The 111497-nt window shown below is 73.6% G+C and carries 112 protein-coding genes (2 of these 112 running past the window's edge); 70 read left to right on the top strand and 42 right to left on the bottom strand.

Going from position 1 to position 111497, the window contains the following annotated elements; all coding sequences use genetic code 11:
• From Nocox_RS18930 to Nocox_RS18895, 8 genes are all read right to left on the bottom strand, one after another.
• On the bottom strand, positions 1–415 hold the 5' portion of the coding sequence (locus tag Nocox_RS18930; protein WP_026213675.1) for a double zinc ribbon and FHA domain-containing protein. 98 nt of this gene lie to the left of the window's left edge; the window shows 415 of its 513 coding nt (coding positions 1–415); the start codon lies at positions 413–415; its stop codon lies off the left edge, out of view.
• A gap of 292 nt (positions 416–707) precedes the next feature.
• Positions 708–3212: a mannose-1-phosphate guanyltransferase gene (locus Nocox_RS18925; RefSeq protein WP_020539833.1), complete on the bottom strand. Its 2505-nt coding sequence runs from the start codon at positions 3210–3212 to the stop codon at positions 708–710.
• Positions 3213–3216: 4 nt separating this feature from the next.
• Positions 3217–3798 carry a cardiolipin synthase ClsA gene (gene clsA / locus Nocox_RS18920; protein ID WP_020539834.1) on the bottom strand — a complete coding sequence of 194 codons (582 nt, stop codon included), beginning with the start codon at positions 3796–3798 and terminating at the stop codon, positions 3217–3219.
• 65 nt (positions 3799–3863) lie between these two features.
• Positions 3864–4655: a GNAT family N-acetyltransferase gene (locus tag Nocox_RS18915; RefSeq protein ID WP_020539835.1), complete on the bottom strand. Its 792-nt coding sequence runs from the start codon at positions 4653–4655 to the stop codon at positions 3864–3866.
• Positions 4656–4679: 24 nt separating this feature from the next.
• Complete coding sequence (locus tag Nocox_RS18910; protein WP_020539836.1) at positions 4680–5273, bottom strand: phosphoribosylanthranilate isomerase; 594 nt, start codon at positions 5271–5273, stop codon at positions 4680–4682.
• Between the two features lie 10 nt (positions 5274–5283).
• Positions 5284–5694, bottom strand: coding sequence for a hypothetical protein (locus Nocox_RS18905; protein ID WP_157382700.1), 411 nt, complete (start codon positions 5692–5694; stop codon positions 5284–5286).
• A gap of 113 nt (positions 5695–5807) precedes the next feature.
• Positions 5808–6533, bottom strand: coding sequence for a response regulator (locus tag Nocox_RS18900; protein ID WP_020539838.1), 726 nt, complete (start codon positions 6531–6533; stop codon positions 5808–5810).
• Positions 6530–7921 (bottom strand): sensor histidine kinase, encoded by a 1392-nt coding sequence (locus tag Nocox_RS18895; protein WP_425517778.1) that lies wholly within the window; start codon positions 7919–7921, stop codon positions 6530–6532. The genes Nocox_RS18900 and Nocox_RS18895 overlap by 4 nt, the downstream gene beginning before the upstream one ends.
• Positions 7922–8045: 124 nt before the next feature.
• On the opposite strand from Nocox_RS18895, the gene Nocox_RS18890 reads away from it, so the two are divergent.
• Positions 8046–8636, top strand: coding sequence for a class I SAM-dependent methyltransferase (locus Nocox_RS18890; protein WP_020539840.1), 591 nt, complete (start codon positions 8046–8048; stop codon positions 8634–8636).
• Between the two features lie 411 nt (positions 8637–9047).
• Here Nocox_RS18890 and Nocox_RS18885 read toward each other — a convergent pair whose 3' ends face one another.
• From Nocox_RS18885 to Nocox_RS18875, 3 genes are read right to left on the bottom strand one after another with little or no spacing between them, the layout of a single operon-like run.
• On the bottom strand, positions 9048–9845 hold the full coding sequence (locus tag Nocox_RS18885; RefSeq protein WP_020539841.1) for an enoyl-CoA hydratase/isomerase family protein: 798 nt from the start codon (positions 9843–9845) through the stop codon (positions 9048–9050).
• A gap of 13 nt (positions 9846–9858) precedes the next feature.
• The gene (locus Nocox_RS18880) at positions 9859–10776 is read right to left on the bottom strand and encodes an alpha/beta hydrolase (RefSeq protein ID WP_020539842.1); all 918 of its coding nucleotides are present in this window, start codon (positions 10774–10776) and stop codon (positions 9859–9861) included.
• Positions 10777–10785: 9 nt separating this feature from the next.
• A complete protein-coding gene (locus tag Nocox_RS18875; protein WP_020539843.1) occupies positions 10786–11469 on the bottom strand; it encodes a gamma-glutamyl-gamma-aminobutyrate hydrolase family protein in 684 nt (227 codons plus the stop codon).
• Positions 11470–12011: 542 nt separating this feature from the next.
• On the opposite strand from Nocox_RS18875, the gene Nocox_RS18870 reads away from it, so the two are divergent.
• Positions 12012–13124, top strand: a complete 1113-nt coding sequence (locus tag Nocox_RS18870) for a globin domain-containing protein (protein WP_026213677.1) — start codon at positions 12012–12014, stop codon at positions 13122–13124.
• 9 nt (positions 13125–13133) lie between these two features.
• On the opposite strand, the gene Nocox_RS18865 is transcribed toward Nocox_RS18870, so the two are convergent.
• Positions 13134–13931 carry a helix-turn-helix domain-containing protein gene (locus tag Nocox_RS18865; protein WP_026213678.1) on the bottom strand — a complete coding sequence of 266 codons (798 nt, stop codon included), beginning with the start codon at positions 13929–13931 and terminating at the stop codon, positions 13134–13136.
• Positions 13932–14212: 281 nt separating this feature from the next.
• Here Nocox_RS18865 and Nocox_RS18860 point away from each other — a divergent pair, with 281 nt between their 5' ends.
• Together Nocox_RS18860 and Nocox_RS18855 are read left to right on the top strand one after the other, a co-directional pair.
• Entirely contained in the window at positions 14213–15292 is a 1080-nt protein-coding gene (locus Nocox_RS18860) for a WD40/YVTN/BNR-like repeat-containing protein (RefSeq protein ID WP_026213679.1), read from the top strand.
• 3 nt (positions 15293–15295) lie between these two features.
• On the top strand, positions 15296–15604 hold the full coding sequence (locus Nocox_RS18855; protein WP_020539848.1) for a ubiquitin family protein: 309 nt from the start codon (positions 15296–15298) through the stop codon (positions 15602–15604).
• A 59-nt stretch (positions 15605–15663) separates the two neighbouring features.
• Here Nocox_RS18855 and thyX read toward each other — a convergent pair whose 3' ends face one another.
• The 3 genes from thyX to Nocox_RS18840 all read right to left on the bottom strand — a co-directional run bounded on the left by thyX (position 15664) and on the right by Nocox_RS18840 (position 20083).
• On the bottom strand, positions 15664–16446 hold the full coding sequence (thyX, locus tag Nocox_RS18850; protein WP_020539849.1) for an FAD-dependent thymidylate synthase: 783 nt from the start codon (positions 16444–16446) through the stop codon (positions 15664–15666).
• 86 nt (positions 16447–16532) lie between these two features.
• Entirely contained in the window at positions 16533–17900 is a 1368-nt protein-coding gene (locus Nocox_RS18845) for an amidohydrolase family protein (RefSeq protein ID WP_020539850.1), read from the bottom strand.
• A 56-nt stretch (positions 17901–17956) separates the two neighbouring features.
• Positions 17957–20083, bottom strand: a complete 2127-nt coding sequence (locus tag Nocox_RS18840; RefSeq protein WP_020539851.1) for an anthranilate synthase component I — start codon at positions 20081–20083, stop codon at positions 17957–17959.
• A 236-nt stretch (positions 20084–20319) separates the two neighbouring features.
• Between Nocox_RS18840 and Nocox_RS18835 the strand changes: the two genes are divergently transcribed.
• From Nocox_RS18835 to Nocox_RS18820, 4 genes are all read left to right on the top strand, one after another.
• Entirely contained in the window at positions 20320–21762 is a 1443-nt protein-coding gene (locus tag Nocox_RS18835) for a glycosyltransferase family 39 protein (protein WP_026213682.1), read from the top strand.
• Positions 21763–21904: 142 nt separating this feature from the next.
• Positions 21905–25405, top strand: a complete 3501-nt coding sequence (locus Nocox_RS18830) for a S8 family serine peptidase (RefSeq protein WP_020539853.1) — start codon at positions 21905–21907, stop codon at positions 25403–25405.
• 80 nt (positions 25406–25485) lie between these two features.
• Entirely contained in the window at positions 25486–27078 is a 1593-nt protein-coding gene (locus tag Nocox_RS18825; RefSeq protein WP_033407473.1) for a CocE/NonD family hydrolase, read from the top strand.
• On the top strand, positions 27060–28004 hold the full coding sequence (locus Nocox_RS18820) for a helix-turn-helix transcriptional regulator (protein WP_020539855.1): 945 nt from the start codon (positions 27060–27062) through the stop codon (positions 28002–28004). Before Nocox_RS18825 ends, Nocox_RS18820 begins: the two co-directional genes overlap by 19 nt.
• On the opposite strand, the gene Nocox_RS18815 is transcribed toward Nocox_RS18820, so the two are convergent.
• A complete protein-coding gene (locus tag Nocox_RS18815) occupies positions 27995–28885 on the bottom strand; it encodes an SDR family oxidoreductase (RefSeq protein ID WP_020539856.1) in 891 nt (296 codons plus the stop codon). The two genes, Nocox_RS18820 and Nocox_RS18815, sit on opposite strands and share 10 nt — an antisense overlap.
• Before the next feature lie 77 nt (positions 28886–28962).
• Between Nocox_RS18815 and Nocox_RS18810 the strand changes: the two genes are divergently transcribed.
• The 4 genes from Nocox_RS18810 (at position 28963) to mctP (ending at position 32221) form a co-directional block, all read left to right on the top strand.
• Positions 28963–29526, top strand: coding sequence for a VOC family protein (locus Nocox_RS18810; protein ID WP_020539857.1), 564 nt, complete (start codon positions 28963–28965; stop codon positions 29524–29526).
• On the top strand, positions 29526–30167 hold the full coding sequence (locus Nocox_RS18805; protein WP_020539858.1) for a carboxymuconolactone decarboxylase family protein: 642 nt from the start codon (positions 29526–29528) through the stop codon (positions 30165–30167). The genes Nocox_RS18810 and Nocox_RS18805 overlap by 1 nt, the downstream gene beginning before the upstream one ends.
• A gap of 237 nt (positions 30168–30404) precedes the next feature.
• Positions 30405–30614: a DUF3311 domain-containing protein gene (locus Nocox_RS18800; protein WP_020539859.1), complete on the top strand. Its 210-nt coding sequence runs from the start codon at positions 30405–30407 to the stop codon at positions 30612–30614.
• On the top strand, positions 30611–32221 hold the full coding sequence (gene mctP / locus Nocox_RS18795) for a monocarboxylate uptake permease MctP (protein WP_020539860.1): 1611 nt from the start codon (positions 30611–30613) through the stop codon (positions 32219–32221). Before Nocox_RS18800 ends, mctP begins: the two co-directional genes overlap by 4 nt.
• Before the next feature lie 10 nt (positions 32222–32231).
• Here the strand turns inward: mctP and Nocox_RS18790 are convergent, their stop codons facing one another.
• Positions 32232–32591, bottom strand: a complete 360-nt coding sequence (locus Nocox_RS18790) for a DUF6285 domain-containing protein (RefSeq protein ID WP_020539861.1) — start codon at positions 32589–32591, stop codon at positions 32232–32234.
• Between the two features lie 68 nt (positions 32592–32659).
• Between Nocox_RS18790 and Nocox_RS18785 the strand changes: the two genes are divergently transcribed.
• From Nocox_RS18785 to Nocox_RS43090, 4 genes are all read left to right on the top strand, one after another.
• The gene (locus tag Nocox_RS18785) at positions 32660–33442 is read left to right on the top strand and encodes a CPBP family intramembrane glutamic endopeptidase (RefSeq protein ID WP_020539862.1); all 783 of its coding nucleotides are present in this window, start codon (positions 32660–32662) and stop codon (positions 33440–33442) included.
• Between the two features lie 51 nt (positions 33443–33493).
• Positions 33494–34684: an acyl-CoA dehydrogenase family protein gene (locus Nocox_RS18780; RefSeq protein ID WP_020539863.1), complete on the top strand. Its 1191-nt coding sequence runs from the start codon at positions 33494–33496 to the stop codon at positions 34682–34684.
• Positions 34681–35661 (top strand): phosphotransferase family protein, encoded by a 981-nt coding sequence (locus tag Nocox_RS18775; RefSeq protein ID WP_020539864.1) that lies wholly within the window; start codon positions 34681–34683, stop codon positions 35659–35661. Before Nocox_RS18780 ends, Nocox_RS18775 begins: the two co-directional genes overlap by 4 nt.
• 108 nt (positions 35662–35769) lie before the next feature.
• Entirely contained in the window at positions 35770–36756 is a 987-nt protein-coding gene (locus Nocox_RS43090; protein WP_281426320.1) for an ATP-binding cassette domain-containing protein, read from the top strand.
• Here the strand turns inward: Nocox_RS43090 and Nocox_RS18765 are convergent.
• A complete protein-coding gene (locus tag Nocox_RS18765) occupies positions 36710–37333 on the bottom strand; it encodes a TetR/AcrR family transcriptional regulator (protein WP_020539866.1) in 624 nt (207 codons plus the stop codon). The two genes, Nocox_RS43090 and Nocox_RS18765, sit on opposite strands and share 47 nt — an antisense overlap.
• Positions 37330–37782, bottom strand: a complete 453-nt coding sequence (locus Nocox_RS18760) for a hypothetical protein (RefSeq protein WP_157382701.1) — start codon at positions 37780–37782, stop codon at positions 37330–37332. The genes Nocox_RS18765 and Nocox_RS18760 overlap by 4 nt, the downstream gene beginning before the upstream one ends.
• 138 nt (positions 37783–37920) lie before the next feature.
• Here Nocox_RS18760 and Nocox_RS18755 point away from each other — a divergent pair, with 138 nt between their 5' ends.
• The 4 genes from Nocox_RS18755 to Nocox_RS18740 are packed head-to-tail and all read left to right on the top strand — an operon-like array spanning position 37921 to position 42583.
• On the top strand, positions 37921–38694 hold the full coding sequence (locus Nocox_RS18755; protein WP_020539868.1) for a hypothetical protein: 774 nt from the start codon (positions 37921–37923) through the stop codon (positions 38692–38694).
• Positions 38691–39851, top strand: a complete 1161-nt coding sequence (locus Nocox_RS18750; RefSeq protein WP_020539869.1) for a hypothetical protein — start codon at positions 38691–38693, stop codon at positions 39849–39851. Before Nocox_RS18755 ends, Nocox_RS18750 begins: the two co-directional genes overlap by 4 nt.
• A 3-nt stretch (positions 39852–39854) precedes the next feature.
• On the top strand, positions 39855–41282 hold the full coding sequence (locus Nocox_RS18745) for a hypothetical protein (protein ID WP_020539870.1): 1428 nt from the start codon (positions 39855–39857) through the stop codon (positions 41280–41282).
• A complete protein-coding gene (locus Nocox_RS18740) occupies positions 41273–42583 on the top strand; it encodes an AAA family ATPase (protein WP_020539871.1) in 1311 nt (436 codons plus the stop codon). Before Nocox_RS18745 ends, Nocox_RS18740 begins: the two co-directional genes overlap by 10 nt.
• Here Nocox_RS18740 and Nocox_RS18735 read toward each other — a convergent pair.
• Entirely contained in the window at positions 42580–43509 is a 930-nt protein-coding gene (locus Nocox_RS18735; RefSeq protein ID WP_020539872.1) for a GNAT family N-acetyltransferase, read from the bottom strand. The two genes, Nocox_RS18740 and Nocox_RS18735, sit on opposite strands and share 4 nt — an antisense overlap.
• 99 nt (positions 43510–43608) lie before the next feature.
• Here Nocox_RS18735 and Nocox_RS18730 point away from each other — a divergent pair, with 99 nt between their 5' ends.
• From Nocox_RS18730 to Nocox_RS18705, 6 genes are all read left to right on the top strand, one after another.
• On the top strand, positions 43609–44154 hold the full coding sequence (locus Nocox_RS18730; RefSeq protein WP_020539873.1) for a TetR/AcrR family transcriptional regulator: 546 nt from the start codon (positions 43609–43611) through the stop codon (positions 44152–44154).
• Positions 44155–44251: 97 nt separating this feature from the next.
• On the top strand, positions 44252–44710 hold the full coding sequence (locus Nocox_RS18725) for an ATP-binding protein (RefSeq protein WP_020539874.1): 459 nt from the start codon (positions 44252–44254) through the stop codon (positions 44708–44710).
• Positions 44711–44803: 93 nt separating this feature from the next.
• On the top strand, positions 44804–45349 hold the full coding sequence (locus Nocox_RS18720) for a helix-turn-helix domain-containing protein (protein ID WP_020539875.1): 546 nt from the start codon (positions 44804–44806) through the stop codon (positions 45347–45349).
• 3 nt (positions 45350–45352) lie between these two features.
• Entirely contained in the window at positions 45353–45715 is a 363-nt protein-coding gene (locus tag Nocox_RS18715) for a hypothetical protein (RefSeq protein WP_020539876.1), read from the top strand.
• A complete protein-coding gene (locus Nocox_RS18710) occupies positions 45712–46605 on the top strand; it encodes an ABC transporter ATP-binding protein (RefSeq protein WP_020539877.1) in 894 nt (297 codons plus the stop codon). Before Nocox_RS18715 ends, Nocox_RS18710 begins: the two co-directional genes overlap by 4 nt.
• Positions 46602–47399, top strand: coding sequence for an ABC transporter permease (locus tag Nocox_RS18705; protein ID WP_020539878.1), 798 nt, complete (start codon positions 46602–46604; stop codon positions 47397–47399). Before Nocox_RS18710 ends, Nocox_RS18705 begins: the two co-directional genes overlap by 4 nt.
• Here Nocox_RS18705 and Nocox_RS18700 read toward each other — a convergent pair.
• Both Nocox_RS18700 and Nocox_RS18695 read right to left on the bottom strand, forming a co-directional pair.
• The gene (locus Nocox_RS18700) at positions 47371–47664 is read right to left on the bottom strand and encodes a hypothetical protein (RefSeq protein ID WP_020539879.1); all 294 of its coding nucleotides are present in this window, start codon (positions 47662–47664) and stop codon (positions 47371–47373) included. The genes Nocox_RS18705 and Nocox_RS18700 overlap by 29 nt on opposite strands.
• A 78-nt stretch (positions 47665–47742) precedes the next feature.
• A complete protein-coding gene (locus tag Nocox_RS18695; RefSeq protein ID WP_020539880.1) occupies positions 47743–48702 on the bottom strand; it encodes a Ppx/GppA family phosphatase in 960 nt (319 codons plus the stop codon).
• A gap of 221 nt (positions 48703–48923) precedes the next feature.
• Between Nocox_RS18695 and Nocox_RS18690 the strand changes: the two genes are divergently transcribed.
• Both Nocox_RS18690 and Nocox_RS18685 read left to right on the top strand, forming a co-directional pair.
• Entirely contained in the window at positions 48924–49739 is an 816-nt protein-coding gene (locus Nocox_RS18690; protein WP_020539881.1) for a formylglycine-generating enzyme family protein, read from the top strand.
• A gap of 4 nt (positions 49740–49743) precedes the next feature.
• Positions 49744–51045 carry a UDP-N-acetylglucosamine--N-acetylmuramyl-(pentapeptide) pyrophosphoryl-undecaprenol N-acetylglucosamine transferase gene (locus Nocox_RS18685; RefSeq protein ID WP_033407475.1) on the top strand — a complete coding sequence of 434 codons (1302 nt, stop codon included), beginning with the start codon at positions 49744–49746 and terminating at the stop codon, positions 51043–51045.
• Here the strand turns inward: Nocox_RS18685 and Nocox_RS18680 are convergent.
• From Nocox_RS18680 to Nocox_RS18655, 6 genes are all read right to left on the bottom strand, one after another.
• On the bottom strand, positions 50991–51905 hold the full coding sequence (locus tag Nocox_RS18680) for a hypothetical protein (RefSeq protein ID WP_020539883.1): 915 nt from the start codon (positions 51903–51905) through the stop codon (positions 50991–50993). The two genes, Nocox_RS18685 and Nocox_RS18680, sit on opposite strands and share 55 nt — an antisense overlap.
• A gap of 30 nt (positions 51906–51935) precedes the next feature.
• Positions 51936–52859, bottom strand: a complete 924-nt coding sequence (locus Nocox_RS18675; RefSeq protein WP_020539884.1) for a hypothetical protein — start codon at positions 52857–52859, stop codon at positions 51936–51938.
• A 12-nt stretch (positions 52860–52871) separates the two neighbouring features.
• A complete protein-coding gene (locus Nocox_RS18670) occupies positions 52872–53765 on the bottom strand; it encodes a hypothetical protein (RefSeq protein ID WP_246649814.1) in 894 nt (297 codons plus the stop codon).
• Positions 53766–53865: 100 nt separating this feature from the next.
• On the bottom strand, positions 53866–56703 hold the full coding sequence (locus Nocox_RS18665) for an NACHT domain-containing protein (RefSeq protein WP_020539886.1): 2838 nt from the start codon (positions 56701–56703) through the stop codon (positions 53866–53868).
• 60 nt (positions 56704–56763) lie between these two features.
• Positions 56764–58632: a propionyl-CoA synthetase gene (locus Nocox_RS18660; protein ID WP_020539887.1), complete on the bottom strand. Its 1869-nt coding sequence runs from the start codon at positions 58630–58632 to the stop codon at positions 56764–56766.
• A 72-nt stretch (positions 58633–58704) separates the two neighbouring features.
• Positions 58705–59634, bottom strand: coding sequence for a GNAT family N-acetyltransferase (locus Nocox_RS18655; protein WP_020539888.1), 930 nt, complete (start codon positions 59632–59634; stop codon positions 58705–58707).
• A 130-nt stretch (positions 59635–59764) separates the two neighbouring features.
• Between Nocox_RS18655 and Nocox_RS18650 the strand changes: the two genes are divergently transcribed.
• From Nocox_RS18650 to Nocox_RS18635, 4 genes are all read left to right on the top strand, one after another.
• Positions 59765–60694, top strand: coding sequence for a hypothetical protein (locus Nocox_RS18650; protein WP_020539889.1), 930 nt, complete (start codon positions 59765–59767; stop codon positions 60692–60694).
• Positions 60695–60767: 73 nt separating this feature from the next.
• On the top strand, positions 60768–61283 hold the full coding sequence (locus Nocox_RS18645) for a hypothetical protein (RefSeq protein WP_020539890.1): 516 nt from the start codon (positions 60768–60770) through the stop codon (positions 61281–61283).
• A gap of 141 nt (positions 61284–61424) precedes the next feature.
• Positions 61425–62870 carry a vWA domain-containing protein gene (locus Nocox_RS18640; protein ID WP_020539891.1) on the top strand — a complete coding sequence of 482 codons (1446 nt, stop codon included), beginning with the start codon at positions 61425–61427 and terminating at the stop codon, positions 62868–62870.
• Positions 62848–63861: a toll/interleukin-1 receptor domain-containing protein gene (locus tag Nocox_RS18635; RefSeq protein WP_020539892.1), complete on the top strand. Its 1014-nt coding sequence runs from the start codon at positions 62848–62850 to the stop codon at positions 63859–63861. Before Nocox_RS18640 ends, Nocox_RS18635 begins: the two co-directional genes overlap by 23 nt.
• Here the strand turns inward: Nocox_RS18635 and Nocox_RS18630 are convergent.
• A complete protein-coding gene (locus Nocox_RS18630) occupies positions 63845–64645 on the bottom strand; it encodes a class I SAM-dependent methyltransferase (protein ID WP_020539893.1) in 801 nt (266 codons plus the stop codon). The two genes, Nocox_RS18635 and Nocox_RS18630, sit on opposite strands and share 17 nt — an antisense overlap.
• A gap of 137 nt (positions 64646–64782) precedes the next feature.
• On the opposite strand from Nocox_RS18630, the gene def reads away from it, so the two are divergent.
• The 5 genes from def (at position 64783) to Nocox_RS18605 (ending at position 68258) form a co-directional block, all read left to right on the top strand.
• Positions 64783–65322 carry a peptide deformylase gene (def, locus tag Nocox_RS18625; RefSeq protein WP_020539894.1) on the top strand — a complete coding sequence of 180 codons (540 nt, stop codon included), beginning with the start codon at positions 64783–64785 and terminating at the stop codon, positions 65320–65322.
• A 7-nt stretch (positions 65323–65329) separates the two neighbouring features.
• On the top strand, positions 65330–65977 hold the full coding sequence (locus tag Nocox_RS18620) for a helix-turn-helix domain-containing protein (protein WP_063711568.1): 648 nt from the start codon (positions 65330–65332) through the stop codon (positions 65975–65977).
• On the top strand, positions 65970–67376 hold the full coding sequence (locus tag Nocox_RS18615) for a pyridoxal phosphate-dependent decarboxylase family protein (RefSeq protein WP_020539896.1): 1407 nt from the start codon (positions 65970–65972) through the stop codon (positions 67374–67376). The genes Nocox_RS18620 and Nocox_RS18615 overlap by 8 nt, the downstream gene beginning before the upstream one ends.
• A gap of 70 nt (positions 67377–67446) precedes the next feature.
• Entirely contained in the window at positions 67447–67863 is a 417-nt protein-coding gene (locus Nocox_RS18610; RefSeq protein ID WP_020539897.1) for a CBS domain-containing protein, read from the top strand.
• Positions 67864–67895: 32 nt separating this feature from the next.
• Positions 67896–68258 (top strand): MmcQ/YjbR family DNA-binding protein, encoded by a 363-nt coding sequence (locus Nocox_RS18605; protein WP_020539898.1) that lies wholly within the window; start codon positions 67896–67898, stop codon positions 68256–68258.
• A gap of 36 nt (positions 68259–68294) precedes the next feature.
• On the opposite strand, the gene Nocox_RS18600 is transcribed toward Nocox_RS18605, so the two are convergent.
• Together Nocox_RS18600 and Nocox_RS18595 are read right to left on the bottom strand one after the other, a co-directional pair.
• A complete protein-coding gene (locus tag Nocox_RS18600; RefSeq protein ID WP_020539899.1) occupies positions 68295–69173 on the bottom strand; it encodes a hypothetical protein in 879 nt (292 codons plus the stop codon).
• Positions 69174–69235: 62 nt separating this feature from the next.
• Complete coding sequence (locus Nocox_RS18595) at positions 69236–70108, bottom strand: D-alanyl-D-alanine carboxypeptidase family protein (RefSeq protein ID WP_020539900.1); 873 nt, start codon at positions 70106–70108, stop codon at positions 69236–69238.
• A 102-nt stretch (positions 70109–70210) separates the two neighbouring features.
• Here Nocox_RS18595 and Nocox_RS18590 point away from each other — a divergent pair, with 102 nt between their 5' ends.
• The 8 genes from Nocox_RS18590 (at position 70211) to ptsP (ending at position 76908) form a co-directional block, all read left to right on the top strand.
• A complete protein-coding gene (locus Nocox_RS18590) occupies positions 70211–70972 on the top strand; it encodes a DeoR/GlpR family DNA-binding transcription regulator (RefSeq protein WP_020539901.1) in 762 nt (253 codons plus the stop codon).
• Positions 70969–71997, top strand: a complete 1029-nt coding sequence (pfkB, locus tag Nocox_RS18585) for a 1-phosphofructokinase (protein WP_020539902.1) — start codon at positions 70969–70971, stop codon at positions 71995–71997. Before Nocox_RS18590 ends, pfkB begins: the two co-directional genes overlap by 4 nt.
• Before the next feature lie 64 nt (positions 71998–72061).
• Positions 72062–73186, top strand: a complete 1125-nt coding sequence (mtlA, locus tag Nocox_RS18580; RefSeq protein ID WP_020539903.1) for a mannitol-specific PTS transporter subunit IIC — start codon at positions 72062–72064, stop codon at positions 73184–73186.
• Positions 73187–73189: 3 nt separating this feature from the next.
• On the top strand, positions 73190–73498 hold the full coding sequence (locus tag Nocox_RS18575; protein ID WP_020539904.1) for a PTS sugar transporter subunit IIBC family protein: 309 nt from the start codon (positions 73190–73192) through the stop codon (positions 73496–73498).
• Positions 73491–73919 (top strand): PTS mannitol transporter subunit IIA, encoded by a 429-nt coding sequence (locus Nocox_RS18570; RefSeq protein ID WP_020539905.1) that lies wholly within the window; start codon positions 73491–73493, stop codon positions 73917–73919. Before Nocox_RS18575 ends, Nocox_RS18570 begins: the two co-directional genes overlap by 8 nt.
• On the top strand, positions 73916–74920 hold the full coding sequence (locus tag Nocox_RS18565; protein ID WP_020539906.1) for a zinc-dependent dehydrogenase: 1005 nt from the start codon (positions 73916–73918) through the stop codon (positions 74918–74920). The genes Nocox_RS18570 and Nocox_RS18565 overlap by 4 nt, the downstream gene beginning before the upstream one ends.
• 19 nt (positions 74921–74939) lie before the next feature.
• Complete coding sequence (locus Nocox_RS18560; protein WP_033407478.1) at positions 74940–75281, top strand: HPr family phosphocarrier protein; 342 nt, start codon at positions 74940–74942, stop codon at positions 75279–75281.
• Entirely contained in the window at positions 75274–76908 is a 1635-nt protein-coding gene (gene ptsP / locus Nocox_RS18555; protein ID WP_051112373.1) for a phosphoenolpyruvate--protein phosphotransferase, read from the top strand. The genes Nocox_RS18560 and ptsP overlap by 8 nt, the downstream gene beginning before the upstream one ends.
• A 58-nt stretch (positions 76909–76966) precedes the next feature.
• Here ptsP and Nocox_RS18550 read toward each other — a convergent pair whose 3' ends face one another.
• Complete coding sequence (locus tag Nocox_RS18550) at positions 76967–79471, bottom strand: ATP-dependent Clp protease ATP-binding subunit (protein WP_020539909.1); 2505 nt, start codon at positions 79469–79471, stop codon at positions 76967–76969.
• A gap of 89 nt (positions 79472–79560) precedes the next feature.
• Positions 79561–80202 carry an SDR family oxidoreductase gene (locus tag Nocox_RS18545; protein WP_020539910.1) on the bottom strand — a complete coding sequence of 214 codons (642 nt, stop codon included), beginning with the start codon at positions 80200–80202 and terminating at the stop codon, positions 79561–79563.
• A gap of 22 nt (positions 80203–80224) precedes the next feature.
• Here Nocox_RS18545 and Nocox_RS18540 point away from each other — a divergent pair, with 22 nt between their 5' ends.
• Entirely contained in the window at positions 80225–80917 is a 693-nt protein-coding gene (locus Nocox_RS18540; RefSeq protein WP_020539911.1) for an HAD family hydrolase, read from the top strand.
• Positions 80918–80983: 66 nt separating this feature from the next.
• Complete coding sequence (gene gndA, locus Nocox_RS18535) at positions 80984–82408, top strand: NADP-dependent phosphogluconate dehydrogenase (RefSeq protein ID WP_020539912.1); 1425 nt, start codon at positions 80984–80986, stop codon at positions 82406–82408.
• A 6-nt stretch (positions 82409–82414) separates the two neighbouring features.
• On the opposite strand, the gene Nocox_RS18530 is transcribed toward gndA, so the two are convergent.
• Positions 82415–83197, bottom strand: coding sequence for an acyl-CoA thioesterase domain-containing protein (locus Nocox_RS18530; RefSeq protein WP_020539913.1), 783 nt, complete (start codon positions 83195–83197; stop codon positions 82415–82417).
• Between the two features lie 267 nt (positions 83198–83464).
• On the opposite strand from Nocox_RS18530, the gene Nocox_RS18525 reads away from it, so the two are divergent.
• Together Nocox_RS18525 and Nocox_RS18520 are read left to right on the top strand one after the other, a co-directional pair.
• Positions 83465–84361 (top strand): helix-turn-helix domain-containing protein, encoded by an 897-nt coding sequence (locus Nocox_RS18525; protein WP_020539914.1) that lies wholly within the window; start codon positions 83465–83467, stop codon positions 84359–84361.
• Entirely contained in the window at positions 84354–84785 is a 432-nt protein-coding gene (locus tag Nocox_RS18520) for a type II toxin-antitoxin system PemK/MazF family toxin (protein WP_020539915.1), read from the top strand. The genes Nocox_RS18525 and Nocox_RS18520 overlap by 8 nt, the downstream gene beginning before the upstream one ends.
• A 21-nt stretch (positions 84786–84806) precedes the next feature.
• On the opposite strand, the gene Nocox_RS18515 is transcribed toward Nocox_RS18520, so the two are convergent.
• Both Nocox_RS18515 and Nocox_RS18510 read right to left on the bottom strand, forming a co-directional pair.
• Positions 84807–85556: a DUF4184 family protein gene (locus Nocox_RS18515; RefSeq protein ID WP_020539916.1), complete on the bottom strand. Its 750-nt coding sequence runs from the start codon at positions 85554–85556 to the stop codon at positions 84807–84809.
• 65 nt (positions 85557–85621) lie between these two features.
• The gene (locus Nocox_RS18510; RefSeq protein ID WP_020539917.1) at positions 85622–86557 is read right to left on the bottom strand and encodes a hypothetical protein; all 936 of its coding nucleotides are present in this window, start codon (positions 86555–86557) and stop codon (positions 85622–85624) included.
• Positions 86558–86672: 115 nt separating this feature from the next.
• Between Nocox_RS18510 and Nocox_RS18505 the strand changes: the two genes are divergently transcribed.
• The 5 genes from Nocox_RS18505 (at position 86673) to Nocox_RS18485 (ending at position 91289) form a co-directional block, all read left to right on the top strand.
• On the top strand, positions 86673–88124 hold the full coding sequence (locus Nocox_RS18505) for an NAD(P)/FAD-dependent oxidoreductase (protein WP_084685155.1): 1452 nt from the start codon (positions 86673–86675) through the stop codon (positions 88122–88124).
• Positions 88125–88212: 88 nt separating this feature from the next.
• A complete protein-coding gene (locus Nocox_RS18500; RefSeq protein WP_020539919.1) occupies positions 88213–88944 on the top strand; it encodes a DUF3152 domain-containing protein in 732 nt (243 codons plus the stop codon).
• Positions 88945–89061: 117 nt separating this feature from the next.
• Positions 89062–90183: an MBL fold metallo-hydrolase gene (locus Nocox_RS18495; protein ID WP_026213685.1), complete on the top strand. Its 1122-nt coding sequence runs from the start codon at positions 89062–89064 to the stop codon at positions 90181–90183.
• 20 nt (positions 90184–90203) lie between these two features.
• Entirely contained in the window at positions 90204–91118 is a 915-nt protein-coding gene (locus Nocox_RS18490; protein WP_020539921.1) for a pirin family protein, read from the top strand.
• Positions 91119–91142: 24 nt separating this feature from the next.
• Entirely contained in the window at positions 91143–91289 is a 147-nt protein-coding gene (locus Nocox_RS18485; RefSeq protein ID WP_020539922.1) for a hypothetical protein, read from the top strand.
• Positions 91290–91373: 84 nt separating this feature from the next.
• Here Nocox_RS18485 and Nocox_RS18480 read toward each other — a convergent pair whose 3' ends face one another.
• On the bottom strand, positions 91374–92702 hold the full coding sequence (locus Nocox_RS18480; protein WP_020539923.1) for an NAD(P)/FAD-dependent oxidoreductase: 1329 nt from the start codon (positions 92700–92702) through the stop codon (positions 91374–91376).
• 89 nt (positions 92703–92791) lie between these two features.
• On the opposite strand from Nocox_RS18480, the gene Nocox_RS18475 reads away from it, so the two are divergent.
• The 6 genes from Nocox_RS18475 (at position 92792) to Nocox_RS18450 (ending at position 98382) form a co-directional block, all read left to right on the top strand.
• Complete coding sequence (locus Nocox_RS18475) at positions 92792–93421, top strand: TetR/AcrR family transcriptional regulator (RefSeq protein WP_026213686.1); 630 nt, start codon at positions 92792–92794, stop codon at positions 93419–93421.
• Positions 93422–93504: 83 nt separating this feature from the next.
• On the top strand, positions 93505–95316 hold the full coding sequence (locus Nocox_RS18470) for a hydroxysqualene dehydroxylase (RefSeq protein WP_020539925.1): 1812 nt from the start codon (positions 93505–93507) through the stop codon (positions 95314–95316).
• Between the two features lie 413 nt (positions 95317–95729).
• Positions 95730–96293 carry a hypothetical protein gene (locus tag Nocox_RS18465; protein ID WP_026213687.1) on the top strand — a complete coding sequence of 188 codons (564 nt, stop codon included), beginning with the start codon at positions 95730–95732 and terminating at the stop codon, positions 96291–96293.
• A 584-nt stretch (positions 96294–96877) separates the two neighbouring features.
• Complete coding sequence (locus tag Nocox_RS18460) at positions 96878–97438, top strand: hypothetical protein (protein WP_020539927.1); 561 nt, start codon at positions 96878–96880, stop codon at positions 97436–97438.
• A gap of 157 nt (positions 97439–97595) precedes the next feature.
• Entirely contained in the window at positions 97596–98132 is a 537-nt protein-coding gene (locus Nocox_RS18455; RefSeq protein ID WP_063711570.1) for an LGFP repeat-containing protein, read from the top strand.
• 46 nt (positions 98133–98178) lie between these two features.
• Entirely contained in the window at positions 98179–98382 is a 204-nt protein-coding gene (locus tag Nocox_RS18450) for a hypothetical protein (protein WP_084685156.1), read from the top strand.
• A 14-nt stretch (positions 98383–98396) separates the two neighbouring features.
• Here Nocox_RS18450 and Nocox_RS18445 read toward each other — a convergent pair whose 3' ends face one another.
• The 4 genes from Nocox_RS18445 to Nocox_RS18430 all read right to left on the bottom strand — a co-directional run bounded on the left by Nocox_RS18445 (position 98397) and on the right by Nocox_RS18430 (position 102115).
• A complete protein-coding gene (locus Nocox_RS18445) occupies positions 98397–99356 on the bottom strand; it encodes a coiled-coil domain-containing protein (protein ID WP_020539929.1) in 960 nt (319 codons plus the stop codon).
• A 151-nt stretch (positions 99357–99507) separates the two neighbouring features.
• Positions 99508–100302, bottom strand: coding sequence for a phosphotransferase (locus tag Nocox_RS18440; RefSeq protein ID WP_020539930.1), 795 nt, complete (start codon positions 100300–100302; stop codon positions 99508–99510).
• A gap of 167 nt (positions 100303–100469) precedes the next feature.
• Complete coding sequence (locus Nocox_RS18435) at positions 100470–101195, bottom strand: hypothetical protein (protein WP_026213689.1); 726 nt, start codon at positions 101193–101195, stop codon at positions 100470–100472.
• Between the two features lie 152 nt (positions 101196–101347).
• Entirely contained in the window at positions 101348–102115 is a 768-nt protein-coding gene (locus tag Nocox_RS18430) for a bestrophin-like domain (RefSeq protein WP_020539931.1), read from the bottom strand.
• 269 nt (positions 102116–102384) lie between these two features.
• Between Nocox_RS18430 and Nocox_RS18425 the strand changes: the two genes are divergently transcribed.
• Entirely contained in the window at positions 102385–102723 is a 339-nt protein-coding gene (locus tag Nocox_RS18425; protein ID WP_026213690.1) for an avidin-fold protein, read from the top strand.
• A 10-nt stretch (positions 102724–102733) separates the two neighbouring features.
• On the opposite strand, the gene Nocox_RS18420 is transcribed toward Nocox_RS18425, so the two are convergent.
• Entirely contained in the window at positions 102734–103375 is a 642-nt protein-coding gene (locus tag Nocox_RS18420; RefSeq protein ID WP_246649813.1) for an Lrp/AsnC family transcriptional regulator, read from the bottom strand.
• A 108-nt stretch (positions 103376–103483) separates the two neighbouring features.
• Between Nocox_RS18420 and Nocox_RS18415 the strand changes: the two genes are divergently transcribed.
• The 9 genes from Nocox_RS18415 to Nocox_RS18375 all read left to right on the top strand — a co-directional run.
• Positions 103484–105073 carry an ABC transporter substrate-binding protein gene (locus Nocox_RS18415; protein ID WP_020539934.1) on the top strand — a complete coding sequence of 530 codons (1590 nt, stop codon included), beginning with the start codon at positions 103484–103486 and terminating at the stop codon, positions 105071–105073.
• The gene (locus Nocox_RS18410) at positions 105074–106135 is read left to right on the top strand and encodes an ABC transporter permease (RefSeq protein WP_020539935.1); all 1062 of its coding nucleotides are present in this window, start codon (positions 105074–105076) and stop codon (positions 106133–106135) included. It begins immediately after the preceding gene.
• Positions 106132–106992, top strand: a complete 861-nt coding sequence (locus tag Nocox_RS18405) for an ABC transporter permease (RefSeq protein WP_020539936.1) — start codon at positions 106132–106134, stop codon at positions 106990–106992. Before Nocox_RS18410 ends, Nocox_RS18405 begins: the two co-directional genes overlap by 4 nt.
• A complete protein-coding gene (locus Nocox_RS18400) occupies positions 106989–107765 on the top strand; it encodes an ABC transporter ATP-binding protein (protein WP_020539937.1) in 777 nt (258 codons plus the stop codon). Before Nocox_RS18405 ends, Nocox_RS18400 begins: the two co-directional genes overlap by 4 nt.
• A complete protein-coding gene (locus Nocox_RS18395) occupies positions 107762–108706 on the top strand; it encodes an ABC transporter ATP-binding protein (protein ID WP_026213691.1) in 945 nt (314 codons plus the stop codon). The genes Nocox_RS18400 and Nocox_RS18395 overlap by 4 nt, the downstream gene beginning before the upstream one ends.
• Entirely contained in the window at positions 108703–109692 is a 990-nt protein-coding gene (locus Nocox_RS18390; protein ID WP_020539939.1) for a M24 family metallopeptidase, read from the top strand. Before Nocox_RS18395 ends, Nocox_RS18390 begins: the two co-directional genes overlap by 4 nt.
• A 107-nt stretch (positions 109693–109799) precedes the next feature.
• Entirely contained in the window at positions 109800–110570 is a 771-nt protein-coding gene (locus Nocox_RS18385; RefSeq protein ID WP_020539940.1) for a DsbA family protein, read from the top strand.
• Complete coding sequence (locus Nocox_RS18380; protein ID WP_020539941.1) at positions 110567–111211, top strand: vitamin K epoxide reductase family protein; 645 nt, start codon at positions 110567–110569, stop codon at positions 111209–111211. Before Nocox_RS18385 ends, Nocox_RS18380 begins: the two co-directional genes overlap by 4 nt.
• A 41-nt stretch (positions 111212–111252) precedes the next feature.
• Positions 111253–111497: the 5' end (the start) of a Na+/H+ antiporter gene (locus tag Nocox_RS18375; protein WP_020539942.1), read on the top strand. The gene runs 1348 nt beyond the window's last position; only the first 245 of its 1593 coding nucleotides appear in the window; it begins with the start codon at positions 111253–111255; the stop codon falls past the right edge of the window.

Genomic DNA, 111497 nt, shown 5'->3' with positions numbered 1-111497 from the left:
GGTTGACATAGGTGCCGTTGAGGCTGCCGACGTCGCGGACGGAGAACTGGCCGCCGCGGTGGCGGTAGAACTCGACGTGGCGGCGCGAGACGGTGATGTCGTCGAGGAAGATGTCGCTCTCCGGGTGACGCCCGGTCGTGGTGAGGTCCTTGTCCAGCCGGAAGCGGCTGCCCTGGTTGGGGCCCCTGGTCACCGTGAGCAACGCCGTGCCGGGCGGGAGCTGCTCCACCAGCGCCCGCTCCTGCAGGAGCATGTCGCCTGTCTCAGCCTCGTACGCCTCGATTCCCGCGACGGAGATCGTCGAAGTGGTGTCCCCTGCGACCTCGAGTCTGGCCAGCGGTGACCCGCAACGGGAACAGAAACGGGCATCCCCGGGGTTGGCGTGCCCGCACTGCGTGCAGTAGACGCTCGGCATCGATCGGCTCGGCCTCCTACCGCGAAGACGCGGCGACGGTGCTCAGAACGCGCCTCGCTTCGCTTTCTTCAAGTTTGCGAATGCCGCAACATACGCTGATCAGCGGCAAAGGTCAACTCGGGGCGCTGGACGGTGGTTTGGACGCAGACAAAGTTACCGCCGCTTCCGCCCCGTGGTCCATGCCGCCGCGCGTTTCTACATTACGATCTTGCGGCGGCCGGCGCGCGCCTGGCAACCGTGGTTCTCGCCACTCTCGCGCCGCTCACGCCGCGTGACCGCTCCCGGACCCGGATCAGCCGGCGGCCCGCTCCACCACCCGCGCCCAGCGCTCCAGGAGCGCCTGGGCGCCGTCCATGTCGGCCGCCTCGGCCCACAGGTCGGTGACGGGCTCGGTGGCGGCGGGCAGCACCAGCACCCAGCTCCCGTCGTCGCGGGCCACCCGCACCCCGTCGGTGGTGTCGACGCGGTAGCCCGCGGGCTCGGCCTCGGCGGCCTCGATGACCGAGCGCATGACCGCGCCCTTGGCCGCCCACGGCGTCGGCACCGTCCGCCGCAGCAGCCTGACCTCGGGGATCCTGGCGTCGATCTGGCTGAGCGAGAGCCGGGTGCGGGCGACCAGCCCGAGGAGGCGCATGAACGCGGCCAGCCCGTCGATGGCCGGGCTGAACTCGGGCACCACGAACCCGCCGCGCCCGTCCGCCGCGAAGATCATGTCGGGGCCGGCGACGGCCGCCGTGAGGGCGTCCAGCGAGGTGGAGGTCCACTGCACCTGCACGCCGTGGAAGCGGCACACCTGCTCGGCGACCCGCGTGGTGGTGACCGGCAGCGCCACCCGGCCGCCCCGTCGCTCGGCGGCGACCAGGTCGAGCACGACGAGCAGGGCGCGCTCCTCGTCGATGAGCTGGCCCATCTCGTCCACCAGGGCGATGCGCTCGCCGACCGGGTCGAAGCGCACGCCGAAGGCCGCCCGCGACGAGCTGACCAGCTCCGACAGCCGTTGCAGGTCGCGGCGGCGCTCGGCCAGCGTCTCGGTGGGCGAGACGTCGTCCAGGCGGGCGTTGACGGTGAGCACGTCCACGCCGACCCGGCCGAGCAGGGTGGGCAGCACCAGCGAGGAGGTGCCGCCCGCGCAGTCCACGACGACCTTCATGTCCCGTACGTCGCCGACGCCGACGTGGCGCAGCAGCTCGTGGGCGTAGTCCTCGATCGCGCGGGACGGGTGGGTCAGCTCGGCGATCTCGCCGGGGAAGGCGCGGCGGAACTCCTGGCGGGAGAAGACCCGCTCCAGCTTGCGCTGCGCGCCGGGGGCGAGGTCGGCGCCGCGGCCGTCCATGATGACGATGTCCACGCTCTGCGGGTCGCCGGGGGTGGTGCGCAGCGCGATGCCGCCCGCGGCGCCCTCCCTGCCGGTGTGGAAGCGGGCCACCGGCAACGGGGCCGCCTCCAGGTCGAGGACGTTGATCGCCCCGGCGGTGAGCGCGCCGTTGACGGCCCGCTTGAGCGCGCGGGCGGCGAGCGAGCAGTCGCGGGCGGTGACGACGTACTCGCCCTTCTTCAGGGTGGTGGCGTAGGCGCTGGCCAGGCGGACGCACAGCTCGGCGGTGATCTCGACGTTGACCAGGCCGCTGACGCCGCGGGGGCCGAACAGGCTGCGCTGGCCCCGCGACTCCCAGATGACGCTGGTGTTGACGACCGCGCCGGCCTCGATGGTCTTGAACGGGTAGACCCTGACGCCGCTGGAGACGTACGCCTCGGACTCGATGACGCACTCGTCGCCGATGACCGCGTTCTCCTCGATGCGGGCGCCGGTCATGACGTCGGTGCTCTTGCCGACGACGCAGCCGCGTAAGTGGGCGCCGGGGCCCAGGTAGACGTTGTCGTGGACGATCGCGCGGTGCAGGAAGGCGCCCTCGCGCACCACGACGTTGTTGCCGAGCACGGTGTACTCGCGCAGCTCGGCGCCCGCCTCGACCTTGGCGTAGTCGCCGACGAGCAGCGGGCCCTTGAGCACGGCGTCGGGGTCGACCGAGGCGGACTCGGCGACCCAGACGCCGGGCGAGAGCTCGAAGCCGCCGAGGTCCAGCTCGACCTTGCCGGACAGGGCGTCGGCCTGGGCCTTGAGGTAGCTCTCGTGCGTGCCGACGTCCTCCCAGTAGCCGCCGGCGACGTGGCCGTAGATGGCGGCGCCGCGCTCCAGCAGGGCGGGGAAGACGTCGCCCGACCAGTCGACGGGCTCGCCGGTGGCGACGGCGTCGAGGATCTCGGGCTCCATGATGTAGATGCCCGTGTTGACGGTGTCGGAGAAGACCTGGCCCCAGGTCGGCTTCTCCAGGAAGCGCTGCACGCGCCCGCCCTCGTCGACGATGATGATCCCGAATTCGAGGGGGTTGGGGACGCGCTTGAGTCCGATGGTGACAAGTGCCGAATTTTCCCGATGAAACCGGATCATTTCGGATAAATCGATGTCCGTGAGAGCGTCTCCGGAGATCACCAGGAACCGGTCGTCGCGCAGGCGGTCGGCGGCGTTCTTGACGCTGCCGGCGGTGCCGAGGGGGACGTCCTCGGTGGCGTACTGGAGATGCATGCCCAGCTCGTCGCCGTCGCCGAAGTAGTTGCGCACCAGCGCCGCCAGGAACTGCACGGTCACCACGGTCTCGGTGATGCCGTGCCGTTTGAGCAGGCGCAGGACGTGCTCCATGATCGGGCGGTTGACCACCGGCAGGAGGGGTTTGGGCTGGTTGGCGGTCATCGGCCGCAGCCGCGTGCCCTCCCCGCCCGCCATGACGACCGCCTTCACCCGCTCACTCCTTCTTGGCCGAGGTCACGAGCCGGCGCACCTGCACCACGTACAGCAGTCCGGCCCACCAGTACAGGCCCGTCCCCCAGAGGGCGAAGGCCCAGCCGACGATCCGGGCTATATCGGCATACCACCCGGAGTGGGAGGCAAGGAAGAGGAGGGGGAAGGCGTACATGAGGTTGAACATCGCGGCCTTGCCCAGGAAATGCACCTGAAGTGCCCGGTAGCCGTGCTTGCGGAGGACGGGGAAGGAACTCGCGACGAAGAGCTCGCGCGCCAGGATGACCAGCACCAGCCACCACGGGATCACCTCCCGCAGCAGCAGCGCCAGGATCGTGGCGAAGACGTAGAGCTTGTCGGCGGCCGGGTCGATGATCCGGCCGAGCTTGCTGGTCTGGTTGAACGCCCGCGCGATCTTTCCGTCGAGCCAGTCGGTGAAGCCCGCGACGGCGAGGATCCCGATCGCCCACCCGTCCGCCTTCGGCCCGAGAACCAGCCACAGGAACACGGGCACACCGAGAAGGCGCAGGAAGCTCAGCAGGTTGGGAACCGTCCAGATCCGGTCCTCGGCGGAAGTTTCGCTCACGCAGCAGACCCTACTGAGTGCGCCAGGTTCCCGCGCAGGCGGCCGGGCCCGTCCCCCGGAGGCGGTCAGGCGCGCAGGAAGGAATGCGTGCGGCCGAGCACGGCGAAGCCGAGCCGGGCGTAGAAGTCCTTCGGCCAGTCCGCCGCGTCGGCCACCAGGAAGATCAGCTCGGCGCCGGCCGCCTCGGCGAGCAGCGCGGTCAGCAGCGCGCGGGCGTGGCCCCTGCCCCGGTGCTCCTCGGCCGTATGGACGTCCTCGATCTGGGCGACGCCGCCGTGCAGGTAGAGGTCGGCGCGGGCGGCGAGCTCACCGCCGGGGGCGCGCACGCCGCGGAAGGCGACCAGGTCGGCGCCCGCGACGCGGTTCTCGACGCGCCGGGCCAGCCCGTCGATCACCTCGTCGCCCACCTCGGGCAGGCTGCGGCGCCAGTCGCGGCGCAGCACCTCCACCAGCTCGGCGAGCTCCAGGGGCTCGGCCGGGGGCGGGTCCTCGGGGACGGCGCCGCGGAAGGCCATGACGAGATCGGTCTCGTGCGCGTAGCCGGCGCGGGCGAACGCGGGCGCGAACGCCTCGCCGAGGCGGTCGCCGGCGACCGCCACCAGCCGGTGGGCGCGGCCGGCCAGGACCTCGTCGGCGGCCCGCAGCACCTCCGCGGGCTCGGCGGGCTCCCACACGAGGAGGCGGTTGTCGTCGTAGGAGCCGGGGTAACGCTCGTCGAGCACGGCCACCCCGCCGGGGACGGGCACCTCGCGCGGGGCGCGGCGGCGGGCGAAGCCGCGCAGGAACGCGAGCGCGCGGGCCAGGTCGGCCGCGTCGCTCTCACGGCGTAAGGGGGCCAGGTGGGCGAAGTCGTCCATCACGTCCTCCGCGACCGGCCGTGCTCAGCGGGCACCGCGCACCGCCTTGAGGAACGCCTCGATGAGAGCGGAATCCTTCACCCCGGGCGCGGTCTCGACGCCGCTCGACACGTCGACCCCCCACGGGCCGGCGGCGGCGACCGCCTCGGCCACGTTGCCCGGGGACAGGCCGCCGGCCAGCAGCCAGCGGCCCGACGGCCGGCCGCGCACGGCCGCCCAGTCCCACGGCTGCCCGGAGCCGGCGTGCGGGGCGTCGACCAGGAGGAGATCCTCGTCGTAGGCGCCGCAGCGCAGGTCGGCCCCGGAGTCGACGGCGCGGACCAGGGTGACGCCGAGGTCGCTCAGGGCGAGGAAGTCGGCGTGCGGGTGCCGGCCGTGGAGCTGGATCGCCCGCACGCCGGAGGTCAGCGCCGCCGCCCGGACCGTCTCAGGGTCCTCGCCGCGGAAGACGCCGACGGTCAGGACGTGCGCGGGCACCAGCGCGGCCAGCTCGGCGGCGCGCTCGGGCTCGACGCGGCGCGGGCTGCGGGTCATGACGAACCCGACGGCGTCGGCGCCCGCCTCGACGGCGGCGGCCACGTGGGCGGGCTCGCTCAGGCCGCAGATCTTGACGTACACACTGACGAGACTAGCGGCGCCGGGCGGCCGCCGGTGACCACGACCAGATCAGCAGCGCGAGGATCAGCCCGAACAGCATCACGCCGTTCGGCAGGTGCGCCCCCAGGACCGCCCAGGTGAAGTGCTGGGCCATGCCGAGGACGAACAGCGCGAGGCCGGCCAGGGCGGGCCAGCCCGCGCCGCGGCCGGGACGCCAGACGAGCACGGCGAGCACGATCTGCACCAGGGCGACGAGGTGGACCACCATCCCGGCCATCACGTGCGTCTCGGCCAGCGACTCGGTCTCGACCGCCTGCCCGGCGAACGAGGCCGCCACCAGCAGCGCGGCCGCCTGGGCGATGATCGCCACGCGGAGCGCGTACAGCAGGCCGGCGGAGACCTGGGCGGCGGCGGGCCGGTCCATGACCGTGGTTCTTTCCATGTCGGAGGTCCTTTCCGAGGAGGGTCGGTGCGGGACCTCATGGTGGCGACGGCGGCCTCGGGGCGTCGTCAGCCTGCGGGATGAGAACCGGTCCGCCACACGGCGGAGCCGGTTCACGACCGCGGTTCCGGCCACGGCGGAGAGCCCTTCCGAGGCGGGTCGGTGCGGGACCTCGTGCCGGTGACCGGGCGGAAGGAGGCGTCCACCAGGCCGGCGCGGTGGGCGACCACGGCGGCCTGGATGCGGTTGCGCAGCCCCAGCTTGTCCATCGCGGCGGCGATGTGGGTCTTGACCGTCGTCACGCCGACGTGCAGCTCCTCGGCGATCTCGGCGTTGGACAGGCCGGTGCCGACCAGGGCGAGCACCTCCAGCTCCCGCTCGGTCAGCCCGGCGGGCACCGGGGCGGCGGCCTGCTCCTCGGCGGCGAGGAAACGGTCGACGACGCGGCGCAGCACGGACGGCGCGAGGAGCTGCTCCCCGGCGGCGGCCCGGCGCACGGCGTCCACCATCCGCTCCGGCTCGTCGTCCTTGACCAGGAACCCGACCGCTCCGGCGCGCAGCGCGGCGTGGACGTTGGCGTCCTCGGCGAACGTGGTCAGCACGACGATCCTGGTGCCCGGCCGCGCGGCCAGCACCCGCTTGATCGCCTCCAGCCCGTCCACCCGCGGCATGCGCAGGTCCATGAGGACCACGTCGGGCAGGTGCCGCTCGGCCAGGCGGACCGCCTCGGCCCCGTCCTCGGCCTCCCCCACGACCTCCATGTCGCCCGCGGCCTCCAGCAGCATGCGCACGCCCGCCCGGACCAGCGCCTGGTCGTCGGCCACCAGGACGCGGATCACGTGGCGCTCCTCGCCGGCAGGCTCGCGGCCAGCAGCCAGCCGCCCTCGCCGTCGGGGCCGGCGCTCAGGGTGCCGCCGAGGGCGCGTACCCGCTCGCGCATGCCGGCCAGGCCGCGCCCGGAGGACGGCAGACGTTCGATGGCGGTGGGCGGGCGGCCGTTGCGGATCTCCACCGACAGCCCCTCGCCCTCGGGGGCGACGGTGACGCTGACCCGGGTGCCGGGGCCGGCGTGTTTGAGCACGTTCGTGAGTCCTTCCTGGACGATGCGGGCCGCGGACGCGCGGGCGGTGAGGGGGGCCTGGTCGGTGGCGGGGTCGAGGTGGAGGTCCACGACGAGGCCGGCGGCGGCCATGCGCTCGGCCGACTCGCGGACCACGTCGGTGGGGTCGGCCAGCAGGTGCGGCTGGCGCTCGGGCTCGCGCAGCAGGTCGAGCAGGTCGCGCAGGTCCTGCAGCACCTGGTGGCCGGTCTCGCGGATGTCGGTGAGCGCGTCGGCGACCGGGCCGTCGGGCGCGGTGTAGCGGGCGGCGCTGGCCCGCAGCACCATGGCGCCCACGTGGTGGGCGACGATGTCGTGCACGTCGCGGGCGATGCGCTCGCGCTCGGCGAGCTGGTCGGCCCGCACCTGGGCGACGGCCGCGCGGGCGGCCTCCTCGGCGCGCAGCCGCTCGGCGGCCGCGGCGGCCTGCCGCATGCCGAGGTAGCGGCCGATGGCGATGGGCGTGGCGACCAGCATCATGAGCACGCCGGCGCGGAACGGCGTGACCTCGGTGTCCTCGCCGACGACGGCGACGGCCGTCAGCAGGCAGCCGGCGACGTACGCCGCCACCAGCCACCACCACGACGCCACCCGCATGGCGAACACGCCGACGGCGACGAGCGTGAGGATCACGCAGGTGTTGACGGCCTCGTTGAGATAGGTGTCGGCGCACACCAGCAGCACGCCCTGGCCGAGGAGGACCAGCCCGGGCAGCCGCCTGGCCACGCCCAGCGACAGGCCGCCGACCACGGCCAGCAGCCCGACCACCCAGACGGGCTGGCTGCCGGAGTGCCAGGTGGTCCAGGTGCTGAGCACGGTGATGGCCACGCCGCCGGCGGCCAGCAGGGCGTCGGGGGTGACGTCGCGCTCCTCCAGCGGATCCGCCGAGCCGCGCAGGTACGCGCCGAGCACGGCGGGGACGACCGGCAGCAGGACCGAGTACATCCAGCTGTTGACCGTGAGCGCGATGCCGGGGTCGGCGATGTTGACCGCGGTCGCGGCGACGGCGGCCGCCGCAGCCACCGCCGTGCCCCGCCGCCCGGAGCGGAACCCGGCCACGCCGACCGCGACGCAGAGGAGGATCTGCGCGGTGTTGGAGGTGGAGGAACACCGCGCCAACGCATGCACTCACGCTAGCCGCCTGCCGTGAACCGCTGATCCTCCGGTCGAAGGATCCCGCCTCCTCCTACTGGCCGCAGGTACGCCCGGTGGGTGGAGCGGTGTAGAGGGATCTTGGCCGTACTTTCATCGCATGTCCAACGACACCGCACTTTTTCTCGGCCAGTTCCTGCGCTCCCCCGCCGTGATCGGCGCGGTCGCCCCCAGCTCGCGGCGGCTGGCCGCGGCCGTCTGCGCGCCGGTGCCGGAGCGCGGCGAGCCCACGGTCGTCGAGCTGGGGCCGGGCACGGGGCCCTTCACGGCGGAGATCCAGCAGCGGCTGGGCGGGCGCGGCCACCATCTGGCGGTGGAGCTGAACGCGCCGATGGCGCGGCTGCTCGCCGCGCGGTTCCCCCTGGTCGACGTGGCGCACGCGGACGCGGGCCGGCTGGGCGAGCTGCTGCGGGAGCGGGGGCTGAGGCAGGCGGACGTGGTGGTCAGCGGGCTGCCGTGGGCGGCCTTCCCCGAGCGGGCCCAGCGGGACCTGCTGGGGGCGGTGACGGCGGCGATGGGTCAGGGCGCCGCGTTCACCACCTTCTCCTACATCCACGCGATCCCGCTCAGCTCGGCGCGGCGCTTCCGCGCGCTGCTGGCCGAGCGGTTCGAGGAGGTCGTGCCGGGGCGGACGGTGTGGCGCAACGCCCCGCCGGCGTTCGTCTTCCACGCCCGGCGGCCCCGGGCGTGAGCACCAGGGGGTGGGGCGGGGCGCACCCGAGGCGGAGGAAGCTCTGGCTCAACCACCTCACGCCACAGGTGCTCGCCCGCGCGGTGCGCCCGGGGGCCGACCATCCCTGCCTGCCTCGCCTCACCGATCACGCACGGGCCCTGACGTGATCGTGACGGGCGGGCCCGTCGGCAGGGTCTTCGGCGCCGTCCCGGCCCCGGTGGGCGGGTGCGCGGGGCGCCATCGCCTCGGCGGCTCCGGCCCGGGTCGCCCCGGTGCCCGCGTGCGCGCAACCCCCTTCTTCGTCGTCCCGCACGCGGCCGGCTGCCGCCACCTTCCCGGCCCGTCCGCCGGGGCGGCGTTCTCGACCTCGCCGGACGGTCCGTCATTGGCCTGCGCCTACCCGGAGCACGGGGAAGCACACGCCCTTCGTCAGCCGAAGGCCGGCGGGCGCTTCTCCCGCAGGGCGCGCACGCCCTCGGCGACGTCGGGGCCGGTGAAGCCGAGGAACTCCATCGCCAGCGAGGCGTCGAAGGACGGCCCGGCCAGGCGCAGCCAGTTGTTGAGCGCGTACTTGGTCAGCCTGATCGCCTCCTGCGCGCCGGACGCCAGCCGGACGGCAAGCTCCATGGCCCGATCGTGCACCTGGTCGTCGTCGACGCAGACGCTGACCAGCCCCATGCGCTCGGCCTCCTCGCCGGTGACCGGCTCGCACAGCAGCAGGTGGTATTTCGCCTTGGCCAGGCCGCACAGCAGCGGCCAGACGATGGCGGCGTGGTCGCCGGCGGCGACGCCGAGGCGGGTGTGGCCGTCGATGATGCGGGCGGTGCGCCCGGCGACGGAGATGTCGGCGAGCAGCGCCACCGCCAGCCCCGCGCCGACGGCCGGGCCCTGGATCGCGGAGACGATCGGCTTGCCGCAGTTGAGCACGTTGTAGACGATGTCGCGGGCCTCGCCGAACACGCGCAGCCTGGTCGCGTGGTCGGCCATCATCTCCTCGATCATCGACAGGTCGCCGCCGGCGGAGAAGGCCCGGCCCTCGCCCCTGACGAGGACGGCCCGCACGGTGTCGTCGCGGTCGGCGTCGCGCCAGATCTCGGCCAGCTCGCGGTGGGCCGCGGCGTCGACGGCGTTGAGCCGGGACGGCTCGCTGATCGTGACGCGCAGCACGCCGTCGGCCGGGGTGTCGAGGCGCAGCTTCTCGTAGCGGGCGTAGGCGTCGTCCTTCACCGGTGCTCCTTGCTCAAAGGGCCTGCCTGAGCCGGGCGGCCAGGTAGTCGCGGGCCTCGGCGCCCTGGTCGAACAGGCCCGGCAGGGCGGTGAAGCCGTGCAGGGCGCCGTCCCAGCGGCGGCACTCGGCCGGCACGCCGGCCTCGGCCAGGCGGCGGGCGTACGCCTCGCCCTCGTCGCGCAGCACGTCGTACTCGGCGGTCACCACGGTCGCGGGCGGCAGGCCGGCGACGTCGGGCAGCCGCAGCGGCGACAGGCGCGGGTCGGCGGGGTCGGCGCCGCCGGCGTAACAGCGCAGGGACCAGGCCAGCTCGGCGGCCGACAGGGCGTAGCCCTTGGCGTAGTCGCGGTGGCTGGGCAGCTCCATCGCGGCGTCGAGGAGGGGGCAGGCCAGCGCCTGGTGGGCCAGGCGCAGGCCGGCGTCGCGGGCCTGCCAGGCGGCCACGGCGGCGAGGTTGCCGCCCGCGCTCTCGCCGGCGACGGCCACGACGCCGTTGCTCTGGTAGAAGGCGGGCCGGGCGAAGATGTCGCGCACGACCGTCCAGGCGTCGTCGGCCGCCGCGGGGAACGGGTGCTCGGGGGCGAGCCGGTAGCCGGCCGACACCACCACCGCGCCGGTGCGGACGGCGAGGAAGCGGCCCATCGCGTCGGAGCGCTTGACGCTGCCGCCGACGAAGCCGCCGCCGTGGAAGTAGACGACGACCGGCAGCGGCCCGTCGCCGGGGTCGGCGCGGTAGACCCGGATCGGGACGGCCTCGGCCAGCTCGTCGCGGACGAAGGGCAGCGTGGTCAGCGGGCCGCGGTGCAGCACGAACGGGTCGGGGGCCGCGCGGGCGCGCCGGATGTCCTCCAGCGTGCGGGCGTCGTGGCCGGCGCCCTCGTCGGAAGCGACGGTGGCCAGGAAGTCCCGCGCCTGGGGGTGCAGCGGCATGATCGCAGCCTAGCGGGCCGCCTCCATGAACGCATCGAAGAGCCGGGTGTCCCCGCCCCGTTCGGGATGCCACTGCACGCCCACGCCGAAACGGTGTCCCTGCAGCTCGACGCCCTCGACGATCTGGTCCTCGGCCCAGGCGACGGCCAGCAGGCCGGTGCCGAGACGGCGTACGGACTGGTGGTGCGGCGCGACCACCTCGACGCGGTCGCCGACGGCCTTGCCGAGCCTGCTGGTCACGCTCACCTGGATCGTGTGGGCGCCGGGCGCGGCGTGGCGGTCGCTGTCGAGGGAGTCGGGCAGCCACGGGATCAGGCTGCCGCCCTGGGCGACGTTGAGCACGTGCATACCGCGGGCGATGGCGAGGACGGGCACGTCGGCGCGGACGGCGGCACGGGCCAGGGCCAGCTCGAAGCGGTCGCGGTTGGGCTGCGGCTCGGGGACGCGGGCGTCCTGCTCGCCGTTGTAGGCGTCCGCGCCCACCTCGACGCCGCCGGTGAGGACGAGGCCGCTCAGCCCGCGTACGTAGTCCTCCACGGCGTACGAGCTGACCGGCGGCAGGACCACCGGCGCTCCGCCCGCCCGCAGCACCGCCTTGGCGTAGGAGGGAGGCGACAGGACCGCCTCCCTCACCCAGTCGCCCCAGCGGGCGGCCTCGTAGTAGGCGGTGATGCCGATCAGCGGTCGGGACATGCGCTCTCCCGGGGGCAGGATGGAGTCGGTGCCGCCGCCGGCCCGTCGGCGCCGACGGCTTGACGCCCATCATGGCGTACGCGCTTTCCGGTATGTCACTTCTCCGAAAGATCCCACCACATCGGACTTCCGCCTTTCGTCCGCTTCACTGCCGCCTGTCAGGCGACCGCCTCCCGGGCCAGGCGCTCGCGGCGGGCCCGGACCGCGTCCCCGCCGACCGGCTGGAGCTGACGGACCGCGTCTTCACCATGCTCCGCCCGGCGTTCCTGAGCTGAGCCGGCGGCGGGCCTCCGCCTCCACCAAAAAGCGAACACGACTTTTGTTCGCGTTAATTGCCCTCCTCAATACGAGAAAAGCGATCGCGGAGAAATTCGCACCGTATTGCGGCGAAACGGTTGTGACGCGTCAGGCGGGGTGTAAGACTCCTTTGCGAGCGCGTGGCAGCCGGGGCCGGCCGCGCCGCTCGTCACCCGGAGCCGTCAGGGAGGTGGAACGACGAGGACCGGAGCGTTTCTCCGGCCGGCGAAGTGGGGTTGCGTACAATGTCGTTGAATCCGCGCCTGGTAAAAGAGAGTTTCTCCGTCGTCGAGCAGCACGCAGAGCGGGCCACCGCCTATTTCTACGGCCGCTTGTTCGCCGAGAACCCGCATCTGCGCGCCATGTTCCCGCCCGCCATGGACGTCCAGCGCGACCGCCTGTTCGGCGCGCTGGCCCGCATCGTCTGGAGTCTCGACAGTCCCGACGGGCTCGACTCCTACCTGAGTCAGCTCGGCAGGGACCACCGCAAGTACGGAGTCCTCGCCGAGCACTACACCGCCATCGGCAACGCGCTGCTCGCCACGGTCCGCCGCTTCGCGGCCGACAGCTGGGACCACGAGATCGAGGCGGCGTGGGTGTCGGCGTACACCGCCGCGGCCAACTCCATGATCCGGGCGGCCGACGCCGACGTCTCCCCGCCCTGGTGGCCGGCCGACGTCGTCGGCCACGAGCTGCGCCACCGCGACATCGCGGTCATCACGCTGCGGCCGGCGCAGCGGCTGCCGTACCGGCCGGGCCAGTACGTCAACGTGCAGACCGCCCGCTGGCCGCGCGTGTGGCGGACGTTCTCCATCGCCAACGCCCCGCGCCCGGACAACACGATCCAGCTGCACGTGCGCTCGGTCCCCGGCGGCTGGGTGTCGACGGCGCTGACCCGGCACACCGCCGTGGGCGACACGGTCCTGCTGGGCCCGGCCATGGGCACGATGGCGCCGGACGGGCAGACCGGGCGCGACATCCTGTGCGTGGCGGGCGGCACCGGCCTCGCGCCGCTGAAGTCGATCGTCGAGGACGTCATCGCCTCCGGCCGGCGGCCCAACATCCACCTGCTGTACGGCGCCCGCACCGCCGCCGAGCTCTACGACCTGCCCGACCTGCTCAGGATGGCCGCCGCGTTCCCGTCGCTGCGGGTGGTGCCGGTGGTCTCCGGCGACCCGTCCTGGGCGGGGATGAGCGGCGGACTGCCCGAGGTGACGCAGCGCTTCCAGTCCTGGATCGAGCACGACGTGTACGTGTGCGGCCCGCCCGCCATGGTCGGCGAGACCGTGCGCCGCCTGCAGTCCGACGGCGTCCCGCTGTCCCGCATCCACCGGGACGTCCCCCACGCCGTGAGCTGACGGTCCTGATCAGGTGCGGCGGAAGGCCGCGGCGGTCTCCTCGTCGCCCGGCCAGAACGTCTCGATCGCCAGCTCCGACACCGTCACGTCCAGCGGCGTGCCGAACGTCGCGATCGTCGTGAACATCGACAGCACCCGGTCGCCGTGCGCGATACGCAGCGGCACCAGGATGTCGGCCGGTCCTGGCACGTGGGCCACGTTGAGGTCCACGCCGGGATAGGTGTAGCCGGCCAGTTCCTCGTACAGCTCGGCCAGCCGCGGGTCGCCCGAGGTCTCGGCCTGCCGCCGGAGCGGGGGCAGCAGGTGGGCGCGCACCTCCGCCAGGTTGAGCAGCCGCCCGCCCATCGCCTGCGGGTGCAGCGACAGCCGCATCACGTTGACCGGCTCCCGCAGCAGCTCGGCCGGCACCCCGTCCATGAACATCGCGGCCGCCGCGTTGGCGGCCACCAGGTTCCACGCGGCGTCCACCACGACCGCCGGGTACGGCTCGTGCCCGGCGAGGATCCGGTCCAGCGCCTGGCGCACGAGCCCCAGCTCCGGCGCGCGCACCTCCCGCTCGGGGTACATCGGCGCGAAGCCGGCCGCGGTCAGCAGCGCGTTGCGCTGCCGCAGCGGCACCTGCAGCTCCTCGGCCAGCCTCCGCACCATCTCCCTGCTCGGCCGGGCCCGGCCGGTCTCCAGGAAACTGATGTGGCGGGCCGACACCTCGGCCTCGATGGCCAGGTCGAGCTGGCTCACCCGCCGCCGCTGCCGCCACGACCGCAACAACTCACCAAAAGTCTCATCTCGTACGGCTACCGCTCCCATGTCGGAAAACCTACCTTTCCGAGGGAAGCGCCACGATTACCTGTCAGGTAATCAGCGGTCCGGCGAGGCCGGGGCCGGGGACGTGCCGGGGCGAATCCCCCACTGCCCGGAACTTGTCGGTGCCGCGTGGCACGATGGGCGCCAGCCCGCCCATCGAAGTCACGCCCATCAAACCAAGCCACGCGCATCAGAGTCACACCCATCAGAGTCACGCCGCTTCACCCCCGCGCCGCATCCTCCGCTCCCGCTCCGAGACCAGCTCTCACGCCGAAGGAGATCCGATGACTGACGCAGTGCTCGCGATCGGCACCCGCAAGGGCCTGTTCCTCGCCCGTTCCCGCGACGGCGGCCCGTTCGAGGTCGAGCCGATCCAGTTCTCCACGGTGGCGGTCCCGTCGGTCGCCGTCGACACCCGCGCCGCCACCCCCCGGCTGCTGGCCGGCATCGAGTACGGCCATTTCGGCCCGTCCGTCATGTACAGCGACGACCTGGGCCGCACCTGGAGCGAGGCCGAGCGCCCGCCGATCGCCTTCCCCGAGAAGACCGAGGCCACCCTGACCCGGGTGTGGCAGCTCGTGCCCTCCCCCAGCGAGCCCGACGTCGTGTGGGCCGGGGTCGAGCCCGGCGCGCTGTTCCGCTCGGAGGACCGCGGCGTGACCTACCGGATGGTCGAGGGGCTGTGGGAGCACCCGCACCGCCCGCGCTGGGTGCCGGGCGGCGGCGGGCTGTGCCTGCACACGATCGTCTGCCACCCCTCCGACCCCCGGGTCATGGGCGTGGCGATCTCGACGGGCGGCTTCTACCGCACCTCCGACGGCGGGCTGTCCTGGGAGGCGGCCAACCAGGGCATCCGGGCCCCGTTCCTGCCGGAGGGGCAGCAGTACCCCGAGTTCGGGCAGTGCGTGCACAAGGTCGCGCCCGATCCGGCCCGCCCCGGCCGGCTCTACCTCCAGCACCACTTCGGCGTCTACCGCAGCGACGACTTCGGCGGCGCCTGGCACGACATCGGCGCCTCGCTGCCGTCCGACTTTGGCTTCCCCGTCGTCGCCCATCCCGCCCGGCCGGACACGCTCTACGTGCTGCCGCTGCACGCCGACATGGACCGCACGCCGGTCGGCCACCGCTACCGCGTCTACCGCAGCGACGACGCCGGCGGCACCTGGCGGGCGATGGAGCGCGGCCTGCCGGAAGGGCCGGTCCACGCCACCGTGCTGCGCGACGCGATGACCATGTCGGAGGCGGGCCTGTTCTTCGGCACCCGCGACGGCGAGGTGCACTGCTCGCGCGACGACGGCGAGAGCTGGACGACGGTGGCCCGGCATCTGCCCGACGTCCTGACCGTGCGCGCGGCGGTGCTCTGACCCATGGCCGGATCGGTGACGATGGTGGTCTTCGTGCTGCCCAGCACGTTGCGGCGGTGGGTGAGCGGCCGGGCCGAGGTCAAGGTCTTCGCCGTGGGCGCCGACCGGGACTCCCCGCCCACCCTGGGCTCGGCGCTGGAGTCGCTGCGCCGCGCCCATCCGATGCTGGAGGAGCGGCTGCGCGACGAGTACGGGCGCATCCGCCGGCACATCAGCATGTTCGTCTGCGGCGAGAACGCCCGGGGGCTCGGCGGCCTCGACTGCGCCCTCCCTCCGGGCGCGGAGGTCTACGTGCTGCCCGCCCTGTCCTGAACCACCCTGTCCTGAACCGCCCTGTCCTGAACAGCCCCGTCCGGGGCAGGGCGTGCGGGTCAGACCTTGCGCCAGCCGGGGACCCAGGCCCCGTCCTCGACGACGTAGTCGCCGAAGAGGGCGGGGGCCTCCGTGCGCATGAGCTCGCCGATGCGCTGGAACAGCATGCGGATCTCCTCCTCCGCGCCCACGGCGGTGCGCGCCTCGATGGTGTGCCGCAGCGTGCGCACGTTGGCCGTCCACACCAGCCCGGTGGCGACGCCCTCGGGGGCGAACCTGCGCATGAACGAGGTGCGGTGCTTCTTCTCGGAGAACGGCACGCCCTCCTCGTCGAGCCCGAAGTGGCCGGCCATCCAGAGCTGGAACTGCTCAAGCTGCTCCAGCACCGCCGTGGCCCGCTTCATGAGCTCCTCGTCGGCCTGCGCCCACTCGGGGAACCAGAACGGCAGCTCGTCGAGGCGGACGAAACGCAGCGACTCCTGCGAGATGGCCACCCCGGGACGGTGCCGGACGAGCTCGTGGGTGAGCACGCGGCTCACGTTGTGCAGCACGAAGCTGAAGCTGACGTGCTCCAGGACCGAGCCGTGGGCGCTGGCCAGGATGTTGCGCAGGTATTCGTCCTGGTTTTCGCGGATGCGTACGACGTTGGGGTTGAGGCCCGGCTCGAAGGAGCGGTAGCAGAGCCGGCCGGCGAACTCGGCGAGGTTCTGCGCGTCGAGGTCGCCGCGGTCGAGCCGCTCCAGCCAGCTCTCGCCGCCGACCTCGGAGAGGTAGCGGGCCAGCTCGTCGTAGTCGAGCGCCGGACGGGCGACGATGAAGACCTCGGGTTCGACACTGCGCATGTTTTCTGGAGCCCCCCGCTCGTTCCGGTGTTCGGTGACCAGTCATGCATCCAACCAGGTGAGAGGCCGTTTGGGAAACGGGCCGGTCAGAGGCGGTAGACGCGGCGGGCGTTGCCCGAGCCGATCATGTGGGCGACGCGGGCGGCGTCGGCGGCGCTCCACTCGCCCTCGCGGACGCGGGCGGCCAGGGCCGCGCCGAGGGCGCGGCGGTAGTAGAGCGCGCCGAGCAGGCAGCTCTCGGCCAGGCCCCGGGAGCCGGAGCTGAAGAGCAGCTTGTGGAAGGGGGCGAGCTCCAGAAGGTCCTCCATGACGCGGGCCGCGGCGGCGGCGCTGTGCGGCAGGGCGAGGCCGACGTCCACGTAGACGTGGGGGTGGAGGCCGGCGAGGTAGGCGGCCTGGCGGTGGAACGGGTAGCAGCCGAGCAGGATCACCGGCACGCTCAGGGGCTGCAGGGCGGCGATGAACGCGCTCAGCCTGGCCGGGTCGGTGCGGTGCGGGCCGGGCGGCTCCGGCGGCGTCACGAGGCCGCCCAGAAGCAGCTCGGACGCGCTCAGCGCCCGCCCGCCCCCGCCGCTGGGACGCGCAGGGTCGGCGTAGCCGTCGCCCCCGCCACTGGAACGGCCAGAGTCGGTGTGACCGGCTCCCCCGCCGTTCAGACGGGCGGCGTCCGGGTGGCCGAGGGCGCCGTGGAAGCGGGTGGGGTCGGGGTGGGGTGGGACGGGGGCGGTGGAGGTGGGGAAGCCGGTGTGAAGCTGGAGGGGGAGGCCGCGTTCCCTGGCGACGTCCACGGCGCTCCAGAGCAGGTGCCGCAGCAGCACCGGGTCGGTCAGCGGCTCCCTGGGCGCGGCGAGCCGGCGGTTGGCGGCGGCGATCACCGAGCCGCGGCTCGGCCGGGCCGGGTCGAAGTCGAGCCCGCACCGGGTGGCGACGACGGTCTTCAGCCCGACGGCGCGGGCGGCGCGGGCGGACAGCTCCTCGCCCAGGGTGTCGAGGTAGTCGACGGCGAGCGCGGCGCTCTCGGCGACGTCCTGCTCGATCTGCTCGACGCGGACCAGCTCGTCGGCCGCGGCCCCGCCGTGGCGGCCCATCTCGGCGGCCGACAGCAGGCCGAGGTCCTGGGTCCCGGTGTCGACCAGGAACGCGACCACCCCCGCTGCGGCCAGCAGCCGCCGGTTGACCTCGACGGCCCCGAGGTCGGCCCGGCGGGAGAGGTAGACGGCGGGCGGGGCGTGCGGCTCCAGGTCGAGCACGGGCGCGCACCAGCGCCGCACCGCCATCCCGTAAGGGGTGTCGAAGTGGGTGGTCCCGGGCGGCGCCGGGGCCCCGCCCTCGCTGATGAGCAGCTCGAACCGGGCCCGGCCCAGGTCGTCGCGGTGCACGCCGTGGCAGTGGTGGTCCACGAGCGGGGCCAGCAGCGCGTCACGCACCGTGTCGGGCAGATCTACGCAGAGCATGCGGAGACTCTAAGGGAGCCCCGCACGCCCCCGCGGCCGTTTCGTGAGAGCCGGGGTCACCGGCGGCACAGGCGCAGCACGTTCGCGATGACCCTGGCGCCCGCGCCGCCCTCCTGGGTGAGGATCGACTCGGGGTGGAACTGCACGGCGAAGCGGCGCCGCTCGGTGTCCTCGATCGCCATGACGTTGCCGTCGGGCGTGAGCGCGGTGGCCTCGAAGCCGACCACCCCCGGCCGCTTGGCGTGCAGCGAGTGGTAGCGGGCGGCGGTGAACCGCTCGGGCAGGCCGTCGAGCAGGGCGCTGTCGCCGAGGCGGCCGACCTGGCCGCGCTTGCCGTGCTCGGGGTAGCCGAGGAGCTCCAGCGTGCCTCCGGCGTGCTCGACCATGGCCTGCAGCCCGAGGCAGACGCCGAAGACGGGCAGGTCGCGGGCGTAGACCTGGTCGAGCAGGGCGGACATCCCGAAGTCGGACGGCCTGCCGGGGCCGGGCGAGAGCACGACGAGGTCCGGCGCGATGTCGTCGATCATGTGGGGCGGGAAGCCGTGGCGCAGGGTCACGACGTCGGCGCCCTCCTGGCGGAAGTAGTCGGCCAGGGTGTTGACGAAGGAGTCCTCGTGGTCCACGAGCAGCACCTTCATGCCGAGGCCCGGCTGCGGGCGCGGCTCGGCGACCGGGACGGCGCCGGGCTCGTTGACCGCGGCGAGGGCGCCGAGCAGGGCGCTGGCCTTGAGCTCGGTCTCGCGCTCCTCGGCCTCGGGGTCGGAGTCGAACAGCAGCGTGGCCCCGGCGCGTACGGTGGCCACGCCGTTCTTCACCTGGGCGGTGCGCAGGGTGAGGCCGGTGTTCATGGAGCCGTCGAAGCCGATGAAGCCGATGGCGCCGCCGTACCAGCGGCGGGTGGTGGCCTCGTGGTCCTCGATGAACTGCATGGCCCACGTCTTGGGCGCGCCGGTGACGGTGACGGCCCACATGTGGGTGAGGAAGGCGTCGAGGGCGTCGAACTCGGGGCGCAGGCGGCCCTCGATGTGGTCGACGGTGTGGATGAGGCGGGAGTAGAGCTCGATCTGGCGGCGGCCGATGACCTTGACGGTGCCGGGGACGCAGATGCGCGACTTGTCGTTGCGGTCCACGTCGGTGCACATGGTCAGCTCCGACTCCTCCTTCACGCTGGACAGGAGCGTACGGATGGCCTCGGCGTCCTCGACCGGGTTGCTGCCGCGGGCGATCGTGCCGGAGATGGGGCAGGTCTCGACGCGGTCGCCGCTGACCCGGACGTACATCTCGGGCGAGGCGCCGACCAGGTGCTCGCCCTCGCCGAGGCTGATGAGGAACTCGTACGGGGCGGGGTTGCTGCGGCGCAGGGCGCGGTAGAAGCCGGCCGGGTCGGTGCAGGCGGCGTGGAAGACCTGGCCGGGCACCACCTCGAACAGGTCGCCGCGCTTGAACTTCTCCTTGGCGGCGGCGACGACCTTGGCGTAGTCGCCCCTGACGGGGTCGGCGGGCAGTTCGCCGGGCTCGCGGAGGGGCGTGGCGGACCCGGTGCGCTCCATCCCGCGGGTGGTGGCGCCGTCGACGGTGAACTCGTAGCGGTATTCGACGCAGGTCTCGCGCTGGCGGTCGACGACGACGAGCCGGTCCGGCAGGTGGAGCAGCAGGTCGCGCTGGTCGTCGGGGCGGACGAGCTCCTGCCGGATGGGCTCGAACTGGAAGGCCAGGTCGTAGCCGAAGGCGCCGTACAGGCCGAGGTGCGGGTCGTCGCCGCGGAAGGCGGCGATGACCTCGCGGATGGCGGTGAAGACGGTGGGCCGGCGGCTGCGCAGCTCCTCGGGGAGCAGGTCCTCCGACTCGGGGACGTGCACCTCGACGCGGTCGGCGGTCGGCTCGCTGACCGGCTTGCCCGCGGCCAGCAGGCAGGAGGCGACGGCCGGGAGGACGACGCGGCCGCGCTCGTTGAGCGCGGTGGCGGCGATGGTGCGGCCCCGGGCGACCAGTTCGAGGCACGGGTCGACGTAGCCGAAGGCCCATCGGCTGTAGCGGCCCGGATAGTCCATGCCCGAGGAGAAGGCGCCGCCGCGGCGCTCCCCCAGGGCGGTCACGATCTCTTCGAGCGCCGCCTCGTCGACCTCGTGGGCCTCGCGCTCGACGCCGATCCCCCCGGCGGTGGTATATCCGCTCGTCTCCACTTGCTGCCCCTTATCACGTGAAATGATCGAGCCCCGGGGGCGGACACGAGAAAGGCCGCCATCCGGGGCGGCCGTCCATGAGGAATGCGAAACTCGCGCCGCCTAGGAGCGGCGCCACCACTGGAGCTGAGCGCTGTTTCGCATGCCGACAGGTTAACCCCCCCGACCAAGATCGCGCAACGCGACCACGCCGCGGTCGTGACAAACGACGCGCGGAGGATCTAGCTTGGGCGTCCATGGAGCGGCCCTTGGCGTGGCGGTCGGTCACGGTGGTCGCGGTGCTGCTGTTCGGGGTGCTGCTGGCGCTGAGCCCTTCCTACGGCTACCACCGCGACGAGCTGTACTTCCGGGTGTTGTCCGAGCATCCCGGCTGGGGATACGTGGACCAGCCGCCGTTGACGCCGTTGCTGGCCGGGGCGGGCATCCGGCTGTTCGGTGACACGATCACGGGCATCCGGGTGTTCCCGGCGCTGGCCATGGCGGTCCTGGTGTGGCTGGTGGCGCTCATCGCGCGCGAGCTGGACGGCTCCAGGGCGGCCCAGACGCTGGCGGCGGCGGGCACGGCGACGGGGGCGTACACCCTCATCGCCGGGCACTCGCTGCTGACGCTCAGCTTCGACCTGCCGCTGTGGGCGGCGGCGATCCTGTTCCTGCTGAGGGCGCTGCTGCGGGAGGGGGAGCCGCGCTGGTGGCTGGCCGCGGGGGCGGTGATCGGGCTGGCCACCTACAACAAGCACCTCATCGCGCTGCTGGTGCTGGGCCTGGCGGCCGGGCTGGCGGCCGTGGGGCCGCGGCGGGTGCTCGCGAGCCCGTGGCTGTGGGCGGGCGGCCTGCTGGCGCTCGCGCTGGCCGTGCCGAACCTGATCTACCAGGTGGCCAACGACTGGCCGCAGCTCAGTATGGCGGCGGCGCTCAGCGCGGACAAGGGCGCGGAGCAGCGCATGCTGTTCGTGCCGATGCAGCTCACGCTGTTCGGGCCGGCGGTGTCGGTGATCGCGGCTTTCGGGTTCGTGCGGCTGTGGCGGGACCGGCGGGTGCGGGCGCTGGCGGTGGCCTATCCGGTGGCCGCGGCGCTGACGCTGATCGCCGGCGGGCGTTTCGACTACACCGGCGGGCTGGTGCTGCTGCTGTTCGCGGCGGGCTGCGTGTCGGCCGCCGCGGCGGCCCGCGGGGTGCGGCTGGCGGCGGGTGCGGGCCTGGCGTTCAGCGGGCTGCTGTCGGCCCTGCTGGCGCTGCCGCTGGTGCCGGTGGCGGAGCTCGCGGAGACGCCGGTGCCGGTGCTCAACGAGGTGGCGCGCGAGTCGGTCGGCTGGCCGGAGTTCGTGGCGGCCGCGCAGAGCGCGCGCGCCGCGGTCCCGCCGGCCGAGCAGGCGACGGCGATGGTGTTCACCGGCAGCTACGGCGAGCACGGGGCGCTGGTGCGGGCCGGGGTGCCGCGTGTGTACTCGGCGCACAACCACCTCTGGCTGTTCGGCCCGCCGCCGGACACCGCCACCACGGCGGTGCTGGTGAACGTGGGGCCGCGGATCCGCGGGCAGTTCGGGACGTGCGAGCCGCGGGCCACGGTCGGCAACCGGGCCGGCGTGGACAACGAGGAGCAGGGGCTCACGGTGTGGCTCTGCCGGGACCTGCGTACCCCGTGGTCGGTCAGCTGGCCGCGCTGGCGGCATTTCAGCTGACCCGTTTCGGCACGGCCCCCTTTACGGCTGACCGAATTTCCTTTCTCTCTGTCATGTCACGGTTTACGACAAGTCTTGCTTTCCCGACATGCGCGCTTCACTCTTTCCGACAGAGGCGGAAAGATCACGTGAAGGAGAGCGTGTGCTCATCACCCCCCGCAGGCGGGCGGCCCTGGCCGGGCTCGTCGCCGCCGCCCTGTTATCCCCGCAGGCGTTGTTCCCGCAGGCCGCGGCCGCGGCCGAGCCCGGCAAGATCGACGGCGCCGTCCAGGCGGCGCTGGAGCAGGACGGCAAGGCCACCTTCTGGGTCCGGGTTAAGGGGGCCGCCGACCTGAGCGGCGCCCGCCGGGCCACCACCAAGCAGGCCAAGGCCGAGCTGGTCGTCGAGGCCAAGACCGAGCGCGCGGAGACGGCCCAGCAGGGCCTGCGCAAGCTGCTGGACGCCCGCTCGGCCGACTACACCTCGTACTGGATCGTCAACGCGGTGCGGGTCACCGCCGACGAGAAGCTGGCCTCGGAGATCGCCAAGCTGCCCGAGGTCGAGGCCATCGCCCCGGTGCGCACGCTCAGCCTGCCCAAGCCGGCCGAGGGCGCGGCCGAGGCGCGGGTGAACGCGGTCGAGTGGAACATCGACCGGATCGGCGCCCCGCGCGTGTGGAGCGAGACGGGCAACAGGGGCGAGGGCGTCGTCGTCGCCACGATCGACTCCGGCGCCCAGTTCGACCACCCCGAGCTGGCCGCGAGCTACCGGGGCAGGAACCCGGACGGCACCGTGACGCACGACTACAACTGGTTCGACCCGGCCCGGGTCTGCCCGACGTCGGCGCCGTGCGACAACAACGGCCACGGCACGCACGTCATGGGCACCATGGTCGGCGCGAACGGCATCGGCGTCGCCCCCGGCGCCCGCTGGATCGCCGCCAAGGGCTGCGAGCTGAACACGTGCACGGACGCCTCGCTGCTGGCCGCCGGGCAGTGGATCCTCGCGCCCACCGACGCCTCGGGGCGGAACCCGCGCCCCGACCTCGCGCCGGACATCGTCAACAACTCCTGGGGCGGCGACGGCTACGACCCGTGGTACAAGGAGACGGTCGAGGCGTGGGTGGCGGCCGGCATCTTCCCGGCCTTCGCCAACGGCAACGAGGGCCCGGCCTGCGACACCTCCGGCTCCCCCGGCCAGTACGTCATCAGCTACAGCGCGGGCGGCTTCGACGTCGACAACGCCGTGTACGCCCGCTCCAGCAAGGGCGAGGGCGAGGGCGGCGAGACCAAGCCGAACATCTCCGCGCCCGCCGTCAACGTGCGCTCCTCCACCCCCGGCGGCACCTACGACAGCTACACCGGCACCTCGATGGCCTCGCCGCACGTGGCGGCCACGGTGGCGCTGATCTGGTCGGCCTCGCCCGCGCTGCAGGGCGACGTGGCGAACACCCGGCCGCTGCTCGACTCGACCGCGGTGGACGTCGACGACACGAGCTGCGGCGGCACCGCGGCCGACAACAACGTCTGGGGCGAGGGCAGGCTCGACGCGTACGCGGCCGTCAACGCCGCGCCGAGGGGCGAGACCGGCGACCTCAGCGGCACGGTCACCTCCGGCGGCGCGCCGCTGGCCGGGGCCACGGTCACCGTGACCGGGGCGGTGACCCGCACGGTCACCACCGGCGCGGACGGCGCGTACGCGATCCCGCGCCTGCTGGCGGGCGACTACGAGCTGACCGCGACCAAGTTCGGCTACGACACGGCGACCGTCCGGGTGACGATCGCCGCCGGGCAGAGCGCCACCGCGGACGTGCCGATGACCCGCAAGGCCGGCGGCACGGTGTCCGGCACGGTCAGCACGGCGGGCACGCCCGAGGCGGGCGCGAGCGTCGCCGCGCGCGGCACGCCGGTGAGCGCCGTCACCGACGCGGCCGGCCGCTACAGCCTGGAGCTGCCGGAGGGCGACTACGAGCTGGCCGTCACCCCGGCCTCCCGCTGCTCCAGCCCGGCGACCGCGGCGGTCACCGTGTCCGGTGACGTCACCAAGGACATCGAGCTGCCGCTGCGCGGCGACGGGTTCGGCTACACCTGCAAGGGCGGGGCGCAGCCGTACGTGGCCGGGACCGAGAAGCTGGCGCTGACGGGCGACGACGAGGCCGCGCAGGTGACGCTGCCGTTCCCGGTGCCGTTCTACGGGGCGGGCCAGAGCCGGGCGTGGATCGCCACGAACGGGTTCCTCACCTTCGCCGACGCCCGGGTGTCCACGGCGAGCAACGGCACCCTGCCCACCACCTCGACGCCGAACCACGCGGTCTACCCGTACTGGGACGACCTGATCGTGGACGCGCAGGGCGGGGTGTACACGGCGGTGACGGGCACGGCCCCGCACCGGGCGTTCGTGGTGGAGTGGCGCAACGTCACCTTCTACAACGCCACCGCGCAGCGGATCTCGTTCGCGGCGCTGCTGGGCGAGGACGGCTCGATCTCCTTCCGCTACAAGGACCTCGACAGCGAGCGCGCCCGGGGCACCAGCGCCACGGTCGGCATCGAGAACGCGACCGGCACGGACGCGATGCGCTACTCCTACGAGGAGGCGGCGCTCGCCTCCGGGCAGGGCGTGACGTTCACCGCGAGCCGGCACGGCCTGGTGACGGGCGCGGTCACCGACGCCAACGACGGCGACCCGATCGCGGGGGCGACGGTCAAGGTGGGCGACGTGGCGACGTTCACGACGGGCGCGGACGGCTCCTTCTACGGGCAGGTGCTGGCCGGCGACTACGAGGTGACGGTGTCCAAGGAGCACTACGGCACCTTCACCAGGGCGGTCTCGATCGCGCCCGCCTCGGTGACCCGGCTCGACACGAAGCTGGTGACCGGGCGGGTGAGCGCGTCGGCGGCGGAGCTGACCGTGGTCATGCCAGCCGGGTCCACCCGTACGCGGACGCTGACGCTCACCAACCTCGGCTCGCCGACGCCGTACACGGTGACGGGCGAGACGTGGGCGGCGGTGACGCCCGCGGCCGGTGAGCTGGCCACCGGGCAGCAGGTGACGCTCAAGGTGACGGTCTCCAGCGACGGGGTCGCGGCTGGCACGGTGCGCGCCGGCAAGGTCCTGGTGAAGTCGGCGAGCGGGCGGCAGCCCACCATCGAGATCGCGGTCAAGGTCGTGGTGCCGAAGCTCCAGGTGGCGGTCGACGTCGGCGGGTCGAAGGCCGCGACCGACGCCGCCGGGGACGCCTGGACGCCCGACCGCAGGTACGCCCAGGGCTCCCACGGCTACGTCGCCACCTCCAGCAGGACGCTGAGCACGACCAGGACCATCGCGGGGACGACGGACCAGGCGCTGTTCAGGTCCGCCCGCGAGGGCATGCTGGAGTACCGCTTCGACGGGGTGCCGGCCGGGACGTACACGGTGGAGCTGGACTTCGCCGAGATCAAGAACACGCAGATCGGCAGGCGCGTGTTCGACGTGCTGGTCGAGGGGCAGCTCGCGATCCCGGCGCTGGACCTGGCGCTGGAGTCGGGCGCCTACACGGCCGTGGCCAGGCAGTACACGGTCCGGGTGGACGACGGGCAGCTCAACGTGCGCTTCGCGACGCGGGTGGGGTCGCCGGTCGTGAACGCGATCCGGATCTCCGAGCGGCCCGACCGCACGGCTCCCTGACGGTGCTCCCGGGCCGGTCCCTCCCGGGGGGCCGGCCCGGGGCTACCGCGGCCGGACCGACGTATGTTACTGAGTAGTACATGAGACGTGTCCGGCTCCAGCGCGACCTGCCGGTCCCGATGCCCGACGGCGTGCGGCTGCTGGCCGACCACTACGCCCCGGCCGGGACGGGGCGGGCACCCGTCGTCCTCGTCCGCTCGCCGTACGGGCGGCGCGGCCTGTTCGGGCTCATGTACGGCCGCGGGTTCGCCCGTCAGGGCCTCCATGTCGTCATCCAGAGCTGCCGGGGCGGCTTCGGCTCGGGCGGCACCCTGGACCCGCTCGGCGACGAGCACGACGACGGCCTGGCCACCATCGCCTGGCTGCGCGAGCAGCCCTGGTACGGCGGCTCGTTCGCCATGTTCGGCCCCTCCTACCTCGGCTACACGCAGTGGGCCGTCGCCCCCTACGCCGGGCCGGAGCTGAAGGCGATGGCGACGCAGATCACCGCCTCCCAGTTCCGCGACGCCGCCTACGTGGGGGGCGCGTTCGCGCTGGAGTCGGCGCTGAGCTGGACCACGCTCACCGACGGCATGTCGCGCCGGCTCGGCGGGGCCGCGGTGCTGACGGCGCCGCGCTCGACCCGCCGCGCGGTGCTGTCGGGGCGGCCGGTGGCCGAGCTGGACCTGCTGTCGGCGGGGCACCCGCTGCCGTTCTTCCAGGACCTGGTGGCCCATCACGCCGATCCGGCCGTCCCGTACTGGGACAAGCGCGATTTCTCCCCCAAGGTGGGCGAGGTGGACGCGGCCGTCACCATGCTGGGCGGCTGGTACGACGTCTTCCTGCCCTGGCAGCTCCAGGACTACGCGGCGCTGCGCCGGGCGGGCCGCCGGCCGTACCTGACGATCGGCCCTTGGTACCACATCGACGCCCGGCACGCCCGCCCCACCATGATCGAGACGTCGGCGTGGTTCCGCGCGCACCTGCTGGGCGATCCTTCGCTGCTGCGGCCCGACCCGGTGCGCCTCTACGTGACGGGCGCGGAGGAGTGGCGCGACTACCCCGACTGGCCGGTGCCGGGGATGCGCGAGCGGCGCTGGCACCTGCAGCACGGCTTCGGCCTCGGCGAGGACGGCCCCCAGGAGGCCGATCCCGACCGCTTCCGCTACGACCCGGCCCGCCCGACCCCGGTCATCGGCGGGCCCGTGCTGCTCGGCGACTCCCGCCCGCGCGACCAGCGCCGGCTGGAGCAGCGCCGCGACGTGCTGGTCTACAGCTCGCCCGCGCTGCGCGCGGACGTGGAGATGATCGGCCCGGTACGCGCCGAGTTGTTCGTCCGCTCCAGCACCCCGTACGTTGACGTCGTGGTGAGGGTGTGCGACGTGGCGCCGGACGGGCGCTCGCTCAACGTGTGCGAAGGGGTGCGCCGCCTCGGCCCGGGGGGACAGGGCCCGGGGCCGGAGGGCGTGCGGCGGGCCGAGGTCGGCCTGTGGCCGATCGCACACCGGTTCCGGCGCGGCCACCGCCTCCGGGTGCACGTGGCCGCCGGGGCGTACCCGACGATCGCCCGCAACCCCGGCACCGGCGATCCGCTGGCCGCGGGCGGGCCGATGGTGCCCGCCGACGTCGAGGTCTTCCACTCCCCCGGGCTGCCCTCCGCCGTGGTGCTGCCGCTGTGCGCGCCGCGCGGCTGATGTCGCTGGTCCTGCTGCTGCAGGGCCGGGGCGGGATGACGGCGGCGGAGCTGGCGAAGGAGCTGGAGGTCTCGGAGCGGACCGTGCACCGCGACGTGCTCGCGCTCGCCGAGGCGGGCGTGCCGGTCTACGCCGACCGGGGGCGCGGCGGCGGCTACCGGCTCCTGGACGGCTACCGCACCCGGCTGACCGGGCTCGACCGGGCCGAGGCCGAGGCGCTGTTCCTGTCGGGGGTGCCGGCCGCGCTGCGCGAGATGGGGCTGCAGGACGTGGCGGCCACCGCCCGGCTGAAGGCCGCCGCGGCGCTCTCCCCCGGGCTGCGCGACGCCCCCGCGACCGCCGCGCAGCGCTTCCACCTGGACGCGCCCGGCTGGTTCGCCGGGGACGCGCCGCCGCCGCCCGCCCTGTCCGCGCTGGCCAGGGCGGTGTGGAACGACCGGCGGGTGCGGGCCCGCTACAAGGACCGGCCGCGCGTGCTGGAGCCGTACGGGCTGGTGCTCAAGGCCGGGGCCTGGTATCTCGCGGCCCGGCTCGGCAGCCGCTTCCTCATCTTCCGCGTGCACCGGTTCGGCGAGGTGGACGTGCTGCCCGAGACCTTCGACCGCGAGCCCGGCTTCGACCTGGCCGCGTTCTGGGCGGAGCGGTCGGCCGAGTTCAGCCGCTCGCTGCTGCGCGAGGAGATCACGCTGCGGCTCAGCGAGCGCGGGCGGCGGATCCTGCGGCACGTCGCCGATCCGGCCGCGCTGGCGGACGCGCTCGCCTCGCTCGCGCCCGACGGCACCGTGCGGCTGGCGGTGGAGTCGCTGGAGGTGGCCTTCTCACAGGTGCTGAGGTTCGGGCCGGAGGCGGAGGTGCTGGAGCCGCCGGAGCTGCGGGCGATGGTCGCCGACGCCGCCGCCCGCACCGCCGCGATCTATCAGCGGTAGCCCGCGGGGTCCGCCTCCTTCCCCTGCTCCAGGACCTCGGTGATGAACCGCCACACCTGGGGGCGGCTGCCGTCCACGTCGGTGAAGCCGTACGCCTCGGCCAGCTCGCCGCTGGTCACCGAGCGGCCCGACCAGCGGCTCCGGTCCGGGTCGGCGGCGAGCGCGGCGACGGCGCGGCCGGCGTAGGCGGGCGTCTCGGACACCATCCAGGCCGGGTCGGCCTTCGCCTCCCGCCAGGTCTCCTCCGTGACGCCGAAGTTGTCGAGCATGGCCTCCGAGCGCAGGAAGCCGGGCGTGATCGCCACGCCCGTGCCGCCGTGCGGGCGCAGCTCGTTCGACCAGGCGTACGCCAGCCGGTTCACCGCCACCTTGGCCAGGTCGTAGTAGACGTTGCCCCGGTAGCGGGTCTGGTTGAACTCCCAGGTGCCGTCGGTGACCTCGACGACCAGCCCGCCCTCGTGCCTGACGAGCAGCGGCAGCAGGAACCTGGCGGTGACGAGGTGGGTCTCGACGGCCAGCCGCAGCAGCCGCAGCCCGTCGTCCAGGTCGTGCTCCCAGACGGGGGTGTCCCACTTCCACAGGTGGTCGCCGCCCCAGATGTCGTTGACCAGCACGTCGAGCCGCCCCTGCTCGCGTTCGACCCGCTCGGCCAGCGCCGCCACCCGTTCGTGGTCCAGGTGGTCGGCGGGCACCGCGACGCCGGTGCCGCCGGCCGCGGTGACCAGTTCGGCGGTCTCCTCGACGGTCTCCGGCCGGTCGATCTCCGAGCGTGCCGCGCGCGTGCTGCGCCCCGTGCAGTAGACGGTCGCGCCGATCTCCCCGAGCGCGACCGCGATTCCTCGTCCCGTTCCGCGGGTGGCCCCCGCTACCACAGCGATCATGTGCCGAGCCTGCCGCCCAAAGAGGACATCTCATGTCATGTTTTACTCCAAGTCCCTGTGATAAGCACGGAATTACTATGAACAGCGAATTCGAGCTTCGCGGGGTCAACCACATCGCGCTGGTCTGCTCGGACATGAAGCAGACCGTCGACTTCTACTCCGGCGTCCTGGGCATGCCGCTCATCAAGACCATCGAGCTGCCGATGGGCTGGGGCCAGCACTTCTTCTTCGACTGCGGCGGCGGCAACGCCCTCGCCTTCTTCTGGTTCCCGGACGCGCCCGACGGCGTCCCCGGTGTCTCCGCGCCGCGCAACCTGCCCGACCGGGGCGAACTGGTCTCGGCCGTGGGCTCGATGAACCACATCGCCTTCGACGTGCCGCCGGAGCGGATCGAGGAGTACCGCGACCGGCTCGTCGCCAAGGGCATCGACGTGGGCGTGCTGCTCAACCACGACGACAGCGAGTTCGGCGTGGCCCCCGAGATGCACGACGGCGTGTTCGTGCGCTCGATCTACTTCAAGGACCCCGACGGCGTCCTCGTCGAGTTCGCCGCCTGGACGCGGCAGGTCGGGCAGCCGGGCGACGTGCGCCACGAGCCCAGGACCGCCGCCGACAGGACCGTCCCCGGCGGGGCCGGCTGATGCCGCGCCTGCGGCGCGTGCCGCGCGCGGAGATGACCGACCCGGTCGTGGCCCACTTCCACGACCGGCTGTTCTCCCCCGAGAGGGAGGGCACGGCGACGGGCTCGCCGGGCGACTGGTGGGAGGTCTTCGCGCTGGACCCGAAGATCTTCCGGCACTGCGTGAAGGGCTTCCAGGTCTACCGGGAGGCCACGCTGGACCCGGTGCTGCGCGAGCTGGGCCAGACCCGGGCCGGCTGGGCGCGGCAGAGCCGGTTCGTCTACTCCCAGCACTGCAAGCAGCTCCGGGCGCTCGGCGTGCCCGAGGAGAAGGTGCGCGCGATCCCCGCCTGGCAGGTCAGCGACTGCTTCGGCGAGCTGGAGCGGGCCGTGCTGGCCTACGCCGACGCGCTGGTGCTGGACGGCGGGCGGGTGCCCGACGAGGTGTTCGCCGTGCTGCGGCGGCACCTGCCGGACGAGCAGATCCTGGAGCTGACGTACATCACCTGCATGTACGAGATGCACGCCACGATGGCGCGGGCGCTGCGGCTGGAGTTCGACGACCGCCCCGACCCGGTGACGGAGGTGCCGGCGCCCGACGGGTACGGCGCCCGCGACATCGCCGACGACCTGACCGGCGGCCCGACCGTTCGGCGCGAGTAACCGACCATTCACCGATCATCGGCCGGTGAATACCGGCGAGTAACCAACGGGCGAGGCTGTGACCTGCGGCTTCTCCCGCGACCGTTCCGCATGATGAGACAAACTTCCGCCATTTAGGCCGAACCGTAATATTCGCCGCACTGGGTTAAATACCTGTGCAAAAGTTAGTGTCCCTCCGTTGACTCCACTGTCAGGACCGGTCACCACCGGTCTCTGCTTTTCGCCATCGGAGGGTCGATGACCACCGGGGAACCCGGACAGCCCCGCACCGACCGCAGCCCCTGGAACTGGCTGCTGGTCCTGCCGATCGTGCTGCCGCTGCTCACCTTCCTGTTCAACGCCGACGAGCCCCGCCTGCTCGGCTTCCCGCTGTTCTACTGGCTGCAGATCGCCTTCATCGCCGTCGGCGTCACCTGCACGACGATCGTCTACAGGATGACCAAGTGAGCGGGCACACGACCGAGCTGGTCGTCTTCGTCGTCCTGTTCCTGGTCGTGACCGTCATGGGCTTCGTCGCGGCCCGCTGGCGGCGGCCCGAGAGCATCGACAGCCTGCACGAGTGGGGCCTCGGCGGGCGCAGCTTCGGCTCCTGGATCACCTGGTTCCTGGTCGGCGGCGACCTCTACACCGCCTACACCTTCGTCGCGGTGCCCGCGCTGGTGTTCGGCGCGGGCGCGCTGGGCTTCTACGCGCTGCCGTACACGGTGGTGGTCTACCCGCTGGTGTTCCTGGTGCTGACCCGGATGTGGTCGGTCTCGCACGTCCACGGCTTCGTGACGCCGGCCGACTTCGTCCGGGCCAGGTTCGGCTCGCCGACGCTGGCCCTCGCGGTCGCGATCACCGGGCTGGTGGCCACGATGCCGTACATCGCGCTGCAGCTCGTCGGCATCGAGGCCGTGCTGAAGTCGATGGGCATCACCGGCCACCTGCCGATCGTCATCGCCTTCGCGATCCTCGCGGCCTACACCTACCAGTCGGGGCTGCGCGCGCCCGCGCTGATCGCGTTCGTCAAGGACGCGCTCATCTACATCGTGATCCTGGTCGCGGTCCTCTACATCCCGGCCAAGCTGGGCGGCTGGGGCTCGATCTTCGACGCGGCCGCGAAGAAGTTCGCCGCCACCCCCGCGCCCGGTGACGGCATCACGCTGAACGCCACCAACCAGCTCCAGTACGTGACGCTGGCCTTCGGCTCGGCGCTCGCGCTGTTCCTCTACCCGCACAGCCTGACCGGCGTGCTGGCCTCGAAGAACCGGAACGTCATCAAGCGGAACATGTCGGCCCTGCCCGCCTACAGCCTCGTGCTCGGCCTGATCGCGCTGCTCGGCTACATGGCCATCGCGGCCGGCACCAAGCCGGTCGTGGGCGCCAACGGCAGGCCGGACGCCAACACGATCGTGCCGCGGCTGTTCGACCAGGTCTTCCCCGACTGGTTCACCGGCGTGGCGTACGCGGCCATCGGCATCGGCGCGCTCGTGCCCGCCGCCATCATGTCGATCGCGGCGGCCAACCTGTTCACCCGCAACATCTACCGCGAGTACCTGAACAAGGACGCCACCGACGCGCAGGAGGCCAAGGTCTCCAAGATCGTCTCGCTGGTGGTCAAGGTGGGCGCGGTGCTGTGCATCCTGCTGCTCGACCCGCAGTTCTCGATCGACCTGCAGCTCATCGGCGGCGTGATCATCCTGCAGACGCTGCCGTCGGTGGCGCTCGGCCTCTACACCCGCTGGTTCCACAAGGGCGGCCTGCTCGCGGGCTGGGCGCTCGGCCTCGCGGCGGGCATGTGGATGCTCTACCTCATCCCCAACCCGGCCAACGGCAAGGCGCACTTCGGCGGGTCGGCGTTCGGGCTGGCCAACCTGGGCTTCGACACCACGATGACGGTCTACGCCGGGTTCCTGGCGCTGATCGTCAACCTGGTGGTCGCGGTGCTCGGCACGCTGGCCTTCCGGGCGTTCAAGGTGGCCGACGGGCCGGACGCCACCAGGCGCGAGCACTACTTCGTGGACGAGGGCGACCCGCGGGTCAAGGACCTCGACCTCACCGGCTCGCACTGACCCCCGCCGGTCAGTCCCCGAGATAGGCGGGGTTGGCGACCTCCAGCTTCGCCCGCACCGCCTGCTCCAGCGCGCTCACCAGCGCGTGGTCGTCGGGCAGGCCGCCGTCGCGGACGGCGGCGGCCAGCTCGGCGTCGCCGGCCACGCCGAGGGCGGCCAGGCGGGCGGCGTGCTCCTCCGCCTGGGCCGGGCCCAGCTCGATCTCCCGCTCCACCATGCCGAGCACGTTGATCGCGACCCGGGTGTGGAAGCGCGTGCGCCCGTCCACGGCCGGCAGCACGTCGCTCTGGAGGAAGTCGCGGACCGCGGCCACGAGCTGCGCGGCCGCGGGGACGTCGTGGGGACCCGCGGGCGATCCGGTTCGCGTCATGGATTCCTTCTAGCACACGCCTAAGCCCTTTATCCGGGTCCGATGAGGGGTGCGGCTAATCTGCGCTCATGAGCACTCAGTCGCCACCCGCGGCCGTCCCGGCACTCACGCCCCGGCTCATCGGGGCCGAGATCTTCGTCGTGATGTCGGTCTCGCTCGGCGCGAGCGGGCTCATCGCGCTCATCCGGCTGGTCGGGGCGCTCACCGCGCCGAAGGAGCTGAAGAGCCAGCAGGCCGTGCTCGTCGGCTCGATGGCCCCCGGGCGGCCGTGGCTGGACCTGTCGCTGCAGCTCGCCCAGATCGCGATCGCGGTGGCGCCGGTCGGGCTGGTGGCGTACCTGCTGGCGCGTTCCGGCGAGTCGCTGCGCACGATCGGCGCCGACCTGCGCGAGCCGCGCCGCGACCTGCTGCGCGGCGCGGCGCTCGCGGCGCTGATCGGCGGCAGCGGGCTGGCGTTCTACCTGGCGGTGCAGGCCGTCGGGATCAACCTCACCGTCGTGCCCGGCGCGCTGCCGGAGGTGTGGTGGCAGGTGCCGGTGCTGCTGCTGGCCGCGGCGCAGAACGGCGTGCTGGAGGAGGTGCTGGTCGCCGGCTACCTGCTGCACCGGCTGGGGCAAGCCGGCTGGTCGCCGTGGCGGGCGGTCGTGGTGTCGTCGCTGCTGCGGGGGTCGTACCACCTGTATCAGGGGTTCGGCGGGTTCGTCGGGAACGTGGTGATGGGCGTGGTGTTCGGCCGGGCCTACCAGCGGTGGGGGCGGACGATGCCGCTGATCGTGGCGCACACGCTCATCGACGCGGTGGCCTTCGTCGGGTACGCCTTCCTGCGCGGCAAGGTGAGCTGGCTGCCCTGAACCGTCGTCCTGACCGTTGACTGGGCAACGATATTCCGCTGAGATCCATGCATGAGCTTCGCCGTGCCCGCGAGCGTCCGGCCCGTCCGCGACGCCGTCCATGCGTTCATGACCGAGCGGGTCGAGCCCGCAGAGCCGGTGCTGCACGAAGGCGGGCCCGCCGCCGAGGCGGCACTCGCGGACCTGCGGGCCGCGGCGAAGAAGGAGGGCCTGTGGGCGCTCGGCCACCCGCGTGAGCTGGGCGGCGGCGGGCTGCCGTTCCTCGACTACGTCTACGTCAACGAGGTGCAGGGACGCAGCGAGTTCGGCCAGATCGCGCTCGGCACGTACACCCTCCAGGACTCCCTCATGCTGCACGAGCACGCCTCGCCCGAGCAGCGCGAGCGCTACCTGGAGCCGCTGGTGCGCGGCGAGATCTCGCCCAGCTTCGCCATGACGGAGCCGGGCGTCTCCAGCTCCGACCCCACCCAGATCCGGACGAGCGCCGTGCTCGACGGGGACGAATGGGTGATCAACGGGCACAAGTGGTTCACCACCGGGGCCTCGCGGGCGGCGTACACGACCGTGATGTGCCGCACCGAGCCCGACGCGCCGCCGCACCTGGCCTTCTCCATGATCCTCGTGCCGACCGACACGCCGGGCTACACGATCGTGCGCGACACGCCCGTGCTCGGCCTGGACGGCGCGCACTGCGAGGTGCGCTACGACAACGTCCGGGTGCCCGCCTCCAACCTGCTCGGCGAGCGGGGCCGCGGGTTCGTCATCGCGCAGAAGCGCCTCGGGCCGGGGCGCATCTTCCACTGCATGCGCTGGCTCGGGCAGGCGCAGCGGGCCTTCGACCTGATGTGCCGGCGGCTGCACGAGCGCACGGCGTTCGGCGAGCCGCTGGCGAAGAAGCAGCTCATGCGCCAGCACGTGTTCGACTCCTACGCCGAGATCCAGTCGGCCCGGCTGCTCACGCTCAACGCCGCCGAGGCGATCGACGCCGGCTCCGACGCCCGCGTGGAGATCGGCGCGATCAAGGTCGTCGGCGCGCGGATGCTGCACAACGTCATCGACCGGGCCATCCAGGTGCACGGGGCGGCCGGGCTGACGGGCGACACGCCGCTCGACCGGATGTACCGGCACGCGCGGGCCGGGCGCATCTACGACGGCCCCGACGAGGTGCACATCGACTCGGTCGGCCGGCGCATCCTGGGCTCGTACGCGGCCGGCGGCAACTGGGAGTTCGGGCTCCGGTGAGCGGCGACACGGTGGCCGCCGTGGTGGCGGACGTGGTGGCGGAGGTGTTCGGCCCGGAGGCCGCGCTCCCCCACCGGGTACGGCTCCCCGGCGGCGCGTCGCGGGAGACGTGGGCCCTGGACGTCGCCGCGCCCGGCGGCGAGCGGCACGAGCTGGTGCTGCGGCTCGACTCGCCCGGCGGCGCCGGGGAGGCGGGCACCACGCTGGAGGCGGAGGCGCGGCTCATGCGGGCGGCGGCCGGGGCCGGCGTGCCGGTGCCGCGGGTCGTGGCCGACGGGTCGGCGGGCGGGGTGCCGTACGTGCTGATGGAGCGGGTGGACGGGGAGACGATCCCGCGCAGGATCCTGCGCGACGACGCCTACGCCGCCGCCCGGCCGCTGCTGGCCGCCCAGTGCGGGCGGGCGCTGGCCGCCGTGCACCGGATGCCGCTGTCCAGCCTGCCCCCCGACGCCGACCCCGGCGCCGACCCGCTGGCGCGCTGGCGGGACGTGCTCGACCTGCTGGGCGAGCCGCACCCGGTGTTCGAGCTGGCGTTGCGGCGGCTGGCCGCGTCCCGCCCGCCCGCCGGGCCGCCCTCGGTGGTGCACGGCGACTTCCGCAACGGCAACCTCATCGTCGGGCCTGAGGGCGTGCGGGCCGTGCTCGACTGGGAGCTGGCCCACGCCGGCGACCCCCTGGAGGACCTGGGGTGGCTGTGCGTGAAGGCGTGGCGGTTCGGCTCGCCGCTGCCCGTCGGCGGGTTCGGCGGCTACGACGAGCTGATCGCGGCCTACGAGGAGGCGGGCGGCGCGAAGGTGGACCGCGACGCGCTGCGCTGGTGGGAGACGTTCGGCGTGCTCAAGTGGGGCGTCATCTGCGTCATGCAGACCATGCGGCACCTGCGCGGCGGGGCCAGGTCGGTGGAGCTGGCGGCGATCGGACGGCGGGTCTGCGAGACCGAGTGGGACCTGCTGCGGATGCTGCGCGAGCCCGGCTGAGAAAATGCGTTGCCGCCGTATGGGCGCGGCCCGCACCCTTGCGCGGGAGTCATTCTGCGGGCGTCCCATCTGGTGAAGCGGTTCGGGCCTGTCACGGCCGTCCGTGACGTGAGCCTCACCGTCGGCGAGGGCGAGATCGTGGGTCTGCTCGGCCCCAACGGCGCCGGCAAGTCGACGACCCTCCACATGCTGCTGGGCCTCATCACCCCCGACGCGGGCAGCATCGAGCTGTTCGGCATGGAGCTGGCCCGCCACCGGACCGAGGCGCTCAGCGGGATCAACTTCGCCGCCAGTTACGTGGACCTGCCCGGGGTGCTGCGGGTGGGCGAGGTGCTGGACGCCTTCGCCCGCCTGTACGCCCTGCGCAGCCCGGTCCGCGTCTTCGAGATCTTCTTCTGGCCCGGCGTGGAGCTGGTGCTGTGGGGGTTCATGACGGTGTTCCTGCAGGCGCAGCGGGTGCCGTTCGCGGTGACGTTCCTGCTGGGAGCGGTGCTGCTGTGGCAGGTGCTGCACAAGGCCAGCAACGAGATCTCGATGGCCTTCCTGCAGGACATCTGGTCGCGCAACCTGCTGAACGTGCAGGTCAGCCCGCTGTCCAGCGCCGAGTACCTGGCCGGGCTCGTGCTGTTCTCGCTGGGCAAGGTGATCTTCGCGCTGGCCGTGATGGCGGCGCTCGCCCTCGGCCTGTACGGCTTCGGCGTGACCGCCATCGGCGTGGGGCTGGTGCCGTTCATGGGGGTGCTGCTCGTGCTCGGCTGGTCGCTCGGGCTGGTCGGCATCGCGGCGGTGCTCCGCTTCGGCGAGAACGCGCAGGTCATCGCCTGGTCCATCGTGTTCATGGTGCAGCCGCTGGCCGGGATCTTCTACCCGGTGTCCGTGCTGCCCGCGCCGCTGCGGGCCATGGCGGAGTTCCTGCCCGCCTCGCACGTGTTCGAGGGCATGCGCACGGTCATGGCCGGCGGCCCGGTGCCGTGGGACCGGCTGGCCTGGGCCGCCGGGCTCGACGTGGTCTACCTGGCGGGCACGGTGGGGTTGTTCGCGTGGGCGCTCACGTACGCCCGCCGGCACGGGAAGCTGTCCCGCTTCGGCGAGTGAGCACCGGCCCGGTGACGGCGGACGTGATGACGTCCACCAGGCTCTCCACCACCTCGTCGCGGTCGAGGCCGGGCTGGTCGAGCCACCAGTCGCCGGTGGTCTGCACCATGCCGACGAAGGCGTGCCCGAGCACCTGCGCCCGCACCGGGTCGGGCACCACCCCTTCGGCGGCGAGCACGCCGCCCAGCTCCTCGCCGAGGCTGCGGACCAGGGAGGTGACGCGGGAGCGGGTGCGGGCGTCCTCGGGCCCGGCGCGGTGGAACAGGAAGCGGTAGAGGTTGAGGTTGGCGGAGACGAGGTCGAGGTAGGCGGTGATGGTGGCGGTCGCGCGGGCGCGCAGGCCGCCGCCCCCCGCGGCGAACCGCGGCCGGAGCTGGGCGATCACGGTGCGCACGTGGCGGTCGGCGAGGGCTTCGTACAGGCCGCTCCTGTCGCCGAAGTGGCGGTAGAGGATGGGCTTGGTGACGCCCGCGGCGGCGGCGATGGCGGCCATCGACACGTCGGGGCCCTCGGCGGCGATGGCGCGGTCGGCGGCGTCGAGCAGCGCCCTGCGCCGGTCGGGGTCGCGTCCGCTCACGGGCCCAGGATAGATCGCCGACGGCGCGGGAGCAGCGCCGAGAGCACGAGGAGGACGCCGATGAGCGCGTAGAGGCCGGTGAGCCCGGCGAGGGCGCCGGGCGGCTCGGCCGCCTCCGCCCAGAGCACGGCGCCGGGCCGGGTCCAGGGCAGGCCGCCGGCGTACGGGAGGGTGGCCGCGGCGGCGATGGCGCCGGAGGCGTCGAGCGCGAACAGCGTGCCCACGGCCGCCAGCGGCAGGCCGCAGGACAGGGCCGCCGGCGGCCAGGCGGCGAGCAGCGCGACGATCGCCGCCACCGCCATGAGGCAGCCGAGGCCGGCGGGCGACGGCCCGGCGGCCACGGTGCCCGCGCGCAGCGCCCGCGCGCCCGCCTCGGTGAGGTAGTAGACGGGGGCGAGGGCCGCCAGCCCGGCGACGGCGCCCAGCAGATGACGCAACCCACGGCTCACAGGGTCCAGTGTCCCCTGTTGACCGGCCCCTTATTCGGCGCTGATCGGAAGATACAGTCCCGTCCCCTTTACGAAGTAGATTTCGGAACTGCCGCGAATTTACTGGAAAATGCTGGGACTGTTGGTACGCTCGCGCACATGAGTGACCGGCTGGACGAGCTCGAACGGCGGATCGACGAGCTGCGGGCCGGCGTGCGCAGGGCCATGCGCGCACGGGACGGCGGCGCCGCCCGCGGCCTGCGGGCCGAGCTGCGCGCCGCCGAGCGGGCCTGGGACGCCCTGGTGGGCGGCGAGCAGCCCGAGGAGCCCGCGGCGAAGACGGCCCCGCTGGTCACCGTCCGTGAGCAGGTCCACCAGGGGCTGCGGCTGCTCGGCGCGACCGCCCAGCCGCGCCTGGTGGTGGCGGTCAGCGAGGCGTTCCTCGGCGGCACGATCCGCAGCGCCCAGCTCACCAGCCTGCGCAGGGACGAGGAGCGCTCGTTCCGGTCGGCGCCGTACGGGCGGCCGTACTATCTGTGCGCCGCGCTGACCGACCGCCTCTCCCCCGCCCGCGGCCTGCTCACGCTGAGCACCTGGCCGCTGGAGCGGCGCGTGGTCGGGCCGCTCAGCCCCCGCGTCGACTTCCTGACCTGCGCGATCGCCGTGGCCGGGCGCGAGCACGCCGATCCGCGCGCGGGCCGGTTACTCCTGCGCATGGCCAGGAACATCCCCGGCGCCACCGACGGCTCGCTCGGCCCTCCCGACCCGGACCGGGTGGTCGCGGCGGCCCGCGCCGAGCTGGCCGTGCACGCCCCGCGCGACACGCGCGACCGCGCCGAGCTGGCCCGACGCGCCGCGCGGCAGCTTGATGACGTCGCCCGGCTGTTCGGCGCCGCTACGCTGAGCACGATCAAGAAGGAGTACGCCACGTGAGCGGCTTGAAGCGCGAGGGCGATCCCGCGCACCGGCTCGACGCGCTGCGCGGCACCACGCCGCCGCGCCCCCACGACGCCCGCGCCATCGCGGCGCTCGCCGCCAACCCCGGCTGCGCCCGCCGCGCCCTCATGGACGGCGCCGGTCTCGACAAGGACGCCGCCGCCCGCCATCTCGGCTTCCCCGCGCCGTTCGGGCAGTCGCCGTTCGCGATCACCCGCGGCAACGCCTTCGAGGCGCTGGTCAAGGCCGACGGCTGCGCTGAGCTGCTGCGGATGCTGCGCGAGCTGCTGCGCCTGCCGGTCGCCGAGGTCGCCTACCACGACGTCCAGAACGTCGGCGAGAACACCGACGCGAGGACCGGCGCCCACCTGCGTCACGCCCACACCCGCTCGCTGATCGACCGGGCCGCGCGCGGCGAGGACGACGCGGGCACGCTCTACGACCATCCGCTGCTCGCCCTCACCATCGCCGGGCACACCGCCTTCCTGGAGCCCGACGTGGTGGCGTTCCAGCTCGGCGGGCGCTTCCACATCGTGGAGATCAAGTCGTTCGCGGTGATCGACGGGCAGGCCGAGCCGTCGGCGGTGGCCGCGGCGGCCCGGCAGGCCGCGGTGTACGTCCTGGCGCTGCGCGCCCTGCTGGAGGAGCTGGGCCACGACCCGCTGCGGGTCTCCCACGACGTGGTGCTGGTCTGCCCCGAGAACTTCGCCAACCGCCCGGCCGCCTCCCTGGTGGACGTGCGCCGCCAGCTCGCCGTGCTGCGCCGCCAGCTCGCCCGCATGACGACCCTCGACCGGCTGATGGCCGGCCTGCCCGAGGACCTCACCTTCGACCTGCGCCCCGGCGAGGACGGCCGCCCCACGCGGCCGGTCGCCGAGCTGGCCGACGCGGTGCGCCGCACCACCGCCCGCTACGCGCCGGAGTGCCTGTCCACCTGCGACCTGTGCTTCTTCTGCCGCGACGAGGCCCGCCAGGAGGGCGCCTCCGACCTGCTCGGCCGGCAGGTGCGCGACGAGCTCGGCGGGGTGGCGTCCGTGGCCGAGGCCCTGGGCCTGGCCGACGGCACCCGCGACCCGGCCGAGGGCCAGGAGGAGATCGCCCGGCTGCTGCGCAACGCCGAGCGCCTGCGCAGGGAGTGCCTCGGGAGTGTGTGACAAGTGAGCCTGCTGACCTCGCTGGCCCGGCTGCGGGCCCTGGACGAGGGCATCGCCCAGCCGGTCGCGACCGTGCGGCACTGTCATCTGTCGGCGCGGCCGATGGTGTTCGTGCCGCTGCGGCTGTCCGGCGAGGCCGCCGCGCCGCTCGCCGCGATGCTCGGCGACGACCGCGACCGGCCGCGCCTGCTCGTGGTGCCCCAGCCGCGCAACCGCGACCTGCGCTTCGCGTGGGCGGCCGAGCTGGCCGGGGTGCTGCTGCCGTACGTCGAGAGCTTTGTGCACGACACCGAGACGGTCGAGCGGCGCGGCGGCGACCCGTACGAGCGGGCGCTCGACGCGCCGCAGCTCGTCGTGCCCAACACCGGCGGCGTGGCCTTCGCCCGGCTGCTCGGCCGTTCCACCCGGTTCCGCCGGGCCGACGGCCCCTACCCGGTGCCGGAGTCGGTGCCGCTGCTCGGGCGGTGGCTGACGTACTTCGCCGAGCGGGCCGCGTACCCGGGGTCGTCGCTCACGCTGGCCGCGACGGAGGAGCTGGGCCGGCACTGGGCGAGCGGGCAGAGCGGGCTGGAGGACGGCAACCTCGCGTCGCTGGTCGCGTGGATCACCGAGGGGCCGCGCGAGGAGGCCGAGGACCCGCTGGTGTGGCCGCCCGCCGGTCCGGCGACCGATCCGGGGTTCGACGCCGAGGTGCTGGCCCCGGCCATCGAGAGCGGGTCGGCCGAACGGGTCACGGAGGCGCTGCGCACCCAGCTCGCGCCGACCTGGCGGCTGATGTGGCGGGCGCTCGACCTGCTGGCGGGCCTGGAGCCGGGCGCGAGCGTGGCGCAGCGGTGGGAGCAGGACCGGGCCTCGTTCAGCGCCATGGCCGAGAGCGTCGCGGAGGGCGGCCCGCCGCAGCCCCGCAGGGACGGCGCGGTGTCCGCCGCGGCCCGGCTGGCCCGCATGGAGCGCGCCCAGGCCGCCTACGAGGTGCAGCGCGCCTACGACGACCCGCTGGTGATGGCCGAGTACCGGCTGACCGGCGAGGCGTTCGCCGGCGAGGTCGTGGAGACCGTGCCCGACAACGCCGAGGGCGAGGGCCGTTCGCGCAAGCTGCGCCCGCTGGTCGTCGTCAAGACCGACGACCCGGTGCTGCTGCCGCCCGGCACGGCGCTCGGCACCCCGGAGCGCCGCGCCCAGGGCGCCGAGCTGGTCGAGGCGCACGAGGGCCTGGTCACCGTGAAGATCACCAAGGGCATGGGGCGGGGGAAGACGGCCGCGCCGGGGTCGGTGCCGGACGTCGGCGAGCGGGTCTGCTACACCTCGCTCACCGGCGACTTCCAGGGCTCGCCCGGCCTGCCCGACGCCGAGGCCACGCCGTGGACGCACGGCGGGCCGCCCCAGCAGTACGTGCCCGACGACGAGGACGCCCAGGAGGAATGGTCGTGACCACCGGCCAGGAGCCCAGCCCCGAGCAGGTCATCGCGGACGTGCTGGCCGACCTGCCCCGGCACCGGGGCGTGGTCGTGGACTCCCCGCCGGGCGCGGGCAAGTCCACGCTGGTGGTGCGCGCGGCGGCGCACCTCGCGGCCACCGGCGAGCCGCTGATGATCGTCGCCCAGACGAACGAGCAGGTCGACGACCTGGTGGTGCGCATCTGCGACAAGCACCCGCACCTGACGGTCGGCCGGCTGTCGGCCGGCGCGTACGCGCCCCCGCCGCGCCTGCTGGAGCTGGCCGGCGTCCGGGTCGGCACGCGGGTGCAGGACCTCGGCGATCCGGACATCGTCATCGCCACGGCCGACAAGTGGGCCTGGATCGGCGACCGCAGGTGGCCGTGGGCGATCGTGGACGAGGCCTACCAGATGCGCTCGGACAAGCTGCTGCGTATCGCGGGGCTGTTCGAGCGGGCGTTGTTCGTGGGCGATCCCGGGCAGCTCGACCCGTTCTCGATCGTGGACGGCGACCGCTGGTCGGGGCTGTCGTGGGACCCGCTGCAGAGCGCGGTGTCGGTGCTGCTGCGGCACAACCCGGACCTGCCGGTGCACCGGCTGCCGGTGTCGTGGCGGCTGCCGGCGACGGCCGCGCCGGTGGTGTCGCGGGCGTTCTACCCGTTCACCGGGTTCCGTTCCGGCACCGGGCCGGGCGAGCGGCGCATGGAGCTGGTCACCGGCGGCCTCGGCACCCCGCACGACCGGGCACTTGAAGAGGCGGCCCGCTCCGGGTGGGCGCTGCTGGAGCTGCCCAACCGGCACACCGTGCGCACCGACGGCGAGGCGGTGGGGGCGGTGGCGCTGCTGGCGGAGCGGCTGCTGCAGCGCGGCGCGGTGGCGGGCTCGGAGCAGGGCGAGCGGCCGGTCACCGCCGACCGGATCGCGGTCGGGGCCGCGCACCGCGACCAGGTGGCGGCGATCCGCGCGGCCGGCCTGCCGCCGGAGATCACCGTGGACACCGCCAACCGGCTCCAGGGCCGCGAGTACGACGTGACGATCGTGCTGCACCCGCTGTCGGGGCGGCGCGACGCGACGGCCTTCCACCTGGAGTCGGGGCGGCTGTGCGTGCTCGCCTCCCGGCACCGGCACGCCTGCGTGGTGGTGGCCAGGGCCGGGATCGCCGAGCTGCTGGACGCCCACCCGTCGGCCGAGCCGGTGCAGCTCGGGGTGCCGGTGAAGTTCCCCGACGGGTGGGAGGCGAACCAGGCGGTGCTGGAGCACCTGTCCCGGCACCGGATCGAGGCGGGCCGGGGCTAGAGCCTGCGGCGCCAGACGTCGAAGGCCATCACCTGGCGCATGCCGGCGGACTCGTACAGGTCGAGCGCCGGGGTGGTGTTGTTGGAGTCGACGTGCAGGATCGTGCCCTTCCTGCCGCGGGCGGCGTCGGCGGCGAAGGCGTGCAGGAGCAGGAAGCGGCCGAGGCCGCGCCCGCGGAACTCGGGCAGCACGGCGAGCGTGGCGACGTAGCCGCAGCCCTGGTCGGGCAGGAACTGGTCGGTGCCGATGACCACGCCGGCCGGGCGGCCGTCGATCCTGGCCAGGGCGAGCTGGCTCCAGTCGGTGGCGTTCTGGGCCTGGCGGCGCTCGTACCAGTGCTCGTAGGTGGCGGGGGCGAACCCGAAGTGCTCGGCGAAGCCCTCCTGGTGGACGCGGTGCGCCTCGCGCCGTACCTCCTCGCTCTCCCCGGAGTGCAGCGTGAGCCCGGCGGGCGGGGCGGGCGGCCCGACCGGGCCGTCGAAGTCGATCCGCATGCGGTGGAAGCTGGTGCCGGGCTCGAAGCCGTGCTCCTTGGCGAGGGTCTGCTTGCCCTGGTCGGCGCGGTAGACGCCGATGTGGACGGTGGCGCCGTCGTGGCCGCGCTCGGCGGCCAGCTCGCGGGCGCGGCCGAGGACCTTCTCCCAGAGCGGTTCGATCAGTTCCTCGGAGCCGGGGCGGACGATGACGTCCACGTCGACCAGGTCGCTGTCGCTGTTGGCGTAGGCCCAGGCGTTGGCGAGCAGGCGGCCGCCAGGCCCTTCGGCGACCCAGCCGTCGCGGTCGAGGTCGAAGCCGGGCTCGGCGAGCTCGTCCTCGACGTCCTGGAGGGTCATGTCCGGTCCGCCGAGGACGGCGGTCTCGTAGGCCGAGACGAGGTCGTACAGGGCGGCCGCGTCGTCCGGGCGCGGTCGTCGGAAGGTGTGCATGGGGACAATTGTCGTCAAAACCCCCAGCGGGCACCTCTCCTTTTTCGCCGCATAAGCTGGATACTTACTTACCGGCCGTCAAGTCGAAAATGGTGCACAGTGCGGGAAGACACGCGTACCCGGATTCAGGAGGTCGCGCTGCGGCTCTTCACCGAGCAGGGGTACGAGGCGACCTCGCTGCGGGAGATCGCCGAGGAGCTCGGCGTGACGAAGGCCGCGCTCTACTACCACTTCAAGACCAAGGACGACATCGTGGCGAGCCTGGTCGACCTGCGCGTGGCCGAGATCGAGGAGCTGGTGGAGTGGGCGCGGACGCGCCCGAGGACGCCGGAGACGCGCCGCTCGCTGCTGGAGCGCTACGCCGCGAACCTGGCCCGCCCCAGCCACCTGGAGGTCACCCGCTTCCTGGAGCGCAACCAGACGGCCCTGCGCGCCCATCCGAAGCTCATCAAGATGCGCGAGGCGATGCTGGCGCTCACGGCCGAGCTGAGCGAGCCCGGCGCCACGCCGGTGGAGCGGATCAGCCGCTCGCTGGCGCTGGTCGCGCTGCACGCGGGCAAGTGGATGACGGCGCAGGACGGCCTGACCGAGGACGAGATCGCCAAGGCGTCCATGGAGGTGGCGCGGCGGCTCGTGGACATGTGAGCCGGCCTCCCCGGACGTCACATGCGCGGCCCCCGACGATTGCGTCCCGCGATCTCGGGCAGAAGGCAGCCACGCGTTCCGCAGGGAAGGAGAAGTCGTGGAGGCCTCGATAGCGCTCCGGCTGCCGAGGGATGCCGCGAGCGTCCCGCTGATCAGGCAGATGCTGGACGGCACTCTGCGCTCGCTCGGCGTCGAGGGCCAGATCCGCGACGACATCGAACTCATGCTCACCGAGGCCTGCGCCAACGTGATCCGGCACGCCGAGCCGAGCGACGAGTACACCGTCAGCGCCAACGTCCACGACGACCGGTGCATCATCCGGGTCGTGGACACCGGTCACGGTTTCGACCCGGACAAGCTCGAGGAGCCCAAGCCGGGGGCCGAGCACGGGCGCGGGCTGATGATCATGCGGGCGCTCGCCGACGACATCCGCTTCACCAACAAGCGGGAGAACGGGGCGGTGGTGTGCCTGGAGAAGCGCCTCCGGTACATGCCCGGGGCCGCCGGGCCCCACCTGATGTCCGCCGACCACCACTCCTCCCCCGCCTCACGCTGACGCCCTTTCCCTGACGGCGGGAAGGCGGCCACCGCCTTCCCGCCGTTCGCCTTCCCCGTTCATTCTCATTATCGATAATGATAGTGTCTGGGTGTGAGGACATCCGCAGAGCACTGGGCGCAGCTGGCGCTGCACCCCGTGCGCATCCGCATCCTGCGCGCCGCCGCCGGCGCCCGCCGCACGTCGTCCGACCTGGCGGGCCTGCTGCCCGACGTGCCGCAGGCGACGCTCTACCGGCACATCGCCACGCTGGCGCGGGCCGGCCTGCTGCAGGTGGTGGAGGAGCGCAAGGTCGGCGGCGCCACCGAGCGGGTGTACGCGGTGCCGGAGGGCGGGGTCACCCCCTCCCCCGAAGCGCTGGCCTCGGCCTCCCCCGAGGAGCACGCGCGGCACTTCACCGCGTTCATGGCCGGCCTGCTGGCGGAGTTCTCGCGCTACCTGGCCAGGGAGCACATCGACCTGGCGGCCGACGGCGTCGGCTACCAGCAGGTGGTGCTGCACCTGGACGACGAGGAGTTCGTACGTTTCGCGCAGGGGTTCGCCGCCCTGGTCCAGCCCCTGCTCGCCAACGAGCCGCGGCCGGGGCGCACGCCCCGGCTGCTGGCGACGATGCTGCTCCCCCTGACGGAAGAAGGTTGACACATGGCGACAGTCATCATCGACGGCGCCTCGATCGTCGTGGAGTTCGGTCCCTGGGAGCGGTTCTTCGCCGGCCGCGCCCGGCACGTCATCCCCCTGGCGGCCGTCCGGCGGGCGGACGCCACCGCTCAGCCGCTGCGCGTCCCGCGCGGCGCGCGCAGCGGACTGGCCGTGTCCGGCCACACCAAGATCGGCGTGTGGGGCCTCCACGGCGGCCCACGGCAACTGGTGTCGGTGAACCGCCACCTGCCCGGACTGCGGCTGCTGCTGGACCGCGGGGGTTCCGGCGGCGAGTTCGACGAGGTCGTGATCTCGGTTGCCGGCGCCGACCGGCTCGCCGGGACCATCCGGGCGAGGGCCGCATGAGCGGCGTCGAGGTGCGCGGCCTGACCAAGAGGTACGGCACGTTCACCGCCGTCGACGACCTCAGCTTCACCGTCAGGCCGGGAGCGGTCACCGCCTTCCTCGGCCCCAACGGCGCCGGCAAGACCACGACCATGCGCATGATGGTGGACCACGTCGCGCCGACCTCCGGCGGCGTGACGATCGGCGGGCGGCGCTACCGCGACATCCCGCGCCCGACCACCGTGGTGGGGGCGGCCTTCGACGCCTCCGCCTTCCACCCGCGGCACTCGGCGCGCGACCATCTGAGGATCTACGCGGCTATGGGCGGCCACCCGGACCGCCGGGTCGAGGAGCTGCTCGGCCTGCTCGGCCTGGCCTCCGCCGGCGACCGCGCGACGGGCGCCTGCTCCACCGGCATGCGCCGGCGGCTCACCCTGGCCACCGCCCTGCTCGGGGATCCCGGCGTCCTGCTGCTGGACGAGCCGGGCAACGGCCTGGACCCCGAGGGCACGGCCTGGCTCCGCTCGTTCCTGCGCGACCTGGCCGGGCAGGGCCGCGCCGTCCTCGTCTCCAGCCACGTGCTGAGCGAGGTCCAGCAGGTCGCCGACGACGTCGTGGTCATCCGGCGCGGACGGCTGCTGGCCGCCGGAGCCCTGGGCGACCTCGCAGGCGCGGAGCGGACCGTACGGGTGAGCAGCCCGGACGCGGCCCTGCTCGCCCGCGCCCTGGCGCCCGGCGCCCGCCGGATCGACCAGGACGGACCCCACGACCTGCGGGTGCACGGGCTGGAGCCGGCCCGGATCGCCGACCTGGCCGCGGCGCACGGGCTGCGCGTCCACGGCCTGGCCGCCCACCAGCCCAGCCTGGAAGAGCTCTTCCTGGACCTGACCGGCGAACGGACGAACGCATGAGACCCCTGATCCACGCGGAGTTCCGCAGGCTGCTCGCGACCCGGACGTGGCTGGGCACCCTGCTCGCCGCCGCTCTCCTCGGCGGTGGCCTGATCGGGCTGCTGGCCCTCGTCGGGCCGGAGAACTTCGACCCGCCGATGCCGGGGCTGCACACCGAGGCCGGCGTCCGGGCCGTCCTCGGCTTTCTCGGCTTCACCGCGTTCGTCCCGGCCGCCGTCGGCACCCTGGCCGTGACCTCCGAGTACCGGCACCGGACCATCACCTTCACGTTCCTGTACGCGCCGGACCGCTGGCGCGTGCTGGCCGCCAAGCTCGCCGTCCACGGGTGCGCGGGCATGGTCTACGGGCTCGTCCTGTCGGGCACCGCCGCCGTGTCGCTGTTCGGGGCCGCCGCGGCCCGCGGCGTCGCCCTGGGCCTGAGCGCCGGGACCGTCATCGAGCTCCTGGCCCGCCTGGCGGTCGCGATGGCCGCCTACACGGTGCTCGGCGTGGGCATGGGCGCGCTGATCCGCCACCAGGTCGCGGCGCTGTGCGTGGTGGTCGGCTACCTGTACGGGGCGGAGCTGCTGCTCATGATGATCCCGGGCGTCCGTCACCTCTATCCCCTGCTGCCCGGCGGCGCGACCGCGGCGCTGACCGACTTCACGGCCGTGGCCGACGCCCTGGCCCAGCAGTTGTCCAGCGAGCCCGTCCGCCTGCTGTCACCCCTGGCCGGGGCGCTGGTCCTGCTCGGGTACGCGGCGCTGGCGAGCTCGGCGGCGCTGCTCAGACCCCTGCGCCGCGACGTCGCCTGACCTCCAGGGGAAAGTGGCGGCGCAGGCGCGGAGTGCGGCCGCTCAGCTCGCCCCGCCGCCGCTCGGGGACGCGCTCGCCGCTCAGCTTCACGGTCAGCCGCCGCTCCCGGCCCGTCAGGCGCCGCCACAGGTGCCTCCAGCGGACCATGGAGCCCGCCATGACGACGAACGCGGCCAGGGCGATCACGGCGGTGACGGCGATCGCGGCGGCGATGAGCAGCAGCACGACCAGCAGGGACCCGATGGCGCCGAGCACGTCCAACATCTGGCGGAAAGTTCCCGATCACCAGCGGGTTATGCCAACTTATGCGGATATATCGCCCTTACTTGGACGCGAGCCGGGTCAGTCCGCGACCAGCCCCGACGGGTCGAGCCGGCCCGGCAGCAGGTCGAGCCGGCGCAGGATGACGCCCTCGCGCAGCGCCCACGGGCACACCTCCAGGCGGTCCACCTCGAACAGGTCCATGGCCGCGTCCGCGACCAGCGCCCCCGCCGCGAGCTGCGCGGCCCGCCCCTCGGACACCCCGGACAGCCGCCCCCGCTCGGCCGCGCTCATCCCGGTGAGCTTGGTCACCCAGTCGGCGGTGTCCTGGCGGGTGAGGCGGCGGGGCACGTACAGGCCCTCGCTGGTGGGCGCGGCCCCGGCGATCCTGGCGAGCTGCTTGAAGGTCTTGGAGGTGGCGACGGCGCGGTGGGGCCGGCCGTGGCGCACGACGGAGCCGACGGTGCGCGCGATCTCGGTGCGGACGTGCCGCCGCAGCCTGCGCACCTCGTCGGCGGGCGGCGGGTCGGCGGTGAACCAGTCGCGGGTCAGCCGCCCGGCCCCCAGCGGCAGCGAGACGGCCACGTCGGGCTCCTCGTCCACGCCGGCCGCGATCTCCAGCGAGCCGCCGCCGATGTCGAAGGCGAGCAGCCGCCCCGACGACCAGCCGAACCACCGGCGCACGGCGAGGAAGGTCAGCCGGGCCTCGTCGCGCCCGGACAGCACCTCGATGCGCACGCCGCAGCCGTCCTCGACGCGCGCCAGCACCTCCTCGCCGTTGGCCGCCTCGCGCACGGCGGAGGTGGCGAAGCCGAGCAGGTCCTCCACGCCCTTGTCCTCGGCCAGCTCGACGGCCTCCTTGACGAAGGCGCACAGCCGCTCGACACCCCGCTCGGCGAGCCGGTTGTCCTCGCCGAGGTACTCCGTCAGGCGCAGCTCCTCCTTGTGGGAGTACGCGGGGATGGGCCGGGCGCCGTGATGGGCGTCCACGACGAGGAGATGCACCGTGTTCGAGCCGATGTCCAGCACGCCGAGTCGCATGGGAAGACGCTACCGCTCTGCCGGTTTCACGGCATGACGCGAGGGGTGAGCAGCGGCGGCCGTGTGATCGGGGGCATGGTTCAAGGGCTACCCTTCCTTGGTGGAATGACACGTTTGGGGGGACTTTGAGCGCTTGCTGTGGCCCGAGCAGGGAGGGCCCCGCCACGTCGCAGCCGCGGCCGGCCGTCCTGACCGCGCGGCGGCCGGCGCCGCCGCGCGGCATGGTACGCATCCCGGGCGGCACGTTCCTCATGGGCGGCGACGACTGGGACGCCCGTCCTGAGGACGCCGAAGGACCGGTCCGCGAGGTGCGGCTGGACCCGTTCATGATCGACCCGGCGTGCGTGACGAACGCCCAGTTCGCCACGTTCGTCAAGGAGACGGGGTACGTCACCGAGGCCGAGCGGATCGGCTGGTCGTTCGTGTTCCGGCAGTTCGCCACCGCGGGCGTCATCGACGCCACCGTGGCCGGCGCCCCCTGGTGGGCCGGCGTCGAGGGGGCCGCCTGGCGCACCCCGGAGGGGCCCGGCTCGTCGATCGGCGCCCGGCAGAACCATCCCGTCGTGCACGTCTCGTGGAACGACGCGAACGCCTACGCCGCCTGGGCGGGCAAGCGGCTGCCCACCGAGGCCGAGTGGGAGATGGCCGCCCGCGGCGGGCTGGAGCGCAAGCGCTTCCCCTGGGGCGACGAGCTGGCGCCGAACGGGCGGCAGCGGTGCAACATCTGGCAAGGCCACTTCCCCACCGCGCCGAGCAAGGGGACCGTACCGGTCAAGTCGTTCCAGCCCAACGGCTACGGGCTCTACAACGTCGCCGGGAACGTGTGGGAGTGGACCGCCGACTGGTGGGGCACGGAGTGGCAGCCGTACGCGGAGAACCCGGCCGGGCCGGCCGAGGGCAGCGCGAAGGTGATCCGCGGCGGGTCGTACATGTGCCACGACTCCTACTGCAACCGCTACCGGGTGGCCGCGCGCACCTCCAACACCCCCGACTCGGCGACCGGGCACACCGGTTTCCGCTGCGCGGCCATACTCTGATCGCATGTCACGAACCCTGCGACTGTTGATCACCGGCGGCGGCACCGGCGGTCACACCTACCCGGCCCTGACGACGCTGTCCGCCTTCCAGCGCCGCCAGGTGCCGCACGACGTGCTCTGGGTCGGCACCGCGAACGGCCTGGAGGCCAGGATCACGGCCGAGCACGGCATCCCGTTCAAGGCGATCACGACCGGCAAGCTGCGCCGCCGCCCCAACCTGCGGGAGCTGGGCACGAACATCGCGGACGTGTTCCGCGTCCCGGTCGGGGTGTTCCAGGCGATCGGGCACGCGGCCCGCTACCTGCCCGACGTGGTGCTGTCCACCGGGGGCTACGTGGCGGTGCCCATCGGCGTGGCGGCCAAGCTGATCCGCCGCCCGCTCGTCATGCACGAGCAGACGACCGTCGTGGGGCTGGCCAACCGGATCCTGTCGCGCCTCGCCACCCGGATCGCGCTGTCGCACGAGTCGTCGCTGGAGCACCTGCCCGCCTCCGCCCGCGCCAAGGCCGTGGTGACCGGCAACCCGGTGCGGCCGGAGCTGCTGGCCGGCAACCGGGCCGCGGCCTACGACCTGTTCGGGCTGACGTTCGAGGTGCCGCTCGTCTACGTGACCGGCGGCGCGCAGGGCAGCAAGCAGATCAACACGCTCATCGCCGAGATCCTGCCGCGGCTGCTGCCGCACGCGCAGGTCGTGCACCAGTGCGGGCCCAACTGGATCGAGCAGATGCGCGCGGTGCCGGTGCCCGCCGAGCTGGCCGACCGCTACCACCCGGTGCCGTACGTGGGGGCGGAGCTGGCCGACCTGTTCGCCGCGGCCGACGTGGTGATCGCGCGCAGCGGCGCGGGGACGGTGTCGGAGCTGACCGCGATCGGCAAGCCCGCCGTGCTGATCCCGCTCATCCCGACCGGCGGCGACGAGCAGCGCAAGAACGCCGGCTACCTGGCCTCGGCGGGGGCGGCGCGGGCGCTGCTGGAGCCGGGGCCGACGGCCGACCAGCTCCTGGCCGAGCTGATGCCGCTGCTGGCCGATCCCGGGCTGCGCGCCTCGATGGGGCAGGCCGCGGCCCGGCTGGGCCGCGTGGACGCCGCGGACGCCCTGTGCGACCTGCTGCTGGAGGTGGCCCACACGGGCGCCGCCGTGCCTCCTGCCGCCGCGCCTCCCACCGCCGTGCCTCCTGCCGCTGCGCCTCCCACCGCCGTGCCTCCCGCCTCCGTGCCTCCCACCGGCGCGTCACAGCCGCCCACCGGGGGTCAGGGCTCGCCGGGTGGTCCCGGCACCTCTTTCGGCGCTCCCGGCTCCAGGTAGCGGAACGCCTCGCGGGCGGAGCCGACGCTCCGCCTGAGCGCCTGCTCCAGCCGGTCGGCGTCGGCCGCCAGCCGGTCCAGCTCCGGCACCGCGAAGGCGTCCGCGCCGGTCTCGGCGACGAGCTCCTCGTACTGGTGCAGCCGCCCGCGCAGCTCCTCGATCTGCTCGTGGGCGTGGTAGGCGCGCTCGGCCTCGGTGACGTTGGCGGCGTAGCGCTCCAGCGCCTCGACGCGGGCGAGCACCGCGGCCTCGCTGCCGTCGAGCGCCCGGGCCAGCGGCTCGGCGACGGCCTCGACCTCGGGCGTGAGGCCGCGCGAGACGGTCTCGCGGTGCTTGGCGCGCAGCGCCGACAGCTTGGCGAGCAGGCGCGCGATCTCCCACTCCTCGGCGGGCAGCATCACCGCGTTGCGGGCGTCGTCCAGCAGGCCCTCGGTGTTGACACGGGACCCGGTGACGGCGGCGACGGCCCGCTGCGCGCGGGCCAGCAGCCGCCGGGCGGACTCGTCGAGGTCGTCGGGGAGCACGTAGCGGCCCTCGTGCCAGCGCAGCAGCTCGTAGGTCTCGCGCTCGGTGTCGTCCTCGTCCTCCTCGGACAGGTCCTGGCGGGCGAACAGCACGATCACCAGGGGGATGCCGACCAGCACGAGCAGGAGCAGGCCGAGCCCCCTGATCGCGGCGCCGAGGCCGAGCAGCAGCCCGAAGAAGACCACCGTGGCGAAGACGCTCACCATGCCCCGGTGCCTGTCCGACAGGGCCTTGCGCGGCTGGGGCGCCCAGCCTTGGCGCATCTTGACCAGCACGCGCCGGGACTGCCTCAGCACCTGCGCGTCGTCCGGTGGTATCTGGGGATCGACCACCATATCCGCCACAAATTCGGATCCTAAGGCAAATCACCCCTCAAGGTGGCGAAAAGCCTCGTGCGCCGAGCTGACGCTGTCGCGTAACGCCTGCTCAAGGCGGCCGGCGTCCTCGGCCAATCCGTCGAGCTCGGGAACGGCCGAGCCGTCGGCGCCCGACTCCACGAGCAGTTCCTCGTAGCGGGGCAGGCGGGCGCTGAGGCGCTCGATCTGCCGCCGTGCCCGGTAGGCGCGCTCGGCGTCGGCCACGTGCCCCGCGTAGCGTTCCAGCGCCTCGACGCGGGCGAGCACCGCGGCCTCGCTTCTGTCGAGGACCTCGGCGAGCGGCCCGGCGACGGCGGCCACCTCCGGCGTCATCCCCTCGGCGATCACCTCCTGATGCTCGGCGCGCAGCGCCGACAGCTTGGCCAGCAGGCGGGCGATCTCCCATTCCTGCGCGGGCAGCATCACCGCGTTGCGGACGTCGTCCAGCAGCCCCTCGGCGTTGACCCGGGAGGCCATGACCTGCCCGACGGCCCTCGCCGCGCGGTCCAGCAGGTCGCGGGCCGGCTCGTCGAGGTGCTCGTCCAGGACGTAGTGGCCCTCGTAGCCGCGGGCGTGCTCGTGGACCTCGCGTTCGAGGGCGCGGCGGCGCTCGGCCGCGGCGTCGGTACGGGGCCGCAGCAGCAGGCCGACGGTCAGCAGCGCGGCGCCCGTCATGCTCACCGCGAACGAGGTGTAGCGCCCGGCCGCGAACAGGGCCAGGCCGTACAGGGCTAGCGACGCCGCGATCACGCCGGCGACGATGCTCGCGCCCAGGCCGAGGATCGGGCCGGCGCTCTTGGGCGGGGGCCTCCAGCCCCGGTGGACGCGGGCCAGCAGGGCGTGGTTGGCCCGCAGCAGGTCGGCGGCCTCGCGGGAGACGGCAGGATCGACGACGACCCTCGCGTCGCGGCGGCCGGGCACGATGTCGGTCATGGGCGGCGGCTGTCAGCTTTCCAGGTGCAGGAAGGCCTCGTGCGCGGACTCCACGCTGCGCCGGAGCGTCCGCTCCAGCGTGTCGGCGTCGCCGGCCAGCTTCTCCAGCTCCGCGAGCGCGAGCCCGTCGGCGCCCGACTCGGCCAGCAGTTCCTCGTAGCGCGGCAGCCGCGCCCGCAGCTCCTCGATCTGGGCGTGCGCGTGGTAGGCGCGCTCGGCCTCGCGTACGTGGGCGGCGTAACGTTCCAGCGCCTCGACGCGGGCGACCACCGCCGCCTCGCTGGCGGACAGGGCGTGTTCGAGCGGCCGGAGCACCGGGGCGACCTCGGGGGCGAGGCCGCGCTCCCACAGCTCGCGGTGCTCGCGGCGCAGGGCGGAGAGCTTGGCCAGCAGGCGGGCGATCTCCCATTCCTGCGCGGGCAGCATGACGGCGTTGCCGGCGTCGTCGAGCAGGCCCTCGGCGTTGACGTGGGAGTGCAGCACCACGCCGACCGCGCGCTGGGCGCGGCCCAGCACGAGCCGCGCCTCCTGGTCGAAGTCCTCGCCGATGAGGTAGCGGCCGTCGTACCAGCGGGCCTGCTCGTAGACCTGGCGCTCGTGGGGGCGCTCGTCCTCGGGCGGCTCGCTCATGGAGGCGATCTTCACCAGGACGACGAAGACGTACGTGCCGAGCAGCACGAACCCGGCCGGCGCGAACGGCGACTCGAGCAGGACGGCCATGAGGGCGATCACCACGGGGGTGGCGGCCAGCAGCAGGGTGCTGGAGGGGCCGCGGCGCGGCCGGGAGGATCCGCCGGAGGAGGCGCGGGGCGCCCATCCCGCGCGCACCCGGGACAGCAGCGAGGCGTTGGCCCGTAACAGCCCGGCGACTTCCGCCGGAACCGCCGGATCGACCACCACACCCACGCTCTGTCCTGGCACCCTGGCGCCCCCCAAGCTCGGTATGTGGATATTACGTAACACTTCGCTTGCGTGTCAGCCTCGAATGTCGCCGGAAGTACGGGATTCAAACATCGTCCTGCTGGATCTCCCACAGCGCGGTCTCCGGGATCCCGGCCTTGACCAGCAGCTCCCAGGTGGCCCGCCGCTCACGAGGATCGGCGAGCAGGGCGCGCAGGAGGGGCCGCAGCCGCGTGTGGTCGGCGCCGCCCTCCGCCCACAGCGCGCCGAGCGCCTGGTGCACGGCCGGCGAGCGGACCGCGGCCGTGCGCAGCAGCTCCTCCAGGATGGCCACCCGGTCGCGGAACGGCAGGGGCCGCCCCTCCCCCAGCGCGCGCAGCAGCAGGTCGAGCAGGCGGCGGTGGCGGGGGCCGTGCCCGGTGGCGACGGCGACGACGGCGTCCCCCATCCCCGTGGGGTCGTCGGCGCCGAGCACGACGTCCTCCTCGCCGTTCTCGACGACCCGCCGCGCGGACAGGGCGGTGACCAGGCCGTTCCATCCCTCCTCGCCGAGCTGGCCCTTCCACAGGTGGGTGAAGGAGGACCAGCGCTCCGGCGCGTCGGGGCCGGGCAGCAGCTCCGACACGCGGACCGGCCCGTCGGCGGCGGCCACGACGAGCAGCGCGAGGTTCGCCGAGTACGCGGCCAGCCGCCGCGCCAGGCTGTGCCGCACCGGGCGGAAGCCGGTGAAGTGGCGGCGCCCGCACTCGTGCAGGGAGCGGCGCAGCAGCCCGGACAGCTGCTCGACGCAGCGGGCCCGGATCTCGGGCGGCACGTCGTCGAGCAGGTCGATGACGAACCCGACGATCGGCCCGCGCTCGGCCAGGCAGGAGTGGGAGATGACGGCGTGGAGCAGGTCGTCGTCCACGCTCTGCACGAGCGCCAGCGGCTCGTCGCCGGCGTGGCTGCGCCTGCGGTCGAGGTCGCGCAGCGCGTAGACGGCCAGCCAGGCGACCAGGAAGTCGCCGAAGGTGGAGTGCAGGAAGGCGTGGCCGCCCCGGCGGACGAAGAAGAACCGCTCGGTGGCCTTGCGCGCCCAGTCGGTGCGGACCGCCCGGTCGGGGTCGGCCTCGGCCGGGTCGTCCTCGCCGCCGTGGCACAGGGCGGGCAGGTCGCGGTCGAGGGCCTCGTCGGTGATGACCTGGCGGCCGCGGGCCAGCATGGACAGCGCCGCCGCGCCGAGCAGCACCAGCTCCTGGTCGATGACCACCCGGCCGGCGCCGCCGGTCTCGCGTTCGGTGAAGTCGCGCAGCAGCACCTCGTACAGGCGTGAGCGCTTGAGCGGGCGCCGCCGGGGGTCGCCCTGCTGCGCCGCGTTGCCGCCGGCGTCGTAGAGGGCGAGCAGGAGCAGCAGCAGCGGCTGGCGGGCCATCTCGCCGTGGGCGAGGGCGGCCTCGGCGGGCAGCGGTGTGAGGTCGCGGCGGGCCAGCAGGGCGCGGTTGGCCTGGTCCCAGATGTCCAGCCACTGGCGTACCTGGTCGTCCTCGAACGGCAGGAGCCGCAGCGCCAGCAGCCCCTCGGGGAAGCGGATGCGCTCGGCCACGACCGTGCGGCTGGTCACGACGACCGCGGCGGGGCGGCCGAGCCCGGCCTCGCGGCGCTGGAACTCCTCCACCCTCGCGAGGTAGTCGTAGCGGCCGGAGCCGCCGAGCAGCAGCTCGTCCAGCCCGTCGAGGAGGATGACGGGCTGCGCCCCGCCGGCGGCCTCGACCAGGTCTCCGTAGGAGACCTCCTCGCCGAGGACGGCGGCGATGGCCTGCTCGATCTGCTCGGTGACGTCCGCGCGCGGCGCGACCCCCTGCAGGTCCACCCGGATCGGCAGGAACTCCGAGCGGGCCAGGCGGGCGGCCAGCACCTCGGTCAGCTTGGTCTTGCCCGAGCCGGGGTCGCCGAGCACGAGCAGCGGCGCCCGCGTGGCGCGCAGCGAGGTGAGGTGCCCGACGAGGAACGCCTCGGTGTCGGGCAGCAGCCGCTGGTCCTCCCACCAGCCGTCGAGCGCGGGCGAGGCGTCGCGGGTCAGCTCGGCCACCCGGCAGCGCGGGGTGAGGTAGCCCTCGCCGAGCAGCGGCAGGTAGACGTCCTCGGGCAGCTTGCCGGCCAGCAGGAGCGGCTGGTCCAGCAGGTTGGCGGCCATCCTGGCCAGGTGGACCATCGGGCGGTCGCCGACGCGGGGCGGGGCCAGCTCGGCCAGCAGCCACGCCACCCGGGACAGCGCCGTGGAGGGCTGGGGGCGCTCGGTGACGAGGCTGCGCACCGCGAACTCGTGGCTGTCGAGGGCCAGTGAACGGTAGTTCTCGTCGTAGACGCGCAGGGCGTGGGCGGGCGGGCCCTCGGCGAGCATCCGGGGCAGCAGGATCTGGTCGTCGTGGCTCAGCTCGTCCCAGACGGGCATGCCCGCGGCGTAGCCGGCCACGGCCTCCGACATGCGCAGATAGGCACGTTCCACCGCCTGGCGGGTCTCGCCGTAGGGGATGTGCGGCTCCGGGGTGGGCAGGCGCTCCAGCATGAGGGCGGCCATCAGCCGGGCGAAACGTTCGGGGGTCGGCACGCCGCGGGAGATCTGCTCGGTGCGGTCGAGCTGCTCCAGCGTGAACGGCAGCTTGGCCTCGCCGAGCGCCTCGAAGTAGGCGGAGACCACGATGACGGCGTGCGCGGCGGCCAGGCGCTGGGTGCGGGTGTGCCGGTCGACGCCGCCGCGCAGCTCCGGCAGGCGGCCGACGACGTCCTCGCCGTAGCGGACGACGGAGGCGCGCATGTCGGCCACGCCCATGACGAGCTGCCCGGCGCCGGCCAGCGGCCACCCGCTGCGCTCGGCCGCCGCGGCGAACCCGATCACCTTGGCCAGCCTGCCGTCCTTGCAGCCGAGGATCCTCAGGGCGTCGGCGTAGCTCGGGGTCTCGATCATGGCCTTCTCCCGGGGACTGGGGATGTCCCGTCAGCGCTGGGTGCCGCGGTCACATTCCCTTCATGCCCGTTTCATCGCCTCGGCGATCTCCGGCAGGGTGGTGGGGTCCTCGATCGTGGACGGGGTGGCGTACGGGCGGTCGTCGGCGATGTCGCGCATCGTGCCGCGCAGGATCTTGCCGGAGCGGGTCTTCGGCAGCCGGGCGACCACGACGGCGCGGCGGAAGGCGGCGACCGGGCCGATGCGCTCGCGCACCAGGGCGACCAGCTCGCGCTCCAGCTCCTCCGGGTCGCGGTCGCAGCCGGACTTGAGCACCGCGAAGCCGACCGGGACCTGCCCCTTGACCTCGTCGGCCACGCCGATGACGGCGCACTCGGCGACGTCGGGGTGGCCGGCGAGGACCTCCTCCATCGATCCGGTGGACAGCCGGTGGCCGGCGACGTTGATGACGTCGTCGATGCGGCCCATGACGTAGAGGTAGCCGTCGGCGTCGAAGTGGCCGCCGTCGCCGGTCAGGTAGTGGCCGGGGTGGCGTTCGAGGTAGGAGGCGCGGAAGCGGGCCTCGTCGCGGTAGAGGGTGGGCAGGGCGCCGGGCGGCAGCGGCAGCTTGACCGTGACCGAGCCCTCGACGCCGGGCGGGCAGTCGTTGCCGGCGGCGTCCAGGACGTGCACGTCCCAGCCCGGCACGGGCTTGGTCGGGGAGCCGGGCCTGGCCGGCAGCGTCTCGATGCCGACGCAGTTGGCGGCGATGGGCCAGCCGGTCTCGGTCTGCCACCAGTGGTCGACGACCGGGACGCCGAGCAGATCGGCGGCCCAGTGGTAGGTGTCGGGGTCGAGGCGCTCACCGGCGAGGAAGAGGTGCCGCAGCCCGGACAGGTCCCACTTTTTCGCGAATTCGCCGGAGGGGTCCTCCTTCTTGATGGCGCGGATCGCGGTCGGCGCGGTGAACAGCGTCCGCACGCCGTACGTGGCCACCACCCGCCAGTACGCGCCGGGGTCGGGGGTGCCGACGGGCTTGCCCTCGTACAGCACGGTCGTGCAGCCGGCCAGCAGCGGGGCGTAGACGATGTAGGAGTGGCCGACGACCCAGCCGACGTCGGAGGCCGCCCAGAAGACCTCGCCGGGGGCGGCGCCGTACACGTGGGCCATGCTCCAGTGCAGCGCGACGGCGTGGCCGCCGTTGTCGCGCAGCACGCCCTTCGGCGAGCCGGTGGTGCCGGAGGTGTAGAGGACGTAGAGCGGGTCGGTCGCGGCCACGCTCACGCAGGGGGCGGGCGCGGCGTCGCGCACGGTCGCGGCCCAGTCGAGGTCGCGGCCCTCGGTCAGCTCGGCGGGGCACTGCGGGCGCCGCAGGATCACGCACCGCTCCGGCCGGTGCGCGGCCTGCTCCAGCGCCGCGTCCAGCAGCGGTTTGTACGCCACCACCCGGCTGGGCTCGATGCCGCAGGAGGCGGACAGCACGACCTTGGGCCGGGCGTGGTCGACGCGCACCGCCAGCTCGCGGGCGGCGAACCCGCCGAACACCACCGAGTGCACCGCCCCGAGACGCGCGCAGGCCAGCATGGCGATCACGGCCTCGGGCACCATCGGCATGTAGATCACGACGGTGTCGCCGGCGCCCACGCCGAGGTCGCGCAGCATGCCCGCGGTGCGCGCCACCTCGTCGAGCAGCTCGGCGTAGCTGAGCACGCGCCCGCCGCCGGTGACCGGGCTGTCGTGGATCAGCGCCAGCTGCCCGCCGCGGCCGGCCGCCACGTGCCGGTCGAGCGCGTTGTGGCAGGTGTTGAGCCGCCCGTCGGGGAACCAGCGGCCGTCCTGGCCGAGGACCGTGGCCGGAGCCACGTCCCAGTCGATGCCGCGGGCCGCCTCGGCCCAGAACTCCTCGGGATGCCGGGTGCTTCGCCGGTAGGCCTCGTCATAACCGCTCACTTATCGATCAGACCAGCCGCCGGCCCCGTGGCGCAAGTGTCCGGCCCGGCGGCGGCCTGATCGTTTCGGCGGTCAGCCGGCGGACAGCACCAGCCGGACGGCGAAGGTGCGGTAGCCGGCCCGCTCGAACGCCCTCACCATCGGCACGTTGCCGCGGTCGGTGTCGGCGGCGATCCGCTGCACCCCCCGCCCGGCGTGACAGCGGGTGATCTCGCCGAGCAGGTCGTCCACGTGGCCGTGGCCGCGGTGCTCGGGAACGACGCCGAGGTAGCCGACCACGGGGCCGGCGTTGTTGGCCGACGGCAGCGCGACACCCACCAGGGAGCCGTCGGCGGCCGAGTACGCCAGCCGCCACCACGACCGGTCACCCGGCATCTCCCGGTAGTCGGCGACGTCGTGGCGCGCCTGCTCCACCGGGTCCATGGTGCGCAGCGCCATCCGGGTGGTGTGGTCGAGCGTTCCCTCCGCCACCCGGCGGAAGGCCGCCACGAACGCCTCGTCGTCGTCCTCGCCGCGGAAGACCAGCCGGCCCGACGGCTCGGGCACGGGCTCGCCGGCCGTCCACGCGAACCGCAGGCGTTCCAGCTCGTCGGTCAGCCCGGCGCGGCCCACCGCTTCCTTGCGCCAGCCGAGCGCGGCGGCGGCCTTCGGGTCCTCGCGCCAGCCCTCGGACAGGAACACGTGGTACGCCGGGCGGTCGCCGAACGCGGCGTGCCCGCGCTCCAGCAGCTCGGCGGCCAGCGCGACCCGGTCGCGGACGGACGGGTGGACGTACACGCAGTCGAGGGCGAGCGGCCGCCCGCCGGGGAAGCCCCACCAGACGGCGCGGGCCAGGATGTCGCCGGTGTCCTCGTCGAGGGCCAGCCAGATGTGGTCGTAGCGGTAGTTTCCGCTCTCCAGGAACGACAGGAGGCGGTCAGGATGGGCCCAGCTGACGGACTCGTCGACGACGCAGCCGAGCAGGCGGTCTAGGTCGTCACCGACCGCGGTACGGAAATGCACGTTTCCTCCGAGAAGGGGAAGAGGGCGCGCGGAGCGCCCAGGGCAGTGCCGAACATCTCAGCGCCTCCTTTCTTCCGACTTTTCGGCGTCAGCGGGCACTGTATCGCAAAGAACGCGCAAGGATGGGCCCGTGAGGTCCTACGACGACGAGACGCTGCCCCTCCAGCCGCCCGTCCGGCTGCCCGACGAGGCCACGCTGGCCGCGGCCGTCCGCGCCGCCCCGCTGGCCGGGGAGCTGCGCCCGGAGGGTTCCGACGCCGAGGTGCTGGCCGCCTGGGCGGACCACTGCAGGGAGCGGCTGGCCGCCGACGAGGGGCTGCTGGTGGAGCTCATCCGGCTGTTCCTGTCCAGGGAGCCGGTGAAGGGCGAGGCGCCGGAGACGCTGGCGGGGCTCGGGCTGGTGCGGACGGCGGAGCCGTACACGCTGAGCTGGCTCGGCCTGTGGGCGGCCCGGCTGATCATCGCCGACACCACCGGGCAGGAGATCCCCGTCATGGGCTCGCTCGCCGGCGCCGACGCGGCGACGCTGCTGCACGCCCTGCGCTCCTACCCCGAGGCCGAGCGCGACGAGGAACTGGCCGGCTGGCTGAAGGGCCGCGACCGGGAGGACGCCGTCACCTCGCTGGCCGCCGCGCTCGCCACGGTGAGCCCGCTCAGCCGGGCGGTCGGCGTCGAGCTGCTCTCCCACGACCTCGGGGACGAGGGCAGGCACGCGCTGCTGCGGCTGCTGGAGGAGCCGAAGCTGGGCGCGGTGATCGCGGCCAGGACGGCGAACCCGCAGCGGCAGCCGGTGCCGGAGGAGATCGCGTGGGTGCTGGTGGACATGGCGGCGGCGCTGCTGGAGTTCGGCGACGCGCCGGACGAGGTGATCAAGTCCATCGCCATGGGGATGAACTCCGAGGAGCAGGCCGCGACGATCGCGATCCTGGCGTTCGGCGACCATCCGTGGACCGGGCGGGTGCTCCAGGTCTTCATCGACCACCATCCGGACGAGCGGATCGCGGCCGCCGCGAGGAAGGCGCTGCGGCGGCTGCGCGGCCTGTCGGACCTGCGGCCGTGACCGTCAGCGTGACCGGCGGGGGTGACCTGCGGCCCGTGATCGGCGGCCCGGCGGTGACGGTAGAGTCGGCTCGGTGACGAAGCATACGATCTCCCCGCAGAACAGCATCCTCGGTGAGGCGTTCGCCTGCGCGTGCGGCGTCATCCTCGGCGGCCGGATGACGGCCGAGCTCCACGCGGCCGAGAACAACCTGTGCTCGGCCTGCCTCGGCTCGGCCGAGGAGGAGGTCGCCCCCGGCCTGTCGCGCGGCTGCTCGTCGTGCGCGGGCAGCGGGCGGCGCAAGGAGCAGCTCACCTGGCAGCTCGCCCACGCCGAGGCGGAGAACCTCATCACCATGAGCGTCGTGCGGGGGATCGTGGCCCGCTTCGACGGGCCGTTCCGCCTGTCGGAGATCGCCGACACGGTCCGCGACGGCCTCGGCCTGCCCGCCGGGCGGCTGCCCGTGGGCCCGCGGGTGCGGGACCTGCTGCTGCAGCTGCAGGCGGCGGGCGAGATCGCCATGCTGTCGGCCCCCGACGAGATGCTGGGCACCGACATGGTCCTCTACCGCGACCCGCAGTGGCAGCGCGCCCGCACCCTCGGCCTGTAGGAAAAGGATCGCCTTTCTGACCAATAAGGAATTGGCCGGAACGACGCGCGCCGGAATTCCCGCAGAAAATCATCGCATTCCCGTTGCCGCATAAGCGATCCGCTCGGGACGATGGTGTCCTTTCAGCGGGGAGGGCACGACGTGGACGAGGTGAATATCACCCTCTTTCCCGAGCGCGCGGTCGTACGCGACGACGCGCCGAGCGAAACGGATCTCGTGGTCGAGATCTCCTGCCGGTCGGCGGCCGGGCAGACCCGGCCGCAGGGTCCCATGAACCTCTGTCTCGTCATCGACCGCAGCGGCAGCATGGACGGGCCCAAGCTCGCGACGGCCAAGAAGAGCTGCGCCGACATCTTCCGCCGCCTCGGCGACGACGATCTGCTGACGGTCGTGGTCTTCGACGACGAGGCCCAGGTCATCGTCAATCCGCAGACCCCCCGGGACGAGGTCGAACGGCGGCTCGACGCCATCACGTCGGGCGGGATGACGAATCTGTCGCTCGGCTGGTACCAGGGACTACTGGAACTTCAGACACATATGGGAGATTCGCACCATAATCGCGTTTTTCTGCTTTCCGACGGCCAGGCCAACAAGGGCGAGACAAAACGCGCCGTTTTCGCCGACACCGCCACCCGGGCCCGCGACACCGGGATCACCGCCTCGACGATCGGCGTCGGCGCCGACTTCCAGGAGGACCTGCTGGAGGCGATCGCCTCCGCGTCAGGAGGGCGGTTCTGGTACATCGGCGACTCCGACATCGAGGACATCATCGAGGAGGAGTTCGAAGGCGCCCTGACCGTGCTCCTCGACCGGCCGCGGGTGGCGCTCTCGCTGCCCGAGGGCGTACGGGTGAGCCGCGAGCTCAACGCGCTGCGCAAGGTCGCGCAGCGCTACCGGCTCCGCCCGCTGCAGGGCGAGGACCTCTTCAACTTCGCGGTGCGCCTGGAGATCGACCCGCAGGCCGCGGCCGACGGCGGGTTCGCCATCGGCGCGACCCTCTTCGAGGGCGAGCGCGAGGTCGCGGCGACCGGCCTGCGCCTCACGCTCGGCGACCGGCAGCAGGTGGCCGCCAGCCCCGCCCACCCTCTGGTGCGCAGCACCGTCCAGCAGTTCGAGGCGGCGGCCACGCACGAGACCATGCTCACCGACCTCGCGGCGGGCAACGTCACCGAGCTGCGGGAGATGCTGACCGCGGAGATCGCGAGGCTCCGCGACCTCGAAGCCTCCCTGCTGCGGGCCGAGGACGAGGCATGGGGCTGGGCTCCGGTCCGCGGCCGGCGCGAGGCGCTCCACATCGGCCACCACCTGGGCACCAAAGAGGCCGAGGCCGTCTACATGGAGCTGATCGCCCCCTACGCCGACGCGCCGGAGGTGCAGGTCTTCCTCATGAAGGTCCGCAAGCACATGAGGCGCGAGGAGCACCGGATGAGGATGCGGCGGCTCAACACCACCCCCTGGGACGACGAGACGCCGATCATCCTGGAGGCGATCGACCTCGCCGACCGCCTCGCCGACCGGCACCCCGAGGACGCCGGCCGGATCCACGCGCTGCGCGAGAGACTCCGTGAGTACCTGGCAGGCCAGTGACGCCCGGTCGTGGACGTTCACCGAGAAGCTGATCACCGGCTACGGCGGCGGCCTCGGCGACTACGGCTCGTCCTACGCGCTCGACGTGGGCTCCGGCCTCCTGCTCAACGGGCGGGTGAGCGCCACTCTCCGGCTCATCAGGGGCAGCGGGGTGGGGGCCGGGCTGGTGTGCCGCGCCGACGGGAGCTGGAACTTCGTCGCCTTCTACACCGCCCCCGAGGACGCCGGCTCGGAGGTCACGTACGCCCGGTTCGGGGTCTACCAGGAGGGGATCCTGACGAACACGCTCTCCTCGGAGGAGCCCGTCGTCCTCGGCACCGGCTTCAACAGGTTCTCGCTGGAGTTCTTCTCGGGTGACCTGCGCGGCGAGATCCACACCGAGAAGGGCGTCTGCGAGCTGCGGACCACCTGCGTCCAGATGCCCTTTCCCGGGCACGCGGGCCTGCTGCGGCTGTACGGCGCGGGGCTGATGGCGAAGGACGTCGTCGTCCAGCCCACCACGATCCGGCTGAGCCAGGAGGCGGCTCCGGCGGAGCACGAGGAGGACCGGCCCGGCTTCGACGTGTTCCTGTGTCACGCGGGAGCCGACAAGGAGACGGTCAAGGACATCGCGCGCGAGCTGGCCGCGGGCGGCATCACGTACTGGCTCGACGCCGAGCAGTTCTCCTTCGGCGACCGGGTGGCCGAGAAGATCGAGGACGGGCTGCGGCGCTCACGCTACGTGGTGCCCTGCCTGAGCGCCGCGTTCGCCGCGTCCGGCTGGACGAGGGGCGAGTACAACGCGGTGCTCAACGCGGAGCTCAGCGGCGACACCATGCGCACCGTCATCCCGCTCGTCCTCGACGACTCGGACGCCGCGAACGTCCCGCTGCTCCTGCGGGACAAAAGGCGGGCCTACTACGCCAACAAGACCGAGTGGGAGCACTTCCTGCGCTTCCTCGGGCAGGGCTCGCCCCCGTCCCGGCGGGCGGCGGCTACGGACGGCAGATGAGCTCGCCGTGCGGGACGGACAGCCAGCCGTCCCCGTCCTCCGCCCAGGCGCGCCAGCCGGCCGAGATCCGCCGCAGGTCCGCCTCCGTGGCGGCTCCGGTGGCCAGGGCCTGGCCGGCCATGGCGGAGCTCAGGATGCGGTCCGCCCACATGCCGCCCCACCAGGCGCGGTCGTCGGGGGTGGCGAAGCACCAGGTGGAGGCGGTGGCGGTGACGTCGGAGAAGCCGGCGGCGTGAGCCCACGACAGCAGCCGCCGGCCGGCGTCCGGCTCGCCGCCGTTGCCCCGCGCGATGCGCCGGTAGAGGGCCAGCCACTCGTCCAGCTCGGGAAGCAGGGGCCACCACGCGAAGGCGGCGTAGTCGCTGTCGCGGACGGCGACGTACCCGCCGGGTCTGGTCACCCTGCGCATCTCGCGCAGCGCCCGTACGGGGTCGCCGACGTGCTGCAGCACCTGGTGGGCGTGGACCACGCAGAAGATGCCGTCCTCGAACGGCAGGTCGTGCACGTCTGCGACGGCGAAGTCCACGTTGGTCAGGCCGCGGGCGGCGACCTCGGCCCTGGCCAGCTCCAGCGCGTCGGCGCTGACCTCCGAGGCGGTGACGTGGCCGGTCAGGCGGGCGAGGTCGGCGGTGATCGTGCCGGGGCCGCTGCCGACGTCGAGCACCTTCATGTGCGGCTTGAGGTGGGGCAGCAGGTACGCCGCCGAGTTCTCCGCGGTGCGCCAGCGGTGCGAGCGCAGCACCGACTCGTGGTGGCCGTGCGTGTAGACGGCGGTCCTGTCCATCGCCAAACTCCTTCGTTCGCCTCGGATGCCGCCGACCCTAGCGCTTATCTCACGATACAAGAAAGAACGTCTCGTTATTCGAGACAGCGCCTCGACGGCCCTACACTGGACGCGAGAAAGCGTCACAGGAGGAGACAGTGGGACAGATCCGGCCGATCGTGCACGTCGGCGACCCCGTGCTGCACCGTCCGTGCGAGCCGGTCACCCGGTTCGGCGAGGAGCTGGCGGCGCTGGTCGACGACATGTTCGCGAGCATGTACGCGGCGGAGGGCGTGGGCCTGGCCGCCAACCAGATCGGCGTGCCGCTGCGGGTCTTCGTCTACGACTGCCCCGACGCCGACGGCGTGCGCCACAAGGGCGTCGTCGTCAACCCGGAGCTGGAGCCGCCCGGCCTCGGCGAGCGCCGGCTCGACACCGGCGACGAGGGCTGCCTGTCGGTCCCCGGCCAGTACGCCCCGCTCCCCCGTCCCGACCGCGCCACCGTCCACGGCCTCGACGCGGCGGGCGAGCCGGTCACCGTGACGGGCACCGGCCTGCTGGCGCGCTGCCTGCAGCACGAGAGCGACCACCTCGACGGGCGGCTCTACATCGACCGCCTGCCCGCCAAGCGCCGCAAGCAGGTGCTGGCGGCCTACCGGGAGGCACAATCCGCGATAGCGGACAATTCACCGCTATAGTGGAGAAATGACGGGCGAAGGTGTGCTGTCCAGCGGTCTGTCCATGGCCGAGCTGGGGCAGCGGGTCCGCGCCGAGCGGCGGGCGCGCGGGCTGTCGATCGAGCGCCTGGCCGACCTGGCCGGCGTCAGCCGCAGCATGGTCTCCGACGTCGAGCGCGGCGCCAAGACGCCGACCGTGCTCGTGCTCGACCGGCTGGCCACGGCGCTCGGCACGTCCATCTCCCGGCTGCTCGACGAGCCGGCGCAGGGCGCGATGCGGGTGCTGCGTCACGCCGAGCAGCGGGTGCTGCGCGACCCCTCCGGCTGGGAGCGGCGGGTGCTGTCGCCGGTGCTCGGCGACGTGGAGTTCGAGTTCATGCGCACCACCATCGGGCCAGGCGTGGACGCCGGGGAGTTCGCGCCGCACGCGCCCGGGTCGCGGGAGTACCTCGCGGTCGAGCGCGGCAGCCTGCGGCTGACGATCGACGGGCGGGCGCACACCCTGGAGGCCGGCGACTCGGCGTACTACCCGGGCGACCGCCGCCACGCCTTCGCCAACGACGGCGCCGCCGACTGCGTCTACTACCTCGCCATGGAGCTGGGCACCCCCGCCACCGCGAACCACCACCAGAACCACCACCACGAAGCACCACGGAAGGAACAGCTCGATGACTGACCTGCGCGCCGCCGGTGAGCGGGCGGCCGCCCTCGTGGCCGCGCATCTGGCGGGCGTGCCGGACGGCCCGGTGTGGCAGCCGGTCCCGGACGGCGAGCGCGCCTGGCTGAGCGGCCAGGAGCTGCCCGCCGACGGCCGCCCGCTCGCCGACCTGCTCGCCGACGTCCGCGCGCACGTGCTGCCCCACCCGATGGGCAACGGCCACCCGCGCTTCTTCGGCTGGGTCAACTCCCCGCCCAACCCGGCGGGCGTGCTCGTCGAGCCGCTGGCCGCCGCGCTCAACCCGAGCTGCGCGGGCGGCGACCACGCCGGGCCGCACCTGGAGCGGGCCGTGGTGCGCTGGCTGGCCGAGCTGACCGGGTTCCCGCATCCGCCCGGCGGCGGGCTGCTGACCAGCGGGGCGTCCATGGCCACGATCGTGTGCCTGGCCGCCGCCCGGCAGCGGGCCGCCCGCGCCGACGGGTGGGACGCCCGCGAGGAGGGCCTGGCCGGGCGGCCGCCGTTCGTCCTGTACGTCACCGAGGAGGGGCACAGCTGCCTGCACAAGGCGGCCCAGCTCCTCGGGCTCGGCGCGCGGAACGTGCGCGCCGTGCCGGTGGACGCGGCCTACCGGATGGACGTGGCCGCGCTGCGCGCGATGGTGGCCGAGGACCTGGCGGCCGGGCGGCGGCCGTTCTGCGTGGCGGGCAGCGCGGGCACCGTCAACTCCGGAGCAGTGGACCCGCTCGGCGCGATCGCGGACGTGGCGGCAGAGCACGGGATGTGGTTCCACGTGGACGGCGCCTACGGGGCGCTCGGCGTGCTGGCCGAGGACGCGGCGCCGCACTTCGCGGGCCTGGAGCGGGCCGACTCGCTCGCGCTGGACCCGCACAAGTGGCTCGGCGTGCCGGTCGGCTGCGGGTGCGCGCTGCTGCGCGACCCCGGGGCGGCGCGGGCCGCCTTCAGCCTGGTGCCGTCGTACCTGGTGGACGAGAACGCGGGCGACCTGGGCTGGCTCGCCGAGTACGGGCCGGAGCAGACCCGCCCGTTCCGTGCGCTGAAGACATGGGCGACGCTGTCGTCCCTCGGCCGTTCCGGCGTGGTCCGCCTGGTCGAGCACACCACGGGCCTGGCGCGGGCGCTGGCGGCGATGGTGGAACGGGCCCCCGACTTCGAGCTGCTGGCGCCGGTGGTCACGTCGATCACCGCCTTCCGGCACACCCCGGCACGGAACGGCGACCTGGACGGGCTCAACCGGGCGATCCCGTTCGCGGTGCAGGCGCGCGGGAACACGTTCCTGACCGGCACCCGGCTGGGCGGCCGGGACGCGCTGCGGGCCTGCTTCCTGCACCCCGACACCACCGAGCGTGACCTGGAGCTGCTCCTGGACGAGATTCGCGTGGCGGCCAAGGGCCTCTGAGCGGCCGGGGTGAGGCCCGGCCCGCGCCGGGTAGGGGGGCCTGACATCCGATCCGCAGAAGGAGGTCCCCATGGCGAGGACCGTGGCAGACGTGATGACGAGGGACCCGGCGGCGGTCGAGGCCGAGCGGCCGGTGTCCGAAGCGGCGGCGCTGATGCGCGAGAACGACGCGGGCGCGGTGATCGTCAACGAGAACGGCCGCATCCAGGGCATCGTCACCGACCGCGACATCGCGGTGCGGGTGGTGGCCGACGACAAGGGGCCGGAGACGCCGGTCCGCGAGGCGTGCAGCTCCTCCGTCGAGGCCGTCGGCCCCGACACCGAGATCGACCAGGCGGTCCAGCTCATGCGGACGCACGCCGTGCGCCGGCTGCCGGTCGTCGAGGACGGCCGCGCGATCGGCATCGTGAGCCTCGGCGACCTCGCGATGGAGCGCGACCAGAACTCGGCGCTCGCCGACATCTCCGCCGCCGAGGGCAACCGCTGAGAACTGTCGGTCGCGGAGGTTACCGTGACCTCGTGTTCACAGTCGAGGACGTACGACGGTTCGCGAGCACTCTGCCGCGCTCGTCGGAGCATCTGATCAGGGACCGCGTGAAGTTCCGGGTAGGCAAGATCGTCTACGTGGCCTTCTCGCGGGACGAGACGCTCATGGGCTTCGGGTTCCCGAAGGAGGAGCGCGAGGCCCTGGTGGCGGCGGAGCCGGCGAAGTTCCTGCTGCCTCGCGAGTCCGACCTGCGCTTCCACTGGGTGGTGGCGCGCACCTCCGCGCTCGACGTGGCGGAGATGCGCGAGTTGGTGCTGGACGCGTGGCGCATGTGCGTGCCCAAGAAGGTCCGCGCCGAGCAGGAACTCCTCGCCGCCACCCGCCCCTCCCCCTGACCCCGCCCCGCCTGCCGGAGCCACGGGGAGGGAGGGTCAGGGGGTCAGGGTGAGGCGGTCGAGGCCGAGGGCGCTGATGAGGAGGCGTTCCTTGCGGTTGCCGAGCAGCCGGGCCGTCCAGTCGGTGAAGCCGCCGTCGCCGACCTCCAGCCCGCCCGCGAACACCTTGAAGCACAGCCCGCCGTAGTAGCCCCGGCCGCTCTCCCGCCCCGGGTCAGGGATGCCGCCGAGGGCCGCGGCGACGCGCTCGAAGCGTTCGTCGAGGACGGTGACCCGGGCCTCGGGCTCCCCCGCGCCGCACGCCCGCACCGCCTCGCGCAGGATCGCCAGGTGCTCGGCGGCGTGCCGCCGTTCGAAGGCGAGGCCGCCGGTGTCGCGACCGGCGGTCACCAGCGCGAACAGCGTGAAGTGCGCGAAGCGGGCGGCCCCTTCGACGTGCTGGGCGCGGACGACCCGCTGCACGGCGGCCAGCCGCACCGGCTCGGCCCCGCCCGCGGCGCGGCGGCGCACCGCCGCCTCCAGGGCGAGGGCGTTGGTGGGGTCGGCGGCGACCTCGCCGTTCCTGGCCGTGGAGACGACCTTGTTCTGGTCGACGGTGGCGAGGGCCGAGCACGCGCCGAGCGGCGCGACCGGGGAGAGCACGACCGGCTCGAAGGCGGGCGGGAGAGCCGACAGCGCGGCGTCCTCGGCCCGCCGCAGGTCGCGGAAGGCGACCGCGGCGGGGGCGGCGAAGCGGTCGTGGCCGTAGCGGCGCAGCACGTCGGCGGGCGTGAGCGCGCCGGCCCGGCGCCGCATGACCTCCAGCAGCAACGTGGTGAGGTCCGCCCCGGACAGCCGCCCGGCCAGGACGTCGAGGATCCCGGGTCCGCCCGCCTGCCGCAGGACGCGGTCCAGGGCGGTCTTTCGCTCAGCCATCCCCCATGCCTACCGGACCTTCCCCGGGCCCCGCGAACGCTTTTCCGCGGGCGGAGGCCGGGTCAGGACGTCGCGTCGCGGTAGAGGCCCCTGGTGATGTCGGTGATGCGCTTGACGGAGGAGCCCCACGTGCCGCCCGCCGGGTGCGCGGTCAGCACCGCCATGACGTACCGCTCGCCCTTGCCGGCGAGGCCGGTCGTGTGCAGCACGGGACGGCCGTAGTCGGGCACGCCGGAGCCGCCGGCGCGCCGGGCGATCCACGAGACGGGCGCGCTGAGGGCCCTGGCGTCGCGGCAGCGGGTGGGCGCCGTGGTGCCGAAGCCGGACCAGCCCTGCTTGACGGCGTAGGGGCGGGGCACGGCGTCGGGGATGCCGAAGGTCTGGTCGAAGCCGTCGGTGCCGCACGGGGCGGCCCGGCGCAGGTGGCCGAGGATGATGTCGCGGACCCGGGCGTCGGCCTGGTCGAGCAGGTAGCGGTAGGTGCGGACGACGTCGTACGCGCTGAGCGAGGTGTAGCCCCAGAAGCCGGGCTTGGACGCGGGCGGCGGCGTGGTGTCGGCGAGGCCGAGCCGGCGCGCGGTGCGCACGATGATCTGCCCCTTGCCGCCCCGGTCCCAGAGCGTGGAGGCGGCGTCGTCGTCGCTGGCCCGCAGCATGATCTTGAGCAGGTCGGCGTCGGCCTTGGGCACGCTCCTGCGCCGCTCCAGGTAGTCGATGGCGATGAGGATCTTCACCACCGACGCCGAGCGGTACTTGCGGTGGGCGTTGCGCGCCGCGACGAACCTGCCCGCGTGCCGGTCGAAGACCACCCAGGCCGCCGTGGTCCCGGCCGGCACGCGCGGCGGCCCGGTGACGGCCGTGGCCGCGGCGGGCGGGGCGAGGGCGGCGAGGAGGGGGACGGCCGCCACCGCGGCGGCCAGGGAGGTGATGCGCATTCGCCTATAACTACCAGATCCCGCACCGGCACCCTTGACCTTCCAACGTAAGCGGGTATAAACACAGAGGAAACCAACTCGAAACGGCGGTGAATCAACATCATGTACGCCGAGGAGCGGCAGCAGGAGATCCTGCGGAGAGCGCGCGCCGCCGGCCGCGTCGACGTGGTGACGCTGGCCGCCGAGCTCGACGTGACCACCGAGACGATCCGCCGCGACCTCACCGCGCTGGAGCGGGCGGGGGTGCTGCGCCGGGTGCACGGCGGCGCGATCCCCGTCGAGCGGCTCGGCTTCGAGCCGGCGCTGTCCACCCGCGACGAGGTGATGACGGCCGAGAAGGAGCGCATCGCCAAGGCCGCGCTCGCCGAGCTGCCGGAGGACGGCTCGGTCATCATCGACGCCGGCACCACCACGGGCCGCCTGGTGCAGGTGCTGCCCGCCGACCGCGAGCTGACCGTCGTGGTCAACTCGCCGCCGCTGGCGACGGCCCTCGCCGCCCGGCCCAACCTGCACGTGATCGTGCTGGGCGGGCGGCTGCGCGGCAAGACGCTCGCCACCGTGGACGACTGGGCGCTGCGCCCGCTGGAGCACCTCAACGTGGACGTCGCCTTCATGGGCACCAACGGCTGCTCGCCGGAGCGGGGCCTCACCACGCCCGACCCGGCCGAGGCGGCGATCAAGCGGGCGATGGTCCGGGCGGCGCAGCGCAGCGTGCTGCTCGCCGACCACACGAAGTTCTCCAACACCTACCTGGCCACGTTCGCCGAGCTGGCCGAGATCGACGTGGTCGTCAGCGACACCGGGCTCGACGCCGCGCTCGCCGCCGACGTGGCCGCCGCCGGGCCGGAGGTGATCCGGGCGTGATCCTGACGCTGACGCTCAACCCGAGCCTGGACCGCACGATCGAGGTCGCCGCGCTGCGGCGGGGCGAGGTGATCCGCGCCGCCGCGGCCCGCCTCGACCCCGGCGGCAAGGGCGTGAACGTCTCGCGCGCGCTGCTGGCCAACGGGGTGGCGGCGCGGGCGGTGGTGCCGTTCGGCGGGGACGAGGGCCGCCAGCTCGTCCGCCTGCTCGCCGCCGAGGGCCTGGACATGGTGACCGTCCCGGTGACCGGGCGCACCCGCTCCAACGTCACGCTGGCCGAGCCCGACGGCACCGTCACCAAGATCAACGAGCCGGGCACCGCCCTGTCCCCCGCCGAGCTCGACACCGTCGCCGAGGCGGTGCTCGCCGCCGCGCACACCGGCGGGCAGGGCGCGGACTGGGTGGTCGCCTCCGGCAGCCTGCCGCCCGAGGTGCCCGCCGACGTCTACGCCCGGCTGTGCCGCCGGTTCGCCGAGGCGGGCATCGAGGTCGCCGTGGACACCAGCGGGCCGGCGTTGTCGTACGCGCTCGCCGCCGGGCCCGCCCTGGTCAAGCCGAACCTGGAGGAGCTCGGCCAGGCCACCGGCCGGCGCCTCGCGTGCCTCGGCGACGTGGTGGAGGCCGCGCGGGCGCTGCGGGCGGCGGGCGCGCGGGCGGTCCTCGCCAGCCTGGGCGCCGACGGTGCCGTGCTCGTCGAGGACGGCGGCGTCTGGTACGGCCGGGCGCCGGCCATCGAGCCGCGCAGCTCCGTCGGCGCGGGCGACGCCATGCTGGCCGGGTTCCTGGCGGCCGGCGGGCACGGCCCGGAGGCGCTGGCCCGCGCGCTGGCCTGGGGCGCGGCGGCGGCCGGGCTGCCCGGCAGCCGCATGCCTGGGCCCGCCGACATCGATCCGGCGGTGGCGGCGGCCGGCCCGCCCGACCCGGCGTGCCCGCTCACCGTCCCGTTCGTCCCGCCCACCGATCCGCCCGCCCCCCGGCCCTCCGCAACTCCCTCCACCACGAACGCACCCGCTCCTCTGCCGTAGCCCGGCCGCCCCGGCCGGGCACCGGCTGCCGAACATCTGCTCAACCCCCCGAAGGAGCAAGTCCATGGCCGACACTTACACACCCCCGGTCGCCGGCACCGGCGTCAAGGCCACCATCCAGCGCATCGGCGGCCACCTGGCCGGGATGATCATGCCGAACATCGGGGCGTTCATCGCCTGGGGCCTGATCACCGCGTTGTTCATCCCGACCGGCTGGCTGCCCAACGAGACCCTCGGCAAGATGGTCGGCCCGATCATCTCGACCCTGCTGCCGGTCCTCATCGCCTACACCGGCGGCCGGATGGTGCACGGGCAGCGCGGGGCCGTCGTCGGCGCGGTGGCGGTGATGGGCGTCGTGGTGGGCACCGACGCGCCCATGTTCCTGGGCGCCATGATCATCGGCCCGCTGACCGCCTTGATCCTCAAATATGTGGACAAGTTCACCGAGGCGCGCACCAGGGCCGGCTTCGAGATGCTGGTGGACAACTTCTCCGCCGGCATCGTGGGCGCCGCGATGGCCGTGGTCGGCTTCCTCGCCATCGGCCCCGTCGTCCAGACCGTCACCAGCGCCGCCGGGCAGGCCGTCGAGTGGCTGATCACCAGCAACCTGCTGCCGGCCGCGTCGCTGCTCATCGAGCCGGCCAAGGTGCTGTTCCTCAACAACGCCATCAACCACGGCGTGCTCAGCCCGCTGGGCGTGGCCGAGGCGGCCGAGACCGGCAAGTCGATCCTGTTCATGCTGGAGTCGAACCCCGGCCCCGGGCTCGGGCTGCTGCTGGCCTACCTGCTGTTCGGCCCGCGCTCGCTGCGCCCGAGCACGCCCGCCGCGATGATCATCCACTTCTTCGGCGGCATCCACGAGATCTACTTCCCGTACGTGCTCATGAAGCCGCGCCTCATCGCGGCCGTCATCCTGGGCGGCGCGGCCGGCGTGTTCACCTTCATGATCACCGGGGCGGGCCTGGTCGCCACCCCGTCGCCGGGCAGCATCTTCGCCTACCTCGCGGTCACCCCCAAGGGCGGCTGGCTGGCCTCCAGCCTCGGCATCCTCGTGGCCGCCGCCGTGACGTTCGCCGTCGCCGCCGTCCTGCTGGGCTTCGGCAGGGGCGAGAAGAAGGACGGCGAGGACGACCCCGGCACCGCCGGCGCCGAGACCGGCGCCGAACCTCTCACCAGCAAGGAGGCCTGACCCATGGCCGGCATCGACAGCAAGGACATCCACAAGATCATCGTCGCCTGCGACGCCGGGATGGGCAGCAGCGTGATGCTCGCCTCCCAGCTCCGCAAGCAGCTCAGGGACAGCGGCGTCACCGTGGAGCACACGCCCGTCAACTCCATCCCCGACGACGCCGACGTGGTGCTCTGCCACACCGGCCTGGCCGCCCGCGCCCGCGCCGCCGCGCCGGGGAAGGTGCTGGTGTCGTTCCAGGTCTTCCTCGGCGACCCGGCCGTCACCCGGCTGGTCAACACCATCAAGAGCGGCGGCGTCGTCGATGCGTGAGGACCTGCTCGACCCGCGCGCGGTGCTGCTGCACGAGCGCGCGCCCGACCGCGAGGCGGCGATCCGCCGGTGCGGGCGGGCGCTGGTCGAGGTGGGGGCGGTCGCCGAGCCGTACGTGGCGGCCATGCTCGAACGCGAGCGCTCCGTCTCGACCTACGTCGGCGAGGGGGTGGCCATCCCGCACGGGACGAACGCCTCCAAGGACGACATCCTGCGCGACGCCCTGTGCTTCATCCGCTTCCCGGACGGAGTGGACTGGGACGGCGAACAGGTCACCGTCTGCGTCGGCATAGCCGCCCGCGAGGGCGGGCACGTACCCCTGCTGGCGGCGCTGGCCGAGATCCTGCTGGATCCCGGCCGCGCCAGGACACTGCGCGAGGCCACCGAGGTCGCGCAGGTGATGAAGGAGCTCACGCTATGAAGGTCGCCAGGTTCCACGCCCCGGGCGACATCAGGATCGAGGACGCTCCCGAGCCCGTCGCCGGGCCGGGCGAGCTGAAGATCCGGGTCCGCAACTGCTCGACCTGCGGCACCGACGCCAAGATCTACAAGTTCGGGCACCACCACATCGTGCCGCCCCGGGTGATGGGCCACGAGATCGCCGGGGAGGTCGTGGACAGCGGCGCCCGGGTGCAGGTGATCGCGGCGATCCCGTGCGGGTCGTGCCCCGAGTGCCTGCGGGGCCGCCGTACGGTCTGCCCCAACCAGGAGTCGATGGGCTACCACTACGACGGCGGCTTCGCCGAGTACATGATCGTCCCGGCGAAGGTGCTGGCGGTCGACGGCGTCAACGCCATCCCCGAGAACGTCGGCTTCGCCGAGGCGTCGGTCGCCGAGCCCCTGGCCTGCGTGCTGAACGGCCAGGAGCTGGCCCGCGTCGGGCCGGGCGACGACGTCGTGGTGATGGGCGCGGGACCGATCGGCTGCCTGCACGTACGGCTGGCGCGCGCCCGCGGCGCGGCCCGGGTGTTCCTGGTGGACGTCAACGCGCAGCGGCTGGCGATGGCCGAGGAGCTGGTGCGCCCGGACGCCGCGATCGACGCCGACCCGGCCGGCCAGGTGCTCAAGCTGACCGGCGGCCGGGGCGCGGACGTCGTGATCACGGCGGCGGCGTCCGGCGCGGCCCAGGAGCAGGCCGTCCGGATGGCCGCCCGCCAGGGACGGATCAGCTTCTTCGGCGGGCTGCCGAAGGACGACCCGGTCATCGCGCTGGACTCCAACCTGGTGCACTACCGTGAGCTCACCGTCGTCGGCGCGAACGGCTCCAGCCCCGCCCACAACGCCGCCGCGCTGCGGCTGGTGGCGGAGGGCGCGGTGCCGGTGGCCGACCTGATCACCCACCGGCTGCCGCTGCCGGGCGTGCTCGACGGGATCGATCTCGTCAGCCGGGGCGCGGCCATCAAGGTCACCATCGAACCCTGACAACCTGGAGGCTTTCGTCATGGCACAGCGAACGGTGGCCGTGGCCTCGGCCAGCGGGCTGCACGCCCGCCCCGCCAAGCTGTTCGTGCAGGAGGCGGCACGCCTGGGCGTGCCGGTGACGGTACGGCTCGGCGAGAAGGCGGTGCCCGCGCGCAGCATGCTGGGGGTGCTGTCCCTGGGGGCCGTCCAGGGGACGGCGGTGACGCTGGAGGCGGACGGCCCCGGGGCCGAGGAGGCGCTGGACGCGCTGGCGGCGCTGCTGTCGCGCGACCTGGACACGGAGCGGAGCACGGGACAGGACACAGGACACGGCGCGGGTCCGGGCGCGGGTCCCGGCGCGGAAGAGGCCCTCGATGCGTGAGACGGGGACGGGGTGGGCCGGGCCCGGGGGGCGGCTGAGCGGGCTCGGGGTGAGCCAGGGGCGGGCGGCCGGTCCGCTCGTGCGGATGGCCGGCCCGCCGAGCCTGCCCGCGCCGCGGCCGGTCGCCGATCCGGAGGCCGAGGCCGCCACCGCCGTCAAGGCGCTGGAGGCGGTGGCCGCCGATCTCAACCGGCGCGCCGCCGCCGCCCGCTCCCATGCGGGCGGGGGCGGCGAGGCGGCGGAGATCCTGGAGGCGCTCGCCATGATCGCCGACGATCCCATGCTGCGTGAGGAGGCCGAGAGCCGCGCCAGGGGCGGCGCCGACGCGGCCCACGCCCTGGACGCCGCCTTCACCGGCCACCGGGACGCCCTGACCGCCCTCGGGGGCTACCTGGCCGAGCGGGCCGCCGACCTCGACGACCTCAGGCACCGCGCGGTGGCCGCCGCCCTCGGCCTGCCGATGCCGGGCCTGCCCGATCCCGGTCATCCGTACGTGCTGGTCGCCGGCGACCTCTCCCCCGCCGACACCGCCGGGCTGGGCCCGGACGTGCTGGCGCTGGTCACCGAGCGGGGCGGCCCGACGAGCCACACGGCGATCCTGGCCCGCGCGCGCGGCCTGCCCGCCGTGGTCGCCTGCCCGGCCGTCGCGGACGTCGCCGACGGCACGATCGTCGGCGTGGACGGCGCGAGCGGCGAGATCGCCCTCGGCCTCACCCCGGAGCAGGCGGCCGAGGTCATGGAGCGCGACCGCGCAGAACGGGCCCGGCTGGCGGCCGCGACCGGCCCCGGCCGGACCGCCGACGGCCATCCGGTCAGCCTGCTGGCCAACATCGGCTCGGCCGCAGACCTGCGCCCGGGGGCGGAGGGCGTAGGGCTGTTCCGTACCGAGTTCCTGTTCCTCGACCGCAAGCAGGCGCCCTCGCAGGAGGAGCAGACGGCCGCGTACGCCGAGGTGTTCGAGCGGGCCGAGGGCCCGGTGATCGTCCGGACCCTGGACGCCGGCACCGACAAGCCGCTGCCCTTCCTCGGCCTGCCGGAGGAGCCCAACCCGGCGCTGGGCGTGCGCGGGCTGCGCGTGGACCGCCTGCTGCCCGGCGTGCTCGACGCGCAGCTCGCCGCGATCGCCGAGGCGGCCCGCGCGACGGGCGCGGACGTGCGGGTCATGGCGCCGATGGTGACGACGCCCGCGGAGGCGGCCGGCTTCGCCCGCCGGGCCCGCGCGGCGGGCATCGCGCGGGCGGGCGTGATGGTGGAGGTGCCGGCCGCCGCGCTGCGGGCCGCCGAACTGCTGCGCGAGGTGGACTTCCTCAGCATCGGCACCAACGACCTGGCCCAGTACACCTTCGCCGCCGACCGGCAGCATCCGGCCCTGGCCGACCTGCTCGACCCGCGCCAGCCCGCCCTGCTGGGCCTGATCGGGGCGTGCGCCGCCGCGGGCCGGGAGGCGGGCAAGCCGGTCGGCGTGTGCGGCGAGGCGGCGGGCGACCCGGCCGTCGCCCCCCTGCTGGTGGGCCTGGGGGTGACGAGCCTGTCCATGGCGCCGTCCTGCGTCCCCCTGGTCCGCGAGGCGCTGGCGGGACTGACGCTGGAGGAGTGCGGGGAGCTGGCCCGCGACGCGCTCGGCTGACCGCGTTCACGGGGCTCGGCTGACCGCGTTCACCGGGCTCGGCTGACCGGGCTCCCCCCTACCCGGCCTGCGCGGGCGCGTGCGCCCGGAGCTGGAGGTCGTCGCCCTCGACGTCCACCGTGACCTTGCCACCTTCGGTGACCTCGCCGGTGAGCAGCATGGTGGACAGCCGGTTGTCCAGCTCGCGCTGGACGGTGCGGCGCAGCGGGCGGGCGCCGAACTCGGGCTGGTGCCCGCGCCGCACCAGCCAGTCCTTGGCGGCGTCCGTGACCTCCAGCGTGACGTTCTGGCCGCGCAGCCGCTGCCGGGTGCGCTCCAGCAGCAGGTCCACGATCTGACGGAGCTGACCCGGTTCGAGGCGCTTGAAGATGATCGTCTCGTCGATGCGGTTGAGCAGCTCGGGGCGGATCGAGCGGCGCAGCAGCTCCATGAGCCGGCCCTCCAGCGTGCCGGGGTCGCCGGCCGCCTCCAGGATGAGCTGCGCGCCGATGTTGCTGGTCATGATCACGATGGTGTTGCTGAAGTCGACGGTGCGGCCCTGGCCGTCGGTGAGGCGGCCGTCGTCGAGCAGCTGCAGCAGGATGTTCATGACGTCGGGGTGGGCCTTCTCGATCTCGTCGAGCAGGATCACGCAGTGCGGGCGGCGCCGTACGGCCTCGGTGAGCTGCCCGGCCTCCTCGTAGCCGACGTAACCGGGCGGCGCGCCGATGAGCCGCGAGACCGTGTGGCGCTCCTGGAACTCGCTCATGTCGACGCGCACCATGTGGTCCTCGCCGCCGAACAGGGCCGCGGCCAGCGCCCGCGCAAGCTCCGTCTTTCCGACGCCGGTCGGGCCGAGGAACAGGAAGCTGCCGATGGGCCGGTTCGGGTCCGACAGGCCGGCGCGGGCCCGGCGGACCGCCTCGGCGATGGCGGTGACCGCCTCGTCCTGGCCGACGACGCGCTCGTGCAGGTGCTCCTCCAGCCGCATGAGGCGGTCACGCTCCTGCTCGGTGAGCTGGGTGACGGGGATGCCGGTGCGGCGCGAGACGACCTCGGCGATGTCCTCCACCATGACCTGCGGCACGTCGTCGTGGCCGCGCCGGGCGCGCTCCAGCTCGGGGCGGAGCTTGTCGATCTGGGCGGTGATCTCCTTGGCCCGGTCGAAGTCGTCGGAGGAGACGGCCTGGTCCTTGTCGCGGCGCAGCGCGTCCAGGCGTCCCTCCAGCTCGCGTACGTCGCTGCCGGGCGTCCGGGAGCGCAGCCGCACCCGGGCAGCGGCCTGGTCCATGAGGTCGATGGCCTTGTCGGGCAGGAAGCGGTCGGTGATGTAGCGGGCCGAGAGGGTGGCGGCGGCGTCGAGCGCCTCGTCGGTGATGCGGACCTGGTGGTGGGCCTCGTACGCGTCGCGCAGCCCGGCCAGGATCTCGACCGTCTGCTCCACGGTCGGCTCGGCGACCAGGATCGGCTGGAAGCGGCGTTCGAGCGCGGCGTCCTTCTCGATGTTCTTGCGGTACTCGTCGATCGTGGTGGCGGCGATGACGTGCAGCTCGCCGCGTGCCAGGGCGGGCTTGAGGATGTTGGCGGCGTCCATGCCCCCCTCGGCCGAGCCGGCGCCGACGAGCGTGTGCACCTCGTCGATGAAGACGATCACCTCGTCGGCGTGCGCGCGGACCTCGTCGACGACATTCTTCACGCGCTCCTCGAACTCGCCCCGGTACTTCGACCCGGCGACCATGCCGGTGAGGTCCAGGGCGATCACCCGCCGGTCCTTCAGCGTGTCGGGGACGCCGCCGTTCACGATGCGCTGGGCGATGCCCTCGACGATCGCGGTCTTGCCGACGCCGGGCTCGCCGATCAGGCACGGGTTGTTCTTGGTGCGCCGCGAGAGCACCTCGATGGCCTGCTCGATCTCGTCCTCGCGGCCGACGACCGGGTCGATGCGGCCCTGCCTGGCCTCCTCGGTGAGGTCGCGGCCGTACTCGTCGAGCGCCGGGGTGTCGCCGGCGCCGCGGCGGGCCCCGTCGCCGGGGCGGGCCGCGGCGGACATGAGGGCCTGCTGCAGCTCGTTGGCGGAGACGCCCTGCTCCCGCAGCAGGCGGGCGGCGGTGGAGTCGGGGTTGGCGGCCAGCGCGAGCAGCAGGTGCTCGGGCCCGATGTACGACGACTCCAGCGCCCGCGAGATCCGCTGCGCGTCCAGGATCGCGCGCTTGGCGGCCGGCGAGAGCGTGGTGGGCGGCTCGGGGGCCTCGCCCCGCGCGGCGAGCTCGCCGACCCGCTCGCGCAGCCGGTCCACGTCCACGCCGGCGGTGCGCAGCAGCGCCCGGGTGGCGTCCACGTCGGCCAGGGCGCCGAGGAGGTCGAGCACGTCCAGGTCGGGGGCGCCGCGCTGCCCGGCCCTCTCGACGGCCTGCTGCAGGGCGTCCCTGGCCGAGGCGCTGAGCAGCCGCCCGACGTCCACCCGCTGGACGCCGGGACGGGACGGCGGCCAGCCCTCCATGCCGCCGAACACCCGGCCCGTCAGCTCCTCGAACCCTCTGAACGGGTCTCCGCCGAAAAACGACCTGAACGGCATGTCCGTCATGGATGTCCCCTCTCACGTTCTGAAGGGCTCCTAGCCGCCGACACCGCGAGGCAATGCCAGCGTTCGGCAAAACCTGCGGCGGCGGGCGGTCACTCCGTCGCGACGAGGTCGATGACGGGGGTGTCGCCGGAGACCAGCTCGTACGTGCGCCGCGCCGTGCCCGGGTTGTCCAGCAGCGCCATGACGACGGCGGCCACGTCGTCGCGCGGCACCGCGCCGGGCGGCACCTCGGGGGCCAGCCGGACCAGGCCGGTGCCCGGCTCGTCGGTGAGGCGGCCGGGGCGCAGGATGGTCCAGTCCAGGTCGCGGCGGCGCAGGTCGTCCTCGGCGGCGGTCTTGGCCGTGATGTAGGCGTCCCACGCCTCGTCGCCGCCGGGCGCGGGCGGCCTGCCCGCGCCCATGGAGGAGATCTGGATGAAGCGCCGCACCCCGGCCCGCTCGGCGGCGTCGGCCAGGAGCACGGACGCGCCCCGGTCGACGGTGTCCTTGCGGGCCGCGCCGCTGCCTGGCCCCGCGCCGGCCGCGAACACGACGGCGTCGGCGCCGCGGACGATCCCGGCGACCTCCTCGACCGAGGCCCGCTCCAGGTCGCACACCACGGCCCGCGCGCCGGTCGCCTCGACGTCGGCCACATGCGCCGGGTTGCGCACCAGGCCGACCGCGCCCTCCCTGAGCCGCGCGGCCAGGCGCAGCGCGATCTTGCCGTGTCCGCCCGCGATGATGATCCGCATCCGGCCATGGTGTCATGGAGCCATGACGGAGTTCCCTCACGCGCCCACCCCGGCGTTTCTGTTCGACCTCGACGGCACTCTGATCGACAGCGTCTACCAGCACGTGATCGCCTGGCGGCAGGCGCTGTCGGGGATGGGGATCGACCTGTCGGTGTGGCGGATCCACCGGCGCATCGGGATGAGCGGCGGGTTGTTCGTGAGCGCGCTGCTGCGCGAGACCGGGCTCAAGCTGACGCGGGAGCAGATCGAGCGGCTGCAGGTCGCCCACATGGAGGCGTACGAGCAGCAGGCCGGCTCGGTGCGGCCGCTGCCCGGCGCGCCGGAGCTGCTGGCCGAGCTGACCTCGCGCGGCGTGCCGTGGGCCATCGCGACCAGCGGCTACGCCCGTACCGCGCGGCTCGCGCTGGACCTGCTCGGCCTGCCTGAGGACACGCCGATGGTGACCCGTGACCTGGTGCGCAGGGCCAAGCCGGACCCCGACCTGTTCCTCGCCGGAGCGGCGCTGGTCGAGGTGGACCCGGCCCATGCCATGGTGGTGGGCGACAGCGTGTGGGACCTGCTCGCCGCCCGCCGGGCGGGCGCGCTCGGCATCGGCCTGCTGTCCGGCGGGTACGGCAGGGACGAGCTGGAACGCACGGGCGCGTTCAGGGTCTACGCCGACCCGGCGGACATGCTGGAGCGGCTGGACGAGCTGGGCGTGCGGCTCGACGACTGACGCCCGGAACAAAAAGCCGAACTCCCGGGCTGGATCATGCGTATTCCCGGTAAGAGGAGCTTGAACATGGACTTGGCAGACATCGGCGTCACCGGCCTGGCGACCATGGGGCGCAACCTGGCCCGCAACCTCGCCAGGCACGGCTACGCCGTCGCGGTGCACAACCGCTCGCACTTCCGCACGCAGCAGCTCGTCAAGGAGTTCGGGGGCGAGGGCACGTTCGTGCCGTCGGAGGACCTGGCCGGCTTCGTGGCCTCGCTCAAGCGGCCCCGGCGGGCGATCATCATGGTCAAGGCGGGCGCGGGCACCGACGCGGTCATCGACCAGCTCGCCGCGCTCATGGAGCCCGGTGACATGATCGTCGACGGCGGCAACGCCCACTACGCCGACACCCGGCGGCGCGAGGCCGCGCTGCGCGAGCGGGGGCTGCACTTCGTCGGCGCCGGCATCTCCGGCGGCGAGGAGGGCGCGCTGCTCGGGCCGAGCATCATGCCCGGCGGCTCCGCCGAGTCGTGGGAGGCCCTCGGGCCGATCCTCCAGGACATCGCGGCCAAGGTGGACGGCGTGCCGTGCTGCGTGCACGTCGGCCCGGACGGCGCGGGACACTTCGTCAAGATGGTGCACAACGGCATCGAGTACTCCGACATGCAGCTCATCGCCGAGTCCTACGACCTGCTGCGGCAGGCGCTCGGCACGACGCCGGCGGAGCTGGCCGGGGTGTTCCGCGAGTGGAACCAGGGCGACCTCGGCTCCTACCTCATCGAGATCACCGCCGACGTGCTGGAGCAGGTCGACGCCGAGACCGGCCGGCCGTTCGTGGACGTCGTGGTCGACCAGGCCGAGCAGAAGGGCACCGGCCGCTGGACCGTGCAGAGCGCGCTCGACCTGGGCGTGCCGGTGACCGGCATCGCCGAGGCGACGTTCGCGCGGGCGCTGTCCGGCCATCCGGAGCAGCGGGCCGCCGCCGCCTCGCTCGCCGGGCCCCACCTGTCCGGCGTCGACGGGCGCGAGCTGGTCGAGGACGTGCGGCAGGCGCTGTACGCCTCCAAGATCGTGGCGTACGCGCAGGGCTTCGACCAGATGGCCGCCGCCTCCCGCGAGTACGGCTGGGACCTCGACCTGGGCGCGATGGCGACCATCTGGCGGGGCGGCTGCATCATCAGGGCCAAGTTCCTCGACCGCATCCGCGCCGCCTACGACGCCGACCCGCACCTGCCGACGCTGCTGGCCGACCCGACGTTCGCGGGCGCGCTCGCGGCGGCGCAGGAGTCGTGGCGGCGGGTGGTCACCACGGCCGTGCGGATCGGCGTGCCGACGCCCGGCTTCTCCTCGGCGCTCGCCTACTACGACGGGCTGCGCCGCGAGCGGCTGCCGGCCGCGCTGGTGCAGGGGCTGCGCGACTACTTCGGCGCCCACACCTACCGGCGGGTCGACAAGGAGGGCGCCTTCCACGTCGACTGGTCGGGCGACCGCGCCGAGCGGCCCGCCTGAGCTCCGCTACCTGCTGAGGCGGGCGATCGGGTTGGCCACCGCCGTCACCAGGCAGAAGCCGAACGGCCCCGCCGCGTCGTGCATGGTGACCTGCCCGGTCGCGACGCCGCTCGCGCTGAGGTGCCCGGTGGCCTCGACGCCGATCAGCTCGCCCTCGGGCAGGCGGGCCAGGGTGAGCGTGTAGTCGGCGTTGATGAAGCCGAGGCCGCTCGTGCCGACGTTGGCGAGCGGGCTGGCGAAGTCGGCGGCCAGCGCGGCGCGCACGACCGGCGTCACCGGCTCGTCGTCCACCAGCGGGTGCGTCTCCCGCATCCACACCCGCCCCGGGCCAGGCTCGCCCCATTCGGTGACCCGCCACAGGTCGAACGGCGGCTGCCAGCCCTCGGGGGCGACGACGGGCGCGTCCGTGGGCGGGTGCTCGTCCCAGGCCGGGGTGAGGATGCTCTGGTCGCCCTCGGGCTGCTCGCCCTGCCGCAGCAGCACGGCGGTGACCCGGCCGATCGGGCCCTGGTCGGTAGACAGGACGGCGTCGGCGACGCGGATCCGGCGCCCGTCCCTGACCAGGGAGGTCTCGACGGCGACGGGCAGCAGCGGGCTGTTGCGGAACAGGTCCACCGTCAGCCGGGCGAAGTGCAGCCCGGGCTCGGCGTACCGCTCCTCCAGGGCGCGGGCGGCCAGCCCGCCGAGGAGGCGGCCGTGGAGCATGTCGGGGGACCAGGGGCTGCGGGCGTGCGGCGCGGGCACCAGCTCGCCCTGCTTCCTGGTGAAGAACGCTGTCGTCGACGGCACAGAATGAGATTCTAGAGCAGGATCGCCACCTGGCCCAGCGCGGCCCTTGATTCCCCGCGTGATCGGCGTTTCCCGTAACACCGGGGTGCGCGGTGCGCGGGCGCAAGTGGCGGCCCCGGCGCGGCAGCGGGCCGCATGCGCGGCGGGAACGGGGGGCGGGAGCCCGGAGGCAGGGAGGGCAGGGGCAGGGAGAGCAGGGGCGGGGGAATTGTCGGGGGCGGGCCGGGGGCGGGGGAATTGTCGGGGGCGGGGCGTAGGGTTCGGGGCGTGCGTTCGTCCGTCCGTGTCGCCGCCGGGCCCGGCTTCCGGCTCGACGCCGTCACCTGCGTCGACGACCACCGGGGGTGGTCGGCCGCCGAGCTCGGCGACGGGCACCGGGTGGTGCTGGCGCGGCGGGGCACGTTCCTGCGCCACGCCGGCGGGCGCTCCGTGGTGGTCGATCCGGCCCTCGCCTACCTCGGGCTGCCGGACGAGGAGGAGCGCTTCGCCCACCCGTCGGGCGGTGACGTGTGCACCTCGCTGTCGCTGTCGCCCGGCCTGTGGCGCACGCTCGCGGGCGACGGCCCTCGGCTCGTCCGCCGCACGATCTACGTGGACGCCCGCCTCGACCTGGCGCACCGCCGGGTGCTGGCCGCGGCCCGCACCGGCGACGCGGCCTTCGCGCTGACGGAGTCACTGCTCCCGCTCGTCGCCGCCGCGCTCTCCCAGCTCACCGACGGCGCCACCGACCCCATGACAGGGCCCACCGGCAGGGACGGAACCGGAGGCCGAGCCGGAGCGGCGGGGGTGGTCGGGGCGGCGCGGGAGGTCATCGCCGCCGATGACCCCGCCGCCGACGGGCTGCTGTCGCTGGCCGCCCTGCTGGAGGTGTCGCCCTACGCGCTGAGCCGGGCCTTCACCCGCGAGCTCGGCGTCTCGCTGACCCACTACCGCAACCGGGTCCGGGTCGGGCGGGCGCTCGACCGGCTGGAGGGCGGCGAGACCCGCCTGGCGGAGCTGGCCGCCGAGCTGGGCTTCGCCGACCAGGCGCACATGACGCGCACGGTCCGGCGGCACACCGGCCACACCCCGGCGGCCCTGCGCCGCCTGCTCTCCCCGGCGCCCGAACCCCGTGATCAATTGGATTTCCGCCCGTCACGGGCCATAAGCTCACCCAATGCGTGATCAAGGTGAGGACCCCCGGCCCGCCCGCGGCGCCGTACGCGAGATCCACGTCCTCGACGGCCGGGCGACCCTGGCCTACGCCCCCGACCTGGACGGCCTGGCCGACCCCGGGGAGATCGTCTGGGCGTGGGTCCCGTACGAGGAGGACCCGTCCCGCGGCAAGGACCGGCCGCTGCTGGTCGTGGGCCGCACCGGCCGCCGGCTGCTCGGCATGATGCTCTCCAGCAAGGGCGACGACGGCCAGGAATGGATGCCGGTCGGCGCGTGGGGGCGCGACGAGCGGGTCTCGTACCTGCGGCTCGACCGGGTCTTCGTGCTGGACGAGGACGACCTCCGCCGCGAGGGCGCGGTCCTCGACGCCGACCGGTTCGCCCGGGTGGCGGCCCGCCTCATGAAGCTCCACGGCTGGGACGCCGGCCGCTAGGTCCCCGGGACGTCCCGGCCGTCACGTACCGGCCGGCGAGGGTCTGCCGCGCCGGGCCCGGAACGTCGTCCAGCCGTGCCAGGCGAGCACGTAGCAGGCGAGGACCAGCGCCGCTCCGTTCACGCCGCCCAGGATCGCGCTGCGTACCAGGTCGTAGTCGCTCACCGCGGCGCGGTCCGAGGCGGCTCCGGCCGCGGCCCCCGCGGCCGTGGCCAGCGTCGCCGCGGCGGCCACGACGCCGCGCGCCCGGCCGGTCAGCCCCGGCCACCGCCCGGGACGGACCGGAGCCCGCCGGTACCACAGCACGAGCCAGCCGGCCAGGATCGCCAGGCCGCCCGCCGAGCTGACGTACATGAGCACGTTGAACACCCGGTGCGCGCCGACGACGCTCTGCCGCAACGCCTGCCAGTGCGTCACCGCGAACCCGCCGGCCTGCGTGAAGGCGTCCCAGACGAGATGTGTGGCCATCCCGGCGAGCAGCGCGGCCACCACCCCCGCCACCGCCGGCCCCGCCGCTCCGACGCGGGGCGCGTCCGGCAGCCGGGCGCGCAGCCCGGACGGGGCCAGCGCGGTCAGCGGCGCCCGCAGCACCCAGTGGAACAGCGCCAGCAGCACCACGCCCGCCGGCAGGCCCAGCAGCGGCGGCCCCCACCATGCGTGCGTGCTCGCCGACGAGAACGGCAACGGCAGGTAGTACGGCGCGTCGGGCACCATCGCCCCGACGGCCAGCGCCGACGGCGGCAGCCACCGCCGCGCCGGGAGTACGGCCACGACATGGCTCAGTGTGAAGGGCACGGTCCATTGTGCCCGCCCGCCGCCCCGCTGTCGCCGGGAACTCAGAGGGTGACGATCAGCGCGTGCGCGGCCCCCTGCGGGAACGCCCACACGTGCTTGCCCGCCGCCACCAGCCGCGCGATCGGCGCGTCCAGCCCGGACGGGATCACGCGGAGGGCGGCGCCCGCGGCGGGGGCCAGCGCGAACAGGTCGTGCCCGCCGCCGACGAGGGTCCCGTTCGCGCAGGCCAGGAACGGCACCGGCCCGGCGGGCGCGGCCACGAACCGCCCCGGCTCGCCGGACCAGGTCGAGATCCGCAGCAGGCCGCCCGGCACGCTGATCCAGAGCGAGCCCGCGCAGACGGTCATGCCGCCGCGCTCGCCGTGCCGTCCCAGGACGCCGAGGTCGACGTCCCTCGGGCCGCCGCGCAGCACGTCGTCGTGCCGGGACGTCCACCACAGGCGCTCGCCCTCCACCGCGCACGCGGCCAGGCCGGGCAGGTCGACCGGGGGGCCGAGCGTGCCCGGCCCGGTGAGCCTGCGGGCCCGCGCGCCCGACACCGCCCAGATCTCGCCGCCGCCGGCGACGACCCTGCCGGCGCAGCGGGCGGTGGCGAGCGGCGTGCCGTCCGGCGCGAGCCAGTGGACGCGGCCCCTCGCGGTGGCGGCGAGCGTGCCGGAGAGCGCCTGCGGCACCGGGATCGGCGCGGTCGCGAGCGATCGTGGCACCACGACGGTCTCCGGCAGCGTTCCGGGGACGCCGGCCGTGCCCGCGACGGTGCCGGGCACGGCGGCCAGCGACCGTAACCGCGGCAGGACGTCGCCCCCGTCCGAGGGCACGGCGCCGCCGGACGGGAGAGGGGCGCCGGACGGGAACGGGGCGCCGGCGGCCGTGTAGGCGCGCACGCCGTGGGCGTCGGCGCACCACACGGTGACGCCGTCGGAGGCGGCCGCCCGCACGGGCGCGGGCAGGGCGATCCTCGTGACGGCGGGGTCCATGCGCCGACCATAGCCCCCGTACGCGCCCCGGCCCACGAGGGAGCGGGACGGCGGGCGGCCCCGATCCGGCGACCCGGCCGTCGTCCCAGGTCAGGCGGGCTGCGACCATGGCGGTATGCGTGTTGTGGTGATCGGGGGCGGCATCGTCGGAGCCGCGGCGGCCCACTACCTGACGGGCCGGGGGGCGTCCGTGACGGTGGTGGACGGCGGCTACCAGGGCGAGGCGACGCAGGCGAGCGCGGGCGTCGTCTGCCCGTGGGTGGACCATCCCGAGGACGACGACTGGTACCGGCTCAACCGCGAGGGCGCCCGCGCCTACCCGGGGCTGGTGGAGACGCTGGGCGAGGACTTCGGGTACGCCAAGGTGGGCGCGCTGCTCGTGGCCGAGGACCCGGCGGACCTGGAGCCGGTGCGTTCGCTGCTGCACCGCCGGTACGCCGACGCCCCGGAGATGGGCGAGGTCGTGGACGTGCCGGCGCCGGCCGAGCTGTTCCCGCCGCTGTCGGACACCCTGAGCGCGCTCCTGGTGCCGGGCGCGGCCCGCGTGGACGGGCGGTCGGTCCGGGACGCGCTGCTCAACGCCGCCGTCGCCCAGGGCGCCCGAATCCACGCGGGGGCCGCGACCCTCACGCCCGACGGCGAGGTCCGCGTGCACGCGGCGGCGGACGTCCCGGTCCCGGGGGCGCCGTCCGGGGAGGGACGGCTGTGGACGCCGGGCGGCGGGGCGGCCCGGTCGGGGAGCGAGGAGACGGGCGGCTCATGGCGGCAGGCCGAGCCCCGGGACCCGGCGGCGGCCCAGGACCTTGCGGCGGCGCAGGGCCTTGCGGCGGCCCAGGACCCGGCCGCTCGGAATGCGGGGGCCCAGGAGGCAGGGACGCGGGGCGCAGGAGCCCAGGATGCGGGTGCGCGGGGTCCGGAGGGTGCGCGGGGGGCGGGGGCGGCGCGGGGGGCGGGGGCGGCGCGGGGGGCGGAGGCGGTGCGGGGGGCGGAGGCGGTGCGGGCCGTGGGTGCGGGGGCGGGCAGGGTGTTCGCCGATGAGGGCGTTCCCGTGGAGGCGGAGGCGGTGATCGTGGCGGGCGGGGCGTGGGCCGGCGAGGTGTGCCGGCCGCTCGGCGCGGAGCTGCCGGTGTTCCCGAGGCGGGGCCAGATCCTGCACGCGACGCTCGAAGGCGTGGACACCGCGTGGTGGCCGATCGTGCTGCCCAGCGACGGGCCGTACCTGCTGGGCTTCCCCGGGTCGCGGGTGGTGATCGGGGCGACGGTGGAGGACGTCGGGTTCGCCCCGCGGGTGACGATGGGCGGGCTGGAGGAGGTGCTCCGGGCGGGGCTGCGGATCGCGCCGGGGCTGGCGGGGGCGACGGTGACGGAGACCCGGGTGGGGCTGCGGCCGGTGTACGCGCCGGGGCGGGCGCTGATCGGCCCGCTGACCTCGCGCGTGGTGGTGGCGACGGGCCTCAGCGCGTACGGCCTGACGGCGGGCCCGTACGCGGGCCGCCTCGCGGGGGCGCTCGCGCTGGGCGAGACGCCGCCCATCGACCTCGCGCCCTACGCCCCCACCCGCTGCTGACGGCCGGGCCACCCCTCCCCCTGGGCTGACCGTTTGCCCAGCGTATGATCGGTTTTCTCCCCACCGTCGCGCTCGTGGGGAGGCCGAGGTGCCGCGCATCGCACCGCTGATGACGCCGTTCGTGCTGGCCGGGCTGCTGCTCGCCGCGGGATGCGGAGCGGAGCCGCCGGCCCGGCGGTCGATCCGGTCCGTGCCGCCTCCCGCGTCGCCGCCCGCGCGGCCTCCCGTCCGCCCGCGCCGCGCGGAGCCGCCGCCCGCGGTCCAGGTGCCGTACGCGGCCTCCGGCTCGTACGCCGTCGTCCCCGGCGGCGCGCCCCCGAGGCCCGGCAGGGGCCGGCCGGTGCGCTACCTGGTGGAGGTGGAGCGTGGCCTGCCGTTCGGGCCGCGCGAGTTCGCCGGCCAGGTGCACCGCATACTCAACGACCCCCGCGGCTGGGGCCGTTTCCAGCGGGTGGACCGCGGCCCGGTGCGGGTCAGGGTGGCGCTGTCGAGCCCCGGCACGACGACCCGCCAGTGCCGGCCCCTCCGCACCGGCGGCGAGCTGTCGTGCTGGAACGGCCGCCGCTCGGTCATCAACGCCCTGCGCTGGGCGGTCGGCGTCCCGCAGTACGGGGGCGATCTGGCCGCGTACCGCAGCTATCTCATCAGCCACGAGGTCGGGCACGCTCTCGGCCACGGCCACCGGCCCTGTCCCGGCCCGGGGCGGCCGGCCCCGGTGATGACGCAGCAGTCGAAGTCGCTGGGCCGCTGCCGCCCCAACCCGTGGCCGTTCCCCGGCCGCGCGCCCGCCACGGAGAGGCCGCACCCCAGGAAACCGTGACCCGGCGGGGACGGACGCCGCACGAAGAAGGCTCGCGATATATCGTACGGATGGGGAACACCGGGACCCCCGTCCCGGTTACGTGTACGGTTACCGACTTCCAGGGGAGTGTGGGCGATGGCGGGAATGCGGAAGGCACGGCGGATCCTGGCGGGGGGCGCCGCCCTGGCCGCGGCCGGTTGGGTGCTGCGCGACGTGCCGGCCGAGCTGGGCGTGCGGCCGCTGGAGTCCGGCCCGGAGCGGGCGGCGCGCATCCAGCGCTCGAAGCAGTTCAAGGACGGCTCCTTCTACAACTCGATGCCCGAGCCGACCCATGTGATGAACACGCCGCCGGTGAGCCTGCTGGGCGAGATGACGCGGAACAAGGAGGAGCGCCGCCCGGCCGGCCCGCTGCCGCTGCGCGTGCCGCCCGCCGGGCCCGCGCCCGCCGACGGGCTGCGCGCCGTCTGGTACGGTCACGCCTCGACGCTGGTCGAGATCGAGGGCAGGCGGGTGCTGTTCGACCCGGTGTGGAGCCGGCGCGTCTCGCCCTCCCAGCTCGTCGGCCCCAAGCGGCTCCACCCGGTGCCGGTCGAGCTGGGCGAGCTGCCGCAGGTCGACGCGATCGCGATCTCCCACGACCACTACGACCACCTGGACCTCGCCACCGTCCGCGCGCTGGTCAGGACGCAGAAGGCGCCGTTCCTGGTGCCCCTGGGCATCGGGGCGCACCTGGAGCGGTGGGGCGTGCCGGCGTACCGGATCATCGAGCTGGACTGGGACGAGGAGGCCCAGGTGGCGGGGCTGCGCTTCGTCGCCACGGCGGCCCGGCACTTCTCGGGGCGGTCCCTGCGCCGCAACGACACCCTGTGGGGGTCGTGGGTGGTGGCGGGCGCGGCCAAGCGGGTGTTCTACGCGGGCGACTCCGGCTACTTCGAGGGCTACCGGGGCATCGGGGCGGCGCACGGGCCGTTCGACCTGACGCTCATGCCCATCGGCGCCTACAGCCCGGCCTGGCCGGACATCCACATGAACCCGGAGGAGGCCGTCAACGCCCACCTCGACCTGGGCGGGGAGCTGCTGCTGCCGGTGCACTGGGCGTCGTTCACGCTGGCGCTGCACCCGTGGGCGGAGCCGGTGGACCGGCTGTGGCGGGAGGCCAAGGCGCGCGAGGTCTCCATCGTGGTGCCGCGGCCCGGCGAGCTCGTGGACGCCGCCGCGGCCCCGGCCGTGGACGGCTGGTGGGAGACCCTGGGCTGATCCGGACGTACAGTGCGAGGGTGAGCAACCTGGAGCGTGAGCCGCGGGAGATCCGCTGCGCCGCCGAGCGCGGCGCGGGCGGCGAGCTGCTGGAGGGGCGCGCGGTGCCGCTGGGCGGGCCGCGCGCGATGTCCGTGAGCAGGACCCTTCCCGGCGCGCACCGGCGCATGATCGGCGCCTGGTGCTTCCTCGACGCCTACGGGCCCGAGGTGGCCGCCATGCGCGTGCCGCCGCACCCGCACACCGGCCTGCAGACCGTGACCTGGCTGCTCGCCGGCGAGGTGCTGCACCGCGACAGCCTGGGCAGCCTCCAGCCCGTACGCCCCGGCCGGCTCAACCTCATGACCGCCGGCCGCGGCATCTCCCACTCGGAGGAGTCGGCCGAGGCGACCCTGCACGGGGTGCAGCTCTGGGTCGCGCTGCCCGAGGAGCACCGCGCCGGCCCGCCCGCCTTCGAGCACCACGCGGAGCTGCCGGTGCTGGAGGGCGCCGGGTTCGCCGCCACCGTCGTCCTGGGCTCGCTGGGCGGGGCGGTCTCCCCCGCCACCGTCCACACCCCGCTGACCGGCGCGGAGATCGCGGTGGACGGCACGGGCGAGGTGCCGCTCGATCCCGGCTTCGAGTACGGGCTGCTGCTGCTCGACGGCGAGGTCGAGGGGCTCGCACGGGGTCCGCTGGCGTACCTGCCGCCGGGGCGGGACGGGCTGCGGCTGTCCGGGCGCGGGCGGGTGCTGCTCGTCGGCGGGGCCCCGTTCGGCGAGGAGATCGTCATGTGGTGGAACTTCGTGGGCCGCTCGCACGACGAGATCGCGGCCTTCAGGAAGGAGTGGGCGGAGGGCGAGGGGTTCGGCGTCGTCGAGGGGTTCGACGGCGACCCGCTCCCCGCTCCCGTCCTGCCCGGCGTCCGGCTGAAGCCGCGCGGCCGCGTCAGGTGAGCCGCTGAGCGCCGCTGTCTGCTCGTGGTCGCCCACACCCCGCCCGCCGCGGTCCACCCCGAGGGGGTCGCCATGATGGTGCTGACCACGTACGGGCAGACGGACGAGGAGTTCGCGGCCCTGGAGGCACGCTGGACCGCCTGGTGGTCCGGGGCCGTCCCGGCGGCCTGATCACGCCGGACGCGGAGGCTCCCCGGCGCCCGCCGCCGGACCGCGCGGGTGCCGGTCGCCCGGCGCGCGTGGCCCTGGCCGGCCTCACAAGGCCGGGTGGAGCAGCCGCTTGGCCTCGTCGTGGTGGCCGGCCATCTCGCGCAGCGCCTCGCCCGTCGCCTTCAGCACCGACAGGCGGGCGCCCGGGTTGTCGCGCAGGGCGCGCGCGACGGCCTTGACCATGCCGCCCATCGCCAGCGTCTCGCGCGGGTCCCGGATCCTGGAGTAGACCTCGAGGATCCGGCGCACCCCCTGCGGGCCCTCGGTCAGCCCGCGCAGCAGCTCGATCTGCACGTACGCGAGCCCGTCGCCGCGCCCGAGCAGGTTCGTCCAGTGATACATGATCAGGCACTGCCGGTCGCGCGACCGTTCCCAGGCGGCCGTCGCCTCGTCGAGGGCCGCGGCGTCGTCCACCACGCCGGCGACCCGCTCGCCCAGCAGCCGCCCGAACTTCACGGCGTCGCGGATGCCCTGCGCCGTGACCGGGTCCTTGAAGTGCCCGGCGTCGCCGACCAGCGCCCAGCCGGGGCCCGCCGAGGTGCGGAAGAAGGACGGGTGCGTCGCGGAGCTGACGATCTTCGTCGCCCTGGTGCAGCCCTCCAGGCGCTTGGCCAGCCCCGGCACGAGCCCGACGGTCCGGGTGAACTCCGCCTCCAGGTCTCCCCGGAAGTCCGCGGCCCGCTCGGCCGGCGGCATCAGCAGCACCAGCGACAGCCCGCCGTCGCAGGGGAAGGCGTTGCCCAGCTCCCGTCCCGTCAGCCACATCGCCGCCGTGGTGCGCCACTCCTCGCGCGGGTCCTCGTAGTAGGCGTAGTAGCAGGCCCGGCCGTTGGCGTGGGACAGCCGGGGCTGCTCGGCGCCGACCAGGCGGGCGACGGTCGAGCGGCGGCCGTCCGCGCCGACGACCAGGTTGGCGCGGATCTCGTACTCGCGGCCGCCGCGCTCGCTGACCTTGACGCCCACCGCCCGGCCTCCCTCCCACAGGAGGTCGACGACCCGGTGGCCCTCCCTGACCTCGGCGCCGGCCGCGCGGGCCGTGTCGACGAGAGCCGCGTCCAGCGCGGTCCGGCGTACGCACAGGCCGTAGTCGATGCCGTCGACGGGTGTGTAGCTGCCGGTGGCGGCGTGGCCGGGGCCGCCGACGAAGGCGCGGGAGAGCTTCGGCGCGCCGATCTTCTCGATGCGTTCCAGCGCGCCCGCCTTGGCCAGCTCGGCGACGCCCGAGGCGAAGAGCAGGTGGGTGGAGACCGTGGTGGACGGGAATCGCGCCGGATCCACCGCGATCACCTTGACCCCGCGCCGGGCCAGAGCGGCCGCGGTGGCGGAGCCCGCACAGCGCGCTCCGGCGATGACGACGTCCGCGTGCTCTGACATCTGGCCTCCCGGCGCGCTAACCGACTCTAGCGTCGGTTTTATGCCGCGGAAGGGCGCGGCGTCAACGGGTCACGGGTAGGCTGCCAGGCATGGCGATCCAGGAGCCGAAGAGACGCATGCGTGGCTCGGCCCGCCGGGCCCGCATCACCGAGGCGGCCCTGGAGGTCTTCGCCTCCCGCGGCTACCACGCCACCGCCATGGAGGAGATCGCGGCCGCGGCCGGGGTCACCCGCTCTGTGCTCTACGACCACTTCCCGTCCAAGCGGGTCCTGCTGATCACGGTCCTGCAGGAGCAGAACGCGCGGCTGGTCGAGCACATCGGCGCCCGCATCACCGGCACCGGCTCGCCGGGCCGGCGGCTGCGCGCCACGCTCGACGCCTATTTCAGCTTCTCCGAGGACTGGCCGGACGCGCGCCGCCTGCTGTTCGACCACACCGACGAGAACGACCCCGAGATCAAGGCGGTGCGCTGGGGCATCTGCGAGACCCGCACCCGCTCGGTCGCCGTGATGCTCGCGCGCGACCTGCGCAACCTCGGCCTCGACCCCGACAGCGACACCGCGCACGCCGTGGTCGAACTGCTCCTGTCCGGCACCGACGGCCTCGCCCAGTGGTGGGCGAGAAACCCGTCGATGCCGCGCGCCCGGCTCGTCGACGCCGCCATGCTCGTGCTGTGGAACGGCCTGTCCCAAGCGCCTGGACGCACATCCACGGCTTGACAGATGTGATCCACGGGTTCATCGTCTCGCCTAGCTGAACCAACAGCCGTGTCGGTTAGCTAACGGTGAGCGGAGGCCGCCCCATGGCAGAGCAGGAGATCCACGACAACGGTCAGAGCGGGATCAACCGACGAAGGTTCGTCACCGGCGCGCTGGCCACCGCCGCGGGAGCGGCGACCGGGCCGCTGTGGGGCGCGGAAGGCGCCAGAGCGGCCGCCCCCGCCCTCCTCAGCGCCAGCGTCACCGGCCGCAAGGTGGCGATCTTCGGAGCCGGCATGGGCGGCCTGAGCACCGCCCACGAGCTGGCGGAGCGCGGCTTCGAGGTCACCGTGTACGAGCGCAAGGTGCTCGGCGGCAAGTCCAGGAGCATCCCCGTGCCCGGCACCGCCGCCGGCGGGCGCAAGGACCTGCCCGGCGAGCACGGCTTCCGGTTCTTCCCCGGCTTCTACCAGAACCTGCCGGACACGATGAGCCGCATCCCGTTCGGCTCCGGCACCGTGCGCGACAACCTGGTCGCCGCCAGCCTCACGGCCATCGCCTACCGGAAGAAGTTCCTGCGCGTCCCCATCCCCAGCGAGCTCGGCGGCGGGCTCACCCCGGAAGCCATCCAGGACTACTTACGCAGCGCGCTCATCGCGGGCACCACCATCCCGCTCACCCAGGTGAACTTCTTCCTGTCGAAGATGATCACGTTCATCACCAGCGGTCCCCGCCGGAAGCTCGGCCAGTGGGAGAACATGAGCTTCTCCGACTTCACCAAGGCCGACCTCATGTCGGTCGAGTACCGCGAACTGCTGTCGAGGATGTTCACCGCCTCCCTCGTGGCCGCCCAGCCCGATCGGGCCAACACCCGCACGATCGCCATGATGTTCGAGGCGCTCCTCTACAGCGCCCTCGGGCTCGGCCCGTACGGTCCGCCCGACCAGGTGCTCAACGGCCCGTCCAACGACGTGTGGATCGACCCCTGGATCACCTACCTGACCGGGCTCGGCGTCCAGTTCAAGGTCGGCTGGACCGCCACCGGCTTCGACTACAGCGGCGGCCGGATCACCGGCGCCCGGGTGACCGACCCCACCGGCGCCGCCGGCACCGTGACCGCCGACCACTACGTGGCCGCGATGCCCATCGAGCGTCTCACGCCCATCCTGTCCACCGCGATGAAGTCCGCCGACCCCCAGCTGGCCAGGTTGAGCCACCTGGACACGGACTGGATGAACGGCGTCATGATCTACCTGAAGGAGCCGAGGCCGATCGTCGAGGGCCACCTGGTCTACGCCGGCACCCCCTGGGCGCTCACCTCGATCAGCCAGGCGCAGTTCTGGACCACCGACTTCCCCGCCACGTACGGCGACGGCGCCGCGAAGGACTGCCTGTCGCTCGACCTGTCCGACTGGAACACACCGGGCATCCTGTTCGGCAAGACCGCCAAGCAGTGCACCCGGCCGCAGATCGTCCAGGAGGTGCTGGCCCAGGTCCGCGCCGTCACCCCCAACGGAGACCAGCTGCTGCCGGACTCGCTCGTCCACAGCTGGTTCGTCGACCCCGCCATCAGCGGCGAGGGCACCCCGGCGGTGGCCAACGACGAGCCCCTGCTGATCAACTCGCCGAGCTCGTGGGCGAACCGCCCCGAGTCCACCACCCGGATCCCGAACTTCTACCTGGCCGCCGACTACGTCCGCAACAACATCAACCTGGCCACCATGGAAGGCGGCAACGAGGCCGGCCGCACGACGGCCAACGCCATCCTCGACGCCGCCGGCTCCTCCGCGACCAAGGCCAAGCTGTACGACCTGTACCTGCCGCGCGAGTTCAAGTCGCTCTACGACCTGGACGACGTCCGCTACCAGCTCGGCCTGCCGAACAAGTTCGACCTCCTCGCCCCGTACTGGCCGTGACACGCCGGCGCCGGGCTTCCGTGCGGGCACCCCGTACGGAAGCCCGGCCGGCCGCTCCTGCCGGCAGGGCGACCGCGGACCTCAGTTTCTGATCAGGGTTGGACGGAGCCTTAGACAAGTTCGATCCTCCCAGCTCAAGGGCACTTTTCTTATGTGAATGATCAGGTTGGCTCAAATTCGCCGTGAAAGCCGCAGGCTAACGTCCCGTCATCGCCGCACGATATTTGGTTGTGAGCGCACGACGACGCCTCCGACCTTCCATAGATCGCGGTCTGGCACCGCGTTCTTCAGCTCGCGCCACACGAGTGATCGCAGAACGTCAACGGCTCAAGCCACGCCAGCGCCGGAGACTCCGCGACGTCCGCTGGTCTGTCCAATGGTGGGCCGCCCTCACCAGCGTCATCGCCGGCCTCATGTCCGTTCCTGCGCTCGTCATCTCTCTGAACGCTCTCGGACTCGGCCAGCAACAGCGTGCGGACGCGCTAGCGCAACGGGCCGAGGACAAGAGAAAGGAAGAACAGGCCAAGGCCGAAGCGGACGCCCTCACAAAGATCGCCTTTCCTACCCGTGTCCGGATCGTAAACGAGGACTACGGAACCGTCCCTGACGCCTGGTCCTGGAACGTGCGCAACGCCAACTCGCAGCGGGCCTACGTGTACGTGCTACATCGTCCCAACAAGCAGCCCACAGAACTCTGGGAGTTCGTCGTCGAACCGTGCAGCGAAGGCGAAATGGTGCTCCCAGCATCGAAAAGCAAGCTTGACACCCTCGGCGGCAGCCAAACATTGGCCATCGCCAAAAGAGACACTGTATCCACCAGACAGCAGCTCTGGACGCGCCCCATCCTCTCGGCGGAACCTCAGCCCATTACCGACTGGTCCAAGTGGATCGGGCTAGAAACACAGCCTGACGGCGGCATAACCATCGAACCGGGCTCCATCAAGAGGATCCAGCGCGGGATCACGCCCTGCACCTGATCGAGCGCACCGACCGCACACCAGCGGCTCCCCCGGCCGCCACCGAACCTCCGAAACCTCCGGCTCGACAGGAAGCTTCCCCACCTCGCCGCACCGCCTGGCCGGCCCCGATCCGGGGCCCCTGGAGGCATGCGAAAGCGCCGGACCACGCGATGCGGTCCGGCGCTGTCGGCGCGGTGCGCTACACGCGGACACCTACACGGGCGGCACGCTACGCGCGCGGTCCGCGATCGTCGGGAGCGTGTCAGCTTTCCCCGTCCTGCACGTGTCGCGCAGCGCTGACAGGAGGTAGAGCGCTGCCGAGATGTACTTGTCGGGCAGCCGTGTCGGGGTGCGTAAGCGCGCCGGCCTCTGCGGCGTTGAGGTCGATAGGGCTCCACCCGATACGGACGCCGCCGGGCCAACGCTCGACGGACACGGCAAACGGAACCTTGTACTGCCCCAACGCGGCTACCAGGACCTTCACGATGTCCCGCGTGGTGGCGGACGGACAGACCGTGCACCCGCCACTCGCGGCCCTGGTACTGCGTGCGCGGGCCGGTGTAGATCACCATGGTGCCGGTCGGCAGGTAGAGCGAAAGGGCGTGGCTGACGGCGTCGTACACGTCGCGGTCCAGGCGAGCGTCACCCAGCGCGGTGTGTCTCGTCACCCAGTCCTGGGCGACGCCGGCGATCTCCCAAGACGGGCTGTCCATGTGGCCGTCCAGCCAGTCCTCGACGTACGGCACGGCCTTAGCTTCGAACGCTTCGTCCACTTTGTCGTAGGCGGACAGCCGGCCGTCGATGTGGCCGATCAGCAGGGCTCGGATGTCGATCATGCGGTGATGGGCGGTGAGGAGCTGCCCGTGGGCGCGCAGGAACGTGCCGAGGAACTTGCGGTCGTGAGTGGGGTTGTTGGCGACGATCGTGGCGCCGTCCAGCTCGCCGGCCAGACTACGAGCGATGCTGTCGGCGTCCATGTAGTGGTCGCCCTCGGCGAGCGGGTTGCCCGTGTGGTCCTTGATCCAGGGGCTGCCAGCGATGTCGAGGGTGGGCGCGAGCTTCCGGCCGGCGCCGATGGGCGTGTGTTTCACGCGGCACCGCTCGTAGTACCGGCCGACCTGTGGGGAGTTCGGGTCGGCGTGGGTGAGGTCCGGGCGGACTGAAGACACATCTGACGCGTCTGTCTCACATCTCGATCCACGTCAGCCGCCCGCACCGGGGGCAAGCGGCGATCAAGTGGTTGCTAAGTGGGCGCACGTACAACACAAGCACGGCACCCGCACGAGTAGAGGGGCGGGTCTGCTACTGGGAGCGTGTTCGATGAACAGCCGCATGATCTCTTCCGTCACCGCCGGCCTTGCACTCGCCGGAACGATTGCTGTCGCAGCACCGGCCCACGCCTCTAGCGGTTGCGCGATAACGCCGTATGGACTGATCGGCGCGCGGTGGTTCGAGCTAGGCGGCGAGAACGGCAAGCTGGGCTGTCCGACAACGCAGGAGACCGACATCTACATGAACGGCGTCGGCTGGGCTGGGCGCAGGCAGTCGTTCGTCCGCGGGCAGATGGCCTGGTCGCCCAAGAACGGCTCCAAGCTCGTGGTGGCCGCCTACTCCAAGGACGGGTACGCCTACTTCGATTGGAAGCCGACCGACCGCTTCTGGGACAAGTTCCTCGTCCGCTGGACCAGCGCCGCGGACCCGCACGGGCGGCAGGAGGACTTCATCGGCGGCAACCGCGGCAAGGCGTGGACCCGCGTGCGGACCAACAGCGGCTACCGCTGGAACGTCAAGGGTTGCGACACTGGCGTGTTCGGTTCGAGTTGCCAGCGGTCCTGGACAGTCTCGGTCACTGGCTGACCCGAGCAATGTTTGAGACCTGTGGATCGGCCGGGAAGGCACACCCGTGCTCACCGTAGTCCCTGACCCCGCCGACGGCGCCCGCCGGATGCTCGCCGAAGCGCTCAAAGCCGAGGTCGACGCCTATATCGCCGCCTTCGCCGACGAGCGTGACGAGGCCGGCCGCCGCCTGGTCGTCCGCAACGGCGGACCAGGGAAACCGGAACAGAGCCGGAACAAGCCACCCCCTGAAAGGGGGTTCGCCTGTTAGGACGACCGCGGACCTCAGTAGACGGAAATGTGCGGATGGTCGTAGTGGTTGGCGGTCGTGCCGCCGCGATCGGACATGGCGCGCCAGACTCCCGTGCGCGCGTGCCAGATGCGCTGGCGGTAGATCACGTACATGATGCCGAGGCGGCGGGCGTTCTTGACGGCCCACGCCGCGATCTGGTCCCCGCGGGCGCGCTCGGCCGCCGACGGCAGCGCGCCGCCGTGGCTCAGCATGAAGTCGCAGGCCCGGCCGAGCGGATGCTCGCCGCCGTCCTGGATGGCGCGGTAACAGCCGATCCCGAACGGCACCTCGAAGCGTTCCTTCACGAGCTGCCTGACCAGCGCCATGCGCGGGGTGATGTTGTCCGCCCCCTGAGGGAGCTGCGGGACGAACGTGCCGTCGGGCCGCATGCCGGGCGCCCGGTAGAGCTGGTCGATCTTGTCCTTGATGCGCTCGATCTGCTTCTCGGCCTTCTTCTTGCGCTCCTCCAGCTCGCCGAGCGTGTGGCCGAGCTCCTCCGCGCGGGCCGTGGCCTCCTCCTGCGCCCGCTGCCGGTCGTCGCGGACCTTGGCGTAGCCGCGCAGCTTGGCGTCCTGGAGCGAGACGAGATGCTGGACCAGGGCCAGGCGGCTGAGCAGCGCCTCGGGCTCCTGGCCTGAGACGAGCAGGGCGGTCTGGTTCGGCTCGGCGCCGGTGTAGTGGGCGACGGCCAGCGCGCGCAGCTCGGTGGAGTGGCGGTCGAAGACCTCCTCGGCGGCGGTCAGCTTCTCGCGGGCCGCCTTCTCGGCCTTGTCGGCCTTCTGGTGGGCGATGCGGCTGCTGTAGTAGTCGGCGATGAGCCGGTCGGAGTCCTTCTGCAGGCCGGCCAGCTCCTTCTTGAGCTGCTTGACCGTCGGCTTCGGCTCGGCCTGCGCCGCGGGCGCCCAGGCGAGCAGCCCGGCGCAGAGAGCGGCGAGGGCCGGACGCCACCGCACCGATCGTCGCCGGACGCATGACCGCGGAGCGGGGGACTCAGCCGCCACACTTCTCCTTCTCCCGAGCCACAGGGCCGGGCCCTCTGTCCGAGGTGTGATGGTAGAGGATCACGCGCGACGGTATGCACCTTATGACGATTACGGGTCCCCCTTAACCCCGGGGCGGCTCGTCCCCCGGTCCGGCGCGCAGCGCCCGGCGGAAGGCGTCGCGGTGCCGGGCGAGATGGTCGTCGTCGGTCAGGTAGAAGCGGTCGTCGCCGCGTTCGAGGTGGCTCGCGAAGCCGGGATGCCCGGCCGCGGCCTGCTCCCGCATGTGCCTGACCAGGTGCGCGAGCCTCGCCCGCGCCGTGTCGACCAGCGCGTCCCGTCCGGCCGCGTCCAGTCCGTACGTGTCCGCGAACAGCCGCAGCCTGCGCGCCTGCCCCTCCACCGGATGTCCGGCCAGCTGACGGGGATCGGACAGCGGGACGAACCGGTAGGCGGCGTAGGCCACGTCCCGGATCCGCGGACCGGGATGCGCGGTGTCGAAGTCGATGAACGCCACCGGCCGCCCGTCCCGGAACACGCAGTTGTACGGGGCCACGTCCCCGTGACAGACGACCTCCGCCGGGCTCACCGCCGGGAAGTACCACGTCAGCCCCGGATCCACCGCGAAGTCAGCGGTGGCGTCGTGAAAGTCGCGCAGCAGCCTGGCGACACCCGCCAGCACGCCGTCCTCCAGCGCCCACGCGGGCAGCGGATAGCCAGGCACCTCACCGGCCACGTGATCGAGGATCTCCCGCCCCTGCCGATCGACGCCGTGGGCGCGGGGGGCGCCCTCGAACCCGCGATCGGCCAGGTGAGCGAGCAGCGCGTGCACGGCCGGCGTCCAGGGACCGGTCAGACGGCGTACGGTGCCACCGACCCTGACGACCCGGTTGACACTTCCCCCGAGCAACTCCTCCACGCCGTTCCTCCACCCGCGCGCACTGCCGGCAACCGACGAGCCAGTGTGCCACCCACCACCACGCCAGGCCACTCCCTCGCCCACACGTCCTGACGACAGCAGGCCCGCCGCCGTGGCGTCACGGGGCGGCGGGCCGAGCCGGCCGGGACCGGGGTCAGCGGGCGGGGTCAGCGCCGGGCGCCGAAGGCGACGGCGGTGGTGGAGGCGATCGTGGTCACCAGGACCACCATGACCAGGACGGACCCCAGCGGGTTCCTGCGGCGGGCCGGCGGGGCAGCAGCCTGCCTGACGCGCGCCGGCGGGCTGAGGGCCGGGGCCGGGGTCCGCGCCGGGGCCGGCGTGGGCGCGACCTCCGCCCGGAGCGGGACGACCGGTGGCGCGCCCGGCGGACGCGGCGTGGACGGGGGCAAGCGGCGCCGGGAGCACTCCCCCACCTGCACGCTGCGACCGCACACAGCCCTGGGGTAGATCGTCATCCCGGGCACGGTGACCTGGGGGACGGGGTTCCCGCCCGACCGCCGGCCGGCGATCGACACGTGAGGAGCCGGCGTCCGCCGCACCCGCACCCCCGGCACCGACCCGTCCCTCGACACCTTCCCTCCCCGCCCACCAGGCACGGACCCACCGACCGGGACCTTGCCGTCCTGGTCGCCCGGTGCCGCCGCCCGGAGACGGACCTTCCTGGCCCCCGCGCCTGCGGCCGAGCCGACGCCCAGAGTCTTCCCTGCTCGTACGTCCGGCAGCGCGCCGCTTCCCAAGAGCTCCCGTGGGGGCTCGATCGGGTACGCCGGGACCTGGGGAGGTGCCGCGAACGACGCCTCGGAGCGCGGCCCGCCGACGACCACGGGTCCCGCGATCGCGGCGGCGACCAGCGCGACGGCGAGCAACGCCAAGGACGCGACGCGATACCCGCCCCCCGCCGCCGCACCTCCCGCATGCGGAGGTACGGCATGAGGCCCTTCGGCGCCGGATTGTGCGACGGTGTCCGGAAGGTCCGTGAGTGAGGGGTCGGGGTGAGGGGTGGGTGCTTGGGCATCCTGGGCGCTCACATGCCCCCACCGATCCGGGCGAACTCCTGCAGCGCCGCCTGGAACGCCGCCGGCCCCACCGCCAGGGGCCCGTCGAAGGCGCGGGAGATGTCCCAGGTCAGGTAGACGCCGAAGCCGAGCAGACCGCCCATGGCGAGCATCGGCAGCAGGGTGAGCCCGCGCGGCCGGGCGCCGGCCATGAAAGGGAAGACGAGCACCACGAGACCCGTGAGGACGGTCAGGAGCAGCAGGCCGTCGGGGGGCGTGGCGGCGGCGTCGGCGGCGCGCTGGGCCCGCGCGGTGGAGACGGCGCCGAGGTGTTCGAGCAGATCGGACTTGGCATCCTCCTGGGCGGTGCCGCTGACCTTCAGTGCACCGACGCGGCCGCGCAGGGCGTCCATGCGGGCGGCGCCGACCGGGTCCATGCGGCCCTGGGCCATGAGGGGCCACTCGTCGCGGACCACGAAGGTGATGTAGTCGCGCAGGGCGGAGCGGACCTGGCGGGCGTCTTCGGCGGGCAGGGCGTCGGCGGCCCAGTAGGCGTTGATCGCGGCCTGGCTCTCGGTGTGGGTGTTCTGCCGGGCGGCGTCGGCGGTGGTCCACGGCACGATGATCGCGATGGCGAACACCAGCAGGAACAGGGCCGACAACATCGCTCCGGCGTGGCCGGCGGAGGGTCCGCCGGGATCTCGGTCGTCCTCCGCCCGGCGGACCTTCCGGAACAGCAGCGCGGCGAGCACCACCACACCGCCCGCCGCGAGGATCGAGAGCGCGTACGCCACCATATGATCTCCCGAAACACTTCGGATACGCAGTGTCACATTACTATCACACCGTGCAATGATGGCGTGAGGCCCGGAAAGTTAAAGCCGTGGCAATGCGTGCGAACGTCAGTCGGGTCGAGGCCGGGCGCGGGTGGTGCCGGGCGCCAATGTCGTGCGCGGGCGGGCGGGTACGGCCCGGCCGCTGGACGGATTTCCCGGAGTGCCCGAGAGGCGCTGACCATTCGTCCAGCCGTGCGGTGATATTGCGGAGATGTGTGGACCATGGAGTCGTGAATCTCAACGGCCGTAAATTCGTGATGGTGAGCTCGACCGCGAGCAGGGTGGACCCGGACAGCCCGACGGAGTTCCGCTACGAGGAGTCCGACGGGCTGGTGTGGGGCAGTTACACGGGCGACACCGTCATCCAGGGGCGCTTCGTGGGCACCCGTGAGGGCGGGGACGTGCACATCTCGTACGTGCACGCGCTGAAGGCTGGGGGCACGGCGGCCGGCCGGAGCAGCAGCCGCCTGGAGACGGGTGAGGACGGGCTGCTGCGCCTGGTGGAGGAGTTCAGCTTCGACGGCGACGAGACCAAACACGTCAGCGTGTGCGCCGAGGTGGCCGGCTAGTCCGGCCGGGTCAGTCGTCCTTCTGCAGGGCCGCCCGGCCCTCGGCGGCGCCGACGAAGCGCATCTTGCCGAGCGGCACGTCGTCCCGCTCCTCCTGGGCGGGGCGGCGCGCCGGCCTGGCGGCCTGGCGGCCGTCGCCGGGCAGCACGTACGGCCGCCGCAGCACCTCGTCCAGGATGAACACCGTCTCGGTGGCCTTGACCGCCGGGATGTTGGCCAGCCGGTCGGTGACCATGGTGTGCACCGCCGCGACGTCCGCCACCCGCACCTGGATCATGGCGTCGTGCTGGCCGGTGGTGATGGCGCAGTACTCGACCTCGGGCATCCGGGCCAGTTCGGCCCTGAACTGCTTCCACATCTGCTGGCGTACGGTCACGAAGATCAGCGCGGTGATGCCGAGGCCGGCCCGCCCGTGGTCGATCTCGGCGGTGAAGCGTTTGATCGCGCCGTCGGCGCGCAGCGCCTCGAAGCGCGTGTAGGCGTTGGCCCGGGAGATGCCGACCCGTTCGGCCAGCGCGGCGACCGAGATCCTGCCGTTCTCGCGCAGGATCTCGAGGATCTTCAGATGGATGTCGTCCAGTTCGAGACCGATGCCGATCCGTCCAGGTTGACCGCTCCCGCTGTGCCCATTTCTGGAAATATCACTCATCATTACCTCACTGACCTTTATATACGTCTCAGCGACCGCACAGTACCTGGACGATCTGCCGCACAATCCTCGGCATCTCCCCACTGAACGTCCAGATCTTGGAGGACCTCCATGGCGACCCGCTCGCAGAAGGCGGCCGTGCTGCTCGCCGGTGCGCTGACCCTGGCCGCCTGCGGTAGCGGCGGCACGTCGTCGCAGGCCCCAGCGGACGGCGGCGGTGCCGGTGGCGGCAAGACGCTCGTCATCGACACGTCCTTCGACCTGAAGACCGCCGACCCCGGCCGCACGTACGAGCCGACCGGCCTGATCGTCGGCAAGGCCGTCTACGAGACGCTGCTCACCTTCGACGGCGCCGACGTGACCAAGCCGGTGCCCGCGCTCGCCGAGTCGTACGAGCTGAGCGAGGACGGCAAGACCCTCACCCTGAAGCTCAAGCAGGGCTCGACCTTCGCCGACGGCTCCCCGATCACCGCCGACGACGTGGTGTTCTCGCTGACCCGGGTGCGCGACATGAAGGGCACCCCGTCGTTCCTGCTGGACGGCGTCGAGGTGGCCAAGACCGACGACACGACGGTCACGCTGACGTCGAAGACGGCCAACCCCGCGCTGCCGTACATCCTGCCGAACCCGGCGCTCGGCATCCTCAACAGCAAGCTCGCCAAGGAGCACGGCGCGACCGCGGACGCGCAGGACAAGGCCGAGCAGTGGCTGAACTCCAGCTCCGCCGGGTCGGGCCCGTACACGATCGAGTCGTTCAACGTCAGCAGCCAGGTCACGCTCAAGGCGAACCCCAAGTACTACGGGACCAAGCCCGCCTACGACAAGGTCGTGCTGCGCAACGTCGAGGCCGCCACGCAGAAGCTGAACGTCCAGCGCGGCGACAGCCAGATCGCGCTCAACCTGTCCGGCGACCAGGTCACCGGCATGCCCGCGACGCTGCAGGTGAAGAAGACCGCCTCGGCGAACGTGATCTTCCTGCTGGCCAACCAGGACTCCTCGATCAGCAAGACGACGCCGAACGCCAAGTTCGTCGAGGCCGTGCGCAAGGGCGTCGACTACGCGGGCCTGCTGGAGCTGGCCGGCGAGGGCGCGACGCAGGCGCCGGGCGTCATCCCGTCGCAGATCCTCGGCGCGCTGCCGCCGGAGCAGGCCGCCAAGCGGGACGTCGAGGGCGCCAAGGCGGCGCTGGCCGCGAGCGGCCTGTCGAACCCGACGGTGAAGCTGGAGTACCCGAGCGAGCTGACCGTGAACGGCCTGTCGTTCCAGCCGCTCGCCGAGCGCATCCAGGCCAACCTCAAGGAGGTCGGCATCACGGTGGACCTGCAGCCCGCGCCGGTGACGACCGCGCTCGACAACTACCGCAACGGCAAGGAGGAGATGGGCCTGTGGTACTGGGGCCCTGACTACCCGGACCCGAGCGACTACCTGGCCTTCCTGCCCGGCAAGACGGTCGGCCTGCGGGCCGGCTGGAAGGAGGGCGCGGCCAAGGAGATCGAGGCCGCCGGCGTGAAGGCCGCCGAGGCGATCGGCGACGACGCCCGCAAGAGCGCCTACGCCGAGGTGCAGAACCAGCTCAACGCGGCGGGCCCGTTCGTCCCGCTCATCCAGCCGGGCCAGAACATCGTCAGCGCCGCGTCGGTGACCGGGATCGAGTACCACCCGGTGTGGACGGTCGACGTCGCCGACCTCGGCGCGAAGTAGATGAAGCCGGACGCGCCGCGCGAGCGGACCGGGCGGCGGGTGCCCCCGCTCGCCCGGTTCCTCGTGCGGCGGGTGCTGCTCGCCGTGCTCATGGCCTGGGGCATCACGCTCGTCACGTTCGTGCTGACGAACCTGGTCCCCGGCGACCCGGTGGCGGCCAACCTGGGCCAGCGGGCGCTCGGCGACCCGGCCATCGTGGCGCAGTGGCGGGCCGAGCACGGCCTGGACAAGCCGCTCTGGCAGCAGTACCTCCTGCACCTGCAGGGCCTGCTGCACGGCGACTTCGGCACCAGCCAGCAGAGCCACCGGCCGGTCGCCGACGACCTCGCCGAGTTCGTGCCGGCGACGCTGGAGCTGGCCGGGGCGGCGATCCTGGTGTCGCTGGTGCTGGGCGTGGCCTTCGGCGTGATCGCCGCGCTGCGCAGGGACCGCCTCGCCGACCACACGCTGCGCGTGGTCAGCCTCATCGGCATCTCGGTGCCGACGTTCTGGCTGGCGCTGATGGCGTTCTACGTGTTCTTCTACCGCCTGCAGATCACCCCCGGCAGCGGCCGGGTGGACGTGGCGCTCGGCTCGGCCCCGCCGGTGACCGGGCTGCAGACGGTGGACGCGCTGCTCGCCGGCCGGTGGGACATCTTCGCCTCCGCCGCCGGGCACCTGGTCACCCCCGCCCTGGTGCTGGCGCTCTACACGATCGGCCTGCTCACCCGCTTCACCCGCTCGGCGGTGCTGGAGGTGCTGGGACAGGACTACGTACGGGCCGCCCGCGCGAAGGGCCTGCCCGGCCGGGTGATCCTCTTCCGGTACGTGCTGCGCTCGGCCCTGGTGCCGGTCATCACGGTGGCGGGCCTCGCCTTCGGCTCCCTGTTGTCCGGCACGGTGCTGGTGGAGGCGATCTTCGCCTGGCCCGGCATCGGCCAGTACGCCTACAAGAGCGCGACCACCCTCGACCTGCCCGCCGTCATGGGCGTCGGCCTGGTCGTGGGCGTCGTCTACCTGGCCATCAACCTGGTCGTGGACGTCCTGTACGGCGTCATCGACCCCCGAGTGAGGTTGCAATGAGACGCGCGAGCCTCCTCGCGAGGCTGCCCGAGGCGTGGCGGCAGCCGCTGGCCGTCAGCGGCGCGGTGCTGGCGGCGGTCTGGCTGGTCGTCGTGCTGGCCGCGCCGCTGCTGGCCCCGCACGACCCGCTCGCCCAGGACCTGCCCCGGCTGGCCCCGCCGGGACCCGGGCACTGGTTCGGCACCGACCAGCTCGGCCGCGACATCCTCAGCCGCGTCCTCTACGGCGCGCGGGTGTCGATCCCGCTGACGCTGCTGCTGGTGGTGCTGTCGGTGGCGATCGGCGGCCTGCTGGGCGCCTGCGCGGGCTACTTCGGCCGCTGGGCCGACGAGACGATCATGCGGGTGGCGGACCTGGTGTTCGCGTTCCCGACGGTCATCCTCGCCATGGTGGTGGCCGCGGCGCTCGGCGCGAGCCTCGCCAACGCGGTGCTGGCGGTGCTGGTCGTCGCCTGGCCCTCCTACGCCCGCGTCACCCGCGGCCTCGTCCTGGGGATCCGGGAGCGGGAGTTCGTGCTGAGCGGGCGGCTGCTGGGCTTCTCGGTGTGGCGCTCGCTGCGGGTGGACGTGCTGCCCAACATCACCGGCCCCGTGCTGGTGCTGGCCACCCTGGACATCGGCACGGCGCTGCTGCTGCTGTCGGGCCTGTCGTTCCTGGGGCTCGGCGCCAAGCCGCCGTCCCCGGAGTGGGGCGCGATGGTGGCCTCCGGCGTCGAGGTGTTCGACAGCTGGTGGGTGGCGACCTTCCCCGGCCTGGCGATCCTCACGGTGGTGCTGGCGTTCAACTTCCTCGGCGACACCCTGCGCGACGCGCTCGACCCGCGCACCGCCCGGGCCATCAAGGAGCGTGCGCTGTGACGGCACTCGACATCGCCGGGCTCAAGGTGACGATCGCCGGCCGTGAGGTGCTGCGCGGCGTGGACCTGCGGCTGGAGCCCGGCAAGGTGCACGGCCTGGCCGGCGAGAGCGGGTCCGGCAAGACCATGACGGGCCTCGCGGTGCTGGGGCTGCTGCCGCACGGCTCGCGCGCCACGGGCGCGATCCGGCTCGGCGGGCGCGACCTGCTGACGCTGCCGCCCAAGGAGCTCAACAAGGTACGCGGCGGCGAGGTGGCCATGGTCTTCCAGGACCCGGCCACCAGCCTGCACCCCATGCTGACCGTCGGCCGGCAGCTCACCGAGCACATGCGCCACCACCTCGGTCTCGGCAAGGCCGAGGCGCGGGCGCGGGCCGTGGAGCTGCTCGGCAAGGTCCGCATCCCGGGCGCCGAGGAGGCGTACCGGCGTTACCCGCACCAGTTCTCCGGCGGCATGCGGCAGCGCATCGCCATCGCCGTGGCGCTGGCCTGCTCGCCGAAGGTGCTCATCGCCGACGAGCCGACGACCGCGCTCGACGTGACCGTGCAGGCCGGCGTGCTGCGCCTGCTGCGCGGCCTGTGCGACGAGCTGGGCCTCGCGGTGCTGCTGGTCACCCACGACCTCGGCGTGATGTCGGCGGTCGCCGACGAGGTGAGCGTGATGAAGGACGGCCTGGTCGTGGAGTCCGGGCCGCGCGTCCGGGTGCTGCGCCGGCCGGAGCACCCCTACACCCGGTCCCTGCTGGAGTCCCTGCCCGACGCGGAGGTGCGATGACCCCCCTGCCCACGACCCCGGCCACCACGACAGCTCCCTTGCTGGCGGTGGACGACCTGGTCGTCGAGCATCGCACCTCCGGCCGGCCGCCGGTGCGGGCCGTGGCGGGCGCGAGCCTGCGGGTCGGCCCCGGCGAGGTCGTGGGGCTGGTCGGCGAGTCCGGGTGCGGCAAGTCCACGCTGGCGCGGGCGGTGTGCGGGCTCGGCCCGGTCAGCGCCGGGTCCATCACCTTCGAGGGGGAGCCGGTCACGCCGCTCGGGCTGCGCCGGCGGCGGCACACCGGCGTCCAGATGGTGTTCCAGGATCCGTACACGTCGCTGAACCCGCGCCGCCGGGTCGGCGACCAGATCGCCGACGGGCTGCGGACCGCGCGCGACACCACCACCTCCCCCGCCGACCTGCTGGAACGGGTGGGGCTGCCGCGCGAGTTCGCCGGGCGGCACCCGCACGAGTTCTCCGGCGGCCAGCGGCAGCGGGTGGCGATCGCGCGGGCGCTGGCCGCCCGGCCGCGGCTGCTGATCGGCGACGAGCCGATCTCGGCGCTGGACGCCTCCGCCCAGGCGCAGGTGGCCAGGCTCATGCGCGACCTCGCCGTGGAGTCGGGCGCGGGGCTGCTGTTCATCAGCCACGACCTGTCCGTGGTGCGGCTCATCGCCGACCGGGTGGCCGTCATGTACCTGGGACGGATCGTCGAGGTGGGGCGGACCGAGGAGGTGTGGGCCGAGCCGCGGCACCCGTACACGAAGGCGCTGCTGGCGGCCATCCCGCATCCCGACGGGATGGGCGTGCTGCCCGCGGAGCTGCCGGGCGACGTGCCCGATCCAGCCGCGCCGCCCGCCGGATGCCGCTTCCATCCGCGCTGCCCGCTGGTCATGGACCGGTGCCGGGAGGAGGACCCGGCGTTCGGGCCGGTCGCCTGCTGGCTGCACGAGCCGAAGTGACGCCGCCGGAGGCCGGGCGGGCGGCCAGGCTGGCCGCCGCCCGCGCCGCGATGGCCGCGGCCGGGGTGGACGCCCTGGTGCTGCGGCCCTCGCCGGACTTCCGCTTCCTCGGCGGCCGGGACGGGGCCGGCTTCCTCGTCGTCACCGGGGACACGGCCGCCGAGACCGGCGACCCGGCCGCGCTGGTGCCCGCGGGCGCGCGGCGGGTCGGGGTGGACCCGGAGATGCGGGTGCGCGAGCTGTTCGGCATGACGATCGAGGCCGAGCTGGTGCCCGCCTCGGCGGTGCTCGCGCCGCTGCGGCTGCGCAAGGAGCCGTACGAGGTGGCCGCCGTCGAGCGGGCGGCGCTGCGGGCCGAGGAGGTGCTGCGGCAGGCGCGCGAGCTGGCCTGGTTCGGCGCGACCGAGCGGGCGATGGCCGGCCGGCTGCGGCTGCTGGCGCTGGAGTCCGGCTGCGAGGAGGTGCTGGCGCTGCGCGTGGCCGCCGGGGAGCACACGGCCCGGCCCGGGCACCTGCCGGGCGGCCGGGTGATCAACCCCGGGGACGCGCTGGCCGTGTCGGTGTGCGGCCGGTGGGACGGCTACTGCGCGGAGGTCGCGCGGGTGTTCGCGGTCGCCGAGCCGCCCGACGACTTCGAGGCGATGTACACGGTGGTGGTGGCCGCCCACCGCGCCGGCCTGGCGGCGGCCCGGCCGCCCGCGCCCGCCCGCGCCGTCGCCCGCGCCGTCACCGAGGTCATCGACGCCAGCGGCTACGGCCGCTTCGCCGCCGCGCACGCCGGGCGCGGGGTCGGCCTCGGCCCCGAGGAGGGGCCGTGGCTGGGCGAGGACGCCCCGCTCGCCGCCGGCATGACGCTCTGCCTGGAGCCGGCGATCTACGTGCCCGACCTGTTCGGCGCCCGGGTGGCGGACGTGGTGGCCTGCGCGGAGTCCGGGCCGCTGGCGCTGAGCGGCGGGCCGCCGCCGCTCCAGGTGCTCGACCGGTGACGACGCCAGGAAGGTAGCGCGGAGCGCCCGATCCGGGACCAACGGCCCCAAGATCGGGACCCTTCGGCCCGGGTGCCGGCCCGCCCCCATGCCGGATGCTGGCAGCCATGAGCACCGAGGCACGGAGCAGGTCGCGCGAGCTGCGCGAGGCCCGCACCGCCGCCGGGCGGCGCAGGAGGAAGCGGATCCACCTGGTCGCGATCGGCGGCGGTCTGATCATCGCGGGACTGGTGGTGGCGATCGTGATCGCCCTCGTGAACGCGGCGGGCGGCAAGCCCTCCCCCGCCGCGAAGTCCGGCCCGGCCCCGGCGATCGCGACGGCGGACGGCGCGCTCGCCCTCGGCCGCGCGGACGCGCCGGTGCGGCTGGAGGTCTACCTCGACTACATGTGCCCCTTCTGCGGGCGCTTCGAGACGGCCAACGGCGCCGAGGTGGCGCAGCTGGTCGAGGCCGGCACCGTACGGCTGGAGCTGCACCCCCTGGCCTTCCTCGACCAGGCGAGCAGCGGCACCCGCTACTCCACGCGCGCCGCGAACGCGGTCGCCACGGTCGCCGACCGCGCGCCGGAGAAGGTCCTCGCCTTCAGCGCGGCCCTGTTCGCGTACCAGCCGGCCGAGGGCGGCGAGGGGCTCACCGACGAGCGGATCGCCGAGCTGGCGCGCGGGGCCGGGGTTCCCACGGACGTGGTGACCGCCTTCGGGCAGCGGACCTTCGAGGCGTGGGCCGCCTCCGCGACGCAGGCGGCGTTCTCGTCCGGCGTCAGCGGCACCCCGACGGTGCGGATCGACGGGAAGGCGTTCCAGGGCGACCTGTACACGGCCGGCCCCCTGACCCAGGCCCTCACGGCCGCGGCGGCCGGCGCGAAGGGCGCCCGGTGACCAGCTCGGAGACCAGCCCCGTGACCGGGGTGCTGCCCCGGCTGCACGCGCTGCGGCACTCCGACGGCTGGCTCTACGGCACCATGCTCCTGTCGGCGTGCCTCAGCCTGACCGCGTCGTTCGTGCTGTCGGTGGACGCGCTGCGGCTGGCCGCCGACCCGGCGGCCGACCTGTCCTGCGACATCAACAGCGTGGTGAGCTGCGGCACGGTCGGCAGCTCGTGGCAGGCCCACCTGTTCGGCTTCCCCAACGCCTTCCTCGGGCTGATCTGCGAGCCGGTCGTCATCACGATCGCGACGGCGGCGCTCGGCGGGGCGCGCTTCCCGCGCTGGTTCATGTTCGCCGCGCAGGTGGTGTACACGCTCGGGCTGGTCTTCGCGTACTGGCTGCTGTCGCAGTCGATGTACGTCATCGGCGCGCTGTGCCCGTGGTGCCTGCTGGTGACCGTCTCGACGACGCTGGTGTGGTCCACGCTGACGCACGTCAACATCCGTGACGGCAACCTCTACCTGCCCCGCGGGGCGCAGGGGGCGCTGCGCCGGGCCATCGCCGCCGACCTCGACGCGCTGGCCGTGACGATCTGGCTGCTCGCGCTGGCGCTGCTCATCGTGCTGAGGTACGGGCCCGCCCTGTTCGCCTGATCGTCCTCGGCTACGCTGGGTCGCGGTCGATCACACGGGGGGTGACGGTGGACCAGTTCGTGCTGCTCATACTGGTGCTGCTGGGCGCGCTGATCACCGTCCCGCTGGGCGACCGGCTGGGGCTGCCCGCGCCCGTGCTGATGACCCTGCTCGGCATCCTCATGGCGGTCCTGCCCTTCGTCCCCGACGTGAACGTGCCGCCCGGCATCGTCCTGCCCCTCCTGCTGCCGCCGCTGCTGTACGCGGCCTCACGGGGCACGTCGTGGCGGCAGTTCGCGGCCCAGTG

It is taken from the genome of Nonomuraea coxensis DSM 45129, assembly GCF_019397265.1.
GTDB lineage: Bacteria > Actinomycetota > Actinomycetes > Streptosporangiales > Streptosporangiaceae > Nonomuraea > Nonomuraea coxensis.
The sequence above is the reverse complement of the archived record's forward strand: the minus strand, read 5'-3'. Positions and strand labels throughout refer to the sequence as shown.

Bases quoted from the DNA above. Each gene is read 5' to 3' on its own strand.
- Nocox_RS18915 (WP_020539835.1), bottom strand. From the start codon at position 4,655: ATGGACGACTTCGCCCACCTGGCCCCCTTACGCCGTGAGAGCGACGCG.
- Nocox_RS18905 (WP_157382700.1), bottom strand. From the start codon at position 5,694: ATGGAAAGAACCACGGTCATGGACCGGCCCGCCGCCGCCCAGGTCTCC.
- Nocox_RS18890 (WP_020539840.1), top strand. From the start codon at position 8,046: ATGTCCAACGACACCGCACTTTTTCTCGGCCAGTTCCTGCGCTCCCCC.
- Nocox_RS18880 (WP_020539842.1), bottom strand. From the start codon at position 10,776: ATGCCGCTGCACCCCCAGGCGCGGGACTTCCTGGCCACCGTCGCTTCC.
- Nocox_RS18875 (WP_020539843.1), bottom strand. From the start codon at position 11,469: ATGTCCCGACCGCTGATCGGCATCACCGCCTACTACGAGGCCGCCCGC.
- Nocox_RS18870 (WP_026213677.1), top strand. From the start codon at position 12,012: ATGTCGTTGAATCCGCGCCTGGTAAAAGAGAGTTTCTCCGTCGTCGAG.
- Nocox_RS18865 (WP_026213678.1), bottom strand. From the start codon at position 13,931: ATGGGAGCGGTAGCCGTACGAGATGAGACTTTTGGTGAGTTGTTGCGG.
- Nocox_RS18860 (WP_026213679.1), top strand. From the start codon at position 14,213: ATGACTGACGCAGTGCTCGCGATCGGCACCCGCAAGGGCCTGTTCCTC.
- Nocox_RS18855 (WP_020539848.1), top strand. From the start codon at position 15,296: ATGGCCGGATCGGTGACGATGGTGGTCTTCGTGCTGCCCAGCACGTTG.
- thyX (WP_020539849.1), bottom strand. From the start codon at position 16,446: ATGCGCAGTGTCGAACCCGAGGTCTTCATCGTCGCCCGTCCGGCGCTC.
- Nocox_RS18845 (WP_020539850.1), bottom strand. From the start codon at position 17,900: ATGCTCTGCGTAGATCTGCCCGACACGGTGCGTGACGCGCTGCTGGCC.
- Nocox_RS18835 (WP_026213682.1), top strand. From the start codon at position 20,320: ATGGAGCGGCCCTTGGCGTGGCGGTCGGTCACGGTGGTCGCGGTGCTG.
- Nocox_RS18825 (WP_033407473.1), top strand. From the start codon at position 25,486: ATGAGACGTGTCCGGCTCCAGCGCGACCTGCCGGTCCCGATGCCCGAC.
- Nocox_RS18815 (WP_020539856.1), bottom strand. From the start codon at position 28,885: ATGATCGCTGTGGTAGCGGGGGCCACCCGCGGAACGGGACGAGGAATC.
- Nocox_RS18810 (WP_020539857.1), top strand. From the start codon at position 28,963: ATGAACAGCGAATTCGAGCTTCGCGGGGTCAACCACATCGCGCTGGTC.
- Nocox_RS18805 (WP_020539858.1), top strand. From the start codon at position 29,526: ATGCCGCGCCTGCGGCGCGTGCCGCGCGCGGAGATGACCGACCCGGTC.
- Nocox_RS18800 (WP_020539859.1), top strand. From the start codon at position 30,405: ATGACCACCGGGGAACCCGGACAGCCCCGCACCGACCGCAGCCCCTGG.
- Nocox_RS18790 (WP_020539861.1), bottom strand. From the start codon at position 32,591: ATGACGCGAACCGGATCGCCCGCGGGTCCCCACGACGTCCCCGCGGCC.
- Nocox_RS18785 (WP_020539862.1), top strand. From the start codon at position 32,660: ATGAGCACTCAGTCGCCACCCGCGGCCGTCCCGGCACTCACGCCCCGG.
- Nocox_RS18780 (WP_020539863.1), top strand. From the start codon at position 33,494: ATGAGCTTCGCCGTGCCCGCGAGCGTCCGGCCCGTCCGCGACGCCGTC.
- Nocox_RS18755 (WP_020539868.1), top strand. From the start codon at position 37,921: ATGAGTGACCGGCTGGACGAGCTCGAACGGCGGATCGACGAGCTGCGG.
- Nocox_RS18740 (WP_020539871.1), top strand. From the start codon at position 41,273: ATGGTCGTGACCACCGGCCAGGAGCCCAGCCCCGAGCAGGTCATCGCG.
- Nocox_RS18735 (WP_020539872.1), bottom strand. From the start codon at position 43,509: ATGCACACCTTCCGACGACCGCGCCCGGACGACGCGGCCGCCCTGTAC.
- Nocox_RS18715 (WP_020539876.1), top strand. From the start codon at position 45,353: ATGGCGACAGTCATCATCGACGGCGCCTCGATCGTCGTGGAGTTCGGT.
- Nocox_RS18710 (WP_020539877.1), top strand. From the start codon at position 45,712: ATGAGCGGCGTCGAGGTGCGCGGCCTGACCAAGAGGTACGGCACGTTC.
- Nocox_RS18705 (WP_020539878.1), top strand. From the start codon at position 46,602: ATGAGACCCCTGATCCACGCGGAGTTCCGCAGGCTGCTCGCGACCCGG.
- Nocox_RS18700 (WP_020539879.1), bottom strand. From the start codon at position 47,664: ATGTTGGACGTGCTCGGCGCCATCGGGTCCCTGCTGGTCGTGCTGCTG.
- Nocox_RS18695 (WP_020539880.1), bottom strand. From the start codon at position 48,702: ATGCGACTCGGCGTGCTGGACATCGGCTCGAACACGGTGCATCTCCTC.
- Nocox_RS18690 (WP_020539881.1), top strand. From the start codon at position 48,924: ATGGTACGCATCCCGGGCGGCACGTTCCTCATGGGCGGCGACGACTGG.
- Nocox_RS18685 (WP_033407475.1), top strand. From the start codon at position 49,744: ATGTCACGAACCCTGCGACTGTTGATCACCGGCGGCGGCACCGGCGGT.
- Nocox_RS18680 (WP_020539883.1), bottom strand. From the start codon at position 51,905: ATGGTGGTCGATCCCCAGATACCACCGGACGACGCGCAGGTGCTGAGG.
- Nocox_RS18675 (WP_020539884.1), bottom strand. From the start codon at position 52,859: ATGACCGACATCGTGCCCGGCCGCCGCGACGCGAGGGTCGTCGTCGAT.
- Nocox_RS18665 (WP_020539886.1), bottom strand. From the start codon at position 56,703: ATGATCGAGACCCCGAGCTACGCCGACGCCCTGAGGATCCTCGGCTGC.
- Nocox_RS18630 (WP_020539893.1), bottom strand. From the start codon at position 64,645: ATGGACAGGACCGCCGTCTACACGCACGGCCACCACGAGTCGGTGCTG.
- Nocox_RS18620 (WP_063711568.1), top strand. From the start codon at position 65,330: ATGACGGGCGAAGGTGTGCTGTCCAGCGGTCTGTCCATGGCCGAGCTG.
- Nocox_RS18615 (WP_020539896.1), top strand. From the start codon at position 65,970: ATGACTGACCTGCGCGCCGCCGGTGAGCGGGCGGCCGCCCTCGTGGCC.
- Nocox_RS18610 (WP_020539897.1), top strand. From the start codon at position 67,447: ATGGCGAGGACCGTGGCAGACGTGATGACGAGGGACCCGGCGGCGGTC.
- Nocox_RS18600 (WP_020539899.1), bottom strand. From the start codon at position 69,173: ATGGCTGAGCGAAAGACCGCCCTGGACCGCGTCCTGCGGCAGGCGGGC.
- Nocox_RS18595 (WP_020539900.1), bottom strand. From the start codon at position 70,108: ATGCGCATCACCTCCCTGGCCGCCGCGGTGGCGGCCGTCCCCCTCCTC.
- Nocox_RS18590 (WP_020539901.1), top strand. From the start codon at position 70,211: ATGTACGCCGAGGAGCGGCAGCAGGAGATCCTGCGGAGAGCGCGCGCC.
- mtlA (WP_020539903.1), top strand. From the start codon at position 72,062: ATGGCCGACACTTACACACCCCCGGTCGCCGGCACCGGCGTCAAGGCC.
- Nocox_RS18575 (WP_020539904.1), top strand. From the start codon at position 73,190: ATGGCCGGCATCGACAGCAAGGACATCCACAAGATCATCGTCGCCTGC.
- Nocox_RS18570 (WP_020539905.1), top strand. From the start codon at position 73,491: ATGCGTGAGGACCTGCTCGACCCGCGCGCGGTGCTGCTGCACGAGCGC.
- Nocox_RS18565 (WP_020539906.1), top strand. From the start codon at position 73,916: ATGAAGGTCGCCAGGTTCCACGCCCCGGGCGACATCAGGATCGAGGAC.
- Nocox_RS18560 (WP_033407478.1), top strand. From the start codon at position 74,940: ATGGCACAGCGAACGGTGGCCGTGGCCTCGGCCAGCGGGCTGCACGCC.
- ptsP (WP_051112373.1), top strand. From the start codon at position 75,274: ATGCGTGAGACGGGGACGGGGTGGGCCGGGCCCGGGGGGCGGCTGAGC.
- Nocox_RS18550 (WP_020539909.1), bottom strand. From the start codon at position 79,471: ATGACGGACATGCCGTTCAGGTCGTTTTTCGGCGGAGACCCGTTCAGA.
- Nocox_RS18545 (WP_020539910.1), bottom strand. From the start codon at position 80,202: ATGCGGATCATCATCGCGGGCGGACACGGCAAGATCGCGCTGCGCCTG.
- Nocox_RS18540 (WP_020539911.1), top strand. From the start codon at position 80,225: ATGACGGAGTTCCCTCACGCGCCCACCCCGGCGTTTCTGTTCGACCTC.
- gndA (WP_020539912.1), top strand. From the start codon at position 80,984: ATGGACTTGGCAGACATCGGCGTCACCGGCCTGGCGACCATGGGGCGC.
- Nocox_RS18520 (WP_020539915.1), top strand. From the start codon at position 84,354: ATGCGTGATCAAGGTGAGGACCCCCGGCCCGCCCGCGGCGCCGTACGC.
- Nocox_RS18510 (WP_020539917.1), bottom strand. From the start codon at position 86,557: ATGGACCCCGCCGTCACGAGGATCGCCCTGCCCGCGCCCGTGCGGGCG.
- Nocox_RS18505 (WP_084685155.1), top strand. From the start codon at position 86,673: ATGCGTGTTGTGGTGATCGGGGGCGGCATCGTCGGAGCCGCGGCGGCC.
- Nocox_RS18495 (WP_026213685.1), top strand. From the start codon at position 89,062: ATGGCGGGAATGCGGAAGGCACGGCGGATCCTGGCGGGGGGCGCCGCC.
- Nocox_RS18480 (WP_020539923.1), bottom strand. From the start codon at position 92,702: ATGTCAGAGCACGCGGACGTCGTCATCGCCGGAGCGCGCTGTGCGGGC.
- Nocox_RS18475 (WP_026213686.1), top strand. From the start codon at position 92,792: ATGGCGATCCAGGAGCCGAAGAGACGCATGCGTGGCTCGGCCCGCCGG.
- Nocox_RS18470 (WP_020539925.1), top strand. From the start codon at position 93,505: ATGGCAGAGCAGGAGATCCACGACAACGGTCAGAGCGGGATCAACCGA.
- Nocox_RS18465 (WP_026213687.1), top strand. From the start codon at position 95,730: ATGTCCGTTCCTGCGCTCGTCATCTCTCTGAACGCTCTCGGACTCGGC.
- Nocox_RS18455 (WP_063711570.1), top strand. From the start codon at position 97,596: ATGAACAGCCGCATGATCTCTTCCGTCACCGCCGGCCTTGCACTCGCC.
- Nocox_RS18430 (WP_020539931.1), bottom strand. From the start codon at position 102,115: ATGGTGGCGTACGCGCTCTCGATCCTCGCGGCGGGCGGTGTGGTGGTG.
- Nocox_RS18420 (WP_246649813.1), bottom strand. From the start codon at position 103,375: ATGATGAGTGATATTTCCAGAAATGGGCACAGCGGGAGCGGTCAACCT.
- Nocox_RS18415 (WP_020539934.1), top strand. From the start codon at position 103,484: ATGGCGACCCGCTCGCAGAAGGCGGCCGTGCTGCTCGCCGGTGCGCTG.
- Nocox_RS18410 (WP_020539935.1), top strand. From the start codon at position 105,074: ATGAAGCCGGACGCGCCGCGCGAGCGGACCGGGCGGCGGGTGCCCCCG.
- Nocox_RS18405 (WP_020539936.1), top strand. From the start codon at position 106,132: ATGAGACGCGCGAGCCTCCTCGCGAGGCTGCCCGAGGCGTGGCGGCAG.
- Nocox_RS18395 (WP_026213691.1), top strand. From the start codon at position 107,762: ATGACCCCCCTGCCCACGACCCCGGCCACCACGACAGCTCCCTTGCTG.
- Nocox_RS18385 (WP_020539940.1), top strand. From the start codon at position 109,800: ATGAGCACCGAGGCACGGAGCAGGTCGCGCGAGCTGCGCGAGGCCCGC.